The sequence below is a fragment of the uncultured Rossellomorea sp. genome (genome assembly GCF_947488365.1).
Taxonomy (GTDB): domain Bacteria; phylum Bacillota; class Bacilli; order Bacillales; family Bacillaceae_B; genus Rossellomorea.
This window is the reverse complement of record NZ_CANKZT010000001.1, coordinates 345512-460854: the sequence shown is the minus strand read 5'-3', so window position 1 is coordinate 460854 and position 115343 is coordinate 345512. Positions and strand designations below refer to the sequence as shown.

Annotated in this window: 130 protein-coding genes, 1 riboswitch and 3 other annotated features (1 of these 134 cut by a window edge); of the genes, 99 read left to right on the top strand and 31 right to left on the bottom strand. The window is 40.2% G+C overall.

The features are described from left to right. Positions 1-15 precede the first annotated feature (15 nt). The gene (locus Q1B03_RS02510; RefSeq protein WP_299737841.1) at positions 16-282 is read left to right on the top strand and encodes a DUF6123 family protein; all 267 of its coding nucleotides are present in this window, start codon (positions 16-18) and stop codon (positions 280-282) included. Positions 283-381: 99 nt separating this feature from the next. Here the strand turns inward: Q1B03_RS02510 and Q1B03_RS02505 are convergent, their stop codons facing one another. The 3 genes from Q1B03_RS02505 to Q1B03_RS02495 all read right to left on the bottom strand — a co-directional run bounded on the left by Q1B03_RS02505 (position 382) and on the right by Q1B03_RS02495 (position 2508). After that, complete coding sequence (locus Q1B03_RS02505) at positions 382-1293, bottom strand: DMT family transporter (protein WP_299737839.1); 912 nt, start codon at positions 1291-1293, stop codon at positions 382-384. Positions 1294-1305: 12 nt separating this feature from the next. Further along, the gene (locus Q1B03_RS02500; RefSeq protein ID WP_299737837.1) at positions 1306-1692 is read right to left on the bottom strand and encodes a reverse transcriptase-like protein; all 387 of its coding nucleotides are present in this window, start codon (positions 1690-1692) and stop codon (positions 1306-1308) included. Positions 1693-1830: 138 nt separating this feature from the next. Next, positions 1831-2508, bottom strand: a complete 678-nt coding sequence (locus Q1B03_RS02495) for a queuosine precursor transporter (RefSeq protein WP_299737835.1) — start codon at positions 2506-2508, stop codon at positions 1831-1833. A gap of 102 nt (positions 2509-2610) precedes the next feature. On the opposite strand from Q1B03_RS02495, the gene Q1B03_RS02490 reads away from it, so the two are divergent. Both Q1B03_RS02490 and Q1B03_RS02485 read left to right on the top strand, forming a co-directional pair. Beyond that, positions 2611-3267 carry a reverse transcriptase-like protein gene (locus tag Q1B03_RS02490; protein ID WP_299737833.1) on the top strand — a complete coding sequence of 219 codons (657 nt, stop codon included), beginning with the start codon at positions 2611-2613 and terminating at the stop codon, positions 3265-3267. A 72-nt stretch (positions 3268-3339) separates the two neighbouring features. After that, positions 3340-3516 (top strand): zinc-finger domain-containing protein, encoded by a 177-nt coding sequence (locus Q1B03_RS02485; protein WP_299737831.1) that lies wholly within the window; start codon positions 3340-3342, stop codon positions 3514-3516. Between the two features lie 72 nt (positions 3517-3588). On the opposite strand, the gene cspD is transcribed toward Q1B03_RS02485, so the two are convergent. Then, positions 3589-3789, bottom strand: coding sequence for a cold-shock protein CspD (gene cspD, locus Q1B03_RS02480; RefSeq protein ID WP_034758543.1), 201 nt, complete (start codon positions 3787-3789; stop codon positions 3589-3591). Positions 3790-4168: 379 nt separating this feature from the next. Here cspD and Q1B03_RS02475 point away from each other — a divergent pair, with 379 nt between their 5' ends. From Q1B03_RS02475 to mntR, 5 genes are all read left to right on the top strand, one after another. Then, on the top strand, positions 4169-5104 hold the full coding sequence (locus Q1B03_RS02475; RefSeq protein WP_299737825.1) for a metal ABC transporter solute-binding protein, Zn/Mn family: 936 nt from the start codon (positions 4169-4171) through the stop codon (positions 5102-5104). Between the two features lie 18 nt (positions 5105-5122). After that, a complete protein-coding gene (locus Q1B03_RS02470; protein WP_299737824.1) occupies positions 5123-5869 on the top strand; it encodes a metal ABC transporter ATP-binding protein in 747 nt (248 codons plus the stop codon). A gap of 15 nt (positions 5870-5884) precedes the next feature. Then, positions 5885-7183: a metal ABC transporter permease gene (locus tag Q1B03_RS02465; RefSeq protein ID WP_299737822.1), complete on the top strand. Its 1299-nt coding sequence runs from the start codon at positions 5885-5887 to the stop codon at positions 7181-7183. Continuing rightward, positions 7173-8048, top strand: coding sequence for a metal ABC transporter permease (locus Q1B03_RS02460; RefSeq protein WP_299737820.1), 876 nt, complete (start codon positions 7173-7175; stop codon positions 8046-8048). The genes Q1B03_RS02465 and Q1B03_RS02460 overlap by 11 nt, the downstream gene beginning before the upstream one ends. A 79-nt stretch (positions 8049-8127) precedes the next feature. Then, positions 8128-8544 (top strand): transcriptional regulator MntR, encoded by a 417-nt coding sequence (gene mntR / locus Q1B03_RS02455; protein WP_113970769.1) that lies wholly within the window; start codon positions 8128-8130, stop codon positions 8542-8544. Between the two features lie 97 nt (positions 8545-8641). Here mntR and Q1B03_RS02450 read toward each other — a convergent pair whose 3' ends face one another. Beyond that, entirely contained in the window at positions 8642-8860 is a 219-nt protein-coding gene (locus Q1B03_RS02450) for a DUF3892 domain-containing protein (RefSeq protein ID WP_299737814.1), read from the bottom strand. A 197-nt stretch (positions 8861-9057) separates the two neighbouring features. On the opposite strand from Q1B03_RS02450, the gene Q1B03_RS02445 reads away from it, so the two are divergent. Next, on the top strand, positions 9058-9732 hold the full coding sequence (locus tag Q1B03_RS02445) for a bifunctional 2-polyprenyl-6-hydroxyphenol methylase/3-demethylubiquinol 3-O-methyltransferase UbiG (protein WP_299737812.1): 675 nt from the start codon (positions 9058-9060) through the stop codon (positions 9730-9732). Positions 9733-9774: 42 nt separating this feature from the next. Here Q1B03_RS02445 and Q1B03_RS02440 read toward each other — a convergent pair whose 3' ends face one another. Further along, positions 9775-10755 (bottom strand): metal-dependent hydrolase, encoded by a 981-nt coding sequence (locus tag Q1B03_RS02440; RefSeq protein WP_299737810.1) that lies wholly within the window; start codon positions 10753-10755, stop codon positions 9775-9777. A 1-nt stretch (position 10756) separates the two neighbouring features. Beyond that, positions 10757-11890, bottom strand: coding sequence for an MGDG synthase family glycosyltransferase (locus Q1B03_RS02435; protein WP_299737808.1), 1134 nt, complete (start codon positions 11888-11890; stop codon positions 10757-10759). 179 nt (positions 11891-12069) lie between these two features. Between Q1B03_RS02435 and Q1B03_RS02430 the strand changes: the two genes are divergently transcribed. The 12 genes from Q1B03_RS02430 (at position 12070) to Q1B03_RS02375 (ending at position 24171) form a co-directional block, all read left to right on the top strand. Then, the gene (locus Q1B03_RS02430; RefSeq protein ID WP_299737806.1) at positions 12070-13761 is read left to right on the top strand and encodes a formate--tetrahydrofolate ligase; all 1692 of its coding nucleotides are present in this window, start codon (positions 12070-12072) and stop codon (positions 13759-13761) included. A gap of 28 nt (positions 13762-13789) precedes the next feature. Beyond that, positions 13790-14287 carry a hypothetical protein gene (locus Q1B03_RS02425; protein WP_299737805.1) on the top strand — a complete coding sequence of 166 codons (498 nt, stop codon included), beginning with the start codon at positions 13790-13792 and terminating at the stop codon, positions 14285-14287. A gap of 45 nt (positions 14288-14332) precedes the next feature. Further along, a complete protein-coding gene (locus Q1B03_RS02420) occupies positions 14333-15196 on the top strand; it encodes a DegV family protein (protein WP_299737803.1) in 864 nt (287 codons plus the stop codon). Between the two features lie 93 nt (positions 15197-15289). Continuing rightward, positions 15290-15934: an HD domain-containing protein gene (locus Q1B03_RS02415; protein WP_299737801.1), complete on the top strand. Its 645-nt coding sequence runs from the start codon at positions 15290-15292 to the stop codon at positions 15932-15934. After that, positions 15931-17817, top strand: a complete 1887-nt coding sequence (locus Q1B03_RS02410; RefSeq protein WP_299737799.1) for an ABC-F family ATP-binding cassette domain-containing protein — start codon at positions 15931-15933, stop codon at positions 17815-17817. The genes Q1B03_RS02415 and Q1B03_RS02410 overlap by 4 nt, the downstream gene beginning before the upstream one ends. A 78-nt stretch (positions 17818-17895) precedes the next feature. Then, positions 17896-19023 carry a conserved virulence factor C family protein gene (locus Q1B03_RS02405; protein ID WP_299737797.1) on the top strand — a complete coding sequence of 376 codons (1128 nt, stop codon included), beginning with the start codon at positions 17896-17898 and terminating at the stop codon, positions 19021-19023. 23 nt (positions 19024-19046) lie between these two features. Then, positions 19047-19481 carry a BrxA/BrxB family bacilliredoxin gene (locus tag Q1B03_RS02400; RefSeq protein WP_299737795.1) on the top strand — a complete coding sequence of 145 codons (435 nt, stop codon included), beginning with the start codon at positions 19047-19049 and terminating at the stop codon, positions 19479-19481. 97 nt (positions 19482-19578) lie between these two features. Continuing rightward, positions 19579-20364 carry a class I SAM-dependent methyltransferase gene (locus tag Q1B03_RS02395; protein ID WP_341356512.1) on the top strand — a complete coding sequence of 262 codons (786 nt, stop codon included), beginning with the start codon at positions 19579-19581 and terminating at the stop codon, positions 20362-20364. 756 nt (positions 20365-21120) lie between these two features. Further along, complete coding sequence (locus tag Q1B03_RS02390; protein WP_299737791.1) at positions 21121-21711, top strand: YpjP family protein; 591 nt, start codon at positions 21121-21123, stop codon at positions 21709-21711. A gap of 471 nt (positions 21712-22182) precedes the next feature. Beyond that, on the top strand, positions 22183-22872 hold the full coding sequence (locus Q1B03_RS02385; protein WP_299737789.1) for an anthrax toxin lethal factor-related metalloendopeptidase: 690 nt from the start codon (positions 22183-22185) through the stop codon (positions 22870-22872). A 22-nt stretch (positions 22873-22894) separates the two neighbouring features. Beyond that, a complete protein-coding gene (locus Q1B03_RS02380; protein WP_299737788.1) occupies positions 22895-23689 on the top strand; it encodes a thymidylate synthase in 795 nt (264 codons plus the stop codon). Next, positions 23686-24171, top strand: coding sequence for a dihydrofolate reductase (locus Q1B03_RS02375; protein ID WP_299737786.1), 486 nt, complete (start codon positions 23686-23688; stop codon positions 24169-24171). Before Q1B03_RS02380 ends, Q1B03_RS02375 begins: the two co-directional genes overlap by 4 nt. A gap of 71 nt (positions 24172-24242) precedes the next feature. Here the strand turns inward: Q1B03_RS02375 and Q1B03_RS02370 are convergent, their stop codons facing one another. Beyond that, on the bottom strand, positions 24243-24881 hold the full coding sequence (locus Q1B03_RS02370) for a hemolysin III family protein (RefSeq protein WP_299737784.1): 639 nt from the start codon (positions 24879-24881) through the stop codon (positions 24243-24245). 192 nt (positions 24882-25073) lie between these two features. On the opposite strand from Q1B03_RS02370, the gene Q1B03_RS02365 reads away from it, so the two are divergent. From Q1B03_RS02365 to Q1B03_RS02355, 3 genes are all read left to right on the top strand, one after another. Further along, complete coding sequence (locus tag Q1B03_RS02365) at positions 25074-25727, top strand: SOS response-associated peptidase (protein ID WP_299737782.1); 654 nt, start codon at positions 25074-25076, stop codon at positions 25725-25727. An 85-nt stretch (positions 25728-25812) separates the two neighbouring features. Then, positions 25813-26085, top strand: coding sequence for a DUF2535 family protein (locus Q1B03_RS02360; RefSeq protein ID WP_299737780.1), 273 nt, complete (start codon positions 25813-25815; stop codon positions 26083-26085). 171 nt (positions 26086-26256) lie between these two features. Then, complete coding sequence (locus tag Q1B03_RS02355) at positions 26257-27099, top strand: DegV family protein (RefSeq protein WP_299737778.1); 843 nt, start codon at positions 26257-26259, stop codon at positions 27097-27099. 89 nt (positions 27100-27188) lie between these two features. Here the strand turns inward: Q1B03_RS02355 and Q1B03_RS02350 are convergent, their stop codons facing one another. Beyond that, entirely contained in the window at positions 27189-27674 is a 486-nt protein-coding gene (locus Q1B03_RS02350; protein WP_299737776.1) for a PCYCGC motif-containing (lipo)protein, read from the bottom strand. Positions 27675-27899: 225 nt separating this feature from the next. Between Q1B03_RS02350 and Q1B03_RS02345 the strand changes: the two genes are divergently transcribed. The 3 genes from Q1B03_RS02345 (at position 27900) to Q1B03_RS02335 (ending at position 30412) form a co-directional block, all read left to right on the top strand. After that, a complete protein-coding gene (locus Q1B03_RS02345) occupies positions 27900-28898 on the top strand; it encodes a nucleoside hydrolase (RefSeq protein WP_299737774.1) in 999 nt (332 codons plus the stop codon). A gap of 99 nt (positions 28899-28997) precedes the next feature. After that, on the top strand, positions 28998-29828 hold the full coding sequence (locus Q1B03_RS02340) for an SGNH/GDSL hydrolase family protein (protein WP_299737772.1): 831 nt from the start codon (positions 28998-29000) through the stop codon (positions 29826-29828). After that, entirely contained in the window at positions 29825-30412 is a 588-nt protein-coding gene (locus Q1B03_RS02335) for a YpmS family protein (protein ID WP_299737770.1), read from the top strand. Before Q1B03_RS02340 ends, Q1B03_RS02335 begins: the two co-directional genes overlap by 4 nt. Before the next feature lie 76 nt (positions 30413-30488). Here Q1B03_RS02335 and Q1B03_RS02330 read toward each other — a convergent pair whose 3' ends face one another. Beyond that, complete coding sequence (locus Q1B03_RS02330) at positions 30489-31229, bottom strand: DUF4397 domain-containing protein (protein ID WP_299737768.1); 741 nt, start codon at positions 31227-31229, stop codon at positions 30489-30491. Positions 31230-31562: 333 nt separating this feature from the next. On the opposite strand from Q1B03_RS02330, the gene rsgA reads away from it, so the two are divergent. From rsgA to Q1B03_RS02310, 4 genes are all read left to right on the top strand, one after another. After that, a complete protein-coding gene (gene rsgA / locus Q1B03_RS02325; protein WP_299737766.1) occupies positions 31563-32588 on the top strand; it encodes a ribosome small subunit-dependent GTPase A in 1026 nt (341 codons plus the stop codon). Positions 32589-32847: 259 nt separating this feature from the next. Continuing rightward, positions 32848-33393, top strand: a complete 546-nt coding sequence (msrA, locus tag Q1B03_RS02320) for a peptide-methionine (S)-S-oxide reductase MsrA (protein ID WP_299737764.1) — start codon at positions 32848-32850, stop codon at positions 33391-33393. Further along, positions 33386-33808 carry a peptide-methionine (R)-S-oxide reductase MsrB gene (msrB, locus tag Q1B03_RS02315; RefSeq protein WP_299737762.1) on the top strand — a complete coding sequence of 141 codons (423 nt, stop codon included), beginning with the start codon at positions 33386-33388 and terminating at the stop codon, positions 33806-33808. The genes msrA and msrB overlap by 8 nt, the downstream gene beginning before the upstream one ends. 108 nt (positions 33809-33916) lie before the next feature. After that, on the top strand, positions 33917-34417 hold the full coding sequence (locus Q1B03_RS02310; protein ID WP_299737760.1) for a PTS glucose transporter subunit IIA: 501 nt from the start codon (positions 33917-33919) through the stop codon (positions 34415-34417). Between the two features lie 92 nt (positions 34418-34509). Here Q1B03_RS02310 and Q1B03_RS02305 read toward each other — a convergent pair whose 3' ends face one another. Continuing rightward, positions 34510-35091: a DUF502 domain-containing protein gene (locus Q1B03_RS02305; RefSeq protein ID WP_299737759.1), complete on the bottom strand. Its 582-nt coding sequence runs from the start codon at positions 35089-35091 to the stop codon at positions 34510-34512. Between the two features lie 164 nt (positions 35092-35255). On the opposite strand from Q1B03_RS02305, the gene Q1B03_RS02300 reads away from it, so the two are divergent. Then, entirely contained in the window at positions 35256-35396 is a 141-nt protein-coding gene (locus tag Q1B03_RS02300) for a YjcZ family sporulation protein (protein WP_082051089.1), read from the top strand. Between the two features lie 66 nt (positions 35397-35462). Here the strand turns inward: Q1B03_RS02300 and Q1B03_RS02295 are convergent, their stop codons facing one another. Further along, entirely contained in the window at positions 35463-37247 is a 1785-nt protein-coding gene (locus Q1B03_RS02295; protein ID WP_299737754.1) for a methyl-accepting chemotaxis protein, read from the bottom strand. A gap of 341 nt (positions 37248-37588) precedes the next feature. On the opposite strand from Q1B03_RS02295, the gene Q1B03_RS02290 reads away from it, so the two are divergent. The 9 genes from Q1B03_RS02290 to Q1B03_RS02250 all read left to right on the top strand — a co-directional run bounded on the left by Q1B03_RS02290 (position 37589) and on the right by Q1B03_RS02250 (position 45590). Continuing rightward, positions 37589-38896: an aspartate aminotransferase family protein gene (locus tag Q1B03_RS02290; protein ID WP_299737752.1), complete on the top strand. Its 1308-nt coding sequence runs from the start codon at positions 37589-37591 to the stop codon at positions 38894-38896. Between the two features lie 2 nt (positions 38897-38898). Beyond that, positions 38899-39597, top strand: coding sequence for a 3-oxoacid CoA-transferase subunit A (locus Q1B03_RS02285; RefSeq protein WP_299737750.1), 699 nt, complete (start codon positions 38899-38901; stop codon positions 39595-39597). Beyond that, positions 39576-40238: a 3-oxoacid CoA-transferase subunit B gene (locus Q1B03_RS02280; protein WP_299737747.1), complete on the top strand. Its 663-nt coding sequence runs from the start codon at positions 39576-39578 to the stop codon at positions 40236-40238. Before Q1B03_RS02285 ends, Q1B03_RS02280 begins: the two co-directional genes overlap by 22 nt. A gap of 14 nt (positions 40239-40252) precedes the next feature. Further along, entirely contained in the window at positions 40253-41518 is a 1266-nt protein-coding gene (locus Q1B03_RS02275) for a peptidase (RefSeq protein ID WP_299737745.1), read from the top strand. A 193-nt stretch (positions 41519-41711) separates the two neighbouring features. Further along, a complete protein-coding gene (gene ablB, locus Q1B03_RS02270) occupies positions 41712-42545 on the top strand; it encodes a putative beta-lysine N-acetyltransferase (RefSeq protein ID WP_299737744.1) in 834 nt (277 codons plus the stop codon). A gap of 91 nt (positions 42546-42636) precedes the next feature. Then, a complete protein-coding gene (ablA, locus tag Q1B03_RS02265; protein WP_299737741.1) occupies positions 42637-44064 on the top strand; it encodes a lysine 2,3-aminomutase in 1428 nt (475 codons plus the stop codon). Further along, the gene (locus Q1B03_RS02260) at positions 44057-44347 is read left to right on the top strand and encodes a YokU family protein (RefSeq protein ID WP_299737739.1); all 291 of its coding nucleotides are present in this window, start codon (positions 44057-44059) and stop codon (positions 44345-44347) included. Before ablA ends, Q1B03_RS02260 begins: the two co-directional genes overlap by 8 nt. Before the next feature lie 109 nt (positions 44348-44456). Beyond that, positions 44457-44681, top strand: a complete 225-nt coding sequence (locus Q1B03_RS02255; protein ID WP_299737737.1) for a YozE family protein — start codon at positions 44457-44459, stop codon at positions 44679-44681. 255 nt (positions 44682-44936) lie between these two features. Then, positions 44937-45590, top strand: a complete 654-nt coding sequence (locus Q1B03_RS02250) for a hypothetical protein (protein ID WP_299737735.1) — start codon at positions 44937-44939, stop codon at positions 45588-45590. Here the strand turns inward: Q1B03_RS02250 and Q1B03_RS02245 are convergent. After that, positions 45574-45744 (bottom strand): hypothetical protein, encoded by a 171-nt coding sequence (locus tag Q1B03_RS02245; protein ID WP_299737733.1) that lies wholly within the window; start codon positions 45742-45744, stop codon positions 45574-45576. The genes Q1B03_RS02250 and Q1B03_RS02245 overlap by 17 nt on opposite strands. A 124-nt stretch (positions 45745-45868) precedes the next feature. Here Q1B03_RS02245 and Q1B03_RS02240 point away from each other — a divergent pair, with 124 nt between their 5' ends. Continuing rightward, positions 45869-46045: a YozD family protein gene (locus tag Q1B03_RS02240; RefSeq protein ID WP_148969368.1), complete on the top strand. Its 177-nt coding sequence runs from the start codon at positions 45869-45871 to the stop codon at positions 46043-46045. A gap of 117 nt (positions 46046-46162) precedes the next feature. Here the strand turns inward: Q1B03_RS02240 and Q1B03_RS02235 are convergent, their stop codons facing one another. Continuing rightward, entirely contained in the window at positions 46163-47251 is a 1089-nt protein-coding gene (locus Q1B03_RS02235) for a DUF2515 family protein (RefSeq protein WP_299737728.1), read from the bottom strand. A 289-nt stretch (positions 47252-47540) separates the two neighbouring features. Between Q1B03_RS02235 and Q1B03_RS02230 the strand changes: the two genes are divergently transcribed. The 3 genes from Q1B03_RS02230 (at position 47541) to Q1B03_RS02220 (ending at position 49550) form a co-directional block, all read left to right on the top strand. Then, a complete protein-coding gene (locus tag Q1B03_RS02230; protein WP_299737726.1) occupies positions 47541-48344 on the top strand; it encodes a protein kinase domain-containing protein in 804 nt (267 codons plus the stop codon). A gap of 17 nt (positions 48345-48361) precedes the next feature. Further along, positions 48362-49132, top strand: a complete 771-nt coding sequence (locus Q1B03_RS02225) for a sporulation protein (protein ID WP_299737724.1) — start codon at positions 48362-48364, stop codon at positions 49130-49132. Between the two features lie 97 nt (positions 49133-49229). Next, on the top strand, positions 49230-49550 hold the full coding sequence (locus tag Q1B03_RS02220; protein ID WP_299737722.1) for a YodL domain-containing protein: 321 nt from the start codon (positions 49230-49232) through the stop codon (positions 49548-49550). 75 nt (positions 49551-49625) lie between these two features. Here the strand turns inward: Q1B03_RS02220 and Q1B03_RS02215 are convergent, their stop codons facing one another. Beyond that, the gene (locus Q1B03_RS02215) at positions 49626-49769 is read right to left on the bottom strand and encodes a hypothetical protein (RefSeq protein ID WP_299737719.1); all 144 of its coding nucleotides are present in this window, start codon (positions 49767-49769) and stop codon (positions 49626-49628) included. A gap of 17 nt (positions 49770-49786) precedes the next feature. Next, complete coding sequence (locus Q1B03_RS02210) at positions 49787-49909, bottom strand: hypothetical protein (protein WP_268876310.1); 123 nt, start codon at positions 49907-49909, stop codon at positions 49787-49789. 130 nt (positions 49910-50039) lie between these two features. Here Q1B03_RS02210 and deoD point away from each other — a divergent pair, with 130 nt between their 5' ends. The 5 genes from deoD to Q1B03_RS02185 all read left to right on the top strand — a co-directional run bounded on the left by deoD (position 50040) and on the right by Q1B03_RS02185 (position 55139). Beyond that, the gene (gene deoD, locus Q1B03_RS02205; RefSeq protein WP_299737716.1) at positions 50040-50744 is read left to right on the top strand and encodes a purine-nucleoside phosphorylase; all 705 of its coding nucleotides are present in this window, start codon (positions 50040-50042) and stop codon (positions 50742-50744) included. A gap of 148 nt (positions 50745-50892) precedes the next feature. Beyond that, a complete protein-coding gene (locus Q1B03_RS02200) occupies positions 50893-51744 on the top strand; it encodes a D-alanyl-D-alanine carboxypeptidase family protein (RefSeq protein WP_299737714.1) in 852 nt (283 codons plus the stop codon). 178 nt (positions 51745-51922) lie between these two features. Next, complete coding sequence (locus Q1B03_RS02195; RefSeq protein ID WP_299737712.1) at positions 51923-52510, top strand: YitT family protein; 588 nt, start codon at positions 51923-51925, stop codon at positions 52508-52510. 119 nt (positions 52511-52629) lie between these two features. After that, positions 52630-54090, top strand: coding sequence for a S41 family peptidase (locus Q1B03_RS02190; protein ID WP_299737710.1), 1461 nt, complete (start codon positions 52630-52632; stop codon positions 54088-54090). 113 nt (positions 54091-54203) lie between these two features. Continuing rightward, positions 54204-55139, top strand: coding sequence for an LCP family protein (locus Q1B03_RS02185; protein ID WP_299737708.1), 936 nt, complete (start codon positions 54204-54206; stop codon positions 55137-55139). 1 nt (position 55140) lies between these two features. Here the strand turns inward: Q1B03_RS02185 and Q1B03_RS02180 are convergent, their stop codons facing one another. Further along, positions 55141-55866 (bottom strand): helix-turn-helix domain-containing protein, encoded by a 726-nt coding sequence (locus tag Q1B03_RS02180; RefSeq protein WP_299737706.1) that lies wholly within the window; start codon positions 55864-55866, stop codon positions 55141-55143. A gap of 287 nt (positions 55867-56153) precedes the next feature. Between Q1B03_RS02180 and Q1B03_RS02175 the strand changes: the two genes are divergently transcribed. From Q1B03_RS02175 to Q1B03_RS02155, 5 genes are all read left to right on the top strand, one after another. After that, positions 56154-57074 (top strand): GTP-binding protein, encoded by a 921-nt coding sequence (locus Q1B03_RS02175; protein ID WP_299737704.1) that lies wholly within the window; start codon positions 56154-56156, stop codon positions 57072-57074. A 23-nt stretch (positions 57075-57097) separates the two neighbouring features. Next, entirely contained in the window at positions 57098-57394 is a 297-nt protein-coding gene (locus Q1B03_RS02170; RefSeq protein WP_299737702.1) for a hypothetical protein, read from the top strand. 12 nt (positions 57395-57406) lie between these two features. Beyond that, positions 57407-57769: a DUF2085 domain-containing protein gene (locus tag Q1B03_RS02165; RefSeq protein WP_299737700.1), complete on the top strand. Its 363-nt coding sequence runs from the start codon at positions 57407-57409 to the stop codon at positions 57767-57769. A 103-nt stretch (positions 57770-57872) separates the two neighbouring features. Continuing rightward, on the top strand, positions 57873-58283 hold the full coding sequence (locus Q1B03_RS02160) for a MarR family winged helix-turn-helix transcriptional regulator (RefSeq protein ID WP_299737698.1): 411 nt from the start codon (positions 57873-57875) through the stop codon (positions 58281-58283). A gap of 114 nt (positions 58284-58397) precedes the next feature. Continuing rightward, positions 58398-60017, top strand: coding sequence for an MDR family MFS transporter (locus tag Q1B03_RS02155; protein WP_299737696.1), 1620 nt, complete (start codon positions 58398-58400; stop codon positions 60015-60017). A gap of 84 nt (positions 60018-60101) precedes the next feature. On the opposite strand, the gene Q1B03_RS02150 is transcribed toward Q1B03_RS02155, so the two are convergent. Then, a complete protein-coding gene (locus Q1B03_RS02150) occupies positions 60102-60347 on the bottom strand; it encodes a DNA alkylation repair protein (RefSeq protein WP_044336558.1) in 246 nt (81 codons plus the stop codon). Between the two features lie 71 nt (positions 60348-60418). Here Q1B03_RS02150 and Q1B03_RS02145 point away from each other — a divergent pair, with 71 nt between their 5' ends. From Q1B03_RS02145 to Q1B03_RS02135, 3 genes are all read left to right on the top strand, one after another. Further along, positions 60419-60703: a hypothetical protein gene (locus Q1B03_RS02145; protein ID WP_299737693.1), complete on the top strand. Its 285-nt coding sequence runs from the start codon at positions 60419-60421 to the stop codon at positions 60701-60703. Between the two features lie 766 nt (positions 60704-61469). Beyond that, positions 61470-62327, top strand: coding sequence for a CAP domain-containing protein (locus Q1B03_RS02140; RefSeq protein WP_299737691.1), 858 nt, complete (start codon positions 61470-61472; stop codon positions 62325-62327). A 220-nt stretch (positions 62328-62547) separates the two neighbouring features. Further along, positions 62548-63321 carry an SDR family oxidoreductase gene (locus Q1B03_RS02135; RefSeq protein WP_299737689.1) on the top strand — a complete coding sequence of 258 codons (774 nt, stop codon included), beginning with the start codon at positions 62548-62550 and terminating at the stop codon, positions 63319-63321. Positions 63322-63381: 60 nt separating this feature from the next. Here the strand turns inward: Q1B03_RS02135 and Q1B03_RS02130 are convergent, their stop codons facing one another. Further along, positions 63382-64749: an MATE family efflux transporter gene (locus Q1B03_RS02130; RefSeq protein WP_299737687.1), complete on the bottom strand. Its 1368-nt coding sequence runs from the start codon at positions 64747-64749 to the stop codon at positions 63382-63384. A 156-nt stretch (positions 64750-64905) separates the two neighbouring features. On the opposite strand from Q1B03_RS02130, the gene Q1B03_RS02125 reads away from it, so the two are divergent. The 6 genes from Q1B03_RS02125 to Q1B03_RS02100 all read left to right on the top strand — a co-directional run bounded on the left by Q1B03_RS02125 (position 64906) and on the right by Q1B03_RS02100 (position 70418). Further along, positions 64906-65673, top strand: coding sequence for a carotenoid biosynthesis protein (locus tag Q1B03_RS02125; RefSeq protein WP_299737684.1), 768 nt, complete (start codon positions 64906-64908; stop codon positions 65671-65673). Then, on the top strand, positions 65670-66386 hold the full coding sequence (locus Q1B03_RS02120; protein WP_299737682.1) for a lysophospholipid acyltransferase family protein: 717 nt from the start codon (positions 65670-65672) through the stop codon (positions 66384-66386). The genes Q1B03_RS02125 and Q1B03_RS02120 overlap by 4 nt, the downstream gene beginning before the upstream one ends. 13 nt (positions 66387-66399) lie before the next feature. Then, a complete protein-coding gene (locus Q1B03_RS02115; RefSeq protein ID WP_299737680.1) occupies positions 66400-67494 on the top strand; it encodes a glycosyltransferase family 2 protein in 1095 nt (364 codons plus the stop codon). Next, on the top strand, positions 67491-68966 hold the full coding sequence (crtI, locus tag Q1B03_RS02110; RefSeq protein WP_299737678.1) for an NAD(P)/FAD-dependent oxidoreductase: 1476 nt from the start codon (positions 67491-67493) through the stop codon (positions 68964-68966). Before Q1B03_RS02115 ends, crtI begins: the two co-directional genes overlap by 4 nt. Positions 68967-69137: 171 nt before the next feature. Beyond that, entirely contained in the window at positions 69138-70208 is a 1071-nt protein-coding gene (locus Q1B03_RS02105) for an undecaprenyldiphospho-muramoylpentapeptide beta-N-acetylglucosaminyltransferase (RefSeq protein ID WP_299737676.1), read from the top strand. Between the two features lie 60 nt (positions 70209-70268). Then, positions 70269-70418, top strand: coding sequence for a DUF2639 domain-containing protein (locus tag Q1B03_RS02100; protein WP_299737674.1), 150 nt, complete (start codon positions 70269-70271; stop codon positions 70416-70418). Between the two features lie 84 nt (positions 70419-70502). Here the strand turns inward: Q1B03_RS02100 and Q1B03_RS02095 are convergent, their stop codons facing one another. From Q1B03_RS02095 to Q1B03_RS02075, 5 genes are all read right to left on the bottom strand, one after another. After that, positions 70503-71018: a hypothetical protein gene (locus tag Q1B03_RS02095; protein WP_299737672.1), complete on the bottom strand. Its 516-nt coding sequence runs from the start codon at positions 71016-71018 to the stop codon at positions 70503-70505. A gap of 148 nt (positions 71019-71166) precedes the next feature. Further along, entirely contained in the window at positions 71167-71724 is a 558-nt protein-coding gene (locus Q1B03_RS02090; RefSeq protein WP_299737670.1) for a GNAT family N-acetyltransferase, read from the bottom strand. Positions 71725-72001: 277 nt separating this feature from the next. Next, the gene (locus Q1B03_RS02085; RefSeq protein ID WP_299737668.1) at positions 72002-73132 is read right to left on the bottom strand and encodes an amidohydrolase; all 1131 of its coding nucleotides are present in this window, start codon (positions 73130-73132) and stop codon (positions 72002-72004) included. 63 nt (positions 73133-73195) lie between these two features. Then, positions 73196-73795 carry a DedA family protein gene (locus Q1B03_RS02080; RefSeq protein ID WP_299737666.1) on the bottom strand — a complete coding sequence of 200 codons (600 nt, stop codon included), beginning with the start codon at positions 73793-73795 and terminating at the stop codon, positions 73196-73198. 10 nt (positions 73796-73805) lie between these two features. Next, entirely contained in the window at positions 73806-74585 is a 780-nt protein-coding gene (locus Q1B03_RS02075; protein WP_299737664.1) for an undecaprenyl-diphosphate phosphatase, read from the bottom strand. 245 nt (positions 74586-74830) lie between these two features. Here Q1B03_RS02075 and Q1B03_RS02070 point away from each other — a divergent pair, with 245 nt between their 5' ends. The 13 genes from Q1B03_RS02070 (at position 74831) to ribE (Q1B03_RS02010) (ending at position 86036) form a co-directional block, all read left to right on the top strand. Further along, positions 74831-75154, top strand: coding sequence for a DUF4870 domain-containing protein (locus Q1B03_RS02070; protein ID WP_148969340.1), 324 nt, complete (start codon positions 74831-74833; stop codon positions 75152-75154). Between the two features lie 679 nt (positions 75155-75833). Beyond that, a complete protein-coding gene (locus Q1B03_RS02065) occupies positions 75834-76829 on the top strand; it encodes a YafY family protein (protein WP_299737653.1) in 996 nt (331 codons plus the stop codon). A gap of 136 nt (positions 76830-76965) precedes the next feature. Next, positions 76966-77181, top strand: a complete 216-nt coding sequence (locus tag Q1B03_RS02060; protein WP_299737651.1) for a PLD nuclease N-terminal domain-containing protein — start codon at positions 76966-76968, stop codon at positions 77179-77181. Then, positions 77178-78080: an ABC transporter ATP-binding protein gene (locus Q1B03_RS02055; protein ID WP_299737649.1), complete on the top strand. Its 903-nt coding sequence runs from the start codon at positions 77178-77180 to the stop codon at positions 78078-78080. Before Q1B03_RS02060 ends, Q1B03_RS02055 begins: the two co-directional genes overlap by 4 nt. Then, positions 78077-78853 (top strand): ABC transporter permease, encoded by a 777-nt coding sequence (locus tag Q1B03_RS02050; RefSeq protein WP_299737647.1) that lies wholly within the window; start codon positions 78077-78079, stop codon positions 78851-78853. Before Q1B03_RS02055 ends, Q1B03_RS02050 begins: the two co-directional genes overlap by 4 nt. Before the next feature lie 93 nt (positions 78854-78946). Next, positions 78947-79825, top strand: coding sequence for a GNAT family N-acetyltransferase (locus Q1B03_RS02045; RefSeq protein ID WP_299737645.1), 879 nt, complete (start codon positions 78947-78949; stop codon positions 79823-79825). A gap of 156 nt (positions 79826-79981) precedes the next feature. Then, positions 79982-80854 carry a patatin family protein gene (locus tag Q1B03_RS02040; RefSeq protein ID WP_299739567.1) on the top strand — a complete coding sequence of 291 codons (873 nt, stop codon included), beginning with the start codon at positions 79982-79984 and terminating at the stop codon, positions 80852-80854. A 141-nt stretch (positions 80855-80995) separates the two neighbouring features. Next, positions 80996-81691 carry a hypothetical protein gene (locus Q1B03_RS02035; RefSeq protein ID WP_299737643.1) on the top strand — a complete coding sequence of 232 codons (696 nt, stop codon included), beginning with the start codon at positions 80996-80998 and terminating at the stop codon, positions 81689-81691. Positions 81692-81744: 53 nt separating this feature from the next. Further along, positions 81745-82068: a four-helix bundle copper-binding protein gene (locus Q1B03_RS02030; RefSeq protein WP_299737641.1), complete on the top strand. Its 324-nt coding sequence runs from the start codon at positions 81745-81747 to the stop codon at positions 82066-82068. A gap of 189 nt (positions 82069-82257) precedes the next feature. After that, a riboswitch (FMN riboswitch) is annotated at positions 82258-82401 on the top strand. Positions 82402-82575: 174 nt separating this feature from the next. Further along, on the top strand, positions 82576-83661 hold the full coding sequence (gene ribD, locus Q1B03_RS02025) for a bifunctional diaminohydroxyphosphoribosylaminopyrimidine deaminase/5-amino-6-(5-phosphoribosylamino)uracil reductase RibD (RefSeq protein WP_299737639.1): 1086 nt from the start codon (positions 82576-82578) through the stop codon (positions 83659-83661). Positions 83662-83686: 25 nt separating this feature from the next. After that, a complete protein-coding gene (ribE, locus tag Q1B03_RS02020; RefSeq protein WP_299737636.1) occupies positions 83687-84343 on the top strand; it encodes a riboflavin synthase in 657 nt (218 codons plus the stop codon). Positions 84344-84359: 16 nt separating this feature from the next. Then, positions 84360-85553, top strand: a complete 1194-nt coding sequence (locus tag Q1B03_RS02015; protein ID WP_299737634.1) for a bifunctional 3,4-dihydroxy-2-butanone-4-phosphate synthase/GTP cyclohydrolase II — start codon at positions 84360-84362, stop codon at positions 85551-85553. 12 nt (positions 85554-85565) lie between these two features. Beyond that, positions 85566-86036 (top strand): 6,7-dimethyl-8-ribityllumazine synthase, encoded by a 471-nt coding sequence (gene ribE / locus Q1B03_RS02010; protein ID WP_044336602.1) that lies wholly within the window; start codon positions 85566-85568, stop codon positions 86034-86036. A gap of 218 nt (positions 86037-86254) precedes the next feature. Here the strand turns inward: ribE (Q1B03_RS02010) and Q1B03_RS02005 are convergent, their stop codons facing one another. Further along, positions 86255-86449 carry a hypothetical protein gene (locus Q1B03_RS02005; RefSeq protein ID WP_299737630.1) on the bottom strand — a complete coding sequence of 65 codons (195 nt, stop codon included), beginning with the start codon at positions 86447-86449 and terminating at the stop codon, positions 86255-86257. 93 nt (positions 86450-86542) lie between these two features. Here Q1B03_RS02005 and Q1B03_RS02000 point away from each other — a divergent pair, with 93 nt between their 5' ends. After that, on the top strand, positions 86543-87832 hold the full coding sequence (locus Q1B03_RS02000) for an NCS2 family permease (protein WP_299737628.1): 1290 nt from the start codon (positions 86543-86545) through the stop codon (positions 87830-87832). 141 nt (positions 87833-87973) lie between these two features. Here the strand turns inward: Q1B03_RS02000 and Q1B03_RS01995 are convergent, their stop codons facing one another. Then, positions 87974-88270, bottom strand: coding sequence for a hypothetical protein (locus Q1B03_RS01995; protein ID WP_299737626.1), 297 nt, complete (start codon positions 88268-88270; stop codon positions 87974-87976). Positions 88271-88454: 184 nt separating this feature from the next. On the opposite strand from Q1B03_RS01995, the gene dapF reads away from it, so the two are divergent. After that, positions 88455-89450: a diaminopimelate epimerase gene (dapF, locus tag Q1B03_RS01990; protein ID WP_299737624.1), complete on the top strand. Its 996-nt coding sequence runs from the start codon at positions 88455-88457 to the stop codon at positions 89448-89450. A gap of 50 nt (positions 89451-89500) precedes the next feature. Here dapF and Q1B03_RS01985 read toward each other — a convergent pair whose 3' ends face one another. Continuing rightward, complete coding sequence (locus Q1B03_RS01985) at positions 89501-91363, bottom strand: DNA ligase D (protein WP_299737622.1); 1863 nt, start codon at positions 91361-91363, stop codon at positions 89501-89503. 139 nt (positions 91364-91502) lie between these two features. Between Q1B03_RS01985 and Q1B03_RS01980 the strand changes: the two genes are divergently transcribed. Further along, positions 91503-92333, top strand: a complete 831-nt coding sequence (locus Q1B03_RS01980; protein WP_299737620.1) for a Ku protein — start codon at positions 91503-91505, stop codon at positions 92331-92333. A gap of 33 nt (positions 92334-92366) precedes the next feature. Continuing rightward, the gene (locus tag Q1B03_RS01975; protein ID WP_299737618.1) at positions 92367-93035 is read left to right on the top strand and encodes a phosphatase PAP2 family protein; all 669 of its coding nucleotides are present in this window, start codon (positions 92367-92369) and stop codon (positions 93033-93035) included. A gap of 136 nt (positions 93036-93171) precedes the next feature. Here Q1B03_RS01975 and Q1B03_RS01970 read toward each other — a convergent pair whose 3' ends face one another. Beyond that, positions 93172-94722 (bottom strand): hypothetical protein, encoded by a 1551-nt coding sequence (locus tag Q1B03_RS01970; protein ID WP_299737616.1) that lies wholly within the window; start codon positions 94720-94722, stop codon positions 93172-93174. Positions 94723-95058: 336 nt separating this feature from the next. Here Q1B03_RS01970 and Q1B03_RS01965 point away from each other — a divergent pair, with 336 nt between their 5' ends. From Q1B03_RS01965 to Q1B03_RS01900, 14 genes are all read left to right on the top strand, one after another. After that, positions 95059-95334: a YhdT family protein gene (locus Q1B03_RS01965; RefSeq protein WP_299737613.1), complete on the top strand. Its 276-nt coding sequence runs from the start codon at positions 95059-95061 to the stop codon at positions 95332-95334. Beyond that, a complete protein-coding gene (panF, locus tag Q1B03_RS01960; RefSeq protein WP_299737610.1) occupies positions 95327-96769 on the top strand; it encodes a sodium/pantothenate symporter in 1443 nt (480 codons plus the stop codon). Before Q1B03_RS01965 ends, panF begins: the two co-directional genes overlap by 8 nt. Positions 96770-96841: 72 nt before the next feature. After that, positions 96842-98338, top strand: coding sequence for an FAD-dependent oxidoreductase (locus Q1B03_RS01955; protein ID WP_299737608.1), 1497 nt, complete (start codon positions 96842-96844; stop codon positions 98336-98338). A 48-nt stretch (positions 98339-98386) separates the two neighbouring features. After that, positions 98387-99244 (top strand): GNAT family N-acetyltransferase, encoded by an 858-nt coding sequence (locus Q1B03_RS01950; protein ID WP_299737606.1) that lies wholly within the window; start codon positions 98387-98389, stop codon positions 99242-99244. 91 nt (positions 99245-99335) lie between these two features. Continuing rightward, positions 99336-99581: a binding site (T-box leader), on the top strand. 45 nt (positions 99582-99626) lie between these two features. Further along, positions 99627-99876, top strand: a binding site (T-box leader). A 66-nt stretch (positions 99877-99942) separates the two neighbouring features. Further along, positions 99943-101340, top strand: coding sequence for an anthranilate synthase component I (trpE, locus tag Q1B03_RS01945; RefSeq protein WP_299737604.1), 1398 nt, complete (start codon positions 99943-99945; stop codon positions 101338-101340). Beyond that, positions 101337-101948 (top strand): aminodeoxychorismate/anthranilate synthase component II, encoded by a 612-nt coding sequence (locus Q1B03_RS01940; protein WP_299737602.1) that lies wholly within the window; start codon positions 101337-101339, stop codon positions 101946-101948. The genes trpE and Q1B03_RS01940 overlap by 4 nt, the downstream gene beginning before the upstream one ends. Next, complete coding sequence (trpD, locus tag Q1B03_RS01935; protein WP_299737599.1) at positions 101920-102945, top strand: anthranilate phosphoribosyltransferase; 1026 nt, start codon at positions 101920-101922, stop codon at positions 102943-102945. The genes Q1B03_RS01940 and trpD overlap by 29 nt, the downstream gene beginning before the upstream one ends. Then, a complete protein-coding gene (gene trpC / locus Q1B03_RS01930; protein WP_299737597.1) occupies positions 102946-103734 on the top strand; it encodes an indole-3-glycerol phosphate synthase TrpC in 789 nt (262 codons plus the stop codon). It abuts the gene before it with no gap. Continuing rightward, entirely contained in the window at positions 103731-104336 is a 606-nt protein-coding gene (locus tag Q1B03_RS01925) for a phosphoribosylanthranilate isomerase (RefSeq protein ID WP_299737595.1), read from the top strand. Before trpC ends, Q1B03_RS01925 begins: the two co-directional genes overlap by 4 nt. A 33-nt stretch (positions 104337-104369) precedes the next feature. After that, positions 104370-105572, top strand: coding sequence for a tryptophan synthase subunit beta (gene trpB / locus Q1B03_RS01920; RefSeq protein WP_299737593.1), 1203 nt, complete (start codon positions 104370-104372; stop codon positions 105570-105572). Further along, a complete protein-coding gene (gene trpA / locus Q1B03_RS01915) occupies positions 105565-106356 on the top strand; it encodes a tryptophan synthase subunit alpha (protein WP_299737590.1) in 792 nt (263 codons plus the stop codon). Before trpB ends, trpA begins: the two co-directional genes overlap by 8 nt. Positions 106357-106506: 150 nt before the next feature. Continuing rightward, complete coding sequence (locus Q1B03_RS01910; RefSeq protein ID WP_299737587.1) at positions 106507-106668, top strand: hypothetical protein; 162 nt, start codon at positions 106507-106509, stop codon at positions 106666-106668. A gap of 133 nt (positions 106669-106801) precedes the next feature. Then, complete coding sequence (locus tag Q1B03_RS01905; RefSeq protein WP_299737585.1) at positions 106802-107806, top strand: S66 peptidase family protein; 1005 nt, start codon at positions 106802-106804, stop codon at positions 107804-107806. Between the two features lie 12 nt (positions 107807-107818). After that, entirely contained in the window at positions 107819-108184 is a 366-nt protein-coding gene (locus tag Q1B03_RS01900) for a VOC family protein (RefSeq protein ID WP_299737583.1), read from the top strand. A gap of 84 nt (positions 108185-108268) precedes the next feature. Here the strand turns inward: Q1B03_RS01900 and Q1B03_RS01895 are convergent, their stop codons facing one another. Then, entirely contained in the window at positions 108269-108865 is a 597-nt protein-coding gene (locus Q1B03_RS01895; protein ID WP_299737581.1) for a class I SAM-dependent methyltransferase, read from the bottom strand. A 136-nt stretch (positions 108866-109001) separates the two neighbouring features. Then, positions 109002-109266, top strand: a binding site (T-box leader). A 35-nt stretch (positions 109267-109301) separates the two neighbouring features. Here Q1B03_RS01895 and metG point away from each other — a divergent pair. After that, on the top strand, positions 109302-110960 hold the full coding sequence (metG, locus tag Q1B03_RS01890) for a methionine--tRNA ligase (protein ID WP_299739566.1): 1659 nt from the start codon (positions 109302-109304) through the stop codon (positions 110958-110960). A gap of 18 nt (positions 110961-110978) precedes the next feature. Further along, positions 110979-111467 (top strand): metallophosphoesterase, encoded by a 489-nt coding sequence (locus Q1B03_RS01885; protein WP_299737579.1) that lies wholly within the window; start codon positions 110979-110981, stop codon positions 111465-111467. Positions 111468-111520: 53 nt separating this feature from the next. Here the strand turns inward: Q1B03_RS01885 and Q1B03_RS01880 are convergent, their stop codons facing one another. Continuing rightward, positions 111521-112345: a GNAT family N-acetyltransferase gene (locus Q1B03_RS01880; RefSeq protein ID WP_299737578.1), complete on the bottom strand. Its 825-nt coding sequence runs from the start codon at positions 112343-112345 to the stop codon at positions 111521-111523. 119 nt (positions 112346-112464) lie between these two features. Continuing rightward, entirely contained in the window at positions 112465-113526 is a 1062-nt protein-coding gene (locus Q1B03_RS01875; RefSeq protein WP_299737576.1) for a DUF3900 domain-containing protein, read from the bottom strand. A gap of 157 nt (positions 113527-113683) precedes the next feature. Between Q1B03_RS01875 and Q1B03_RS01870 the strand changes: the two genes are divergently transcribed. Beyond that, positions 113684-114667, top strand: coding sequence for a cation diffusion facilitator family transporter (locus Q1B03_RS01870; protein ID WP_299737574.1), 984 nt, complete (start codon positions 113684-113686; stop codon positions 114665-114667). Between the two features lie 225 nt (positions 114668-114892). Then, positions 114893-115343, top strand: partial view of a CoA pyrophosphatase gene (locus Q1B03_RS01865; RefSeq protein ID WP_299737572.1) — the 5' portion only. It continues 167 nt past the right edge of the window; the window shows 451 of its 618 coding nt (coding positions 1-451); it begins with the start codon at positions 114893-114895; its stop codon lies off the right edge, out of view.

The following is a 115343-nucleotide window of genomic DNA, read 5'->3' as shown; positions in this document are numbered from 1 at the left end:
AAGGTGAGGAGAAACGTGAAAAAGACAACAGAAGAATTTCTCATAGATCTTGAAAACAAAGGCTTCAAATTTCAGGAAGACGCAATTGGCTTCATCTATTTCGGAAAAAAATATACAGATGCCCCGGATGAATTGGTCAATAGCGCCATTGAAATCACATTAAAAGCCCAAAAGCAATTCGATAGCAGTTTTTACATGTCCATATTAGAGAGACTCCATTCCCAACAAATCGCATCCCGAAAAGAAGCACTGAGGTGGATGGAGAAACAGGGCTTGGCATAGAAAAGAGACACGGGACCACCAAAAAGGATTGTTTCCTTTTTGGTGGTCTTTCCTAATACTCACCCCATAAAAAAAATAGGAGAGCCGGCAATCGGCCTCCTATTTCACTTCAACTGAATGATTTTTGTTCATTTTTTTTAACATCCATGCGAAGATTGGCAGCTCAGAAAAGAGCATCCCAATAACGATCAATCCGCTTCCTGCAATAGCCAGGGACCCCAATCGTTCTCCGATCCACAAATAGGAACAGATGGCGGCAAAAACAGGCTCCAAGGTGAATATGATCGCCACTCTTGAAGGCGTCGTATATCTTTGAGCATAGGTTTGAGTGATAAATGCCAATAAGGTAGCTAATAAAGAAGTAATCAGTAAAGCGGTGATCACTTCCTTATTGCCCAAAACGCCATTCAGCAGTAAAACCTTTGGGTCTTCAAACATAAATGCACACCCCATGGAGAGGATTCCCACCGTGCATAATTGCACCGTAGTTAAAAGCAGAAGGGAGGCTTTTTGGGTAAAAAAGTCTGTGTAAATAATATGCAGGGCAAATCCAAAAGCACAAATGAATACGTAGGCATCACCAATGTTAAATGCCTGGGAGTGACCAGCCATAAGCAGGTACAGCCCTATGGCGGCCAAGATAGATCCTGTAATAGCTCCTTTAGAAGGAGATCTTTTAAAGAAGATAAATAAAAAGAGTGGAACAATCACCACACTTAACCCTGTAACAAACCCGGCTTTAGAGGGGGTTGTGAAAACCAGGCCCATTGTTTGAAAGGCATATCCGATAAACAAAAAAGCTCCTAAAATGATACCGTACAAAATGGATCGCTTAACAAGCGGAGTTTTTTTGATAAACAGGACCATAGTCAAAGGGATAGCGGCCATTAGAAAACGAATCCCATTAAACATGAATGGGGGAAGGAATTCAATGGCCGATTGAACAACCACGAAGGTAGACCCCCATATAAAAGCAACACCGATCAAGGCGATATCAGCAATCCGAGCCAAACGAATCCTCCTCTAGTTCAGATGAATGGCTTTTCGGGCCAGCTCATCTGCAGCTTTATTTTCTTTACTGGGTATCCACTTTACGAAGAATAGCTCTATTTGCTTCGTCATGCCCAATATATCATGTAGCAACTGTTTATATTGAGTATTCCGAACAAACTCTTTCTCAATCGCATGAACGACTGCTTGAGAATCACTCTTCAGCCACACCGTATCAGCCTGTTTTTCTAAACAGATCTCTAGAGCTTTCTTGCATGCAATGAATTCTGCTTCATGATTATCCATGACTCCTAAAGGGATGGAGTGTTTTTCCACTTTCCCGTTGTTTTTAATAACTATTCCGGCTCCGCTTGGCCCAGGGTTACCAGCGCTTGCTCCATCAATATTCACTTCGATCATATGCGTTCACCTCAAAGTACATCTTTAGATTAATATTATAGTAGCATATAAAAGAGACCGTAGGGAGAACGAATTCTTAATTCATACCTCCAATAAAATAGCCGGGGGAAAACCAGTACACCCGGATTCAAATTACTATTACACATCTTTAGGAAATCGTTTTGCCAAATAACCAAATGGGGTATCAATAATGGATATGATCCATTTGAGGAGATAGGTAGTAATGAATATTTCAAACCAGACATCCACCGGATATTCTCCCAGAAAAGCGATACTTGTGAATACAAGAGTATCCAGAAGCTGACTCACCATTGTACTTCCGTTATTACGAATCCAAAACTGTGAATCTGAAGGGAACTTCCGCTTTAAATACGTAAAGATATACACGTCTGTTAATTGACTCACGAGGTAAGCGACTAAGCTTCCAAGAGCAATTCTTGGAATGATTCCAAAGATCGTAGCGAGAGATTCCTGTGCGAAATCTTCAGGATGTGGTTGAAATACTAATACGAGTTGCATAATAATAGTCATAACAATTAAAGTGAAGAACCCTAGCCACACCGCTTTCTGGGCTTCTTTTTTTCCGTATTTTTCGTTAAGGATGTCCGTTACTAAAAATGCCGTTCCGTACATGGCATTCCCTAAAGTAGCAGTCAAACCGAAAATTTCAATCGTTTTAACGACCTGTAAGTTAGCGAGTATCGTGGATATCCCTATCCATACAAACAGTCCGGTTCGTCCAAACATTCTATACATAATCAATAGTAAAGAGAATGTAATGAAAACGAAGATTAATCCAAACCATATATTAAACATATAAAGTCCTCCTAATGAACATGTGTAAATGAAACAATAGTCCTCATTATACAAATAAACGCAGAAATGAACAATCATATGAAAAAAAAGGAGCGTATGATTATGGAAATGAAACTTAAATTTAAATATGTAAGTAAAACAGCGTCAAATATATGGTTTGAATCAAACTACTTTCCAAGAAAAGAAACATTGATTCATATCGATGATTTGATGAAAACCGGTAGAGTCCATGAACTTGAAATCATAGATGAAATGGGGAATTCGTGGTCAAGAAAGGAATTTATCAAACTGAATCAGGAATTGGAAAAGGAACCAGAAAACATCGTTGTGTATTTCGACGGTGGGTTTGATAAGGAATCCCTCATTGCAGGTGCAGGGATAGTCATCTATTACGATAAAGGTGGGGAATCATTTAGAATTAGAAAAAATGAACTTCTCGAGGAAATGGAAAATAATAATGAAGCTGAATACGCAGCCTTACATATCGCCCTCGGATTACTAGATGAAATCGGCGTGAAAAGCGCACCTTGTACGATTTATGGAGATTCCCAGGTAGTTATAAAACAGTTGGAAGGGGAGTGGCCTTGTTATGAAGAGGGCTTGAGTCGGTGGCTCGATCGTATTGAAGCCCTGATCAAAAAGCTTCGATTGAAAATCACTTGGGTCGTGCTGAACAGAAAAGATAATAAAGAAGCGGATAAGTTGGCCAATCAAGCCTTACAAGGGACAAAGGTACACAGCAACAAACGAATAGAATAATATCGTTCCCTATTATATACTCTATAAATAATAATACACTGTAAGTCCTTGAACAAGCTTAGGAGTGATCACATGAATCGAAAAGAAGTGGTGGATAAAGTGGATGAGCTCATAGACACCTACTGTAGCGACTGCTTACTTAAAGCGCACTTTCGTAAAGAGTATGGTAAAACCTATGCTCATCGTTTTTGTATAGAAAAATGCACCATAGGAGAACAAATTCGAAATTACGGACAAAAATTAAATTGAAAAATAAAGGGCAGCAATTCTTAGGTTCACCTAAGAATTGCTGCCCTTTGGTATGCTATATTGTTCGAACGATTATAATTTAACTACGTTTGCTGCTTGAGGTCCACGATTTCCTTCAACAACGTCAAAAGAAACTTCTTGACCTTCTTCTAATGATTTGAATCCTTCACCTTGAATCGCTGAGAAGTGAACGAATACATCGTCTCCACCTTCAACTTCGATGAATCCAAATCCTTTTTCATTATTGAACCATTTCACTTTACCATTTTGCATTTTCGAATCCTCCTAAATCGTTCAAGCACGTGTGTGCCTCTGAAAAATATTTTTCACGAAATGATTGACTCTCATACGTTGGAAATAAGCATAAAAATCGTACACTTCAATGATGACTTTACTATACAATATGACGATTTTCGAGTCAACATTCCCTCCTATTTTTAGGGTGATTAAAGAATTTGGTTAATATGTATTGACAATTATTGAGTAAGGAAATAAAATTTGCACTAAGGAAACTTTTATTGCACTAAGGAAACTTTTATAGTCTTATAAAAAAGAAATTACTTGTGTAAAAAAAAGTGAACATATATAAGTTTCTTGAATAAGGTAGATGTAGTAGATATCAAAAAACATATGGGTAGAGAGGAGATCAAACATGAAAATAAGATTAATGGCTCTTGTCGGGATGATCATTATTTTAGCGGCAGGACTTATCCTATCAGGCTGTGGAGCAACTACCACTGGGACTAAAAACGATAAAATAGTCGTTACGACAACAATAGGGCAAATAGGGGATGCGGTTAAAAATATTGGAGGAGAGCATGTAGAGGTTCAAAGTTTAATGGGACCTGGTGTAGATCCTCACCTTTACAAAGCTAAACAGTCGGATATTGGTAAGCTTCAGGAAGCAGATATTATTTTCTATAGCGGTCTCCATTTAGAAGGGAAAATGCTTGAGATCTTCGAAAAAATGAACAATGAAAAACCGACTTATGCAATCGCTGATAGTATACCTAAAGATAAACTGCGTAAAGATCAGGCAGATAATACGGCGACAGACCCACATGTGTGGTTCGATATTGATTTATGGAAAATTGCATTGGAGCAAGTGCGGGACGGATTGATTGAGAAAGATCCTGAAAACAAAGAAGACTACATTCGAAATACTGAAAAATACTTTGCGGAATTAGATGAACTGAAAGCATATGCTTCGGAAGAAATGTCTAAGATTCCAGAAGAACAAAGAGTCCTTGTAACAGCTCACGATGCATTTAATTACTTCGGAGCAAAATACGATCTTCAAGTTATGGGATTACAAGGTCTGAGTACAGATGCTGAATATGGTTTAGCAGACGTGCAGTCTCTTGTCAATACATTGGTAGACAGAAACATAAAAGCTGTGTTTGTAGAATCAAGTATCTCTGAAAAATCGATCAACGCTGTTATAGCAGGGGCACAAGATAAAGGCCATGAAGTCGAAAAAGGCGGGGAATTATTCTCAGATGCTATGGGGAAAGAAGGAACAGAAGAAGGGACGTACATCGGTATGTATAAGCATAACGTTGATACAATTGTAGAGGGACTAAAGTAAGTCTAAGGAGGCGATACCATGAATTCAGTTGATATTAAGGGGTTAACCGTTGCGTATCATAGAAAACCGGTTTTAATGGACGTAGAGTTTTCTGTTCCGAAGGGGAGGTTAATCGGAATAGTCGGCCCTAATGGTGCAGGAAAATCCACATTAATTAAAGCCATTCTGGGTTTGATTCCCCGCTCGTCAGGTGATATCAAAATCTTTGAAAAAGCTTATTCCCCTAAGAGCAAATTAGTTGGATATGTCCCTCAGCGTGGATCTGTCGATTGGGATTTCCCTACAAATGCTCTGGATGTCGTATTAATGGGGAGATATGGTCATTTAGGATGGTTTAAGAGACCATCAAAAAAAGATGTTCAATTTGCAATGGAGTGTCTCGATAAAGTAGGTATGACTCAATTTGCATCAAGACAAATAAGTCAGCTATCAGGGGGACAGCAGCAAAGGGTTTTTCTTGCCAGGGCATTGGCTCAGGAAGCGGAAGTCTATTTCATGGATGAACCTTTCGTTGGTGTGGACGCTGCAACGGAAAAAGCGATCATATCTTTATTGAACGAATTAAAGGAACAAGGCAAGACCGTGTTGGTTGTCCATCATGATTTACAAACTGTTACAGAGTACTTTGATTGGACGTTGTTACTGAATAGAAAAACGATCGCATACGGTCCAACGAAAGATGTATTCAGCGTAGAGAATTTACAACTAACCTATGGAGGGAAATTATCTTTCCTGGAAAAGGATCAAATGTTAATTCATCCATAGAAAGAGGTGAATAAGATGAATCATTTATGGCAATCGATTTTAACGGACGGAAATACACAATGGGTATTATTGAGTACCTTATTACTGGGAATTGCAAGCGGAGTTTTAGGCAGCTTTGCTCTACTTAGGAAACAAAGCTTAATTGGGGATGCGGTCGCACATGCAGCATTGCCGGGAATCTGTTTTGCATTTATGTTCATTGGTGAGAAAAATTTCTTTGTACTATTGATTGGTGCTGCTACAACGGGGCTCCTTGCTGCTTACACGATACAACTCATTACGAATACGACGAGAATCAAGGAAGACACGGCTATTTGCTTAGTATTGTCTGTATTCTTTGGATTAGGCATCGTCCTTTTAACAAAAGTTGCTCAAATGCCCACTGGTAACCAAAGCGGCTTGGATGATTTCATCTTTGGGCAGGCAGCCTCCCTGGTGGGGAGAGATGTTCAGCTTATGGGCTTAACGGCAGCGGCTTTAATTATTATTACGTCACTTTTATTCAAAGAATTTAAGGTGAGTACCTTTGATCCTCAATTCGCGAGGGGAATCGGGCTTCCTGTAGGATTTTTGAATTTTCTTTTTGTTTCCTTATTAGTTATTACGGTTGTCATCGGTATTCAAGCAGTAGGTGTCATCCTGATGGCTGCTATGCTGATCACTCCTGCCATATCAGCAAGATACTGGACGGATTCATTGAGGACAATGGTCTTTATTTCTGGTATTGTGGGAGGCTTATCAGGGGCAGTCGGAACGCTGATCAGTACCCTTGGTAAAGGGTTATCGACCGGCCCTTTTATTGTATTGACGGCTACAGTTATTTTTATCGTATCCATGCTGTTCTCTCCGAAGCGCGGATTAATCTCGGTTATTTTGAAAAGGTTGAAAAATGATGATCGACTGGCTATGCGATTCATACTGAAGAAGATGTATGAATCAGGTAAACAAACGATACGTATAAGTCAAATATTTCAACAAAGCAATATTTCTAAATTAAGATTTAACCGGGTAGTGAAGCATTTAATGAAAAAAGGTTACCTGGAACAAGAGGATGGAATAGTGACGATTACAAAATCAGGGCTAATGAAAGCAGAGCAATTCAGCTTTGTTGATGAAATCATGGAACTGAAAGAAATGTACCCCAGTGAGTTGGGTTCACTTGATATTCAGTGGATTGAAAAGGAAGAAAAAGAGACGTTATCAAAAGAGCAACTCACAAAGCTGCAAATGAAAATGTCTGATATTTATATGCAATATCCTTTCTTAAACGTAAAAATGTCAAGCAGAAGAGGGGGGCAAGGATATGAGTTATGAATTATGGATTCTTCTGACTGGTAGTTTAGTAGGTTTATCCTGTGGCATCGTCGGGTGTTTCTTAATCCTGAGAAAGATGTCGATGTTAGCAGATGCAATCAGTCATACCGTGCTCCTCGGATTGGTAATGGCATTCATTGTCAGCCAAAGTATGAATGGGTTTTATATGTTGATCGGTGCAGCAGTGGCTGGATTGTTGACTACCTTTATGGTTCAGTTATTGAATTCCAACGGGATCCAGGAAGATGCTGCAATAGGTGTAGTGTTTACTTCCTTGTTTGCTTTAGGGGTCATCCTCATTTCATTGTTTGCTAAGAATGTTCATTTGGATGTGGAGCATGCCTTAATGGGTGAAATTGCATTCGTTCCTTGGAATACCTTGTCATTGCCGATACTTGGGGACTTACCTAAATCAGTTGTGATGCTGGGATCGGTACTGCTATTGGATATCCTCATCATTTTCCTGCTGTTCAAAGAGTTTAAATTAACCTCTTTTGATCCAAGTATGGCAGCGGCAATCGGCATCCCGGTACTTGGGGTTCATTATATATTAATGGGTCTGGTATCCGTTACGACTGTTTCCGCATTTGATAGCGTAGGTGCGATTCTCGTGGTAGCAATGCTCATTGCCCCTGGTGCGACAGCATATTTACTTACTGATCGATATAAAGTTATGCTGCTATTAAGCGGGGGGATTGGAGTATTCGATAGTATCATCGGATATTACGGGGCTAAGATGTTCGATGTGTCCATTTCCGGTGCAATGGCAGTGGCCGCAGGACTTGTTTTCTTCATCGTATGGATGTTATCACCGAAATACGGGTTGGTATCCAGGATCCTGAATCAACGGTTGACAGAGGAGTAATTTAAAGTGCTTGGGTTGTATTCATTCTGTAGTTATAGTAAACTTTTAATGATATTTATGGAAATTTGGAGGGTACAGAATGCCTACACCAAGTATGGAAGATTATATAGAACAGATTTATATGTTAATTGAGAACAAAGGTTATGCAAGAGTATCAGATATAGCAGAAGCTTTATCTGTTCACCCCTCCTCAGTTACCAAAATGGTGCAGAAGTTAGATAAGGACGATTATCTCATTTACGAGAAATATCGCGGGCTTGTTCTGACTCCAAAAGGAAACAAAGTAGGAAAGCGTTTAGTATATAGGCATGAACTGTTAGAACAATTCCTTCGTGTAATTGGAGTGAAAGAAGAGCATATTTATGAAGATGTTGAAGGAATCGAACACCACCTGAGCTGGGATTCCATTGATCGCATTGGAGATCTCGTTCAATTCTTCGATGAAGAGAAGGACCGGGTAGAAGAACTTCGAACAATTCAAAATCGCTCTGAATGATAATGGGCAAAGCATGACAATTCAAGCCAAAAAGGACTTCATTGCAATAGAATGAAGTCCTTTTTGGCTTGTGGGTCTGAAAAGTTAACCCTCACTCTTAGAAAATGGAAGGATAGTCATTGAAGCTTCCGTCATCGACCGACATACTTGTTAGTTCTACTTCTCCCCATTCATTTTCATTCAGGACTACTCCTTGAAGTAATCCCTCTGAGGCTTCCAGTACAGCTTTACGATAGGAAATAATACGGCCGGAAGAAGTTTGAAAACTGATAATGTTACCATGGTAATTCCGTTGAACCTTAGAAATCTCTTCCATACAACATCACCTTTCTTGTTCAGATATAGAACTAGTATGGACAAAAAAGCCGTAAAAGATAATCCAGATCATCAAATGGTTTACATAATAATATTATGTTAATCAGTTTTTTGACAGAGAACATATATGAAAAGAAGGATTATGGTTAACTGAATGAGAATAAAGAATAATATAGAAAAATATATTGAGGTGTACTTATGAAGAATTCAGAATGGCATACTAGTGCCAGAACGCGCTGGGAAGACAACGCAGATCATTGGCATTCCAAAAGTGTAGAGATGTGGACAACTGGAAGCAGGAAGGCCATTATTCCCTTTTTCACTAAGCATATCGAACGTGGGAGTGCTGTAGCAGACTTAGGATGCGGAGATGGATACGGTTCATTTTTGCTTTTCGACAAAGGCTATGCTGTCACGGGGATGGATTTCTCTGAAAAAATGGTCAAAATTGCAAAGAAACACGAAAGGGACTCATTATCTTTTGTTCAAGGAGACTTGCGTGCTATCCCTTTTCAAGATGAAAAGTTTCAAGCCGTGATGGCGATTAATTCAGTTGAATGGACGGAGGACCCCCTGCATACTCTGAACGAAATTGAACGAATTGTCTCTCCTGACGGGTATATATGCATCGGTCTTTTAGGTCCGACCGCTCACCCCAGGGAAAATGCCTATCCGCGTCTACATGGAGAAGACGTCATCTGCAATACAATGATGCCTTGGGAATTGGAAAAGCTTGCTGCTGAAAAAGGCTGGAAGAAAATTGATGAGGACTGGGTCTACAAAAAAGGAGTAAAGTCTTCATTATCAGAGACGCTTACAAGTGAATTAAAGCAAGCTTTAACGTTTATGACATTGTTTATGTTCCAAAAATAATGAACATGCTCGATTCCATTTCGGGGATCGAGCATGATTTTCTTATTTACTGACTTCATTGACAAGTTCTTTTTTGATGCGCTTATACTCAATCGGATGATGGAACCAGCCTACATAGCTTTTCTCGAGTGATTTGTGATGTGAGAAAACCCAGATCGCTTTAAACGGGAATCTCCTTCCTTTTCGAAAACGTAAATCAATCCATCTTACTTCAAGAGCTTCTTTTCTTTCAATCACTCTTGGATAGACAAAAATTGTACTGGTAATGAAGTTGGAGATATCCTTGTTTTGCTTTGAAATTTCAACCCATGGCTGAGGCGTTTCTTTCTCGAGAACAGAGTCCACCATAAGTTTCCCCCACGTATATCTTCCAAGGATATAATTCTCCTCTCCTTCTATGATCACCTGCCAGGAATAAAGGTCCATATTTGGAATGATCTTTACTCCCTTGGACTTTAGAAAGTGAGTAGTCAACTGATGATAAATATAAGAGCGGGTGGCAAACCTTAATAATATATAAATGAAGAGTAAGAGATAGATGGATAGAAATGTTTTCCCAGGATGAAAGCCTGTGAGAGAAAGAATCATACCGGATATATGTAATGAGAAAATGAAATAGTCAAATAAAGGAATACAATCAATGCTGAACCATTTTTCGGTAAAAGGACGTAATACCTGCGTGCCGTGAAAATTGAGCACATCCGTGATGACGTGTACGATGACAGCTCCCAAGTTCCAAACGAAAAGGTGCTGAAGAAATACTAAGTCCGGATAGTAAAGGGCAAATACTGTTGTGATCAGAAAAGCCCAAAGAGGCAGCATGAATAGAGAATGGGAAAAACCTCTATGAAGCTTATAATATTCACTTTTCCCCTTTAACTTAAAAGCATAATCAAAGTCAGGTGCATTTGAAGACAGTACACAAGAGACATAGACAGGCAATGAATATTCCTTTAGAGAAGGATCCAAGGAAGCTAAAGAAGCGATACCGATACCAAATAGGATGTGTGTGGATGTTTCCAAATCACAATCTCCCTTCAACAAGTGTGTTTTTCCTGTGGTCGTGTCGAAGAATATCCTCTACAATCGTGGTACAGGCATTCTTGTTAAATAATGAGGATACATTTTTCGATAATGAATCTATCGTATTTTTATCATAGAGACATCGATAAATGCTTTCCATAAAGTCTGTTTGATTCGAATAGGTGAGTGCTGCAGTCCTTTTTAATAAATAATTGGCATTCTCATTTTCCTGGCCGGGTGAGGGCTTAAAAATGATGATGGGCAATTTAAAACAAGCGGCTTCCGTCAATGATAAAGCACCGGACTTAGTGATCAGACAATCGGTAAGGGAAAAAAGGTTTTCCACTTTGGAAATATATCCGAAAATGTGGATGTTATCGTTGAATTTAAATTTTTCCAGCTGATTGTATAGCTGATCGTTCCTCCCGCACACAACGGCTACTTGAAGATTGTGATCTTTGGATAGGGACAATAAAAGCGGTTCAATATTCGGAATCAAACCTAGACCTCCCCCCATAATGGTGATGGTCTTCCGTTTTGGGGAAAGTCCAAATTCTTTATAGTTTTTTTTGAGTGTATGATGAAAGCTGGAACGGATAGGTAAACCGCTAATGAAGATTTTCTCTGTCTCTACTCCGTAAGAGATGAGCGTCCTCTTTACGTGATCTGTTGCCACATAGTATTTCTCGATCATGGGATGAATCCACAACGGATGAGCACAGTAGTCTGTAATGACGGTATATGTAGGTATGTTCAAGCTTGAGCGAAGCCTCAGGTATGGTGCAGCATGAAGTGGGAATGTCGTGATAATGCATGACGGTGAGTGGGTTTCAACCAGTTTCATTAGTCGATTTTTTCCTAAATGCTGATAAAAGTAGCTCAATCCTCTAGAGGAAAGTTTATCTGTTCCATAGTAGAATGCTTTATAGAAAGGGGTACCGAATTTGGAAAATCCTTTTTTTAATAAATTCTGGGCCAGGGAGTGCATGGCAGGGTAGGCTTCTCCATATAGATCACAGATATTCACCCGTTTATATCCCTGGCTCCTAAATGTATGAGCCAGAGTTTCAGCAGTTTGAATATGTCCTTCTCCAAAACGTGCGGTCAAGATTAGAATCGACTTTTCTTGCAGCAATCTTATTCCCCCTATAAAAGGCAATAATGGTGGAGATATAAAACATAGTGTAGAATTAAGTAACACTACAATTTAAGATTACTAATGGATTGTAAATGAAGTTTATGAGTAAATAAGATTTTTTGTAAAATTTATAACAAGGGCCAAATTCCCATCACATAATTAGAAGGTGATTTCAAGTGACAACAACCAAGAAAATAGTGAAATCAGATATTGAGATTGCTCAACAATCTACTATGAAACCGATACTAAATATTGCGAAGAAAATCGGTCTCACAGAAGATGATATTGAGCTTTATGGTAAATACAAAGGGAAAATATCCTATGAAGCGATACATAAACTCCAAGACCGTTCCAACGGGAAATTAATCCTTGTAACCTCGATTAACCCAACTCCAGCAGGCGAGGGCAAATCAACGGTTACGGTCGGCCTCGGAGATGCGTTAAATCAGTTAAATAGAAACACCATCATTGCCATGAGGGAACCATCACTAGGTCCAACGATGGGAATCAAAGGAGGAGCAACAGGAGGAGGTTATTCCCAAGTTCTTCCCATGGAGGATATTAACCTTCATTTCACAGGTGATATCCACGCTATAACGACGGCGAATAACGCTTTAGCCGCATTGGTAGATAATCATATCCATCAGGGAAATGAACTGAATATCGATCAAAGAAGGGTCGTATGGAAACGGGCTCTGGACATGAATGACCGTGCCCTTAGACAAATCATCGTTGGTTTAGGTGGACCGGTACAAGGTGTTCCCCGTGAAGACGGATTTGATATTACAGTGGCGTCTGAGATTATGGCTGTTCTCTGTTTATCTCAAAATCTTGAAGAATTAAGAAGAAGGCTTGGACAGATGGTTGTCGCATACAACTTTTCAAAACAACCGGTAACCGTCGAAGATTTAGGAGTTGAAGGTGCGCTGACATTACTGTTAAAGGATGCCCTAAAACCTAATCTCGTTCAAACGATTGAACATTCTCCTGCTCTTATTCATGGCGGACCATTCGCAAACATTGCCCATGGGTGTAATAGTGTCATGGCGACCAAAACGGCTCTTAAGCTGGCTGATTATGTTGTAACGGAATCTGGATTTGGTGCTGATTTAGGAGCCGAGAAGTTTCTGAATATCAAATCTCGAGCTGCAGACATAGCCCCTGATGCCATCGTGCTTGTTGCCACCATTCGTGCTCTGAAGATGCATGGAGGTCAAGGGAAAAGTGATCTTCAAACTGAAAACCTTCAGGCTCTGCAAAAAGGATTATCTAATCTGAAGAAGCATATGGAAACGTTAGATCATTTCAACGTACCTTATGTGATTGCGGTTAATCGATTTGTGACTGATAGTGATGACGAAATCCAGACCCTTATAGAGTGGTGCGAAAACCTGGGAGTACAAGTTTCACTAACCGATGTATGGGCAAAAGGTGGAAAGGGTGGAAGAGACTTAGCCGAAAAGGTATTGGATGAGATAGAAGGGAACACGAAGGAATTTTCTGGTCTATATGAACTTTCTGATTCACTCCAATCTAAAATTGAAACGATTGCGAAAAAGGTTTACGGAGCGAAAGAAGTAGATTACACGGTGAATGCACGAAAGCAGCTCCAGCAGTTTGAAGATCAAGGGTGGGGGGGCCTGCCGGTTTGTATGGCCAAGACCCAATATTCTTTATCAGATGATCCATCTAAACTCGGGCGTCCTGAAGATTTTACAATCACAATCCGAGAGCTTAAGCCGAAGATCGGAGCCGGATTTATAGTTGCATTAACAGGAGAAGTAATGACTATGCCTGGCCTGCCAAAAAATCCGGCAGCATTCGGAATGAATGTGGATGATGACGGCAGGGCTGTAGGGTTATTTTAGTCATTGAGGTTTGAAGGGAGAGGAAAACATGTTTGATCCAACAGCCTTTGATAACTTAAAGGTAGTCTTTGAGGGAGCTGTCTATGATCTTGATTTGACAGGGGAAATCCAAATCCTTGACCGGAAGGATTTATTTGACTTTGCTCACTATGAACGTTGTTATCAAATTCACTATTCTTTACCTTACAAGAAATCCATTTCGATCGAATTTCATTTAAAAGCTGATATGGGTCACTTTCTGGCTGAGAGAAAGATGATGACAGAAAAGAATACAGCAGGTGCAGATATCCTCATCGTCTATAAAGGCGATGAAAAGTTGAAGGAAAGCCGTAAGTTACTTGAGGAAACATGGGGTAAGGATAAAAAGTGGGAATGGAAAGAAGTGATATCCTCTCTTAACCCTCCTGCCTACGAGGGGAATCTGACTTTTAAAAGAGTCATTACAGAAGAAATGGTTGATGATGTTCTTCAAATGATTTCATTTTCAGTAGAAACGTTACAACAACTTGATCGAATAGACTTCTAGTATGAAAGAGAGTTCATAAATATATAGAAAAAGGGGATTTTTACAATGAGAATAGCCTGGATAACAGATAGCACAGCATTTGTTCCGACTCATTCAAGCAGTAAAGAAAATCACATCTATATCGTTCCAATGAATATCCTCTTTGGGGAGAGGGAGTATCAAGACGGAGTAGACTTAACTCCTGAAGAATTGTTCTTCAAATTAAAAGAAGAAAAAGTAGAGGTGAAAACTTCACAACCTTCAATCGGAACGTTTAAAGAGTTGTTTGAAGAATTATCCAAGGACTATGATTATATCTTTTCGATACATGTCTCTTCACATTTTAGCGGTACATATTCATCTGCCCATCAAGCTGCAGAGCTGTTAAAGGAAACACTCCCAAACATTATCTGTATAGATTCGAAGGTCATTTCCAATCCATTGACGGAATTAATCCTATACGGTCAAAGTTTACAACATGAAGGGAAAGCTCCGTTACAAATAAAACAAGCCATTGAAAAACGAATAACTTCTTGTGAAACCTATGTAATGGTAGGCAGCTTAGAGCAACTCCATAAAAGTGGACGGATGAGTGGGCTTTCTTTCTTCCTCGGAAGTGTACTTAATGTAAAGCCTATGCTTGCGATAGAGAATGGTAAACTTGAAGTAAAGGACAAGGTAAGAAGTATTAAAAAAGGATTGACCAGCATGAGCGAGCGGTTAGATCAAGCCCTATCTGCTAAGAGAATAACAAAAGTGTCTGTATTACACGGATTAAATCGGAAAGACGCAATAGAATGGATTGACCAATTGAAAAAAACGTACCCGGAGATAGAATTTGGGGCGTACCCTTTAGGGGCTGTAATTGGGGTTCATGCAGGCGCAAATACAATCGGAATAAGCTGGTTTGAAGAAAACGAAGAGAATTAGGAGAGAAAGGAGTGATGTGAAGAATCATGCATCCACTCCTTTTTATTCTGATGAGAGGGCATTATTTGGTACAATAGAAGAGAAGGTGAGTGCATGGAACGAAAAGAACTGGACAAGTGTGTGGATTTTTTAAAACATGAGTACCTGGGTGAATCTACAGGCCATGATTGGTATCATTTAGATCGTGTACGAAAATCAGCACTCATGATTGCAAGGGAAGAAAATGTATCGAATACATATATAATCGAGCTGGCCGCTTTGCTTCATGATGTGCCGGATGAGAAGTTTGTAGACAAGCAAGAGGGAAAGAAAAGGCTGGATCACATCATATCCCTTCTTGCTCTTTCTGAAAAAGAAAAGGAATTACTGAAAACGATCATCTATTCTATTTCTTATAAAGGTGGTCATGAAGCAGAGTTAACCTCGTTAGATGCAAGAATTGTGCGGGACGCAGACCGTCTGGACGCCATTGGTGCAATCGGGATTGCCAGAACGTTTGCTTATGGTGGAAAGAAGGGTCAACCAATTTACACTCCCGATTCTATTGTAAGGTCGGATATGACCCTGGAGGAGTACAGGAATGGGGATAGTTCCAGTATCCATCATTTTCATGAAAAGTTATTGAAGTTGAAAGACTTAATGTGTACGGAAACGGGAAGGAAACTGGCAGAGGAACGTCATGCTTTCATGCTGCGGTTTTTAGAGCAATTTAATAAAGAATGGACTGGTCAAGAATGAGAATGTTAACAGCTGAGAATCTTTCTAAAACGTATGGAGAGAAAACTCTATTTAAAGATATATCGTTTTCGATTACCGAGAAAGAAAGAGTCGGACTGATCGGGGTGAATGGAACGGGTAAATCAAGCCTGTTGAAACTCATTGCAGGGATGGAAGAATATGATACCGGAGAGCTTTCGAAGCCGGGCGATTATCATATTGCCTACCTTCAGCAAGAGCCTGCTTTTGATGGGGATTTAACCGTGATACAACAAGTGTTTCGTGGTGAAGCAAAAATCATTCAGGCTATGCGGAATTATGAAATGGCCCTTATGGAAATGGAGAACAACTCAGAAAATCCTCGAATACAAGAAGATTTATTTGAAGCTCAGAAGCAAATGGATATCCTTCACGCATGGGATGCAAGTGCAAATGCGAAATCCATTTTAACAAAACTGGGAATTCACGACTTTTCAAAGAAAATGAGCGAGCTGTCAGGTGGGCAAAAAAAGAGAGTGGCGCTGGCGGGCGTCCTGATCGAAACACCGGACTTATTAATCCTGGACGAACCGACCAACCATTTAGACTACCAGTCCATCAAATGGCTGGAAGATTATTTAGGAAAGTATAACGGCTCTGTGTTGCTCGTGACCCATGATCGTTATTTCCTCGATAAGGTAACGAACAGAATCTTCGAATTGGATGGAGGAAACCTTTACTCCTACAAAGGAAATTATGCTTCTTTTATTGAGGCAAAGGCTTCCAGGGAAGAGGTGGAACGCCAATTATCCGAAAAGCAGCAAAATCTTTATCGAAGAGAGCTTGCCTGGATGAGAAGGGGAGCAAAAGCCAGAACCACTAAACAAAAGGCTCGAATTCAACGATTCGAAAACTTAGAGGATACGATGTCTTCAGGTCCCTCAGGCGGCCAGGTTGACATGGCAATCGGAGGAAACCGTCTAGGTAAACAAGTGTTTGAGTTCAAGGATGCTTCAAAAATGTTTGAAGACAAGCGAATTTTAGATGAGTTTTCTTTCCTTATTAAACCTAAAGACCGAATCGGAATCGTAGGTAAAAACGGGAGCGGGAAATCAACATTTCTTAACCTTCTTGCCGGAACCGATGAGCTTACAAGTGGTGATTTACTAAAAGGCCAAACCGTAAAGGTCGCATACTATACTCAAGGTCATGAAGAACTTGATGAGAATATGCGAATGATCGAATATATAAGGGCAGCAGGAGAATATATAACGACGGATAAAGGGGAGCAAATCTCAGTTACTTCCATGTTGGAAAGATTCCTATTTCCAATGAGTACGCATGGTACATTGATCCGCAAGCTTTCCGGAGGAGAAAAACGAAGACTCTTCTTGCTTAAGCTATTAATGTCAAAACCGAATGTCCTTTTGCTTGATGAACCGACGAATGATTTAGATACAGAAACCCTCACCGTTCTCGAGGATTATATAAATGAATTTTCAGGTGTTGTCATAACCGTTTCCCATGACCGCTACTTTCTAGATAAAACAGCTGAGCAATTACTGGTCTTTAATGGAGATGGACAAATCGACTTTTACTTTGGGGAATATACTGAGTACCTGGAAAAGAGCGAAGCGAAAAGTAAGAAGCAGGATCCGGTCAAGAAGCAAGAATCTGCTCCCGTGAAGGAAGAGAAGGAAAAAGAGAAAAAGAGGCTTTCTTACATGGAGAAGAGGGAATGGGACGAAATCGAAGTTAAGATGGCCGACATTGAAAAAAGGATAGAAGAAGCAGATGCTGAGCTGCAAAAGGTCGGCAGTGATTTTGAAAAAGCACAGCAGTTAATGAACGAAAGTCAAAATCTTAACGAGCAATTGGAAAAGCTCATTGAAAGATGGACATACCTTTCCGAATTTGCTGAATAAGTCTCTTCGTTTAAGGCATCATGGATACTATGTTAGAATGGATGGTATAAGAACTGTTTATAGAAAGGGGCATCAAGCTTGAGGATAGTATCGATTGAACCTACTCCAAGTCCTAATACGATGAAAGTTCTTCTTGACCAGGAAATGAAAGCCGGGAAGAGCAATAATTATAAAAAAGATGAAGCGGACGGGGCTCCTCCCGTCATTAAAGATATCCTTGCCATAGACGGTATTAAAGGGGTCTATCATGTTGCCGACTTCTTAGCCGTTGAGCGAAATGCGAAATTCGATTGGCAGGAGCTTCTGCCACAGGTTAGAAAAGCTTTCGGTGAAGATACTCTGGACCAGGAAAATGAATCTCCCATGGAAGAACATTTTGGTGAAGTGAATGTTAGCGTGCAGATGTTCAAGGGAATTCCGATGCAAGTAAAGGTGACAGACGGGGAACAAGAGAAGCGATTTTCACTTCCCGCCCCATTCCTGGAAGCAATCGGTCAGTCTCAAAAAGATGGAGATAATGTCGTCCTTCTCAGAAAGTGGAAAGATTACGGTATTCGGTACGGAGACTTAGATGAGATTGGTAACAATGTGACGGAAGAACTAGTTGCAGCCTATCCTTCTGAAAGGCTGGCAGCACTTGTAGAAGAAGCACAGGAAACAACCGATTCCAAAGGACCTCTCATTTACAAGAAGAAGCAAAAGGTAAGTGTCGCGGACTTTGAAGCGCCGGACTGGCAAACAAGGTATCAGAAGCTGGATGCGATGGAGGATCCGACTTTAGATGACCTGCCTCTGCTCGAGAAAGCCCTGGAGGACGAGAAAGTATCCATTCGCCGATTGGCTATTGTCTATTTGGGAATGATTGAAGATGAAAAAGTTCTTCCTTTGCTGTATAAAGGGTTACATGATAAATCAGTCACAGTAAGGAGAACGGCTGGAGATTGCCTTTCGGACTTAGGTTTTGCAAAAGCCACTCCGGAAATGATTCTAGCCTTAAAGGATAAGAGTAAACTTGTGAGATGGCGTGCTGCCATGTTCATTTATGAAGTAGGGGATGAATCTGCATTGCCTGGCTTACGGGAAGCGGAAAATGACCCAGAATTCGAAGTGAAGCTTCAAGTGAAAATGGCCATCGAACGAATAGAGGGCGGCGAAGAAGCAAAAGGATCTGTTTGGAAACAGATGACCGAAGCACGTCAACAATAATAGTGGGAAAGGGTTGATTATAAATGTCAATGGCTTACGAAGAGTATATGAGGCAGTTAGTTAAACCGATGAGACAAGAACTTACACAAGCAGGCTTCAAAGAATTGGGTACAAAAGAAGAAGTAGAGAATTATATGGAAAATGCAGATGGAACAACCCTGGTCGTTATTAACTCTGTATGCGGGTGTGCAGCGGGACTTGCAAGACCCGCTGCAACGCAATCCGTCATGAATAATGAAAAGACACCTGATCACCTCATTACTGTCTTTGCTGGGCAAGACAAAGAGGCAACAGCCAAAATGAGAGAGTACTTCGAAGGGTACGAACCTTCCTCTCCATCAATGGCTTTACTTAAAGGAAAAAAAGTCGTTCATTTCATCCCGAGGGAAGAAATTGAAGATCATGACATTTCATCGATTATTTCCAATTTATCCACAGCTTTTAACGAAAATTGCTAAAGACCAAAAAGAAACGGGTGACTCTGTCATCCGTTTCTTTTTATGGTAGGATAATTAAAACGAAAGAAAAACCGTAAAACGGTACCATTAAAGGAGAATGTATATAGTGTTTGTCACAACATGCGGGAGAGCGAACCAGGAAGTCATAGAAAAAGCACATAAAACAGCAGAGATACTCGATATTCCCTATATCCCCAGAAAGAAGAGATCGATTTTACACCATATGAATCTGCAAGAGCAAGACTGTTTAGTGATTGGAAAGGAGAGATTAGAACTTCATACAAGAGAAGAAAATAGCGAACCTTTCTTTTTCCATCCCAACTCCGCTTCCTTTAGAATCAAAAGAGTCATGCGCGGGGAGACCGATCCACTCATAGAAGCTTGTGACCTTAAAGAGGGTATGAGTCTATTGGACTGTACGCTGGGTCTTGCTTCAGATAGTATTATCGCCAGCCATATTGTAGGCGAAAAGGGAAGAGTAGTCGGAGTAGAAGCGAATAAGTATATTTCTCATGTCCTACATCACGGCCTTCAGGACTGGGTATCTCCACTCAATGAACTAAATAGTGCAATGAATCGAATCACCGTCATCAACGGACAATTTCAGGAAGTATTAAAGGGTATTCCAAATAATGCATTCGACGTCGTTTACCTTGATCCGATGTTTGAAGAAGCCTTAACAGATTCTCATGGAATTAACCCCATCCGCCAATGGGCCAGCTATACACGCTTAACAAAAGAAGGAATAGAAGAAGCAAAAAGGGTGGCCAAAAAGCGGGTAGTATTAAAAGAACACTTTCAGTCACCGTTATTCAAAGAACTGGGGTTTGACGTGATCAAAAGACCATCAGCCAAATTTCACTTTGGAATCATTCGAGTATAATCTTTTAATTTAGTCTCTCTTCGCGAAGATTGCTAGCTCTGCAGGACTCTGTCAATTGGTGTGTGCTAGATGGTTCGGGGAACTGCTCCGCTTTCCCCGAACGTTCGCCCAGCCTCCTCAGCTTAGCCTAACGGGGTCTCGGCACGCCAGCATTGCGCAGGAGTCTACGCAGTTCCCCTCACCATCGTTACAGAATTTTTGTGACAGATCTTAAAGGTGTGCAAAAAACAATGTAACTAGAAAAAATATTTTTCTTCCTTAAAAAAATCAATACCTCCTCACCTTAATGAGGATGATTGACAAATTTCTTGTTTTTTATGGATTTCTATTAAGGATACATGCTCAGAAAGTTGATTGGAGCGGAAGGAGGCTCACCGCCAGCCCCGCGGAAAGCGAGCATCCTGGAGCGGAAATCAACTATTACTTTCTCCTCTACAATAGCAACAAACTTTACGAAGAGAGCCTTGTGAAAATAACCTTTTTTAAACAATAAAATAGACAGGCATCTTAAGCCTGTCTAATCATCTAAGTATTAATCAGTAAATCCTAGTACAACGAAATAACCTAATAGAAGTAAGTATCCAATATTGATCATAAGTCCTGTATCCATCTAGTTATCCTCCTTACAAAGTATCCTCTTTAATATACTACCACATAAAGATTTTTATATCCTACAAAAAAATGAAACCTTTTTCACTTTTTATCCGTAAGAAATAGTATAATAATAGACGTAATACATAGGAAAGGACGTTATCTATGTCAATCTGGCTCAAAAAGTCGTTTTTTATACTGCTATCCATTCTAACCTTTGGACTTGTTTCTCCTTCACAAGCCTTTCTTAATGAACAAAATCATACTATGGCAAAAGGCAATGGAAAGCCTCCGTCGGTTGAATCTGTTCCAGAGGAAGTACTGGAAGAGGAGTCTTCCATTTCCCGGGAGGATTTCATAGGGATAATGATGGTACAAGCAGAGAAAAATGCTTATGAAAAGTTCGGGTCTAAGATCAGGCCAGTTATTGAAGACGAATTCAAGTCTTTAATCCTTCCTAAAATCGAAAAGGCGATAGCTGATACAGCTATTCAATTTCCAGAAGAAGACTTAACGTCACTTACTATTTCAGAAGTGCCCCAATATGCAAAAACAGAAAAGATTTTTCATATTTATGACCAACGCTCTGGTGAAGATGTCATACGGTTTCATGTAAGAAAAGACCATCCGCCTAAAGATGGCTATTACTTCAATTTTCACTATCATACAGTGCATGATCAATTTCAGGCACATCATGATTTAGGAAGTATATATTGGGATAAAAACACTCCGCCACAATGGATGAGTGTCTCCTGATTTCAACGTCCATATTAGAATAAAGGCAAGTGCGTGAATTATGCGTGCTTGCTTTTTTGTGTCAAATTGAATGGCAGGTATGCCTTATGCTTGTCGGGGCAGAACGAGCCGCCTCTGCTTTAGTTATCATCCAGCTCCGGCGGCTTGCCCCTCGAGGTCATAAGTCAATCTTGCCCTAAAGGCAAAAACCGCCTTTTGTGCAAGCTCGCCTTATGCTTGTCGGGGCAGAACGAGCCGCCTCCGCTTTAGTTATCATCCAGCTCCGGCGGCTAGAGGCTCGAGGTCATAAGTCAAACCTGCCAAAAAGGCAAAGAGCGCCTTTCCGCCAGGTTCGCCTTATGCTTGTCGCCTCTGTCCGAGCCGCCTCCGCTTTAGTTATTGGAAACAATCTCTCCTAAAAACAACTCTATCATTATGTTAAAATAGTAATAACATCATGATACTTTCCTTAGAAGAAAGGAGGGACAATAAGTGAAGCGTATATTCATCATCCTCGCTATTTCGGTTACTCTGGTCATTCTGTGGACCAACTCAAAAGCCGACTACAGTGGAACCCTCTTAAAGCATTCTCCTCTTAAAACACAATTACAACTTCAATCCAGTAAAGAGTTAGAAAATATGGTCCTGTTGCCCCAATCAACCTATGATAAAGCAACTGCAATGGAAATGATTGAGAGATTAGATCGGATTCCAACCCCACTTTTAGAGTCTACGAATTCACAGGATATTAAAATAAGGCTGTTTGTAAAAAAATTAACCGATTTTTCTACCACAAGTCACTTGAAAGGAGTTACCCCAAGAGGGTACACTAATAAAAGTATCACGTGGGATGACGTTCCTGGAATTGGTGGATCGAAGCTAGTTTTAGTCAAAATTGGTCACAGTGAGAAAGGGAAGGGGCATAATTCGTTTAATTTAGAATTGCATGAACTCGCCCACAGTATTGATCGTTATGTCTTAACGGACCTTTATTATGAGCTCGAATTCTTGCCTCTTTGGAAGAGAGAAGCTCCACGGGTATTCCCGAACGAACCCTATTTTCTTCAATACAAAGAAGAATATTTTGCAGAAACATTTGCCATGTATTATTTAAACTCAGAAACTAGAAATCTTCTAAAGAAGAAGGCACCAGCAACATATCAATTTTTTAAAGAACTATAAACTTTTAAAAGGTGTGGTCAGTGTGAAGCAATATTTAGATTTGTGCAAACATGTTCTTGAAAATGGCACGAAGAAAGAAGATCGAACAGGTACAGGCACGATGAGCACGTTCGGTTATCAAATGCGTTTTGATCTAAAGGAAGGTTTCCCTCTTCTTACGACTAAAAAACTGCATGTGAAATCCATTATCCATGAACTCCTTTGGTTTTTAAAAGGGGATACGAACGTTGAATATCTTCAAGAACACGGAGTCCGAATTTGGAATGAATGGGCCGATGAAAACGGAGAGTTAGGTCCTGTATATGGTCATCAATGGAGATCGTGGTCAGGAGCGAATGGTGAAACGATTGACCAAATTACGAATCTGATTGATACGATTAAAAACAATCCAGATTCCAGAAGAATGATCGTAAGTGCGTGGAATGTTGCGGATGTAGATCATATGGCTTTGCCTCCTTGCCACTGCTTATTCCAGTTCTATGTAGCCGATGGCAAATTATCCTGTCAGCTATACCAACGTTCCGCTGATGTTTTCCTCGGCGTTCCTTTTAATATAGCTTCATACGCTCTATTAACAATGATGGTAGCCCAGGTATGTGATCTGGAAGCTGGAGAGTTCGTTCATACTTTCGGTGATGTACATATCTATCAGAATCACCTTGATCAAGTGAACTTACAGCTTTCCAGAGAACCTAGATCATTACCATCATTATCTATTAATCCAGAAGTGAAGGATATTTTTGGATTTAAGTTTGAAGATTTCACCCTTGAAGAATATGATCCACATCCACATATTAAAGGAGCCGTGAGTGTATGATCTCTTTTATTTGGGCAATGGATCAGAATCAACTAATTGGGAAAGACAATGGATTGCCATGGAGGCTTCCTGAAGATCTGAAATACTTCAAGAAAACGACAAATGGACATGGAATCGTCATGGGAAGAAAAACGTTTGATTCCATCGGTATGCCGTTACCAAAAAGGGAGAATGTCATTCTTACAAGAAATACAAGCTTTCAACCGGAAGGCTGTCTCGTCCTGCATTCTGTAGAGGATATCCTGGAATGGGCAGAAGGAAGGGACTCTGAAACCTTTATTATGGGCGGAAGAGAAGTGTACAAGCAGTTCATCCCTCATGTAGATAAGTTGTATGTAACAGAGATTCATCATGAATTTGAAGGCGACACGACCATGCCTTCCATCCCATGGGAGAATTTCACTTGTGTCTCATCTGTTAAAGGATTGAAGGATGAGAAAAATCCTTACGACTATGAATTTAAGGTATATGTACGTAAATAGATGAGAAGATAATAAAAGGGTACTGCCGGGATATCCCGGCAGTACCCTTTTATTGAAAAACATAACCATACTTAAACGTAAAACAAGATACAGAAATACATAAAGCTGCTTCCTGCCAATACGAAAAGATGCCAGATCGCGTGATTGTAAGGCAGTTTGTTCCACACGTAGAAAATGGCTCCGATGGAATACATGATTCCGCCTGCCAGCAACAGTCCGAATCCGGCACCGGTAAGACTGGCATATAATGGTTTTATGGCAATGATGACAAGCCAGCCCATCACAAGGTAAAAGAAGGTGGAAACGACCTGGAAACGTTGAACAAAGTAGCATTTAAATACAATTCCTACAATGGCGAGTCCCCAGACAATCCCAAACAATGTCCATCCCAATGCACCTCTCACACTGATTAGCATAAATGGAGTATAGGTTCCGGCGATCAGGATATAAATAGCCGAATGATCTAAAATGGCAAATAGATTCTTTACTTTTGAAGGCTTAAAGCTGTGTAACAAGGTTGAAAATAAGTATAGAAGAATCATTGAGGAACCGAAGATAGAGAAGCTCACAATATGCCAGGCGGATCCTTCATGTACGGCGAATATGATTAACATCACTAAAGCGGGTATGCTCAAAATTAATCCGATTCCGTGGGTAATGGCGTTTGCAACTTCTTCTTTCCAATTGGAAAAATCGAAATCATATGTCAAAGAAGTCTCATCCTTTCTATAATGCCCTCATTGAACGCTCAATGAGTCAACAATGTATATATTTATGATAATCCTCTTATCGTCATTGTGCAATCATTAACATAGTAAAGGATTAAAGTGCGCCTTTTGGATTAGAAATTCTTCTCATTATGATGTATATTCCTAAGTAAAGAAACGAATGAGGTGACAGTGGTGTGCGGTAGGTTTTCCTTAACGACTCCTTTAGAAGAATTAGTAAGACAATACTTAATTGATGAATTCCTTGAAGAATGGCAGCCTCGATACAATATTGCCCCATCACAAAAAGTTCTTTCCCTTATATCACATAAGGGCAAGCGCAGAGCGGGAGAGATAACGTGGGGGCTCGTTCCTCATTGGGCAGAACGGAAGAAGTGGAAACCGTTGATCAATGCCCGCAGTGAAACCTTATTGGAGAAACCCAGCTTCAAATCCCTTGTCCATTCGAAAAGAATGGTGATATTTGCAGATGGTTTCTATGAATGGAAGAAGGAGAACACACAAAAGGTTCCTGTGAGATTTCAATTAAAAGAGGATGAGCCATTTGTATTTGCCGGGTTATGGGATCGTAATGGGGAGGGGGCAACCTCTACGATTCTTACAACAGAAGCTAACTCACTTGTAAAACCGGTTCATGAACGAATGCCTGTTATACTCACGAATCGTGAGGCCATTGAAAAATGGCTGAATACGGACGATTATTCATTTGAGGAAGCGTCCTCGGTTTTAAAACCGCTTCAGAAAGACGGAATGAAAGGGTACCAGGTATCCAATTTCGTTAATTCACCCAAACACGATTCGGTTGAATGCATACTGCCTGTTTCTTAAGAGATCTTTAGAAAAAATATTAGTATTTTTGCATGATTAGACATTTTATGCGCCGTGAAATGGGGTATAATAAGAGTATAAACGGGTGAAAAAGAGGATTGATACTTTGCTGACAAAAACCATTGAGTTCAAATCAACGGATGGACGGAAGGTCAAAATCTTGGAAGTTCCTGTCATGAAGGAAGATAGCCCACTTTATCTAAGGGTAAATCTTAGGCTGAATCAATTTATTTCAAAGATTGTCAATCAGAATCGGCATAAGACCATCTTCAGCTTTAGAGAATATTTAAAGAGAACGACGAAATGGTCAGAGTATGAAGAAATTTATCAATCAGAAGAGTTAAAGAATAATGCATAATTCTAAAAGGGGCAGGTCCTTTAGCGTGAAGGTTACGTTGGGCCTCTCCTTTTTATTTGGGAATTATAACATCTAGATAGATTGCAACGTGAAGAAATCCCTGCTATCTATTTAAATCCGTAGCATTTAACGATATAATACTATTGATATGGGAGATAGGATGTGGCAAAAATGACCAAAATAAATATTGTAACAGACTCGACGGTGGATTTATCCGATGAGGTCGTAAAAGAACTTGATATTCATGTAGTTCCTCTATCCATTTCAATCGATGGAGAAACGTACTTAGATAGAGTTGATCTTTCGCCTTTAAGCTTTCTTGAGAAAATGAAAGCTTCAAAGGAATTACCCAAAAGTTCGCAGCCACCAGCAGGAACATTCGTTGAACTTTATGATGAACTAGGAAAAGATGGTTCGAAAGTTTTGTCCATACATATGACAGGTGGAATGAGTGGAACTGTCCGCTCAGCGGAATCGGCTGCTGAAATGTCTTCATCAGATGTTACAGTTGTGGATTCACGTTTCATTTCCAAAGGACTGGCTTTCCAGGTAATTGAAGCTGCAAAGCTTGCAAAAGAAGGTAAATCCCTTGAAGAAATCCTTGGAGCCATAGAAGAAATTCGTCAAAATACAAATTTATTTGTTGTTGTTGATACACTTGAAAACCTGGCAAAAGGCGGAAGAATCGGAAAGGGACGGGCAATGATTGGTTCCTTGCTTAACATTAAACCTATCGCTTCTTTAGAAGGTGGCGAGTATACTCCCGTAGCCAAGGTCCGTAGCCATACACAAGTGGTCAAATACTTAACAACACATTTCTTGGAAGACGTTAAAGGCAAAACGATACGGGGTGTAGGACTTGTTCATGCAGATGGACTGGAGCTGGCTCAAAATCTTAAGGCTAAGATCATTGAAAAAACAGGTTACGACCAAATCGATATCGTTCCGACAACACCAATCATCAGTACGCACACTGGAATTGGTGCAATAGGATTTATGTATTACACGGATTGATTTATTACGATAAGACGAAAGGGGATTTTTCCTTTCGTCTTTTTTTATATAAAAAAAAAGACAGCAGAAGATTCTCCTGTCTGTATTCATCATGAGGGCATCGGCGTCGGAGTAGGCTTAGCGTACCCTTCTTTATATTGTTCATCAATAAAGTTCCTAATTTGTTTGATGGACTCACCATTCTTGTATTTCACAATGGACTCTGCCGCAATTTCCAAACATACCTGACATCTTGTACCGTGATCATCCCAAACCACTTTTTCACCTTTTATTTCGTAAACAAAGCAATTCAGGTTGCTCTCATGTCCAGCTGAATCACCGCAACCGCAATAACAAGGGATATATTGTAACAGCTCAGGATTTTTAGCAGCCGAAGAATAAATAAGCTTCATATTGTCATCTTTATCGTTAAGGAAAGAGGGAAGTGTATCAACAGAAGCGGTTTCTTCACGGATATCTCCATTAGCGGCTGTATGATCATGGTGAGCTTCCTCTTCCTGATTACTTGAACAACCGGTGATAATGCCTAATAAACCTATAACAAGTGTGAAATATAATAAGAGATTTTTCTTCATACGTTCACCTTTCCTATTAGTTTGTACATGTATTGTACCATTTTTAAAAAGCAGGTACGTACCATTTCTTGAAGATTTTATGTATCTTCTTGCGTCCTCATAACCAAATCAATCATATCATAGAAATATAATAGGTAAGAAAGCTCAGTCTACTCTTCAAGGTATTGGTCAAATGGCATGACGATTCTTCCTATGCAGTAAATAAATGAAAGGAAGTGTCCGAATTTGTATGATAAGAAGAAGGTATTGGTGATTTCAGACTTTGGAATCGATGATATTGTCGCTGTATTGTATGCTTACTATAGTGATACGATTGAAATAGTAGGAATTGTTTCTGACTATGGAAATGTCTCTAAAGAGAGTGCGTTGAATAACGTCAAATACCTTCAAGGCCTCACCGGGATAACCGATATCCCTGTCATCAGGGGAGCGGTCTCTGCTTTAACCGGTGCACAACCTCAATTCTATCCCGAGGTTCATGGGATATCCGGGTTAGGACCCATCATCCCTGAACAAATAGAACTTGATAGCTATGAAATCAGTGAGAATTTCTATGAAATCAATGCACTAATTGATAAGTATGCAGGAGAATTATTTATATTCTCTGCCGGACGTTTAACTTCCTTAGCAACAGCCTTTGTCCTATATCCAGAAACAATGAAAAAAGTGAAAGAATTCTATGTAATGGGAGGGGCATTTCACGTACCAGGAAATGTAACCCCGACTGCAGAAGCGAATTTTTTTGGAGATCCTTATGCAGCGAATATCCTGATTCAACTCGCACCCAAAAAAATCCACCTCATTCCTTTAGATGTAACGATGTATGCACTCATAACACCTTCCATGATTGATTCCCTTCATGAATATTATTTAAAATCAAATGACAAAGTCGGGCAGATCATTAAGCCGATGGTGGATTATTATTATGACTTCTACAAGAAGACTTACCCTGATATATCCGGGAGTCCCCTGCACGATCTATTGGTTATATGGGCTCTTGCCGATGGGGAAAAAATGATATTTGAAGAGGTACCCATCCGGGTTGCCGTCAATACGGGATGTACTTTTGGTCAGAGCATAGGAGATTTTAGACAATCAAAGGAAAAAGCACCATGGCGGGTTCATAAAATCGCGAAGCAGTTCAACTATGGACAGTTTATAACAGAAGTATTCGCTACATTCAAATCAGGTTCCAGCCGTCAGTTCATTAAAGAAGACAAATGAGTCACATGAATTTACATGTTGATAATGTTTTGTTTACAAAGGTTTCATGACTAAACAAGCGTGATATAATAATATTAAAGTGCAAGCGAGGTGACGTATATGAAAAAATTAACGATTCTCATGCTTGCTTTTGTTTTTTTCCTGTCAGGCTGTTCGTTAGAAGATGCTGCTAAGCATATTACAAGAGAAGTATCCATGTGGGATAAAGATAATCCGAACGAAACCTTCATACCGCAAAATTTAAAAGTTGTTTCCGTGGGAGATTCACTAACTCAAGGTGTAGGAGACAGTACGAAAAAAGGTGGATATGTACCTTACTTAGAGGAACATCTGGAATCATTAGATGGAGTAAAAGACGCCCAATTTCATAACTACGGGGTAAGAGGGAACCGTACCGACCAATTATTAAAAAGATTGAAAAAGGAAGATGTGAAAGAATCGATTGAACAATCCGATTTAGTCATGATCACGATTGGCGGAAACGATGTTATGAAAATTTTCCGTGAAAATTTATCACACTTGAAGTTAGATGTGTTTCAAGAAGAGAAACGACAATACCAATTGCGGTTACAAGAGATTATCGAGACGATCAGGAGCTATAACCCAAATGCAGGAATCGTTCTTACAGGGTTATATAATCCATTTAATACATGGTTTTCTGATATAGAAGAAGTCAACCAGGTGATTCATGATTGGAATGATGCCAGCCAGGAGGTTCTTTCAGATTATGATAAAACCTTATTCGTTAAGATAGAGGACTTATTTATTGATGCAGGTGATACTTTGTTATATGAAGACTACTTTCATCCAAATGATGAAGGATATAAAATGATAGCAGATCGTATGTTTATAAACCTGACAAACGGGAAAACATTAGCAACATTGACAGATAGAACAGATTCTGTAGAGGAAGAGGAGCAGCCGTCATGAAGAACAAATGGAAGGTTGGTTTTTTTGTTCTTTTAGGTGTGGTATTAATAGGATTAGCCATCATTGTTTCAATGATCTTTATGCCGATAAAAGACGATACATTGCCTAAGAACAACGAAAATCCCAACCAGGAAGTAGGATTTAACGTTAATACTAATAAGAAAGATCTTAATCTCATTATTGAGCATTATATTGAAAAAGAAGGAATGAAGGGACCTGTTGATTATAATGTTCAATTAAAAGATGATGTGGAATTAAAAGGGTCTGTACCCGTTTTCACTTCAAACATTGATTTTAAATTGGATTTCGAACCAAAAGCATTAGAAAATGGAGATATTTTATTGAAACAGAAATCAATCTCTGTAGGATCACTGAATCTGCCGGTTTCCTATGTAATGAAAGTGATGAGAGATTCATATAACTTTCCAGACTGGGTGAAAATTCAACCCAATGATGAATTAATATACGTTTCATTACAGGAAATGGAACTGAAAAGTGATATAAAAGTAAGAGCAAATGAATTTAATCTGAAGGATGATACTATTTCTTTCCGATTATTAGTCCCTGTGGACCGTGCTCAATAAAGGAAGGTGGCCTCCTATTGGAAGCCACCTTTTTCTTACGAGACAATCAGTGATTGAACCCGAAAGATGGATATTATTACCCTTTTAATAGTATGGCCTCAAGCTGCGGTGTTCCGTTGGCTAATCCAACAGCTACTATAGTGTATGCTTGATTAGGGTTTAATTTTACATTTGGGATACTCAGGACGCTGTTTTTGCTTCCTGCCACCCTTGCCTCAAGATTGACCGTCATTGGAGTTAATCCAAGGTATTCAGTAGCTTGTTTGAAGGAGACATTTGGAAAAACAACATCTCCGCCTTTTACTGCAATATCAACTGCAGGTGCGTCTGGCGAAAGATGAATGAATTTGACCTTTGTTTCCCCATTTGGAACCGTTGGATCATCAATAAATGGCAACAGTTGCAGTTTATTAAGGGTACCTACAGCTGCAAGTGTATAAATCTTACCTGGATCAATTTTCACTTTTTTACTTATTACAGTCGTCACACTTGTACCGGCTGGATAAACATCAATATGATATTTACCAGCCGGTAATGTTAAATAGTCACTTACATCTTTAAAGGCCACATCTCGTAAAACGCGTTTTGCATTTACATACACATCTACATTAGGTGCATCAGGTACTGCATGTAATACGCGAACATACGAAGGCTGGGTGGATGTAGTCATATCAGCGCGCTGTGCTTGCAAAGCCAGCCTCATGTATTTTAAATGTTTTTGATAGTAATGAATATGCATGGATGGATCTGAGTATTTATAATAATCGGATAATAAGTCATACATCGCTGCTTTATTCAAATAATCGTGTTGGCTCATCCGTTATCTCTCCTTTTTCTTTATTAACACAATAGATTATGCGAAAGAGAAAAAAATGGTGAAAGAACCTATTTTTTGAATAAATCAGAAATATTTCTTGCGTTATAGAAGAAAATAATGGATAATTAAATTAATAATTGAGAAAGTGGGTGATGACATATGAACTTATTATTGATTTGTTATACAAGTAAACTAAATACGCTTCAAAATGGTTCTGCGCGTCAACTCACTTTTAACGGGATAATCTGATTTTTTTCATTCTTTCAATCTTGAAAAAATCCGTTGGCGTGCAGAACTGCGCATCGGATTTTTTTAATTTTGGGAGGAACTGAATTGAATAATAGAGAAGAAGTATTTGAAATGATGAAACACTTTGAGGAAGAAGGATATATGTTAGGAAGAGTTGTGACCGAGCAGAAGGGTGCCTTCATGGTTATGACCAAAACAGGAGATCTATTAAGTAAAATATCCGGGAAGCTCAGGTTCCAAACGGTTAAACGTGAAGATCTTCCAGCAGTAGGTGATTGGGTTCTCCTGAGCGAAGAAGGAGCAATCATTGAAAAGGTCCTGACGAGAACAAGTAAATTTTCAAGAAAAAAAGCAGGAGAAGAAGCGGAAGAGCAAATCATTGCCACGAATATAGATACCGTTTTCATTCTTTCTTCGTTAAATGATGATTTAAACAGTAAACGGGTGGAGAGATATTTACTTCTATGTTGGGAAAGCGGGGCAAATCCCGTTGTCGTTCTTACCAAATCTGATACATGTGAGGATATTGAAGAGAAAAAGAGAGAAGTTGAAAGCAAATTGCTGGGGGTTAAAGTATTAGCCATAAGTTCTGTAAATCATGAGGGAATTGAGGAACTGCAGCCCTATCTGGAAAAGGGGAAAACGGTCGCCCTTGTCGGTTCTTCAGGAGTGGGTAAGTCCACCCTAACCAACCTCTTAGTAGGAGACGACGTCCAGAAGACGAAACAAATTAGGGAATCCGATGATAAGGGGCGCCATACGACAACGCATAGAGAGTTATTCTTATTGGGCAATGGTTCTTCCATCATTGATACGCCAGGCATGAGAGAAATCCAACTTTGGCAGGGGCAAGAAGGATTATCCACGCAATATAACGAGATCGAGGAGTTGGCACTGCAATGCCGATTCACCGATTGCCGTCATGTGGATGAACCTGGTTGCAAGATTAGAGAAGCGATTGCCGAGGATTCCCTTTCCGAGGAACGATTTGAACATTATCAGAAATTGCAAAGGGAAATCGCCTACATGGAGAGAAAAGGGAATAAGCGATTGGAATCTTTGGAACGTAAGAAGTGGAAGAATATCGGTAAACAAAGAAAACTTAAATAATGGATTAAGGATTGACCCCGGGGTCAATCCTTTTTTTTATTTCTAAAGTTCTTTTTAATAAGATGTTGTTTTTTAGGTAGATGTTGTGAAATCAACCACCTCCCTCCTGATTAAATTCCAACAACGTCTAAGGAAACAGCTATGTTTGTATTTCTTAAGCAATTGAACAAGCTTTAAATTTTACCTTTATAACTTAAATGCGTTAAAATCTCATACAAAGGGAATAGTGAAAGAGAATGAAGTGGAAAGGATGATGAGCATGTCAGAAGCTTCGAAATATCAGAAAGCTACATTTGCTGGTGGTTGTTTTTGGTGTATGGTAAAACCGTTCGATGAACAGCCCGGAATCGGTAGTGTCATATCAGGTTATACGGGAGGAACCGTTCCGAATCCAACCTATAAAGAAGTATGCTCTGAAACGACAGGTCACTATGAGGCCGTTCAAATTGAATACGATGCTTCCCTGTTTCCTTACGAGAAACTATTAGAAGTGTATTGGCAACAAATCGACCCAACCGATCCCGGTGGGCAATTCTTTGACCGTGGACATTCGTATAAAACGGTGATTTTCTACCATAACGAAGAGCAAAAGAGGATGGCAGAGAAATCTAAAAAGGAGCTTGCAGAATCAGGTAAGTTTCAAAAGCCGATTGCAACACAGATTTTACCTGCGGATAAATTTTATCCTGCAGAGGAGTATCATCAGGATTATTACAAAAAGAACCCTGCCCATTATAATCGATACAGCAGAGGATCTGGAAGAGTAGCGTTTATTGAAAATCATTGGGGGGAAAAGAATGAGTAAAGAAGATTTAACGAAAAAGTTAACTCCTGAACAATATGATGTCACGCAAAACAACGGGACAGAGCCACCATTTAGAAATGAGTATTGGAATACGTTCGAAGATGGAATCTATGTAGATATCGTATCAGGTAAACCGCTCTTTAGCTCTAAAGACAAGTATGATGCCGGTTGTGGCTGGCCAAGTTTCACGAAGCCAATTGATGAAGAGGAAATTTCAGAAAAAGAAGATCGAAGTCATTTTATGGTGAGAACGGAAGTGAGAAGTACGGAAGCAGACTCTCACCTGGGTCATGTATTTAATGATGGACCTGGACCAACGAAGCTCCGGTACTGCATCAATTCAGCAGCTTTACGATTCGTCCCGGTAGAAAAGCTCGAAGAAGAAGGATATGGGAAGTACAAAAAAATATTTTAAAATAATGAATTGTTGTGAAACCCTTCACATATGTGCTAAAATAGACTTCTCATGTTTACAATGAGCTACATATGTGTATATAAAATATAATTAGGAAGGTGAATGATTATGTTAAAGAAGCTTTTTGGAAAAAAAGAAGAAGCGCCTAAAACCGTTAATGCAGTTGCACCTTTAACGGGTACATTAAAATCACTTGAAGATGTTCCAGACCCGGTTTTTTCTCAGAAGATGATGGGAGATGGAATTGCAATCGACCCGACAGAAGGTAAAGTCGTTTCACCTGTAGACGGCGAAATCATGCAGCTTTTCCCAACAAAGCACGCAGTGGGTATCAAAGCGAAAAACGGTGCTGAAATTCTTATCCACATCGGTCTTGAAACAGTATCAATGAACGGTGAAGGCTTTGAAGCACATGTTTCAGAAGGGTCAAAAGTGAGTATGGGAGATCCATTAATTACGTTTGACTTAAATCTAGTGAAAGAAAAAGCAAAAAGTACCATCACGCCAATCATCTTAACAAACGGCGATGACATGGATGAGCTCGTAAAAAAAGAGTTAACTTCTGTGATAGCAGGACAAGATGAGGTATTAGAGATTTCATCTAAATAATGAAGCATGAAGAGACCGGCATGTTTGCCGGTCTCTTTTTTGAGGAATGGACATCCGGACCTGATAACGTTCTTATCTAATCAGCTTAACAGCTATTTCTCCTTCTTCGTCGTCATTCCACCCGACAAGATAAACTTCATCGCTTCTTCAGATTTAATATCAAGTATTTCAATATCAGTTTTAGGAATCAAAAAAGTGACTCCGGCTACTTGGAAGGTTTGGGGTACGTATACTGCAACGTGATCTTGCAGGTCATTATGCAGGTCTGCAAGGTTCTCTGTTGTGATAAAGCCCATGCATTTCATCGTTGTGCCAGGCATTTTGATGAGTGCCACTTTGGAAAAGGATTTCTTTTCTCCTAAGAAGGAGTGGATGGTATCCTTTATTACCGAGTAAATCGTTTTGACAAAGGGGATCTTGTGTAATAGAACGTCTACTATTCGAATGATCGTACCTGTGAAAAACTTGGTTGATAGCCAGCCAAGAACGGTCAAGAGAATGATGGTGGCGAAAAGTCCGATACCAGGAATATAATTTTCATCGAGGTATGGTTTTAATACATTGCCTAATAAACCGTCTAGAAATAGAAACATTTTATATACAACATAGGCGACCAGGCCAATTGGGACTATTGTAAGAACACCATTAATAAACGACTTTAAAAACCATTTCATGCTGTCACTTCTCCAATCTTCGGTTAAAACCTACCCCTATTATATAGAAAGGTTATAGTGCAGAAAAGGTGTGTCCCTAAATAAAATAGGCGAATACACAAACCTTTTCTAGGTAGATGACATACAGTGTATTGTAAATAAATATTTCATGAGGAGTGATAGGTATGAACTATGGTTATGGTTGTGATCCATGTTATCAAGGTGGATATGCTTATCCAGTTGCCGGTTACAATAATTTTGCGTTGATAGTTGTGTTATTCATCCTGTTAATTATTATTGGAGCCGTTTGTTTCTGCGGGAAGTGATTCATGGTTTAGAAGTGAATCACGAAAATAAAAGGGAGCTGTCACTTCGACAGCTCCCTTTTAGTCTTAAATTTTAAAACTTGAAATGAGTTCTTTTAATTTTTCCGCTTGTTGGGAAAGCTCTGAGGCGCTAGCTGTTACTTGTTCCATCGCAGCTGATCCTTCCTCAGATGCAGCAGCAGTGGTTTCTGTGTTAGAAGCAGTCGCTTCAGCAATTTCATTGACCAGGGCAAATGAAGTAGCGACTTCTTGACTGAGATTAAGGGTTTCCTGGATATGACCAACCATTTCTTCCACGACAACCGTTGTTTTAGTAGTTTGGCTTAGAATATCTTCAAGGGAGGCGTTTGTTTCATTTGTCATTTCAACCCCTGCGATTACCTCTTTCACTCCATCAGAGTTCTGTTTCATGATGACATTCACTTCTTCTTGAATACTGTGTACGATTTCGGTTACACCTTTCGCCGCTTGTCGGGATTGTTCCGCGAGTTTTCTGACTTCATCCGCCACCACGGCAAAGCCTCTTCCATGTTCCCCGGCGCGTGCTGCTTCAATAGCTGCATTCAATGCAAGTAGATTGGTTTGTTCTGCAATGTCAGTAATGGTTCCGATAATGGTCGTAATTTGTGAAGAACGCTGTCCTAACGCTTCTACGGTTTCACTTGTATTGGACATGGTTTCTTCAATACTCAGCATTTTTGATGAAGAAGCTTGAACGGTTTTTCCGCCCCTTTCAGCAACTGCTCTCATATCACGAGCGGTTTCTTTTACCATCTCTGCTTGATTGAATAAGAAACGGGCGGCTTCTTCCAAGCTATTCATTTTGTCTAATGAAGTAGACATTCGACTTGTTGTCTGATCGCTTCCAGCCGCAATTTCGGTAGATGTTTCTGCAATGGAAGTTATCGTGCGTGACGTTTCTTCGGCTGAAGCAAGAAGCTCCTGACTGCTGGCTGAGACGTTTTCCGCCATTTCAGAAACCTGTTTCACAAGGATCGCGATTCCTGCAATGAGTTGATTCGTATCAGATGCGAGGTCTGCCAGCTCATCTTTGGATTTTACATGAATTCGTTTTGTTAAATCTCCACCTGCGTTCGCAATTTCTAAAATAGAACGACTGATCTTCTTTGTGTTCATTTTAATTGTATGAGATAAGATGACTCCGAAGAAAATAGCTAATATAACCGCGAATGCTGATAAGCCAATGGTCACGATCTTGGATAGGTAAACTTGTTGATTTAGAGATTCAATACGATTGTTCAGATCTTTTTGTTGGTCGACTACGATCATATCTACATATGAACGGATTCCATCCAGGTATTTCTTACCAGTACCCGATTCAACAAGGGTAGCTGCTTCCTCGAGCCCTTTATCCTTTCTTGTCTCGATTACCCGATCAACAAATTGCATCCAAAATCCATATTGAGCTTCGATCTTATCCAATTTATCAAGCTGTTTCTGATCATCCTGTAATAGAGTAGTCAACTCTTCAAAATGACTCTCTACCTCACCTTTACCATTTTGATAGGGTGCTAGAAATCCTGTTGCACCTGTAATGACAAAACCTTGTTCCCCAATTTCAATTTCATTTAATACCTTTGATAGATCTTTTACTTTTGTATCAACCTGCATATCGTATGTAATTAACGTGTTGATTTCTTTTTCCAGCTTCAGCATATTGAAGTAAGAGGTAGAGGCAAGGACTAAAAGGACAATTGTCAATAACCCGAATGACAGAACCACTTTTCCCCTGATTGTCCGAAAATAAGAGAAGACCCCTTTGCTTCTACTAGAACCTTCTTTCTTAATTCTCTTTCTTTTTGTATGTTTTTCTTTTGTCTTCTTCACCATTTCCCCTCCTGAAGATAAGTAAAAAGTAGCATCTAAGGATGAACTTACCATTATTTTATACATATAGACCTAATTTATCTAGTCACTCCATAAACTTTTTGTCGAATTTTTGAGAATTTTAGTATATTTCAACCAATAAAATATGGCTAAAAGAAAAAAAGCTATCACTTTTTACCAAGCCTTTGACGTTTAACAAAAATTCATCTGTATTATTCTTTTTTCTTAAAGGAAAGAAAGATTCCGCTTTTCATACATATGAATAATGGTAGGGAAATCTTTATGTGCAACCAGATGAGCGAATCGAAAGAGAGTACGAATCTGATTCTTTCAGGAGGGGGATTATGCCTCATTCGCATTTAATAAAACCACTGATTGGTGAACACTATCCGACAATTGATTATGGAAAAGGTGTCTATTTGTATGATACCGATGGACGGGAGTATATGGATGCTTGTTCTGGAGCGGTTACTGCAAATGTAGGACATGGCATGGAAGAAATTCTTCAATCTATTGTGAATCAAGGAAATAAAGTAGCATTTGTGTATCGTTCTCAATTCAGTAATCAGCCAGCTGAGGATTTAGCGACATTCCTTCATGAGAAGACAGGTTATCCATGGAGTTTCTTCGTGAATAGTGGTTCTGAGGCTGTGGAGACGGCCATCAAGATTGCTATTCAGCATTGGCAGGAACAGGGGAAACCGATGAAAAGAAAAATTTTATCCAGATGGCTGAGTTACCATGGTATCACTTTCGGTGCTTTATCTGCTTCAGGTCACCCAACCAGAAGAGAACGATTTGACTCCTACTTAGGAGACTGGCCAACAATTGAGCCTCCTTATTGTGCTCACTGTCCTTTTGGAAAAACACATCCATCATGTGATCTTGCGTGTGCTTCTCAATTAGAAACGATGATTAGCAGAATAGGAGCCGACAATATTGCTGCATTTATGGCGGAACCGATCATCGGTGCCGCAGGTGGGGCGATCACTCCCCCAAAAGGTTATTATGAACGGATCAAAGCAATCTGTGAGAGACATGATATTTTGTTTATTTCAGATGAAGTGATGACCGGATGTGGTCGGACTGGGACTTTTTTAGCTTTAGAGCAGTGGAAAGTGAAAGCCGATATTGTAGCGATAGGTAAAGGGTTAAGCGCCGGATATGCCCCTATCGCTGCGACCCTCATTTCCGACAACATAATGGAGCCGATATTGAATGGGTCGAAAGTTATTATGAGCGGTCATACATTCAGTGGGAATCCAATGTCTGCAACAGCAGCACTTGCTGTTCTGAAACTGATTGATTCAGAAAAGATGATTGAAGGTGTCGATCATAAAGGAACATACTTGAAAAATCTAATAGCAAAATTAAAAACTGAATTTTCCTTTGTGCAAGATGTGCGAGGAAAAGGACTCATGTTGGGAATAGAGCTGAGTTCCCTTGGAGCACCTTTTACTTCTTATATTGTTCAAGCGGGGGTTGAATGTGGGATTTTGTTATATCCCGCAGCGGCGGGGATAGATGGAAGGAAGGGCTCCGCCATTATGGTTGCTCCCCCATTAAACAGTTCAAAAAGGGAACTTGAGGAAATGGTTAAAAGACTCAGAAGAACCTTTCAACTAGTAGAAGAGAATTGGAAGGAGATCTAAATATGCCCGGTCTTCACAATAAAAGAAGCAGTTATGAAAATATAAAACAATTTTTTTATGATGGAATGACTTTGATGTTCGGAGGATTCGGAGGGGTGGGATCCCCTCCTACTATAAGTAAGCATTTATTGGATTGGGGAACTCAGGAAATCACGATTATAGGAAATGATACAGGTTTTCCCCATATCGGTATTGGACAATTAGTAGCCCAAAACAGAGTAAAGAAAGTGATTGCTTCCCATATCGGATCTAACCCGATTGCTGGTCGTTTAATGAGTGAAGGGAAGCTTGAGGTGGAATTCTCTCCTCAGGGAATATTGGCAGAGAGAATTCGGGCAGGGGGAGTCGGGTTGAAAGGAATCGTAACCGAAATCGGCGTGGATGATCCATATTTAAATAAAGGAAAACCCATACTGGAGATAGATGGAAACCGCTTCTTATATGAAACCGCCCTCGTTGCTGAAGTTGGGGTTGTGTATGCCAAAAAAGCCGACACATTTGGCAATCTTATTTATGATAAAAGTGCCAGAAATACGAATCCACTTGTGGCTATGGCCGCGGATATTACGATTGTGGAGGCAGAAGAAATTGTGAATGTGGGTGAATTAGATCCTGAGGAAATTGTCACGTCGGGTGTTTTTGTAGATCATATTGTTTTGTCTAAAGGAGTCGACTGGAAATGGGCATGGGAAACGAATTGAAGGATAGGTTAGCCAAACGTGCGGCTTTAGAAGTGAAAGAGCATATGATTGTTAATTTGGGAATCGGAATACCCTCCCTTGTTCCGAATCATCTTACCCCGGGGTTTCCTGTTGTATTTCAATCGGAAAACGGAATTATTGGAATGGGGCCTGCACCGGGGGAAGGGAAAGAGGATGAAAACTTGTGTAATGCAGGAGGATTCCCAGTCTCATTAATGAAGGGAGGCTGTTATACAGATAGCTCCATCGCATTTGCCATGATTCGCCGGGGCAAGATTGACCTTACGATCCTAGGCTCGCTGCAAGTCAGTGAGAAGGGAGATCTTGCAAACTGGATTATCCCCGGCAAAAAGGTACCGGGAATGGGGGGCGCAACCGAACTTGCGTCAAAAGCAAATAAAGTCATTGTACTCATGACCCATTTAGATAAAAATGGTGAGAGCAAACTCGTGCGGGAATGTACGCTCCCATTGACGGCCAGGTCTTGTGTCTCCATGATTATTACGGACCGGTCTGTCTTCACAATTGAGAATGATCAATTGATATTGTGTGAAATATTCAGTCCCTACACACTTCAAGATATTAAGGAGACAACAGATGCCCGTTTCACATTAAGCTCTTGCTTAAAATATTTACGTTAAAAGGAGGGCCCCATTTGGAAACTCATCGTCTCATCAGGGAAATAATAGAAGAAAAAAAGAAAAGGACCACCAGGCTTCTGCAAAGATTAGTCCAAGAGGATAGTGTAAGAGGAAATGAATCAAAAGCGCAGGCAATCGTAATAGAGAAGTGCCGTAAACTTGGTTTAGAGTTGGATATTTGGGAGGTGAACGAAAACGATGTAAAGGATCATCCCTTTTACCGGTGCGATCGAAAGGAATTCAAAGGAAACCCGAACGTGGTCGGGGTACTGAAAGGCCAGGGTGGTGGAAAGAGTCTTCTGCTAAATGGACACATTGATGTTGTACCAGAAGGTGACAGGAAGGATTGGACATATGATCCATATGGTGGTTTGATCAAAGACGGAAAGCTTTATGGACGCGGGGCAACGGATATGAAGGGAGGAACTGTCGCTTTACTACTCGCTATTGAGGTTGTGAAGGAGTTAAAAATTCCCCTCAAAGGTGATATTATCTTTCAGAGTGTGATTGAAGAGGAAAGTGGTGGAACTGGTACCCTCGCTGCATTGGTAAGAGGGTACAAAGCAGATGGTGCAATTATTCCCGAACCTACCAATATGAAGATTTTTCCTAAGCAGCAAGGTTCCATGTGGTTTCGTCTTAGAGTAAAAGGGAAATCTGCCCATGGAGGAACCAGATACGAAGGGGTAAGCGCCATAGATAAAGCATACACAGTGATTAACTCTCTTCAGCAACTGGAAGAATCTCGAAATCAGAAGGTGGATGATCCTTTATATAGCAATATTCCTATTCCGTTACCGATTAACATCGGTAAAATAGAAAGTGGGAAATGGCCATCTTCCGTACCTGATTTGGCTGTAATTGAAGGAAGGGTGGGGGTTGGTCCGTGGGAAACCCTGCAAGAAGTAGAAAAGGAGGTTGAAGCTGTAATCTCAAGCCTGAAAGAGGTTGATTCATGGTTTGATCATCATCCAGTGGAGATTGAATGGTTTGGTGGCAGGTGGCAGCCGGGCGATCTTTCTCGTGATCATGAAATCGTGGAGAAACTTTGTTGTCATGCCAAAGAAGTATTGGGAATCACTCCAATCATTGAAGCTTCTCCTTGGGGAACGGATGGAGGAATCCTTTCTCAGGGAGGGAATATTCCGGTTGTCGTATTTGGTCCTGGTACAACCGAGGTGGCTCATGACGCAGACGAATACATTGAATTGGATAGAATCTACCAAACTGCTGAAATTCTTACCTTATTTATTATAGATTGGTGCAATAAACAGTCATAATTTTCTTTTTTAAGGGGTATAGGATAACAAATAGAAACCTTTCGGGGGCCTCAATGTAATCCCTTAAACTTCATAACCTCCACAGAAGGAACAACTCACTTGATTAAAGACAGAGGTTGTTCCTTTTTTGTGTTGGTTTGTTTCATAACTTATCCTTTCATTTCATATGTTGGTTAAAAAGGGGCTTATAAGAATGCAAACATACGAATTTATAAAACAACCGAAGCTGGAAGCTGCCATTTACAAGGATGGCTACAACAGGCGACTGCGGGTGGATGAGTTTAGAGGGAATCCAGGATTGTTATGGGAGTATGTTAAGAGAGAAACTGAGTCCAACCTTTATGAAAAGGTGATTGTGAAAGCAAGATGGAATCAATCTCTCTTTTTTTTGGAAAAAGGCTTCATCTTGGAGGGGGGGGTAAACGCTTACTTCAATGGTGATAAGGCTTTATTTATGAGTAAGTTTTTAACGAATGAAAGAAGAAACAGTTCGTACTGGAGCAAAGAAGACGACATTCTCCAATCGGTTCAACAGCTTGATAGGCAAGCGCTTGTAAGTTCTGAAACGATTTCTGTCGCCACTGAGGAGAATGCAGTGCAATTAGCCGATCTGTATCAGGAAGTATTTAAGCTTTATCCTGTACCATTGCACAATCCCGACTATGTGAAAGAGTCAATGAAAAGTGGGACAATCTTTGTTTATATCGAGGAGGAAGGAAGAATCATCAGTGCTGCTTCTGCTGATGTGTCTTTATCCTGCAAGAATGCCGAATTGACGGATTGTGCTACACGCACTTCCTATCGAAAGGGAGGATATATGAAACATCTGATACGAAAGTTAGAAGGTGAATTACTGGATAGGGACATTTTCTGCGCCTATACGATTGCAAGAGCACTTTCATTTGGTATGAATGCAGTATTCCATCAGCTTGGGTATCGATATGGGGGAAGACTGGCGAATAATTGCATCATCTTCGACAAAATGGAAGATATGAACCTATGGGAAAAAGATCTAAGTGAAATGTAAATGGATAAAAACCAATTGTGGTTTTAATTCATAGGCTAATGTATAGCTCTGTTCCTGGTGGAAAGATACTTTTGGAAAGTTGGTGGAGTAGATGAAAATGAATCTCTATAAACCAAAGAGCGATTGGAAGGATATTGAGCTTTGGAAAGACGTGACAGATGAACAATGGAATAATTGGTTATGGCAGCTGACCAACACTATCAGAACCCTTGATGACTTGAAGAAAGTGGTGAACCTGACGCCTGAGGAAGAGGAAGGTGTAAAGATTTCGACTAAAACAATCCCTCTTAATATTACACCTTATTATGCATGGTTAATGAATGAAGATGACCCTCGCTGCCCTATTCGGATGCAATCCGTTCCGATTGGTCAGGAAATCCACAAAACGAAGTATGACCTGGAGGATCCTTTACATGAGGATGAAGATTCCCCTGTTCCCGGATTGACGCACAGGTACCCGGACAGGGTGTTATTTCTCGTGACTAATCAGTGCTCGATGTACTGCCGTTACTGCACGAGAAGAAGGTTTTCAGGACAAATTGGAATGGGTGTACCAAAGAAGCAGCTTGATGCAGCCATTGAATATATTCGAGAGACTCCGAGTGTAAGAGACGTACTGTTATCGGGAGGCGATGGTCTACTGATTAATGATCAGATTCTTGAATACGTCTTAAAGAATTTAAGGGAGATTCCACATGTCGAGATCATCCGGATTGGAACGAGGGCGCCCGTAGTGTTTCCACAGCGGATTACTGAAAACCTTTGTAATATCTTAAAGAAATATCATCCAGTGTGGTTAAATACCCACTTTAATACATCAATCGAAATTACGGAAGAGTCCAAGAAAGCGTGTGAGATGCTCGTAAATGCAGGGGTTCCTGTAGGGAATCAAGCGGTTATTCTCGCTGGTATAAACGACAGTGTTCCAATCATGAAGAAGCTCATGCACGATCTTGTTAAGATTCGCGTACGTCCGTACTATATTTATCAATGTGATTTATCAGAAGGAATCGGCCACTTCCGCGCACCGGTTTCCAAGGGATTGGAGATTATTGAAGGTTTACGGGGACATACTTCCGGCTATGCCGTACCGACCTTCGTGCTGGATGCTCCTGGTGGTGGAGGGAAGATTTCCCTGCAACCTAATTACCTTATTTCTCAAAGTGCTTCGAAAGTGGTTGTACGTAATTTCGAAGGAGTCATCTCCACCTATCCGGAACCGGAAGAATACGTAGCAGGCAGAGCAGATGACTACTTTAAAGAAGTGTATCACGATGAAGAGATTAAAGAACCTTCGATTGGAATTGCCGGCTTGATGAATCAAACCCATTCTTCTCTCACCCCGAGTGGGCTTAAGCGTTTGGAACGTAGAAAGGAATACCAGGAAAACCCCGATCACAATTCCCTTAAGGACTTTAGAGGAAAGAGAGACCAGCTTAAGGAAAAGAAGCACAAAGCTATGCTAACGAAAATGAATCAGGATAAAAATGATGATAAGGAAGAAACCATCAATGGATAAAAAGAATACAAAAGTATGTGAATGGTGTGAAGAGAAGACGGCTCATGAGGATCAATCCAGCGTGTATTGGGAGCTTCCAGATGGCACAAGAGCGATTCAAATCGCAAATGTTCCGAGCGTGAGCTGCAGCCATTGTGGAATGGAGTACCAGGATGAAGGGGTCATCAATGAAATAGAAGACCAGCTTATGCTGGTCGACACGAAATTAATCGATAAAGTGATCGCTTATACTGATTTAATGCAACTTCCCCGATTACTAAAGAAAAATTACTTTCGATTTTAATGGGGATAAAGCTATAGAGCCTTAATATGTCACAACAAAGCAAACACTTTACGAATCCATCTACTTCGGCTATCCTTTTAGAAAAGAAGAACAAAGGTAGGTGGAGCAGATGAGAAAATCCTTTTATCATTATTTAATGAAGTATAGGCAACCTACTGCCAAGGATGAAATAACTCAATTCGCAAATTCAGCTTATGATGATCACAGCTTTCCTAAACAATCACAACAATACCATGAAATCAGCTCCTACCTCGAAATGAATGGGCACTATCTTGAAAGTATGTCCATTTTCGATATGGCATGGGACTATTATCAGTTAGAAGAAAAAGATTAACGTGAATACCTTAAAGCTTCCGGACCGACGTTTGTTTTACACTTATGTCGGTCCTTTTTTTCCTCAAGTAGCATGGTCACTCAATCCTCTTTTTGTTGATAGCTACAAAGCCTAAATATAAATTTAATAGTTACAGTGCCTGACAAGCATAGACGATTCCTATTCCAAAGAAAAAAGAGAGTAAGGGATTTCGTGTATACCGATATGGTTGTTACTGCATATCATATAAAAAAGGCGATTAAGGGTGAGGGGAGAATGAAGAAACGAAAAGAGCCTAGATTCAGAGTTGGGGAAACAGTAGTCGTAACAATCTATGGTACAGTCGGGAAAATAACCGACATTAAAAAGCTCGATGGTGAGTTTTTATATGAGGTAAATGAAAGTGAAGGCCTATTCAAGGAGAAAGCATTAGAATTGCTTGATTCTTATGATGGATACATTTTTGAACAGGAACAGATTGATATTGAATATAAATTTCTATTTGGAGATCTTGTAATTGTCAAGGGTTATGAAGAGGATCTCTTTAAAGTGGTAGGATTTCGGACGGAAATATGGCGTTATAAGGACGATGCCTGGGAAGACGTTATTTATGAGTTAATGAGAATTACAGATGGTGAGTGGTTAGAAGCAGACGAAGATGAAATCACCCTGGTTGCAGATGAAGAGCAAGCAGAGGCATTTATAAAGAAATATGGATTCGTATTTCCACAAAAAAAAGAAGGCAAAACAAAATCGCTTCATTCACCTGCTTACCCGAAGCCAAGTTGGATTGATCAGCTCTTAGATCATTATAATGATTACAAAACCCTGTATCTTCTCTTTCAAGATACTAAATATAAGAATAAGATGGACTATGTGTTAGAACAATTAAAAACTCACACGAGCTCTATCGTTAAAGAGAAGGAATAAGCCACATGATGTAAAGAAACACTGGAACACTAACGATTAAGAATGTTAACAATACGCCTCGAAGAATCCATTGCATTCCAGAAACGATCATTCCTTCACCATTTTCTAAATCTTTTAACATCGTTTTTGTTTTTTTAGTGAATGTGCTTAACATCGAATCGCTCCTCTATCTTTGATGATAAAGTCTATGCTTGTCTTTAAAGTCTTATGAAAACTTTTTTCTCCTAGCATAACTCGGAGAGTGTTGTCATAAATTGAGAATCAAAGGGGGCGATCACATGCGGGAGATAGAAGTCTTTATCGACACTGAGGAAATTGCAGAGTTCTTTATGAAAGAACTCGTTCAAAGAGGGTATGTACCATCAGAAGATGAGCTGGAAGAAATAGCGGATATCACATTCGAGTATCTGATTGCCAAATGTATCATTGATGAAGAATGGGAAGAAGATGTTTAGGATCTTTTCAACCATCGAAATGAAAATCACGTCGTAAGGAATGTCCTTTAATATATTGGGGATTAACTCTTAAGTGTCTGTCATGTTTTTCGAAACATGCAGGCACTTTATTTTGAGTTAATCCCGCTTTAGATTAACCAGGAATGAGGTCAACGTTTTCCACTTTTTTGTCATGGAAAAATGACCGGGTACCATCATCGTCAACAACGGCTCCATCACTTCAATTGACTGGTCCGTAAACCAGTCAGTCGAAGAGAGTGTCAAAGGAGGGATGTTATCCCAGGCAGAACACAGTGTTGGACTATACAGCCGAGTTTTTTTGTTTTTTTTCGAATAAACATGAGGCCAGTAATCTGCTCTTGATCCGCTATGTGAATGGTTAATCGCAAAGGAATAAGATGTAGGAAAGACAGTGTCATGAAATAATATACTGTATAATTTCTTGCCTAACACAATCCTTCGCTTTACCTGCTCAAAGTGAGATACCGAAAGCCCTGCAAGAGAGCAGGGGGAATGTTTTCCATATGGAAAGAGAATGGAAGCAAATTCTAAACGGTCCTGCAAGAGAAAAAGCCACTCTTCTACTCCAATAGGTTTTTTCATTTCTGTTAATATTCTCTTTTGAATCATATGCTGCTCATTCATGATGAGTCCAATGGTTAAAACTTGTTCATTACCGGTAGTAAGAAAGTCATTCCAGATATTCATCATGAAAATGGAAACGTTGAATTTTTTTAGGAGGTGAAAGGAAGAATGTCCCGTTCTTTTCCATTGTTCATATAGTAATAATTGAGGGTAGGCATCATGAAAGATGGCTGCATTACATAGCTCGAGAAATGAGAATAACGCTTTTTGATCATTATTGTCCAATACATATGAGAGCAGATTGTTTCGAATGTCTGTCATATGATAACCAGCATTTCTTGATACCATATGAGCAAGAAAAGACCAGTGGATTTCAGGGTGTTTCTTGAAAAAGTCAAGATAACATGCGGTTCTTGTTACGTTATTAAGGTTAGCATTCTTTACTTTGTTCACAATCAGTTCATACAGTTCTTGATCCTGAGGGAAGTAGACCAGGGGAGTAGGGCTTTCGGTTGCATTGTAGAGCTTACATATATACCCCTCGTTCAGAAGAGGTCTCGTGTGGTCATTGCTCCCGGTCTTGATCAGGTTTAAAATCTTTTGAATCGGTGAAGAGGTCAAGTGATCACGCTCCACTAATATATTTTATGGAATTGAAACTAATTTCAAAATGAAACGTATATAGTAATACAAGTGAAAATGAATCATTTTAGGGAGGTTTGTTTATGTTAAGAAAAATAATCAAAGGTTTGTTAAGTTCGAAACATCATCGATATAGCTCCAGTGATGCGTGGAGAAAGTATAAATCACCTAAACATAAACACTTTGGACATCAACATTATAAGAAGCATAAAAGTAAAAGCTTTTTTTCCAGCTTTTTTAGCAGCTGATGGAATGAGAGGAATGTGATATGATACACACTCTTTTTCGCAGACTGATCGATGGTTTTGAACAGACGTGGAAACCGGGAGAAAACATCAATGGCTTCCATATCATCCGATTAGTTGGAAAAGGAAGCTATGGTACCACTTACTTGGTTATCAACCATTCGAATGGAAAAGAAGCCATTTTAAAAAGAATACGCCCTTACAAAAAGTTATTTTCTAATCACGTCCAATATGTTCAAAATGAAATGAATGCACTACAAACTTTATCTCATCCTCAGTTTCCATCCGTATATGCAGCAGGTGAGTATGGAAAGACTCCTTATTTCATTATGGAAAAAATGAACGGTCAAACATTTGAGGAGTTAATTTTTATAGAAGGAAAAACCTACTCCGAAGAAGAATCACTAAAGTTAGGTGTACAATTAGTTACCTTGGTTCAATGGATTCATGAAAAGGGATACGTTCATAGAGATTTAAGGATCCCTAATATTCTATTGGATCATGGGACTCTTCAAATAATAGACTTTGGCCTTGCTTGTGAAATGAATACAACATCAGAGACTATTCCAGAGAAACATAAGGATTATATGAGGGATAAGTCTGTGAAGAGTGATTTCTACGCAATCGGACATTTTCTGTTGTTTTTACTGTATTCTTCTTACGAACCGACGATGAGAAAGGAAAGAAGTTGGGAAGCAGAACTGGCCATTCATCATAATACCAGGATGTTGATTCGAAGACTTCTACAAATTGATTTAGGGTTCAGGGACGCTGCGGAGCTCATTGTGGAATTATCCAGAGTGATTCACACATTACAAGAAAGATAATAGAGGAGGAATTTAACATGTCTTTTTTTAACAAAGTATTTGCGTCAATTGGAATTGGAGCAGCGACAGTAGATACAAAATTAGAAAAATCAAGCTATCAAGCAGGGGAAACAGCAAAGGGTATAGTAGAAATAACCGGAGGGAGCGCAGATCAAAACATCGATGCTATTTATTTAACTCTCTTTACTACATATATTCGAGAATCAGACGACAAGAAGTACACTGATTATGCTCCTATTCAAAAAGTACAGATATCCGAGCCTTTTACCATTGGCGAAAATGAAAAGAAAGAGTTTCCTTTTACCTTTACCTTACCATTTGAAACCCCAATCACATATGGGAATACAAGGGTGTGGGTAGCCACGGGTTTAGACATTAAAAATGCAGTAGATCCCAAAGACAAAGATTATATTGAAATCGTGCCGAATGAATTGACGAATGCTGTGCTTACATCTGTTCAGGAACTTGGCTTCAGAATTCGTAAGGTTGAATGTGAGCAAGCACCACGTCGCTACAGAGGTCGCTACCCATTCATACAGGAATTTGAATTCGTACCGGTAAATGGTCCGTACCAACGAAAATTAGATGAACTTGAAGTGATGTTCATGAATCAATCGGAAGAACAATTGGATCTTCTTTTAGAAGTGGATCGACGTGCAAGAGGGTTAGGCGGATTTTTAGCGGAAGCTCTTGAAATGGACGAATCCATGGTGAAAATGACGATAAGAAAGTCGGACATTCCTGTTCTTTCATCAAAACTGCGAGAAGTGATTAATAAATTCGCTTAATCCGATCGATTCGACAAAGATTCTTATGTTTCCATGAAGGATTCGACAAGGTCTATGTGTAATAGTATGAGTACAACTTAATGACGGAGGGGTGCTCATGCCTTTACTTGAAAAAATCATTCGTCCTAAGCTTTTGAGATCGACCTATGACATGACCATTTTCCAAACTCCTAAGTATGGAGAGAACAAAGGCTATGAAAAGGTATATCGAATCTCTGTTGAAGCTAATAATCATGAAGAAGCCCTATATGAAACGTTCAGAACATTTAACGTACCAGACCTAGTTCCTAAAGATTATCAAGGCAGGTACATTGCTACACGTGATATCATTTTTATTGACGAAGGACGGAGAGGTCATTATTATTATCGCCTTCAGTCAAATGGGTGGAAAAGAGTGAACCGGATCGTGATCCATTAAATAAGCAGGCGTAACACAAAAAGGAAAGAATCATCCATGTCGGTAAGATTCTTTCCTTTATTTTATGGAGAATTTTTATATGTGATTGCCCGGGCCGTTTTTTCGATTCTGGGCTGAATTTTCTTTGCCATGTGCATTGTGTTCAGCATCTAGTGCTTCTTTGGAAATATGGTTATTTTTCTTAGGAGCATTGATTCTGTTTCGGTGTTTTTTACCCATTCAAATTTTCCTCCCCGTTATGATTTAAGTCTTTCAGTTCTTGAAGAGTTAGGTTGTGTCCCGGAACGGGTAGAAGGGTTTGTTTCATTTGCATGCTGTACTGCTTGCTTTAGTTTCTTACTCATTTTTTCTTTAGTCATGTGGATCCCTCCTTCTGACGTTAGTTTGACCCCATGCTCCGCTTTCTATCCTTCCATTTTCATTCGTTGCATAAGAAATAAAAAAGGATTACAATGGTGTTTCAACAGTCTAGTTAGGAGGAAAAGTAAATTGAGTATACATATTAATGCAAAAGAAAATGAAATAGCAGAAACGGTTTTATTACCAGGAGATCCCCTTAGAGCAAAGTACATTGCAGAAACATTTCTGGAAAATCCAACCTGCTATAACGAAGTCCGTAATATGTTTGGATACACAGGAACATATAAAGGGAAAAGGATTTCCGTTCAAGGAACAGGAATGGGTGTTCCGTCCATTTCCATTTATATTAACGAATTAATGCAAAGCTATAACGTCCAAAACCTAATCCGTGTCGGTACTTGTGGGGCTATCCAAAAGGATGTTAAAGTTCGTGATGTCATACTGGCTATGACCTCATCAACTGATTCTCAAATGAACAAATTAACATTTAACGGTATTGACTATGCACCGACAGCTAACTTCGATTTACTTAAAAGGGCATATGATGCCGGAGTGGAAAAAGGCCTTAACTTAAAGGTAGGAAATGTGTTTACTGCCGACATGTTCTACAATGACAATGCCGAGCATGAAAAATGGGCTCAATATGGAATTCTGGCAATTGAAATGGAAACATCGGCTCTATACACATTAGCAGCTAAATATGGACGTAATGCACTATCCGTTCTGACAGTTAGTGATCATATTTTAACAGGTGAAGAAACGACTGCAGAAGAGCGTCAAACAACATTTAATGAAATGATTGAAGTTGCTTTGGAAGCTGCTATTGGGGAGTAGATCCATCTATTATCAAAAGAAACTGCTTACATTCCCATCTCCGGGTTTATAAGCAGTTTTTCATTTTATGAAGTTTATCCTGCTTACAGAAAACCTGATACATGGTAAGATTAAGGATGGAACTATTATAGAGAAACTAGGTGAAAGTATGAAAAAGATCATCTTCGTAACTGCTGCTTCCTTGATTATCTTATCGGGATGTTCGCAAGTACAAGATTGGTCAGAGGATTTATTTGGCCAAAAACAGCAAGAAACGAAAAAAGAGGAACCGAAGCAACAAATTCCACAAGATCAGCCGGATGGACAAACGGAAGAAGAACAACCTGCTCCTTCAGAGGAAGAAGCAGTTCCTCCAGAACTACAATTAGAGTCCCAATACTTCAATGAAGTGAAAGTAGTGGACGGAAAACAAATAATACAAAATCCCTCCAACCTTTTAGCTCTTGTGAATAAGGAATACGCATTAAATGAATACAAACCAACTGATTTGGTCCGCCCAAATGTTCCGTTCGTATTTGGTAATCAAGAACTAGAAAAGGCATATCTTCGTAAAGAAGCGGCAGAGCAGCTGGAGAAAATGTTCGCTGAGGCTAAAGCACATGGTGTTATGCTGACAGCTATTTCAGGCTATCGTTCGTATGAATATCAAAAAATGCTGCTGGAAAGAGAAATTGCTCAGTTCGGAGAAGAAAAAGCCGTAATGGCCGTAGCACCGCCGGGACAAAGTGAGCATCAATCAGGTTTAGCAATGGATATCTCGAGTCAAAGCAATAACTTCCAGGTAAACATTGAATTTGCCGATACGAAGGAAGGCAAGTGGCTTGCTGAGAACGCCTATAAATATGGGTTCATCCTCCGTTATCCGGAAGATAAGGTTTCGATTACACAGTATCAATATGAGCCTTGGCATTTTAGATATGTAGGTAAGGATGCAGCTAAAGTCATTCATGAAAACGATTGGTCTTTAGAAGAGTATTTTAACAATGTGAAAAAGATTTAATGATTTTGAAGGGTCAGGAGCTTTGGGTTTCTGACCCTTTTGGTGTTTGTCATATGTAATATTGCCTTTAAGGAAACTCGCCGCTGCCCACCCCCTCTCCGCTTTTGTTCTGTTTTCTCACTTTCTTACATACAACAATAATAGGGGCTGTCCAATTTGAGGTGAGCGGGTGAAACGGATGTTGAGAACTTTTAGCATTATTATTATAGGAAGTGTGTTTGTAGGGATCGGAATTGATCTTTTTTTCGTGCCTCACCATTTCCTGGATGGGGGAATGATTGGGGTTGGACTAATTGCCCATTATTGGTTTGGTTTTAAGCCGGGACTTACGATCATCCTTTTGAGTGTTCCATTATATATGCTGGCTTTTTTCGTGGACAGAAAGCTTTTCTATAATAGTATCCATGGCCTCTGGTTATCCTCATTAATGATAGACTTTTTTTATCAATGGAAAAATATTTTCACTTTGCCTCCCCTTATGAGCGCCTTTTTAGGTGGGACCTTCGTTGGAATCGGAATCGGACTAATGCTAAAAGGAAACTCTGCAACAGGCGGTTCCGACTTACTAGCTCAATTGATCGGAAAAAACTTCCACTTTAATGTGGGGAAATTAATCTTTGTCTTTGATAGCATAGTGCTGGTAGTTGGCTGGCCGATCATCGGTATGGAGTCTTTCTTATATTCTTTATTTGCTGTCAGTACAGTAGGTTTTTTTACAACGATTTTGACACATCATAATCATGACAATGGATTTTCCTTTCGTTAATATTAAAAAGCTGATAGAATAAAGAAGTTATGAGCTTATGATTGCTAAAGATAGATGTTTCATGATATTGTAGACGATAAATTCACACAAGATACATAGCAACGAAAGTGGTGGAAGCTTTGGAACAAGATAAGACGGATCAGTCACAACAAGAAACCCATTCAAATTTTATAAAAATTAAGAAGTTTAAATTTGTTATGCTCCTGTTCTTCCTTGTATTTGCAACGGCAGGAATTACAACATTTGCACTGGCATTCGGAGATGAAAAAGCGGTCAATGTAGGGGTTACAGAACGTTCAGAATTTCAAAAACTTTATGAAGCCTATGATAAGTTAAATGAGAATTATTATAAAGATCTTGATCAGGACACTTTAGTAAATGGTGCTATTAATGGAATGCTTGATAGCGTCGGTGATCCTTATTCTGATTATATGAATGTCGAAGAAGCAGAAAAGTTCCAGGAAAGCATCTCCTCTTCATTTGAGGGGATTGGTGCAGAAATACAGGAGAAAGAAGGATATATATCCATCGTTTCTCCAATAAAAGGTTCACCGGCAGAGAAAGCTGGTTTGCAACCGAATGATACAATCACTAAAGTGGATGACAAAAGTATTCAAGGAATGTCTGTAACCGATGCGGTTCTCCTCATTCGTGGAGAAAAAGGGACAAAGGTTACACTTACCATTCAGCGACCAGGGCAGGATAAGCCAATGCAAGTTACCATCACCAGAGATGAGATTCCAATTGAAACCGTTTATGCAGAAATGAAAGAAAATGGTGTAGCTGAAATCCAAATTACGAGCTTTTCAGAGAATACGTATAAAGAATTAACTGAAGCATTAAATGAGATGAACGATAAAGGCATGAAAAAACTTGTTCTTGATTTAAGACAGAATCCAGGTGGATTACTGGATCAAGCTGTGAAAATCTCTAACTTGTTTGTACCGGAAGGCGAAGTTCTATTCCAAGTAGAAGACAGCAACGGGAAAGTGGAAAAGTATGTTTCCGAATCCGGGCAGAAAATAGGCGTGCCAACAGCCGTTCTCGTTGATGGAGGAAGCGCAAGTGCTGCAGAAATCTTAGCAGCCGCTGTAAGTGAGTCAAACGATATTCCTCTTGTTGGAACAAAAACCTTTGGTAAGGGAACGGTTCAAACAGCCGAAACCTTTAAAGATGGTTCTAACATGAAATTCACAACGGCTAAGTGGTTAACACCTGATGGCAATTGGATACATGAAAAAGGAATCACACCTGATATTGAAGCGAAAATGCCAGATTATGCACAGCTTCCATATATCAATCCGGATAAAGAACTTAAAGAATCAGACTTATCGGATCAGGTAAAAACAGCAGAGCAAATGCTCAATGCTCTCGACCTGAATCCAGGAAACGTTGATGGATATTACGATGAGGACACAACAAAAGCGGTTAAGCAGTTCCAGGAAAAGAATGAACTAGAGGTAACTGGAACGTTAAATGCTGAGACGACGGTTAAGCTTATGTCCAATCTCCGAGATAAACTAAAAGAAAACGATCCGCAAGTGAAAAGAGCGATTGAAGAATTAAACAAAAATAATTAAGTAGAAGATCTCAGGTGAAAGCACCTGAGATCTTTTTTTGGCTATTGGTTTCTTCTTACTCGTATAGAATATATGAGATGTACCAACAATGAGAGTATATATGAGGTGATCTTATGAAAAAAACAGCATTACTATTGGCTCTATTATTTTCTGTATTCATTGTTGTAAGTTGTTCGCCTTTCTGGGGTGGGAGCGAACAACCGGTACCAAAAGAAGAAGTTCAATCGCAAAAGCGTTTCTTAGATGAAAATAATGAATCGATTTTTCCTTTAGTCCTTCAGGAAAAAAAATCTCCTGTTAATGTCCTTCTAATCGGTTCAGATCAACGAAAAAACGAACCTGCCCGTGCAGATGTTTTAATGGTTGCTCAATATACGCCACAATCGACATCCATTAAGATTGTTTCCATCATGAGGGATACATTCGTAAACATCCCTGGATTTGAAAAGAGCAAAATTAATCATGCGTATACGTGGGGGGGAGAAGAGCTCCTGGCCGAAACGATAAAAAATAATTTCAACATAGATATTCACCATTCCGTGAAAGTGAATTTTAATGATTTCATAAACATGATGGATCTCGTTTTTCCAGAAGGGGTCGGGGTTACAGTGTCAGAACCGATGATCAAGTATTGGAAATGGGCGAAGGATCCCGGGAAGCAAGTATTAAAAGGAGAAGAAATCTTACAATATGTGAGGTTTAGGGGAGACATAAAAAGCGATTTTGGACGAGTGGAGCGGCAGCAGGAAATCATGGCTTTGGCAGAAAAAAGTCTTATGGAGCAAATGCAGTCCGGAGAAGGAATTACAACCGTTGTTTCCCTAATGAGAGAAGGTTTAAAAAACGTAGAAACCTCTACGCCTATTAGTGAAGTGATAAAGTATGGTATGTCATTAATGCTGAAACCCGTGAATCGTGTGGACACACTTCGTGTACCGGTAGAAGGAAGTTTTACTGACCTTTCGACTGTAAATGCAGGACTGGTTTTAGATATGGACGAACAAAAGAATCAAGAAGCTATCAGGGATTTTCTAAATACAGTTGAGTGATTTACCAAGAATGAAACTCAGAAGAATCCAGGTCAAGAAAGGTTTCTATCTTTTTCATTTTTCTTACAATTAAATCGTGTAGATATTTTTTGAACTTCAAATCCTCAGTTTGATTATGTTCCAGATGCAGGATTTTAAGATGTTCCAGATGCTCTTTTAATGTACGCTCATCACTATCAGATCCACCGGACTGGACTTTGCGAAGAATCACGTCCACCAACTTTTCGTGTGTAGCTTCAATTGTCTTCGTCCCTTGTCTCGCATATATGGCCCCATACCTTAATTCACCTCTGGTCACAATAGAAGTATAGGGAACATAACGCGGATCATAATCAATGATAAGAACCTGAAATCGTTTTAAGTCCAACAATGGATGGATACCTTTAGAGAAAATGAAATCCTCCGTCCTGTATCGTAAATATTTAGGAAGCAGATGCTGCAGTTTATTATCAACATCTGCTTTATCTAAAAATTCCTCATCCGTCAATCCCTTTAATTCTAACGATCCATCATCATATTGCATCACTCCTACAATTATGCATCCGCCTCCCGTATTGGAGATAGCGAGGATATGCTTCGCCATTTTTGTGAATTCAATCCAATCTGATTTGAAATCAACGTAATCTGTTTCGCCCGTATTATGAAGTAACAGATCCTTCAACGTTTCATGAGAAGGATTCTTCAAAAAGTCCCTAAGTTTAAGCGGAACAATCTTCTCGTAGTACAATGACAACCCCACCTTTAAAGTTTTAACTGTTTATAATTTCGGCTGCAATGAAGCAGCTATTATTGAAAGCTACAAGATACAAGGGACATCCAGAGATAATCCTTTAGTGTCGCGGTTCCTGTCTATTCATTCTATGCGTGTAAAAATAAGAAATCGCTTTTTTACTAAAGAATCTTCATCCTCTATTCTCCCTTTTACATAAATAGTTGGTGTGGATGCTTTGGTTCGTTGTGTTCATAAGCACTTTCTAATAGAATATGTATAGGATCTATAGAGAGGAAGATTAAATGAAGAAAGATGTTTATATACTATCCGGATTTCTTGGAAGTGGAAAAACGACGTTACTAAAAGGATTGCTGGAGTCCTTAAAGGATCAAAATAAAAAACCGGCTGTCTTAATGAATGAACTGGGAAGTGTCTCCATTGATAGTGATGAAGTTGAAAAAGATACGGCTTTAAGAGAGTTGCTTGATGGATGTATTTGCTGCACCATTTCAGAAAAGCTGGAGTCTCAGCTTCAGGAATTGTTAATGAACGAGGATTTCGATGTATTAGTGATAGAAACGACAGGAGCAGCACATCCTGTTGAGGTGGTCGATTCCATCCTTTCTCCTCTGTTTGCCGATCAATTCGAATTTAGAGGGATTGTTACTGTGGTGGATGGTTTACAGTGGAGAAACAGGGATGATTTTAGTCCAGCTGTTTTACATCTGATGAGAGAACAGATTCGTCATGCTCAATATATTGTCGCGAATAAAACGGATTTGCTTTCAGAAATGGAGCAAGGGACATTCTCATATGACCTTCAGCAAATTAACCCCAATGCTAAGGTATATTTAACGAACTATTCAAAGGTGTCGATGAAAGATTTATTCACTTTGAAAGCTGATCACAGGAGCGGTTCCTATGAGAAAGCATCCATCGGTGAACATTTATCCTTACAAGCGATCGTATATTCCTTTGATGGAACAGTGAGAGGAGAAGCATTTGAGGAATGGGTGAAAAACCAACCTGATGGCATTTACAGAATGAAGGGTTATGTTCCATTACAGGGACGCAAAAATCCAACCTTGTTTCAATATTCATATGGCATGCCGCTGTTCATGCCTGGAGATATGAAGTACCCAACCAATTTTGTCATAATTGGAGAAAACTTACATAAATCAGAAATAATACGTTCTTTGCAGGAGATAGACATAACGGAATAACCTAAGGTGAGGAGAAACGTTATATGGTGTTTCTATTGTTTAGTATAGAACTAATCTTATTTATCAGTGGAATGTATGGTTTAAGCATGTATGAAACGAAACTGCAATTCGTTATCTTTATTGGATTAATTGGGTTCAGTGTGATTATGTTTATAACAACGATCGTGTACTATCAGCGGAAAAAACATAAAAGGGATAGAGCTTATGACTGTTGGGACTGTGCAATTTATTCCCCTGACTGCATTCCTTCTCCACGCTTAGGAAAGAAATTTGATTGTGATTCACCGGACTGTGATTGCACACCGGACTGCAGTCCATAGGAGGGGAAGGAAGTGAAAGCCATCCTTACATTATCCTTTATGCCCTGTCACAGAATACGAGAACGCTCACTCGTCGTCAGGGGGAAGCAATTTCCCTTATGCTTTCGCTGTATGGGAATTCTCTTGGGAATCCTAATCGGGATCCCGTTCGTTTGGTTGTATTTCCCTTTGGTAACATTCGTTCATTTGCTTTATGTGGGGATGCTCATCTTCCCCCTACTGGCAGATGGATACACCCAGAAGTGGAACTGGAGAACCAGTACGAATCCGTTACGGTTGCTGACCGGTCTCCTATGTGGGATCGGACTATCGATCAGTATCATTTTATTCTCCAAGATGGGAGTCAGAACCGTCATGATCTTGACTGGTTCATAACCATTGACAGATTAGAAGAAAATGTTTAAACTATAATAGTTAACTTAGTGAACTATTTATTTAGTGCAAGAAGTGAGAAAGGTCGATTTTAGTGGGAAAAGAAATGTACGAGTTAGAGGGATTATTCCGATCCGTTTTTAGAATGATGAAATCAGATATTCGAACCATCTTTGGTGAGTTCATTTCCAATGGAGAATTTCGGGTACTTCAGCTCATTAGCGAGAATGGGGCATTGAAATCCTCGGAAATATCCAAACGTATGGAAGTATCGGCAAGTCACATCACTTCCATTACGGATACATTAGTAGAAAAAGGCTATATCACAAGAATGCGGTCTAACGAAGATCGTAGAGTAGTAGAGTTAGCTCTGACACCTCAGGGCGTTGATATGCTGGCTAAATGTGAAGAAAAAAAGACTCAATACTTTCAGGAACTATTTGTGAAATTTGATAAAGAAGAGATTAACCACCTGATTGAACTGTTTGAAAAGCTATTAGCATCGAATCGCAAGTAATAAGTGTAAGCATGAGGGAGCAAGGGTTGACCGGAATGGGTCATCCCTTCTATTATGCTTAATTACTTAAGTAAGTGAATTATTCTTATCATAAATATTAAGGGAGACTTAAAAATGGAGCACTTAGAACATCGAAAAAAAGTAATGATCATGATAGCCATCATGTCAGCCATGTTATTTGCGGCATTGAATCAAACGATAGTGGGGACCGCATTACCAAGAATCATTTCTGAGATTGGTGGGCTTGACTACTATAGCTGGGTTTTTACAATCTTTATGTTAACCAGTTCGGTAACGGCCATCTTAGTAGGGAAATTATCAGATATGTATGGAAGAAAGCCATTCATCCTACTAGGTATTGGTGTGTTTATGATTGGTTCATTCTTGAATGGACTTTCATCATCAATCCTTCAATTAATCATTTTCAGAGGAATTCAAGGTTTTGGAGCGGGTATGATCATGTCTACTGCGTTTACGGCCGTCGGGGACTTATTCTCTCCAAGGGAACGAGGGAAATGGCAGGGATTAATGAGCAGTGTATTTGGTCTGGCAAGTGTGTTCGGTCCAACATTAGGTGGCTGGATTGTTGATAATGCAGACTGGCACTGGGTATTCTGGGTGTTCCTTCCTGTTGGTTTCATTGCCTTTGGAATGATTTATAAAATGTTCCCTTCACAGAAACCAAATAGAGGATTGAAAGTGGACTACTTAGGTTCCATTATGCTTACTCTGACGATTATTCCATTATTATTGGCCTTTACGTGGGGTGGAAATGATTATGAGTGGGTTTCCCTTCCGATTATAGGTTTACTGTCAGCAACGGTGGTATCTTTTGTCTTATTTATCATTACGGAAAAGAGAGCAAGCAATCCTGTACTTCCACTTCAATTGTTCAAAAATAAAATTTTCACATTATCAAATATCATTGGATTTATCCTGGGAGCAGGAATGTTTGGAGCCATCATGTATATGCCGTTCTTTATTCAAGGGGTCATGGGGACATCTGCCACTAAGTCGGGCTTGGTGATGATGCCGATGACATTAAGTATGGTGATCGCGAGTACAGTTGGTGGACAGATCATCACGAAGACAGGCAGATATAAATTTCTAGCCCTAATCGGTTTGTTCGTAATGAGTGCTGGAATGATACTTTTATCCTTTATGGATACGAACACAACCAATACAACGGCTCTAATCAATATTATTATAGTAGGAACAGGTCTTGGGCTGAGCTTCCCGGTGTTCACTTTAACCGTTCAAAACGCTGTTCAGCATAAGTTCCTTGGTGTGGCTACCGCTGCCACTCAATTATTCAGACAAATCGGCGGTACGATTGGTGTAGCCATCATGGGTACCGTGATGAATACTTCCATGTCTTCAAAGATGACTGAGAAAATGTCAGATGTGAAAGACTCACCTCTACTTACGAATCCTGAAACATCAGGAGTGCTGAAGCAGCTTCAGGATCCTCAAAACATTATGAATGGTGAGAAATTAAAAGAATTACAATCAACATTACCGAAAGAATTCCAAGGGATATACGCAACCATTCTCGAAGGTGTGAGAGAGGCGTTAAGTTTCGCTTTAACGAATGTCTTCTTTATCGGTGCTATCATTCTTCTCTTTGGTTTTGTATTAACGTTCTTTATGGAAGAAATCCCTTTACGTATGTCGAATAAAGATGTAACAGAAGAAGAAAAAGAAACTAAGCTTAAAGAAGCATCCAATCATTAATTGGCATGAGCACTAAATACAAAAAGGGTGACCGGATAGATCTGTCGGAGAGACAGAGTCATCCAGTTACCCTTTTTGTATGCCTTACATTGTACTTTCTCCAAACTTCTTAAACGTCATTTCATCCTCTACTAAACCGCAAGCGGCACATTGAACTTTTAAATCAGGTCCATTGTATGCAAGATGAAAGGGCTCGAGCTGCCCTTCTTCATAACTCTGAACAACTTCTCCAGAGGCAGGATCAAGTTTCACACTCTGAGATACTTGTTGTATAATATTAAATCGAGTGCGATTTGTTTTACAGCTGGGACAGCGATAGGGTGTAGTCATGTACATCACCTTTCTTCGTTTTTTTCTAGTATGCTTTATGATTTAACTTTTTATGTAAAGGTTGTTTGGATATGACATTAGAATCTTTCGATGTATTATTAGAAGCCTACAGGCAGATCTGGAAAAACCGATTGTTAATAAGTGAAGGTGTTTCTTCAGAAAATATCCTGAAGGAAGCGATTAAACGTGAACTAATGGACGGCAATAGTCATCCAAGAGTGCGTAAATCAAAAGAAGAAAAATACCTCTCAGCTACGAAGAGAATTATTGAATCGGACCTGACGAGTGAAGAGAAAGTTGCTTTAATAAAGCTACATCTTGAAATGGTCTTACGATTGTTTGAAGATACATATTAACATTTAAATGCTGTGTTATAGCAAATTAGGACAAGTGATAGACATTAGTCATCCCATTCTGAGCATTTTTCTTCCTTGTATACCTGCGTAGGTATATAATGATGATTAGATTATTAAAAAGGATGATGCCAGTATGCTAGTAATTAGCTTAATTCTCTTTAGTGTACTTTCTTATATGATGTATTATCGATATTTCCCTGTGAGAACAAAACAATGGTCTTCTCTTGAGGTAACTTCCCGACATGTAGTCGTTGATGTCCGGGATTATCAGGATTCCTCTAAAGAAGATTGCGCTAACATTATAGCGATCCCGTGTGGATATATAGGAAGGCACTCACACGATATCCCTAATGGTCCTATCGTGGTAATGGGGAGTAATCTTATAGAATGCAATGTGGGCGTTAGACAACTAAAACGTCTTGGGTTTCAGGTCAAAGGATATATTATTGTTGAATCTGACAAAAAATGCAAAGAATACCTATCTTTAGGGTGAAATCGCGCTTTCTGTGAAATGTAACTGTAACATCCGTTACAAAATTGGGTCTGCTCAAAAGCTGTCAATACTGATATACAGGTAATAATTAGTTTCCTGAGCTAAATAATACAACCATTGGAAATGTAAGTAAATCATTTCAAATATACTTTCTCCCTACTAGAATCAATGATTACTATAGTACTATAGGAAAATTGTCTTTCATAATAGAACAATTGATATCTAGTTACCAAGATCTCCCGTAAATGTAACAAAAACGGGGTGGTATGATGAATGTGCAGCAAGAAAAACACATTCACTAAGGAGGAATTCATTTTTATGAACAAGAAAATGATGGTTTCAACAGCAACAGCATTTACACTATTAGCAGCACCATTCGCAGCAGGAAAAGCTGGGGCTGAAGCACCATGTCCAACTCCAGATAAGGTTTCACAACAGGTGAACACTTTTAAATATAATGGTAATCAAGAAGATTTAAATAAATTTGTACAAGATACTCTATCAAAATTTCAAATTGATGGTAAGAATATTAATGTACAAGAGCTGTTAAAAGGACAAGCTCCTCAAGCCCAGGCTGCACCAGCGCCAGCTAAGGAAGCACCGAAAGCTGAAGCACCAAAAGCAGAGGCACCAGCACCAGCACCAGCTCCTGAAAAACAAGAAGCACCAAAAGCAGAAGCTCCTGCTCCTGCACCTGCAGCAAACGAACAGAAACAACAACCAGAACAAAAGGTAAGTGAAGAAACAGGTCAATTAAGTCAATACGAGCAGAAAGTAGTGGAGTTAACGAACCAAGAGCGTGCAAAGCAAGGTCTTCCAGCGCTTAAAGTAGATACTGAGTTAAGCAAAGTTGCACGTGAAAAGTCTCGTGATATGCAAGCGAATAACTACTTCTCTCATGATAGCCCGACTTATGGTTCACCATTCGACATGATGAAGCAGTTCGGCATTCAATACAGCTCTGCCGGTGAAAACATCGCTATGGGTCAACCTACTCCAGAAGAAGTAGTACAAGCATGGATGGACAGTGATGGTCACCGTAAAAATATCTTAAGCTCTAACTACACTCACATCGGTGTAGGACATGTAGAAAACGGTAACTACTGGACTCAACAGTTCATTGGTAAATAATATAACACAATCATGAAAGCAGCCTCTCTTATGGAGAGGTTGTTTTTTTTGTGTACGAAAAAGGATGAAGCCCGTTTAGGTTATTTTAATCTTATCAAAATAAAATATACAAAAAATGGGGCTATTGTCGAATATGAATGCATTATTAAAGAGCTTACATTTGCAATTCAACATAATCATTCTTACTATTGAAGTATAACGAGTACGTGGAGTGAACTTGATGAAAGAAAAAGTTGTGTTTATAACGGGAGGATCGAAGGGGATCGGTCGGCGAACGGTAGAGGAATTCTCGAAACAAGGATATACCGTTATCATTAACTACAGACAAAATGATCAAATTGTTGAGAATCTGGTTTCCCATTTGATGGGGAAATATAACAATAAATTAATAGCCATCAAGGGTGATATTTCTGTACCTGAAGAATGTGAGCGAATGGTAACAGAAATTCTGAATGAAGTGGAAAGTGTCGATATCTTAATTCATAATGCAGGTCCCTACGTGAAAGAGCGGAAGTCATTTACTGACTATTCCCCAGAAGAATGGAACTACATAGTAAACGGAAATTTAAATAGTGTTTTCTACTTATCAAGGTTGATTATTCCTAAAATGAGGGAAAAGAAATGGGGAAGAATTATCACGTTTGGATATGATCGAGTTGAAACATCACCAGGCTGGATCTATCGTTCCGCGTTTGCGGCATCAAAAGCAGGACTTGCTTCCTTTACGAAAACCATATCTATCGAAGAAGCGCGTAATGGAATAACGGCGAACATGGTCTGCCCCGGGGACATCGTTGGGGAATGGAAAGAAGAAGAGATTCATAAAGCGAAAGAACATCATGATTCTAACACACCGGTGGGGCGTCCTGGAACGGGTGAAGACCTTTCGAGAATCATTTCTTTTCTATGTCAGGAAGAATCCGATTTTATTACCGGTTCCATTATTCCTGTTACAGGGGGCAAGGATGTGCTTGGAAAGGTATTTCGTCAGTGAAGGAGTAAATAGACACAGCAGAAAAAAATCTGCCATGTCTAATGGATTTAAATGATGTGTTTATTGTTTTATAAGACTATATTGCTTTCTATACTTATTCTGAATGAATAGGAGCCTGGCTGATAACGTGATGGCTCCTGCAGTTAAGCCGGATGTCAGGCCGAGCCAATACCCGTACGGACCAAAGGCAGTGTAGTTGGCTAGAACATAACCAAGCGGTAATCCAATCACCCAGTAGGATATGAGTGCCATCATAAAGGTGATATTGACATCCTTGTATCCTCTGAGCGCCCCTTGTACTGGAGCCTGAATGGCATCTGATAGCTGGAAGAACACAGCATACAATAAAAAATGAGCCGTTAATTCCAATACATATGCATCATCTGAATAGAGGTACGAGATTTCTGATCGGAACACGAGCAAAATCACACCATATATGACTGCCAATAGTAATGCAAAGCTTACCCCCATCCAGCTATAAATCTTTGCATCCCGCAGCCTTTTCGCTCCCACCTCAAACCCTACAACGATGGTTAATGCCATGGAAATACTGAGCGGGATCATATAGAGAAAGGATGCAAAATTGATCGCTGCTTGATGAGCTGCTATCACGACTGTATCATAATTGCTCATCAATAAAGTAACAGCAGAAAAGATGCTTACTTCAAAGAAAATAGATAGACCGATCGGCACCCCAATTTGAAAGAGCTCTTTCCATTTAGAGAGGTCAGGTTTATGGATGGTTTTGAAGATAAAGTATTGATTAAATGGTCTTTTTGTATGCACAACCCAAAAAGCAATGAGTGTAATGACCCAATAGGTGATAGCTGAAGCATAACCAGCGCCGACTCCTCCTAATGCAGGGAAACCGAGTTTTCCAAATATCAATAAATAATTAAATACGACATTTATCGGAAGGGAAAGCAATGTAATAAACATGGTGACCCTTGTCATTCCCAGGGCATCAATAAATGATCTCAGTACATTGTAGATGAATAATGGAATCATCCCGAATGAAAGGGCAATGAGATAATCTTTAGCAACAGTACGGACCTGTGTTTCAATATTCATTCCATTCAGAATTGGATTAAGAACGAATGCACCGACAATCATCACGAAAAGTGATAGAGCAATGGCTGCATATACACCTTGAAGCACAGTGTGGGGAACATCTTTCTTATTTCCTCCTCCTATTAATTGAGCGACGATTGGGGTAACCGCTAGAAGGATGCCGCTTAACCCTGTAAATACCGGTACCCAAAGGGAGGAACCTATGGCAACACCGGCCAGGTCTATCGGAGAATACTTTCCTGACATGATGGTGTCGAAAAAATTCATTGCAAACATTCCCAACTGGGTGACCAGAATGGGAATGAGTATAATGGATAATTGTTTGATTTTATCCTTGACTAAATGGGTTTCTCTCATAAAATGAACTCCTTTGAATAACTCCCTTGAGCTTTTGATAAATTCACTATCATACTGTATCACATTTTAGAGAGACAGAGAGTTAAATATGCATTTAAACATTGCACTCTTATATAATTGATGTTGAAAAGAAAGAGCATGTGGGAGAGGAAGATAATGACTAAAGAATGGCAGGACTGGATTTGGATCGTATTTCTTATATGGTACGGAGTGGGGATTATCCTTGTTTCTCTTGATTGGCTTCCTCCATCCCTTCAATGGGCGAATGCCGTTTTCTTATATTTGGCCGGTTTTTTGGCTATTCTTTATGCAATGAAGAAATTCGGAGGACAAATCGGGGCCATCATCGCGTTGTGTATTATGCTGCTTACGATTTTTGCAGAGTCATTAGGCGTTCATTATGGTCTGATATTTGGCTCTTATCATTATGAAAAAGACTTTGGTTTTCAGCTGGTTGGCGTACCCATCACCATAGGCTTTGCCTGGGTCATGGTGATCTTCACGAGTATGGCACACTATGAATTCCTGCTATCCCGAAGAAAGACTGTAATGGCAGCGTTTATCTATAGCACAGTTACGTCCATTTTAGCGGTGACGATGGACCTGATTATTGATCCGGTGGCTTTTAAAGGCCGGGAATACTGGATATGGGATGAGGAAGGGATGTATTATGATATTCCAACTCAAAATTTCTTAGGCTGGTTTTTTGTTTCGTTCTTCATTCAATTTTTCCTGTACTATTTGATAAAACACGAGGGTGTTTCTTCACATTGGAGCTCGCGGATGAGACGGTTGTATTACCTCGTGATCTTTATGTTTATCGTGACGGCAATCGTGGAAGGGCTTTGGCTGGCTGTTTGGGTTACGCTTGCATTTTACGGTGTGTCTCTCTTACTTAGAAAACGATTGGAGAAGGTAGTATGATCGAACCGAAAAAAAGCAGGAGATTTCAACGCCTCTTGGCCCACTACCTTACCTATCAGCTGAAGAAACATTTTTATCGTGTTTGGATCGATGATCACAGGGAGTCTGGAAAATCTCCTTCCGGTCACTTGATACTCGCAAACCATTCAAGCTGGTGGGACGGATTGATGGTCTTTTACTTGAATCATTATGTTGTAAAAGAAGACAGCTACGCCATGATGAGTCAGAAAGGGATGGAAGATTTCTCTTTTTTCCGTAAAATCGGGGCATTCTCAGTAAACCCCGACTCACCCAAAGATTTGGTCTCTTCCTTAAAGTTTGCTGAGAAGTGCCTGCAAGAGAAGAAAACTGTCTGGATCTTTCCGCAGGGCAAGGAAGAGCATCTTGAGAAGAGGCCTATTTCATTTATGAGTGGTCCAAGCTTCTTAAGTGAACGTAATCCCGAAATAAAGGTATCGTTGGTCACGTTCTACTACACATTTCGTCATGATCAAAGGCCTGAATTATTTATCAGAATCTGTGATGAGGGAGTAGATCACAATAAGCATTATTCAAGAAAAGAGCTTACAGACAGTCTAAGGACTGTTATGGAAAAAAGGATCGAGTCCCTAAAGTCCGATATCATAAATGAAGATATTTCAAGCTTTGAATTATTACTAAAAGGTTTTCCTACGAATAGTGAATGGTTGAGCTTTTGGAAAAGAAGGAAGTAGAGGTGTAAAGACATTGAATTATTTTATCTTCATCACGTTCATGTTTGTTCTGGTCACGTTCATCAATCTACTCTTTTTACCGAAGCTTTCTCGTAAATTGTCTTCGAATGAACTTGTTTCTGTACTTGTTCCTATGAGGAATGAAGAAAGAAATGTGGAAGGTTTAATTGAAAGTATTAAGAAGATTGCCCATTCGCCTGTTGAATTTATCATATTAGATGATGGCTCAACGGATCGTACCCCTGAACTCCTATTCCAATTAACCAAAGGGGATTCCCGCTTTAAAATCATCAACGGAAAGCCACTCCCAAAAGGATGGGTGGGGAAGGTCCATGCATGCAAGGAGCTGGGTCAGCATGCCCGAGGAACATATTATTTATTCCTTGATGCAGATGTCAGGGTGTCCCCGTCCATCATTGAGAAAGTATTGTTCCAGATGAACCAATACAATGCAGGGCTTGTAACGGGATTTCCGCAATTTCCCATACCTACTTTACTCAGTAAGATGCTGGTTCCCTTTCAACACTTCCTGGTATACTTTCATTTACCCATTGCAGTTGCCAATCATACGACGAATAAAGCATTTACCGCTGCTCACGGGGCCTTTATGTTTTTTAAGAAGGAAGCGTATGAAGAGTGCGGTGGTCATGAAGCAGTGAAATCGTCTTTATTAGAAGATGTGCATATTGCGAGGGAAGTGAAAGAAAAGGGTTGGAAGGTAACAATCGTCAACAATACATATGACGTGACATGCCATATGTATGATACCAATAAGGAAGTATGGGAGGGTTTCTTAAAAAATATTTATATAGGATTAGGGAGAACTCCAATTTCCGTTTTTCTGCTTTCCCTTTTTTACTTCGTATTTTACATATTGCCCCTTCCCCTGTTCCTATATGGATTAATGGCAGGGGAATGGAGCTATTGTGTTCCGCTGGTTGCGATATGGGTACAAACCCTCATGATTGATATTGCATCCAATCAATCCAGGTGGCATTTTCTTATCATGCCGATTGCTTCTATAAGCTTTATCATCATTATGTGGGCTTCGATGCTGCGAGGAATGAAGAAACAGGGATACGCTTGGAAGGGGAGGACCTATTCATGAAGGATATCGTCATTATTGGAGGTGGATTAGGGGGATTGTCCGCAGGTATTTCTCTCCAAAGTAAAGGCTATAATGTAACGATCATAGAAGAGAACCTTCATCCTGGAGGGAAAATGATGCCTGTTGAAATCGAGGAGTATACCTTTGATTTTGGACCTAATACCATTACCATGCCTGAAGTATTTCAATCGGTGATCAATGATGCAGGAGGAGACTCTTCTCATTATTTTCAGTTTGAAAGGCTTGTAAAACATACAAAAAATGTCTTTCACAATGGGAGAATTCTATATCAATCAGCGGACCCGGAGGAAATGATTACGGAACTTGAAAAACTCGATCCGTACGGGGCATCTCATTACAAAGAGTATTTAAGGGAAGTGGAAAAGCTATACACATTAGCCGAGCGGGGATTTTTCTATCGGGTTTTTGGTTCATGGCGGGATTACCTCGCACCGCAGCTATCCTACAGCTTTATGAAGGTCCGTCCCTTTGAAAAGATGGATCATTTTCACCGAAGGTTCTTTCAGGATGAAGATGTGTTGAAAGTGTTTAATCGTTATGCGACATATATTGGATCTTCACCATATGAGTGCCCGGCGACCTTCTCGTTGATCGGCCATCTCGAGATGAAAGAAGGGGTGTATTATACGATAGGTGGAAACCCAGAGATTGCAAAAGGCTTCTACCGATTCTTTGAAGAACTGGGAGGCAAGGTTCATCTGGGCATAAGAATAAAAGAGATTATAGTGGAGGAAAAAAGAGCAGTGGGGGTTGTAACAGAAAATGGTGAAACGGTACCTGCCCATGATGTAATTGTGAATGGGGATTTTATCACGGCTACGAAGAATCTTATTGAAGAGAAAGAGCGACCAAGCCATCCTGATAGGAAGCTGGACTCCTATGAACCTTCCATTTCCGCTTTTGTCATTTTGGCAGGGTTACGAGCCTACCAGGATTCCGTTCATCATCACCAAGTGTATTTCACAGAAGATTATCAAAAGGAGTTCTCGCAAATTTTCATGAAGAAAGAGCTGCCCAGTGACCCGACCATCTATATTAGCCATTCAGCTGCCACAGATCCTAACATCACCAAGGGAAGTAATTTATTTATTCTTGTGAATGCTCCAGCCGTCGAGGTGACTGATGAACAAGCCGAGGCGTATAAAGAGAAGATTTATCAGAAATTAGAAGAAAAGGGGCTGCCAATTCGGAACTCATTAGAAGTAGAGAGGGTATTCACGCCGAATACGATCAAACACAAATTCTCTGCCTATAAAGGCTCCCTTTATGGCCTGGCTTCCCACCGGATGACAGAAGCGTTTCTTCGCCCTTCCAACGTTAGCAAGGACATTGAACACCTCTTCTATGTTGGAGGAACGACTCATCCGGGTGGAGGATCTCCAATGGTTACAATCAGCGGAAGAAATGTAGCCAATTATATATTGAAAAGAGATAAGGTCTTATCTAATTAAATTAAATCATTACAACGTTCAACACGTTTGTTGCAGAGATTGAAAGGGTTCCGGTTGACGGAGCCTATTCTTTTGTCAAATTTTCGTAGTTCTATCCTCCAGACATTTTTGGTAAAGTGTATAATGATGAAAGATAAGGTTAGTAGAAAATCAAGTTAGGAGTTTATACATATGAGTAAACGCATTTTATTTACAGGCGGCGGATCAGCAGGCCACGTTACGGTTAATACAGCATTGATTCCACACTTTGAAAAAGAAGGATGGAAGATAACGTATATAGGATCAGAAGACGGAATCGAAAAGGAAATCATAACAGAACAATTTCCCCATATTCCTTATGAAAGCATCTCAAGCGGAAAGCTCCGAAGGTATTTTTCATGGAAAAACTTTTCAGATCCATTTCGAGTGATGAAAGGTGTGTTTGATGCTTTAAACGTCATTCGTAAGACGAAACCAGACATCATCTTTTCAAAAGGGGGATTTGTTTCCGTTCCCGTCGTCATGGCTGCTAAGATTGCAAAGGTTCCTGTAGCGATTCATGAATCGGATGTAACACCGGGACTTGCGAACAAATTAGCGGTTCCTTTTGCCACCAAAATCTTCACCACTTTTCCTGAAACGGTTCAATCACTTCCAAGTGATAAATCATTATGTGCAGGAGCGATCATTCGTGAAGAGCTGTTTACAGGAGATGCAAGTGAAGGAAAACGTTTAACCGGGTATTATGAAGATAAGCCTGTATTGATGATTATGGGTGGAAGTCTTGGTGCAAGAAAAATTAACGAAGCGGTAAGAGGGAACCTGAATGAACTCCTTTCCCATTTCCAAATCATCCACATTTGTGGGAAGGGGAATATCGAAGAAACCTATACCCAAAAAGGGTACCGGCAATATGAATTCATAAAAGGTGATCTTCCTCACTATTTAGCGATGACGGATTATGTGATCTCACGTGCAGGATCTAATTCGATCTTTGAATTTCTTGCGTTGAAAAAACCAATGTTACTGATCCCCCTATCAAGAGAAGCGAGCCGTGGAGATCAAATCCTAAACGCTAACAGCTTCGTAAAGCATGGTTATGCATTAAAACTTGAAGAAGAAGAGCTGACCGAAGAGAGCTTCCTCAAGAAAGTTAATGAGTTAAAGGAAAACAGAGATACCTATATCCACAACATGGAAAAAAGTCAAAAAGCCTATACCATACAAGACATGTATGAGGAACTTTCATCAATGTCCCGATAATAAGTCATGGTACCCTCCTTTAAGCATATAGTATATAAATGGTTGAAGGGGAGAAGGACAATGGCTTATCAATTTTCAAAAGGGTGGTACCTTCAGGAGCTTAAAAAGATGGGAATCAGTCATCATCCGTTAGAAAAAAGAAAATTGGAAAACTATAAAACCTATGTTGTAAGAAATCTGTATTTCGAGAAAGTAGCGAAAAAGAAATAAAAAATGGGAGCTGCCTGTTAGTGTGTGCTTATCTTTTGGAATGAAGATAAGCTGTCAACTATCAGCAGCTCCTTTTTTTGTGAGCTATAATAATTTTTCTGCGATGATATCGTTCGTTTTCTCGCTGAATCTCTGAGAGGATAAGTCTTCATTCTTGTTCATGAATTTATTTTCGATAAGGGATTGATACCAATAAATAATGATAGAATAGCTGATCGTAAGCATGTACATATAATGGTTCTTCATCCGTTTTAATTTATATATGCCTTTATTCTCGAAAAATGAGGTAAGGGGATAGGCAAATATATAATTAATGGAGAGGTTTAAGAGCATATAGAGTGGAAAGGATCTATAGGTTAATCTGAAAACCCAAAGTGTAGCAGAAAGGAACGGACCCAGAATAAACGATAAATCACCAAGCAATTTTTCTTGTTTGCTTCCTCGAATCTCCCAAAACTTTAGAACCGAGTTACATAATGTGATGGTTGTTAGAATGAAGCTCACTAAAATCGCAGAGGGAGAAAAGCGTATGATGGTTTCCTTCTTGAGAAACAGCAGGCTTCCCCAAGATAGTACGACTAAAATAATTCGAATAGGCATTGTGAAAGCCCTCCTATAAACCTTTTTCTTCACTATATCTTTCCCGGATGTAACTTGAATTTATGTATGAAGAAAGAGAGGGGGAACTTATATGGATTGTTTTTTAAAACAAAAAACCGATTTCCTCATAGGGAAATCGGTTTTTATCCTAAGCTTCCAAAGCTTGATCTTCTTCTTGGGAAGGTTGAAGCTGATATAAATAAAGTGTGTATAAGTCTTTGGGGATTTCATATAAATCATATACCTCTTCTTGAGCATTTAATTGTTCGTAAAGAGATTTTCTTGTTTCGTTCGCTTTTAGTACATATGGAAGTTTTTCTGCTGCTTTTTGGGAGCGGGTATTCACTTTGCGGATTCTCATGAATATGGTTTCCATTCCTAATTCGAAGAAAAGTTCAGCGAAGAATGCATCTTTGGCTGGTTGATTGTATCCTTTTCCATGATAGGGTTTGCCAATCCAGGTTCCCAGGAACCCAGCATTTTCTTGAATATCAAATAAGTTTATCGTTCCGATCGGGTTGCCCCATTCGTCCAAAATCGTACGGGAAATGAGTTCTCCACGCTCCTCAGCTTCAATCGTTTGTTTCGTTAAGAAGAGAAGCTCCTCATAGGAATGAGCTTTTTGACGCACGAAAGGGAAGACATCCGGGTGCACCATCAGGTCATAGAGCTCATGACACTCATGTAATTCACGTTTCTTGATCATAGTAGACCCTCCTTGAGGGCAGTCTACTTGCGTACGATCCCACCCTCGAAATTTTTAAATGGTAACTAAAAAATTTCGGGGTGGGAATCGAACCCACTAAGACCAGTCAAGAAACTGGTGGCGCACCTTTTGCCTTCCCTTCATTACAGTCGCTCAATATAAGAATTGATCACGTCTTTGTAACCGGAAATATATTATCCATTTGTATCATATACGAAATATCTCAAAAAGGAAATAGGTAAAATGCTAAATTTTGATGAAAATTTTTAACAAATTTCTACACACTTTGATAAGCGACTTCTCCATTCACCAAGGTTACAATCGGCTTGGCCATAAAATGAAATGGATGGTGGCTCCATAGTACTAAATCGGCATCCTTGTTTACCTCTATACTACCGATGCGGTCAGATACACCAAGGTTTCTGGCAGGGAGGATGGTGATTCCCTCAAGGGCTTTATGTTCGTCCAGCCCTTCCCGAACAGCGATAGCCGCGCACATATTTAAGTACTGAATCGGAGTGTACGGGTGGTCGGTCGTAATGGACACTTCGACACCAGCTTCCGTCAATTTTTGATACGTGATCCAGCTTTTGTTTTTTAGCTCTACTTTGGATCTTCTTGTAAAGGTTGGCCCTACTGAAACCTTTAAATTTTTACCATAAAATTCTTCAGAAATGAGATGACCTTCTGTACAATGCTCGATGCGTAAATCCAAATTGAACTCGTCGGCAAACCGGACCGCAGACAGGATATCATCTGCACGGTGAGCGTGTATCCGAACAGGGATTTCACGTTTTAATGCAGATACTAAAGGTGCAACTCTGAGATCTTCGGGTTGATCACAATATTTGGCTGAGAAAAATGCTTCTCTAAGCATTCCCATAATGCCCATTCTCGTAATGGAATCGTTGTTTCCATTACTATGAATCCGTTTCGGGTTCTCCCCAAGGGCGATTTTCAATCCGGACGTTTCCTTAATCAGCATCGATCGAATCGTTGATCCATAGGTTTTGATCACAGAAGTCGTTCCACCGATTACATTTGCGCTCCCAGGCATGACATTAACTGTTGTGACACCGTACTTCAGAGCATCTTTAAAACCGGGATCTAATGGATATACGCCGTCAAAAGCCCTGATATGAGGCGTCATTGGCTCAATGGTTTCATTGGCATCATTTCCTGCCCAACCGGTGCCTTCGTCATACAACCCTAAGTGGGTATGGGAGTCGATGAAGCCCGGGAAGAGAAATTTCCCCTGGCAATCATACACTGAAGCATCGGTGAAGGCCTCTATGCTTTGTGAGTGAATCTGTTTGATTTTTCCGTCTTCTATGAGTACAGAACCTTTTTGAATGGGCTTGGATGTGATGGGGTATATGGTTGCGTTCTTTAATAGTATCGAATTCATAGGTAATCCTTTCGTGGGTCTTTATTCCTTCTTATTTTAAACAATTTCATGGAAAAAAAGAAGTTAATCCTTCCTTTTGTTTCTCCAATAGGAAAAAAATAGATAGAGAACTGTTCCAACTACTGCAATGAAACTCAAAGGCTTAATATAGCGTACTCCGATTACTTCAATGTGCTCCCAGTGAGTACCCAGCTCCATCCCGATGACCATAAACAATAATGTCCAGGGAAGCATGGCTGCAAAGGTATAAAGACTAAAAGTAGAAAGAGGCATTCGGGTGATGCCAGCCGGAATACTAATGGCGTGACGGACAATCGGAATAAATCGAGCGGTGAAAATGACGATGGTACCATGCTTATCAAACCACGTTTCAGCAGCCGTCAAATGCTTTTGCTGAATAAGTAGATACCTTCCATATTTTTCAAAGAAGGGGCGGCCACCATAGTAGCCAAGCCAATAGAGAAATAGTTGTGCAAGTGTGCCCCCGATGACCCCGCTAAGGAACGCTCCAATGAAGGAGAGTTTACCGGCATTCACCATAAAGCCTGCATAGCTTAATACAAGCTCGCTTGGAATCACTTCTATCATGAGTGCAAGTGCGATTCCCGCGTAACCCAAATCAGTTAATTGTGTCAAGATTTGTACGATCGATTCATGGTTCATCGTGTTCCTCCTACATAATCCCAGAGTATTGAAGAAAGAGAATCAAGAGCCCCAGAGCCCACACATAGTAGGAGAAAATTTTAAGGGAGTGCTTTTTCAAAAAATTAACCATCGTAAGGATAGCAAAGTATCCGAATACTGCGGCACTTACTGTTCCGATGGCTAAACTTGAAAAAGAGATCGCTTCAACAGTTCCTCCCATCATTTCTTTCCCTTGTAGCACGATTCCACCAAGTATGGCTGGGGTAGATAGAAGGAAGGAAAAATAAGCCGCCGTTTCCCTGTCAAGCTTCCTGAATAAGCCTGCCGCAATGGTTAATCCTGACCTTGATAACGCCGGGAAGATGGCTGCTGCTTGAAAGCTCCCGATCACCACTGCATCTGTGTAAGAAAGGTCATCGAGTTTTTTATAGCCATTTCTCACTCCATCTGCAAAATACATAATACATCCCGTTGCAAGAAACTCCCATCCGATCGTGGAACCCGTCTTTGAGATTGAGTCAAAGAAATCTTCGAACAAAAAGCCCACGATCACAGCCGGGATGGTCCCAATGATGAGTATCCATGATAATTTACTAAAGGGGTGCCTCAACATGTAGAGAAGTTCCTTTTGATACACAACAAGAACTGCGATCAACGTTCCGATATGAAGCATCGTATCCAAGAAAAGTCCAGCTTCCTGGAGTCCAAAGGTAAGCCTTCCGAGATAAAGGTGACCTGTGCTTGAGATTGGAAGGAACTCTGTTAAACCTTGTATGATTCCCAGAATAAAGGCTTCAAATTTATTCAAATCCATCACTACCTTTCTGCAAGTCCACTAAGGACAAACTCCTCTACTTAACGTATATTCCATCCTTTCACGTTTCATGAGGACTGTCCGGAAGTTTGCAGAATTTCTCTTTAAGGGTTCTCAAAAAAAAAATACATGATTAGATGAAACTTTCTGACAGAGTGCACGTAAGTATAGAGGAGGATAGAATCTAACAGTCTGTTTACTCTTGTTTAGGGTGAGCGGTGAAAAGGAGGAATTTCAATATGCCGACGAAAGATGAAAGAATGATGGCAGCTCTTATTTATATATTAAGCTTCTTCACAGCATTCATTGGTCCATTGATCATCTGGCTTATTAAAAAGGATGAATCAGAGTTTGTGGACTTTCATGGAAAGGAATACTTCAACTTTCTTATTTCATATGCCGTTTATGGTTTGGTAAGTACCATTTTGATGGTGGTGCTGATTGGATTTGTTCTGGCTCCTGTCGTGGGTGTCCTGGCCTTGATCTTTACGATATTGGGAGCGATCAGAGCCTATGAGGGAGAGCATTATAGAATTCCGACGGTCTTTCGATTACTTAAATAAGCAGCTGGGAACTCATGAGCATTCATGGGTTCTTTTTTTCTGTTCCATTAAGGCTCTTCTCATAAACTTTGTTGCTCTTAAAAAAGCGAGTAGTGGTTGATTTCCGCTCCAGGTGCTCGCTTTCCGCGGGGCGTGAGTTGAGACTCCTCGGGCATTGCCCTGCGGGGTCTCAACTTTCCCGCAATTCCCGCAGGAGTCGAGCACCTTCCGCTCCAATCAACTTTCTCAGTATGTTTTTTTAATAAAATCTAATTTAAATCAACAAACTTTTAGCAAGTTACCTCTTTAATGGTCGCGTACTAGAAATTCTGTTTTCTATTAGTTTGTTTTTGTCACCTTTTAGCTCTGTCATGAAATCCTCTTATAGATGGGGAGGGGAACTGCGTAGACTCCTGCGGAAGAACGGGCGTGCCGAGACCCCGTTCGGCTAAGCTGAGGAGGCTCGGCCGAACGTCCGCGGAAAGCGAAGCGGTTCCCCTCACCTTCCAGCACACACTAATGGACAGAGCCTAAGCATACCCTCTGATAATAAATAACAGTATTTGCGAAAAGAAATGAGCCTTCATTAAAGTGAATTTTAGAAATAAAGTGTTGACAAAAATATCGGAATATTGATAGTTTTATAAAAATGTCTTTCCGTTTAGAAGGATAGGTTTGTCCCCGAAAGGAGCGTATCAAAATGACGAGGGTGGATAATAAAGAGAGAGTGCTTAGGCTGATGGGTATATTGAGTGAAGAAACCGATGAGGATCATGAGTTGAGTTTGGATGATATCATTAACCGTTTTAAGCAGATGTTTGGCCCTGAGGTGAAATTGAACAAAAATTCATTAAAAGATGATCTTGAGCATCTTATCAGAAATAATTTCGATGTCACCATAAACCAGGAAAAAGAAGGGCTGCCTAAATATTATAGTCATCAGTATCGCCTGTTCGAGCTATATGAACTTCGCATGCTCATCGATGCAGTCGTTTCCGCCAAATTTATATCAAAGAAGGAAACGAGACAGCTGACTGGAAAAATAAAGAGGCTCACAAGTCTTCATCAAGGGAAAAAGCTGCATAATGAAATTCAAATCGATTCCTCCATTAAAAGTGAAAGTCCCTATATTCGTCTCGCTATCCATGATATTCATGAAGCAATAGCAGAACGTAGAATGATTACGTTCCAATATGGTCGATACGATGTGAAGAAACAGTTTAATTTGAGTCATGAAGGAAAGCTTTATAAGGTGAAGCCCTATGCCCTTGCATGGGCAAATGATTTCTACTATCTGATTGCCTATTATTTTGAAGCAGACGAAATCCGCCACTACCGTGTGGATCGATTAAGGAATGTAGAACCCCTTTCTGAAACCTTTCCATATCAACCCTTTGATGTATCTAAGTATGTACAATCCACCTTTCATATGTTTGCAGGTGATGAAGAATGGATTAAAGTTTCATTTCAAAACCACCTCATCAATGTGATCATCGATAAGTTCGGAAAGGATGTAGATATTCAAAGAGATGGTGAAGACCATTTTATTCTAACTACAAAAGCCCGTGTCAGTAGTGGACTAGTGAACTGGATCTTAAATTTTGGCAGTCAGGCGAGAGTCATATCTCCGCCTTCACTAGTCGAAACCGTCAAAACGGAAGTTTCTAAGCTGCATTCTTTATATCATTCGGGATAAAGGAGCACTGATTCTCTTTGCTTTTAGAGGGTCAGTGCTTTTTGCGGTTTTTAGCCTCTAAAATTTCTTGAAAAAATATTAAACGAATTTCTTCTTTCTCCGTCTTATCATTGAAAAACAAAAGGAGGAATTGAAGATGAACGAATTACAAGAAGTATTTCAGTCAATAAATTGGGGACTTATTGCTCCTGTCATCCTTATTCAACTCATACTCATGGTGGTTGCGGTGATTGATGTGATCCGGATTCAAGCAACGAATGGTCCTAAATGGCTATGGGTTCTCATTATCTTGTTTATCAACATTATCGGGCCGGTCGTATATTTCATTTTTGGAAGGAGGCATGATGGATGAATGTAATAGAAGTATGTTCTTTAGAAAAGAAGTATAGGGAAAAGCTGGCCGTAAAGAACCTTACCTTTCAATTAAAACAAGGTCGTTGTACAGCTCTTCTTGGTCCCAATGGAGCAGGGAAAACCACTACAATAAATATGCTAGCAGGGCTAATTACACCTACTGATGGATCAATTTCAACAAGCGTAACCTCTAAAGATATACGGCAAATGATCGGCTACCTGCCCCAATATCCTTCCTTTTTTGAATGGATGACAGGAAAAGAATTTCTCACCTTTTCCGGTGAAATAGCCGGTTTAACGAGGGAAACATCTCAAAATCGAGGTGAAGAACTTTTAGAGCTAGTCGGTTTGCTGGAAGGAAAGAATCGAAGAATTGGCCAGTATTCAGGTGGGATGAAGCAGCGATTGGGGATAGCTCAAGCCCTTATTCATCAGCCAAAGCTCCTAATCCTTGATGAACCGGTATCTGCCTTAGATCCTTTCGGGAGAAGAGAAGTGCTGGAGCTGTTGAAAATGTTAAAAAAGGAAACGACGATCCTTTTTTCTACACATATTTTAAATGATGCAGAACAAGTATGCGAGGATGTGTTGTTTTTGCACGAGGGAGTCCTGATCGAACAAGGACCCCTGGAAGAGATAAAGGCAAGGCATCAAACAACAAGACTAAATCTGTATTTTAAAGAAGGAAGCGAAAAATATAAACCGTATCTGCTGCAAAAAGATTGGGTTCATCATCTTATCTCAGATGGAGATCGACTATCCTTTGAAGTAAGTGAACTGGAAAGGGATAGAGCGAGAATCTTTTCTATGATCTCAGAACACCAATGGGGGGTAACTAAATTTGAAACAAGTGAACAGAGCCTGGAGGAATTGTTCATGGAGGTGATCAAAAAATGAAAATATTCTGGGTTTTATTAAGAAAAGAAATGCGGGAACTAACACGGAATTATAAAATGATCTGGATGCCAATCGTATTCATTTTATTTGGGTTAACAGAACCTTTAACGGCATTTTATTTACCAGACATTATTAATTCAGTAGGAGATCTGCCGGAAGGAACGGTCATCAGTATTCCAACGCCATCATCTGGAGAAGTGTTATTATCGACTATCAGCAAGTTTAGTACCTTTGGCGTCCTCATCATCGTATTAGGATTTATGGGAATGATCGCAGGAGAGAGAAAGAGCGGAAATGCTATTATGGTATTGGTGAAGCCCGTCTCCTACACAGCTTATATTTATTCCAAATGGTTGGCTGCATTTGTTCTGGTGTGGGTCTCTTATGGTCTTGGGATGATATCCAGCTGGTATTATATTCAGGTATTATTTAACGGGATTGGTTTTACAGCATTCGTACATGGCTTCCTCGTCTACGGCTTGTGGCTTACCTTTATCTTAACACTGGTCGTCTTCTTTAGTAGTTTAGTAAAAACGCCTGGCCCGGCAGGATTCTTTACGATCGGGATCGCCATATTCTTAACCTTTGTGTCAGGGTACATGACAAGAACCTTAAAGTGGTCCCCAGGTCAGCTACCCAGCTATGTAAATGAAATCATCCTTCATAGCACGTGGCCGGATCACCTGACAGGGACCATTATTCTCACTACAATCTTTTGCCTGGCCATCCTGCTCATATCACCACCTATCTATAAGAAAAAAGATTTGATCTGACCAAACAGAGCTCCATTTTTAGAGGGACGGACCTCAAGTAAAAGGATTACCTTATTTTATGTCGAATGATGGTAATAGAAGGGAGTGGGCTGCATGATAGAACTTCAATACACCCATAAAGTTAACAAATTGATTCAAAACGCTCATATGATTGCCGAAAGGAATCATCATACAAGCATTCAAAGCATGGATTTCTTTTTAGGAGCGGCTCACGTAAAAGAAGGTACTCTCAGGGAGATGTATCACCTTATGGAACCCTTTATGGAACAGATAGAAAACATATCTACTATCATTCCTTCAGAGCCACCTGATACAGAGCGAATTGATTGCTTTTCCATTCCTTTATCAACACACGCAAGAAAGGTATGGAACACATCGATTGGAGTCATGAAACGATACAATCAAACGTTTTTAAATGAAGGTCATATTATTAAAGCGTTTTACGCCCATCTTCCAGAACACCCTCAATTGCAAAAAGAACTCAATGCAATCCCTCATGAAAGGATTATCCGATCTGTTACTACAGCCCGGGATTTGACGGTTTATTTATTGAACAAAGATTGGAAATATGAAGTAAACCCTGCTGTCCAAGTTAGCCCTGTACAGGGTGAAGATGAAAAAGAGTTATTGGTATGGGTAGAGGAGCATTTCGGAGGATCGTGGTCAAAAACGTTGTTAAAAGCCTTTCAATCATCAGGGGAATGCATCCCGATTTTCAAAGCGGAAGAAGAAGGTGAATTAATTGGATTCGCAGCCTTTGATGCCTATAAAAATAAAAAAGGAATTTACGGACCGATGGGGGTTCTCCCACACACCCGTCATAAAGGAGTGGGAAAAGCACTCCTTTATAATGCATTACAGTGCATGCAAGAGAAAGGGTATATGTATGCCGTTTTAAAAGAAGCTGGACCCATTGAATTTTATGAAAAAATGTGTAACGCTAAACTTATTCCTGTGGAGAATGATGAATGAGAGACCGAGTCGGAATCATCAAGAATGAAATCATTAAGTGGCTTAATCAGTGAGCAAGTTAGTACACATTCTTACTAATTTGTGGGAAAATATAGTCATTTATTCGATACCGGTGACGAAAACTCTTGCATCTTTAGGGAGGTAGACAAGAAGATGATGATTGAAAAGACAGGCCTCGTTCTCGAAGGTGGAGGAATGAGAGGGATATACACGGCAGGAGCACTGGAATACTTCCTGGAAAAAGGCATTGAATTTCCTTATGTGATCGGAGTATCTGCGGGTGCATGTAATGCAGCATCCTATTTATCTAAGCAAAATGGACGCAATAAAAAGGTGAATGTAGACTTTATACGTGACCCGAAATATTTATCTTGGCGAAACTATTGGAAAACAGGAGAGTTATTTGGAATGGATTATGTGTTTGATGAAATTCCGAATAAGCTGGTCCCTTTCGATTATGAAGCTTTTCACTCTAATTCAACGGAATTTATTGTCGGTACCACAGATTGTCATACCGGAAAACCGGCGTATTTCTCAAGAAGAGACTATGGGGAAGAGCTTCTTACGATTATCCGTGCGTCAAGTTCCCTGCCATTCGTCGCTCCGATCGTGGAGTTTGAATCCCGTCATCTTCTCGATGGAGGAATAAGTGACCCAGTTCCCATCGAAAAAGCTGAGCAGGACGGATTTAAGAAAAATATAGTCATTCTAACTAGAAACAGTGGCTATTATAAAAAGCCTTCACGCTTTTCTTTTCTTGTGAAAAGAAAGTATCCTCAATACCCTGAATTACATAAAACGATGTTGAACCGTTACTTGCTTTACAATCACACAATCAAAGAACTAGAAAGGAGAGAAAAGAATGGGGATGTGCTGATTATCCAACCCCAACATCCATTAAAAGTAAGCCGTATTGAAAAAAATCCACAAAAGCTGGACGAATTGTACTGGCAAGGCTATCACGATGCAGAGTCAAAAGATAAAAAAATAATGGAATGGAATCGCTCAGCCACTCCAGTGCACTCATAACATATAAGCCAACGAAAGACAGAAAGTCTTCTCATCTCTTATTTGAAGGTTCTGCAAGCGTTGGCTTTTTCTATTTGAATGGTCTATTTAAGGTATTTTCACATACATATGATAGAGATTCCTTGAAAGGACGAGCATTTCATGAACCTCTATCAAATCTACAAAAATGAACAATATACGTTGCTTTATCGCAGTATCATGTATTTTCTTATAGGTGTAGGAATGCTGATGGTGACTCAACAATTATATTATTTCCCCCTGTTAATCTTTATACCTGCGTTTTCAAATCTATATCTCAGCTTTAGTATGAAGAAGGAACTAAAGAAAGCGAACCGACTATTTTATGAGAAAATCCCTGTTTCCCAGCATGCATTAATCGGGGTTCAAACGAAAGAGGGTTCATATTACTTAAAAACGAATGGATGGTCAGAATACTTTATTCAAAGAATGTCCTTGATCAACAATCCAAAACATTACATGTTTCACCGGCAAAATAAACACCCGATGGCAATTTTTCAATGGAGCAGAACCTTGAAAATTGATCAGCGAGGAGCCCGAAAGATTTTTCACTTGAAATATCAGAGCTCTACTGCTATCGAATGGCGAAGTGACGAGGGTGACACAATTATCATTTATAAAGGAAACAAAAGATGGATATTGAATTATAATAAAAAAAATTATTTGTCCTTACAAAAAGGATATCTTCCTCAAAGTGTCCAACAGCTATTCGACTATCACCATAGCTATGTTTCATTTTATGAAGCATATAGCGAAGAACTTGATTGGCTTCTTATTTTCCTATGGTATGTAGACAGCGATTATTTTCTTACCACATAGTAATCCTTTTTCCCCAGATGGGAATGCTAAATAGGAATGTTCGTGGAGGTGAGATGATGAATGCCGATTACAAACCATGTTTAACGGCTTTGCAACGATGTCTGGAAGCATGTAATGTATGCTATCATGCATCCCTTAAGGAAGAAAAAGCGATGATGATGTGCATAGAGCTGGACCGGGAATGCGCAGATATATGTTCGTATACTATTAATGCCATGCAGCGAAGCAGTAAGTTTGTTCAACAAATTCTGGTCGTCTGTGCAGAAATCTGTGATGCGTGCGGAACAGAATGCAATTCTTATGATCAGCAACATTGTAAGGACTGCGCTAAAGCCTGTTTTGAATGTGCGGAAGAATGCAGGAAGCTATTAGCATAATAAATGTAGAGATGCTTCTATTTAATAGAGGCATTCTTTTTTATTTTTGTAGCATTTCCTTAGTGCTCGCAGGCAGAAATAGAGAGATGTTTCTAATATATATTCAAAAAATAAATACAAAAATAAGTTTTTAGAGCTCCTTACATGATTTCATTTAGGAAACTATGATAGAATAATGATAATCGAATAGGTTTCCTTCGGGGCAGGGTGAAATTCCCTACCGGCGGTGATGAGCGCATGCTCTTAGTCCGTGACCCGGCTAATGAAAATTAGACGGTGGATTTGGTGAAATTCCAAAGCCGACAGTGATAGTCTGGATGGGAGAAGGAACGGCAGTATTTACTTGATGCAGGCGCGAGAAGTCTACCTTTTTTATGGGGATTATGTTTCCGAAAAAAAGAAATCATGTGAATACTTTATTCAGTCATGCCAACTTCCCCCAAGTAAAAAATTACTTGGGGTTTATTTATTTTTGAATAATATTAAACGAGAAGGGAGGTAAAACGTTTGAACGATTCACAATATATGAAGCTTGCCCTCTCTATGGCAAAGACCACCCAAGGTCAAACATCACCAAATCCTGCCGTTGGAGCGGTTGTGGTAAATAATGGAGAAGTCGTTGGGGTGGGTGCGCACCTCAAAGCAGGAGAAGCTCACGCAGAGGTTCATGCCATAAAGATGGCAGGAGACAAGGCGAAGGGAAGCGACGTATATGTTACGCTGGAACCATGTTCTCATTACGGGAAAACACCTCCCTGTTCAGAGCTTCTGATTTCAAGCGGAGTGAGGCGGGTCCATATTGCAAGTACAGATCCAAATCCCCTTGTCGCGGGAAGAGGAATTCAACAGTTGAGGGATGCTGGCATAGAAGTAATGGTAGGAGAGCTTGAAGAAGAAGCCATCGAACTAAATAAGCACTTTTTCCATTTCATTCAATACGGCACGCCTTATATAACCCTTAAGACAGCTGTTACATTAGACGGGAAAACAGCTTCAGCTTCAGGAGATAGCAAATGGATTACCTCAGAAGCTTCACGCACAGATGTCCACTATGATCGTCACCGGCATGACGCGATATTAGTAGGAGTCAATACCGTTATTCAGGACAACCCACACCTTACCACCCGTTTGCCCCAAGGTGGAAAAAACCCCATTCGAATTATATTAGATACCTTTTTACGAACACCTCTCCACTCCCATGTAGTGGAGGACTCAGAAAGCAGGACGCTCATCTTCACGGGCAGTACTGTCAACGAAGAACAGAAGAAGCCCTATATGGAATCAGGCTGTGAAATCATCACCCTTTCAGAGGAAAGGATAGACATTCACACAGTGTTAAAAGAACTGGGTGCCCGGAATATCGGATCCCTCTATGTAGAAGGTGGATCTACTATTCACTCCTCCTTTTTAAAGGAAAAAGTCTTTCAGGAATTGGTTATGTATATGTCTCCCAAGCTTGTAGGCGGAAGCTCTGCCTTCACCAGTTTTGGAGGGGAAGGTTTCCCGACCATTGCAGAAGGTCTTGAAATGGAGATTAAGAGTCTTGAACGAGTAGGAAAGGACATTAAAATTGTTGCTATGCCTAAGAGTTAACCTTTATTGAAAGGAGGAGAAAGGGATGTTTACTGGAATCATTGAAGAAATCGGGTCAATTGAACGCATGAAAAAATCCTCCTCATCCATGGAACTGACGATAACAGCGGGCCGCGTTCTGGAAGACGTTCATATTGGAGATAGCATCAGTGTGAATGGTGTCTGTTTAACCGTTACTTCATTCACCTCCAGGCAATTTCAAGTGGACGTGATGCCTGAAACCTTTGAAGGTACAACGCTGCGAAACCTTTCCCATGGTTCTAAAGTCAACCTGGAAAGAGCGATGGCTGCAAACGGTCGTTTCGGAGGGCATTTCGTTAATGGGCATGTCGATGGAGTAGGGACGATTGTTAGAGTAGAGAAAGTTGAAAATGCCTGGTATATGGACATTTCCATTCCGGAAAATCAGAGTCATTTATTTATCATGAAGGGCTCTGTCGCAATAGACGGCACTTCCCTTACGGTGTTTGATGTGAAAAATAATACCATTACGATTTCGTTGATCCCACAAACGAGAGGTGACACGGTTCTTGGTGAAAAGAAAGTAGGGGACCGTGTCAACATTGAATGTGACGTAATGGCGAAATATTTTCATCGTTTCTATGAAGCAAAGGAACAAACTAAGAGTACTTCAAGCGGCATCAGCTATGATTTTTTAACTCAAAATGGTTTCGCTGACTAATAGGAGGGGTTGCCCCATGTTTAATAAGATTGAAGAAGCTCTGGAAGATTTACAAGCTGGTAAAGTCGTCATCGTTGTTGATGACGAAAACCGTGAGAATGAGGGAGACTTTATTGCCCTGGCGGATAAAGCGACTCCTGAAGTCATTAATTTTATGGCTAAAGAAGGAAGAGGCTTAATTTGTGCCCCTATAACAGAAGAGATTGCACAAAAACTAAAGCTTGCACCGATGACGATGTCTAATACGGATCCTCATGGAACGGCCTTTACCATTTCTGTCGATCATAAATCAGCTACTACTGGAATTAGTGCATTTGAGAGATCGACCACCATACAGGAATTATTGAACCCGGTCTCAATGCCAGAGGACTTTAAAAGACCCGGTCACGTATTTCCCCTTGTCGCCAAAAAAGGCGGAGTACTAAAACGGGCAGGACACACAGAAGCCGCCATCGATTTGGCTGTTCTGTCAGGTGCACAACCATCAGGCGTCATTTGTGAAATCATGAATGAAGACGGCACGATGGCAAGAGTACCTGAATTAATGAAACTGGCTGATAGATGGGATCTTAAAATCATCTCTATTGAAGATCTGATCAGGTACAGACGTAAAAAAGAAAAGCTTGTGACGAGAGAAGTGGAAATTGAACTTCCAACCGAATTCGGAAACTTCAAGGCAGTTGCTTACACAGAAAACCTTACAGGAAAAGAACATATCGCACTTGTGAAAGGAGAGTTGACCGAGGGTGAAGATGTACTCGTTCGCGTTCACTCAGAATGCCTGACAGGTGATGTATTCGGTTCCAATCGCTGTGATTGTGGACCGCAGCTTGCCACAGCACTTACCCAGATTGAAGAGCATGGAAAAGGTGTACTGCTTTATATGAGACAAGAAGGCCGTGGGATTGGTTTAATCAACAAATTGAAGGCCTATAAGCTACAGGAAGAAGGCTATGACACCGTTGAAGCTAATCAAAAACTGGGCTTTGGTGATGACTTGAGGGAATATGGAATCGGAGCACAGATACTGAGAGATTTAGGCATAACAAAGATGCGTCTACTGACCAATAATCCTAGAAAAATTGCCGGAATCAACGGGTACGGATTAGAAATCACAGATCGAGTGCCGATTCAAATGCCGGCGAAATTCGAAAATGAAAAGTATTTAAAAACAAAGCATGCTAAGCTGGGACATTTACTTAAATTTTAGGAGGAATATACAATGAAAACAATTTATGAAGGTAATTTAGTCGGATCAGGGTTAAGGGTTGCCATTGTCGTTTCACGTTTCAATGAGTTCATCACATCAAAGCTTCTGGGTGGGGCGGAAGATGCATTAAAGCGCCACGGAGTTGAAGAAGGAAATGTTTCTGTCACTTGGGTTCCAGGTGCATTTGAAATTCCTATGATAGCCAAAAAACTTGCTCGTTCAGGGAAATATGATGCCGTTGTTACACTTGGAACGGTCATCCGCGGAGCAACCGCTCATTTTGAATACGTAAGCGGAGAAGTTGCAAAAGGAGTGGCCAATCTAAGCCTGCAGGAGGATGTACCTGTCATCTTCGGAGTCTTAACAACTGACACAATCGAGCAGGCCATCGAAAGAGCCGGCACAAAAGCAGGAAACAAGGGATGGGAAGCAGCGGTATCAGCCATTGAAATGGCCAATTTGATTCGTGAGATAGATAAGTAAAAATTTTCAACCAGGCCAAGCCTCCATTTTGGGGGCTTGGCTTTCTACGAGGGCCGGACCTGAGGAATATGTGGATAAATTTGTAAAACGGCTGGATTAATCTCCAAAACGGCCGGATTTTTTGTGATTTCGGCCGGATTATTTCAAAAAACGGCCGGATTATTCACAAAAGCGGCTGGATTCTGTTCCAATTCGGCCGGATTCCAGAAACTACGGAGTCAGTTATGCGGACTGGCCGAATTGGATGAACTTGTAAAACGGCTGAATTCCTGGTGACTTTGGCTGGATAAGTCCCGATAACGGCCGGATTTTTCACAAAAGCCGCCGGATTCCTTCACATTTCGGCCGAATCCCTGATCGTGATACCAACCAAAAACCCCGCCGTCTGTATCCATCAAAATACATATTGGCAAACGTCAGACCTTTTGCTAGAATAGTATTTTGTGGCTCCCCCTATTATGGGAGGAGCGGGTAGGGAGAGGGCAGTTTTATAGGAAGATTATAATATGAAAGCACGTGGAGGTATTTTTCAATTAAAGAATCACGGTACCACGATGAAGCAGGAGATGATGGCTGGAGCAATCGGTTATTTCACGATTGTGTACATCATCGCTGTGAATGCTTTAATTCTTTCTGAAGCTGGAATTCCATTTGAAGGAGCGGTCATGGCAACCATTCTTGCCTCCTTCGTTGGGTGTTTGGTGATGGCCTTTTGGGCGAATGCACCGATCCTTCTGGTTCCAGGCATGGGAATTAATGCGATGTTTACGTTTACACTCGTAAAATCATCCGGCTTAACGTGGCAGGAAGCTCTTGCTGTAGTAGTGATTTCAGGAATACTCTTTATGATCATTGCATTTACAAAGCTTTCAAAAGTATTATCAGAAGCCATACCCAAAACATTAAAGGAAGCAATCACAGTAGGATTAGGAATGTTTCTAATGTTTATCGGTCTTGAAAAAGGCGGTCTTATCCAAAGAGGAGACAGTGCCATTATCATGATTGGTGATTTTGGGGAACTAAAAGTGCTGGCGACGGTGCTGACTTTCCTGGTGACAATATTTTTGTTTGTTCGAAATGTGAAAGGTCAATTTTTATGGAGTATTGCCTTCGGGACAATGCTGGGATTCATCTTTGGAATCGAGCCATCCATTCAATCAAGCTCTTTCCAATTGAGTGAATACAGTCAGGTTTTCGGTCAAATTTCCTTTAGTGCCATTATGGAAATACCGTTTTGGATTGCGGTTTTTTCCGTTACAATGGTGCTGGTATTTGAGAACATCGGTCTTGTTCATGGACATACGGATATGATCGATCAACCTCATAAATACTCTAAGGCGTTTCAAGCGAATGCTTTTTCTGCCTTTACATCAGGGTTCTTCGGAACGAGTCCTACAGTTTCGACGGTGGAAAGTGCTGCCGCCATGACAGCGGGTGGCCGAACAGGATTAACATCTTTGACTACTGGAGTATTATTTTTAGGATCCGTATTATTTATTCCGTATTTGAAGTGGATTCCAGACCATGCCATCGCTCCAATTCTGATCATCATTGGCGGTTTAATGATTCAAAATATACGACATATGGATCTTCGTGATTTAACAGAGGCATTTCCTGCAATCTTCATTATTGCAATGATTCCGTTTACGTACAGTATTGCTGACGGAATTGCCATCGGTTTTATTCTTTATCCCATTTTGAAGTTGGCTACGGGTAAAGCGAGAGAAGTATCCATTCCTCTATATATTATTGCTGCATTGTTCCTTATGAACTTCTTTGTTCATTCGATTCATTAAAGCGGTAAAGAACTCAAGTAGAATTGCACATCATAGCGATCTTAATCACATGTGATGGTCAGTCTGCTTGAGTTTTTTTATTGGAAAATTGTAAGTGGCCACCACAAAGCCTTAAATCATGAAGTAGCAGGAATAAGCTAATTACCATACAGGTTTATATTCCCCTGGGGACAGGTATCTTCTTTGAGGCTTAATATACCTCTTCAATTCAACAATGATTAAACGCTGGATATGCTTAGAAGTTATCTGTCTAGCTACATCTGCAGGAAATGGATAGATTCCGATCTGATTGAAACGCACACGAAAGAGACCTTCATGTACAAGGTCTTTTTTGTCATTCAGAATGTGGGCCAATACCGTCACAACCCGTGATTGGTATTCGTCACACACCTCTTCAACCTTTTGAACTTGAAACCGAAAAGTATACTCATCCTTCATGAACATCACCCATCTCATTGTCTCTAAATGGACGAAACAATTCAACTTTTAAGTTGTCTAAACGTCACATAATGGGTAGTACTTTCAATAAAATAGGGTGAGATGATTGCTAAAAGAGCTTGTTTGTGGCAAGCTAAGACTATTAAGAATAGTTTACTAGTAAATTACCGTGGAGGGATTCACGATGAACTTGAATCTAATTAAATGTCATGGCTCAGGAAATGATTTTTTATTGATTGATGAAATGACGAATGGATACGAATTTACAGAAGAAGCGAGACAAAATCTTGCCCTTTCGCTATGTGATCGAAAGTCGGGTCTTGGAGCAGATGGGATCCTTTTCGTGCTTTCGAGTGAACATTGCGATGCGCAAATGAGGGTATTCAATGCAGATGGTTCTGAAGCATCCATGTGCGGGAATGGCCTTAGGTGTGTGGGACGATATGTATGTGAGCTTCTCGACAAAACAACGATTGTGATTCAAACGATGAAAGCGGATCTCCGTGTTTCAGCTCAAGAGGCTATTTATGAAAATATCCCAACATATAATGTTGAAATCTCGCCTGTATTATTTGAATTGGATAAATTACCGATGAATATGGATCGTGAGACATTAGTGGATGAGAGTATTCCTGAAATTTCAGATCGATTAACGTTTACTGCCTTAGCGGTGCCCAATCCTCATTTGATCAGTGTGGTTAACACAGAACATATACTTTCAAATGAGCAGAAGACGATTGCTGAAACGGTGAATGGCCCTAATAATTTCTTTCCTGATGGTGTGAACGTGAGCTTTGTTCATCCATTAGAGGAAGGTGCCATCTATGTTAGAACCTTCGAAAGAGGAGTGGGCTTTACAAATGCATGTGGAACGGCTATGTCTGCTTCCAGTCTTGTAACGTGCTTACTCAACCAGAATGAGTTTGGTAAGGAAATTGATGTTTATAACAATGGTGGAAAAGTACGTGTGGTGGTGAACCGATTAAGTGAAGGGCAATACAATATGGAGTTGATCGGAAATGCAACGTATCTGTATCAATCTCAAATTGAATTGTCTATCTCACATCCGGAAAGCTTCCGTGAATTATCCAGACAGGATTTTACTGAAGAAGGAACATATGAACTTCTCCAAAATCATGCGAAAACAATTGTTGATAGTAAAGTGTTTATGAGTGCCTAAATGAACAAAAGTCTGAGCTTGTATGAGCGCAGGAGGGGGTGATCCAAAAGCTAAGCTTTTGGGTCACCTTTTTCTTTGTCGTTGGATTGCTGTCTCAAAAAATGAATCACGTTATCAAAGGGCTGGAGGTCTTTTACCCATTCGAATTTAGCAAAGGGACAACCCATCTGCATGAATCTCCGCAAAACAACATCTATTGTAAAGTGTTCTGGATGAAGGTCCTCATTTACTTCATGCCACCAAAGGGGAGTCGCGACTAAAGCATCTTCATTCCCCCTTAAGGAATATGGCGCAATGATGGTTTTACCTTCTCCGTGCTGAATGTAGTCCACGTATAATCTGCCTTTTCGATTCTTTTTTAAACGCTCTATCGTAAAATCATCTGGATAATTGGTAACAAGGTAGTGAGCGATGAATTCTGTAAACAAACCGGTGTCTTTCCAGGTGTATCCAGGCGGTAGGGGAATATACACTTGCAGTCCCTTATTTCCTGACGTTTTCACAAAACTATAAAGGTTGAGTCGGTCGAATATTTCTTTCATTATGGTAGCCGCTTTAACCGCCATGGAGAATTGATCCCTGCTTGGAGGATCTAAGTCAAAGACCACTTCATTGACAGATGTATCCTTTGTTCTTTGGAAAGGAATGTGAAATTCTAATGCAAGCTGATTTCCAAGCCAGATCAATGTTTCCAGGTTATTGCATACCGTATAGTCGATGTTGTCCTCCTTGTAAGTTTCAATAAATGAAGGGGCATAATCAGGCGTGTTCTTTTGATAAAATGATTCACCAAAGATCCCGTGTGGAAAACGAATACATGTCAATGGCCTATCTTTCAAGAAAGGCAAAATAGCGACGGACATTTTCCGAAGGTACCGAACGTAATCAAGCTTAGTCATTGAGACTTTCTGAAACAATTCTTTATTTGGATGAGTGATTTCAACCCGACGCGGAAGGGATGCTTCGTCCAGCTTGAATTGCTCCATTGTGCAGGATTCAGGGGCAATGGAGAATAGAAATTTATGAAAATGTGGTTCTCTCAGTTGCCCCTCATACCAATTTAAATATGAAATTTCCACAGTTATAGCCGGGTCTATGTAATGAAGGGAATGCTTTTTCTTCGTACTATTCTTTTTAATCATTGCTTTTAGTGTTTTTTTCTCCTCTTGAGAGAGACCAAAATGAAATAAGCCAACAGGCATTATCTGTTCGTTATCGAATACCCCAATGTGAAAATAATCGTTCGTTTCATCCATCGCAGTGATGAAACACTGACAGTTCTTCCAATTCTTGATTTTTATCCAGCTAGTACTTCGTTTTCCCGCTTCCCATTTACTATGTTTCCTCTTGGCGATGACCCCCTCAGCTTCCTCCTTCTCTACTAGTTCCCATATTTCTCGCCGATCCTTAAAATAGGGGACCATTTGAAGGGTAGATGGGTGAGAAGGAGTAGGTTCTAACGGTAATTGAAAAAGAGTAAATGCTTCTTTCAATTTTTCTTTCCTTGAAAGGTAAGGTTGTTGGGCAAATGATTTTTTCTCATATTGAAGTAAGTCAAATGCCACAAATTTAACAGGCCTCTGTGTCGCCGCAAGTTGGATCTTTTGCTTGTTTCGCATTCTGCCTCTTACTTGCAGCTCAAAGAATTCACTGCTGCAGGAGGAGCGTAATAGCACAACCTCCCCATCCAATATGAGAGGGGTGGGAAAGTTATTTTCATTGAGTAATGCGTTAATCTGTTCTTCAATTTCCGGGAAGTGTGGAAGCAATTCTTTCCCGTTTCGACTTAGTAAGCTTATCTTATTCTGAGAATGGATGGAGAGAATGGCGCGAAATCCATCATATTTCACTTCATAAACCCAATCCCCCTCTCTAGGGAGCTCATCATATAAGGTAGGAAGCATCGGTTTCATATCTATTCCCCTAAGATTTTTAGTATTAGTGTGACCAATGGATGCTGTTTTATTTCCAAATGTTTAAAGGAATTAAGAAAGTATGACAACTAAATGATAAAGATAAGGGATTAGTTTAAGTAAAGGAGGGTATTGATATATGCATACGATTTGGAAAGGCTCTATCAGTTTTGGACTTGTGAACATCCCCATTAAACTTCATTCTGCTACAGAAGATCGAGATATAAAGCTGCGATCCCTTCATAAAGAGTGTCACACACCAATTAAATATGAAAAGGTATGTCCAGCTTGTGAAAAAGAAATCGACCATGATGACATTGTAAAAGGGTATGAAGTGACGAAGGGGAAATTTGTCGTTCTTGAAGAAGAGGAATTGAAGGAATTGAAGGAAGCGAACGGGGATAAAGCTGTGGAAATAGTAGATTTTATCAAAATGGAGGAAATCGACCCGATATTCTTTGATCGAAGTTATTTCGTTTCACCTAATGATGGAGGGAAAAAAGCTTATTCATTATTACGAAAAGCCCTTCAGGAATCAGGGAAAGTAGGTATCGCCAAAATCACGATGAGATCGAAAGAACAACTCTCGATTGTTCGGGTGTATGAAAATACTCTCGTAATGGAAACCATTCATTATCCGGATGAAGTAAGAGGCACCGGTGATGTACCGAATGTTCCGGAAGAAGATGAAATAACGAGCAAAGAATTAGAAACAGCGACGATGCTGATTGATCAATTAACCACTGAATTTCAACCGGAGAACTATAAAGATCAATACCGTGAACGCTTAAGTCAATTGATTGAATCGAAGCAAACCGGAGAAAAGGTCGTAACAGCGAAAGAAAAAGAGCCTAGGGAAAATGTGACAGATTTAATGGCCGCACTTCAGGCCTCTATTGATTCATCCAAGCCGAAAAAGGCGAAGAAGCAAACTAAAAAGAAAGCAACGTCCAAGAAAAAAGCTCAATAGAACATAAGTCGTTAGTAAAGAGAGGGACAAGTTTTGGAGGAGAAACATATAAAACAAGGAGTATTCATTGCGATATCACTCATTTGTTTGATTGCATTTACATGGGGATTCGTCACCATAGTCGAGGAATGGAAAGAAAATGAAATCGCACAATTTGACAATGGTGTTTTTGAAATTGTAAGAGGGTTCATCTCCCCGAAGTTAACAACCTTTATGACGTCGATTACCTTTTTGGGCGGGGTGAAAGGAATCACGATTTTTGCAATCAGTGTGGTGGTCATACTTTTGTATCTCAAGAAGTATCCACTCGCTCTGTTTGTAGCGACAACCATCACTACAGGGGCAGGATTTAATTGGCTGCTAAAATGGATTTTCAAACGTGAACGACCTGATATTGAAGCACTGATCGAGCAAGGCGGTTATAGCTTTCCAAGTGGTCATTCCATGAGTTCCTTTATTTTCTACGGGACCCTTGCATTCATATTGTTTCGGGCATTAGATTATAAACGGTATAAGTGGGCAAGTGTCATTGCTGTCAGCTTCCTTGTACTACTGATTGGGCTTAGCCGAGTATATTTAGGAGTCCATTATCCAAGTGACATCCTTGGAGGGTTCACTGCTGGAGGTGCATGGTTGACTCTATGTATCGTCATTTATGCTTATTTCTATAATCGAAAACATTGGAAAGAACGTGAGAATTAAAGTGGAATCCTGCTCGGTTGAGGGGGTATTTGCTTTTTTTAGGGGTTGGTATTGTAGTCTGACGAATATCAAACAAAGGGCTCAGAAATTCTTCTGAGCCCTTGTTTCCTATGATATTATTCAAATTCCCGACAAATCAAAACAAATTAAAAATATATGGTCCAATAGAAGTGGCATATAGAAGAATGTAAATACCCATGAAATAGAATACTCCACCAAAAGTACCCCAGTCAGGGTCTCTCCCAAATTTCCATAGGAGTGCAGTAATGGAGCTGATTACGAGTAATAGTACATACTGACTTCCTGAAAACATCAGGTATTCGGGTGCAGCAAAGTAGAAGTAATCGCCCATCGCTTTAGTGATGAAGGTTAGCGGCATTACTAAAAATATAATGATGGAGGCATATTCAACCCAGTTGATCTCTTCCTTCTCAAATATATTCGGTTTAAAAATATAAAGCAGAATTAAAAGAAATAAGGAAGGTAGTACCCAATAGAATGAAACCATGATCGTGATTAAACTGCTGAATATCATAAGTACGGAATTGTTAACGGCTTCTTTGACACTTCGTTTCGACCATTCAGTGCTTTTGGAGATAACCTGTGCATCCTGCGAAGCACCAAATAACTCATACGTATCCCCATCATAATCCAACCAGACAATGCTATACTTCGTAAGTTGATGTGGAGAATACGTAAAATGTTTTGTTGTACTGACTGGAGCCGCTATTAATTGATTAGAGTCACTGAAAGGTGCTACATATAGACTAATCGCATTATTATCCCCAACCCGATGACCTTCAGATGTGAAGAGAATGGATTTTTCCCCATTAATGGAAAGAAGTTGTGCGGTTCTTGGACTTTGAAGTTTGGCCCCTGATATTTTGTTCGTAAAATCAATTTTTGTGGGCTTCAAAATTGAAGATCCTATTTCATCTATCGGTGTTTGCAGCTTGAAAATCTTATATGACAATGTTCCCTGGGCTCGCATCTCTTCATTATAAAGAAGAGTTAATTGATTGCTTTCGGTGGCAAAGGTTAATCCATTAATATGATGATTCGTTGCTGTGTTAACAATTGCAAATGGATCCTTCACTACTTGTAACGTATCATCCATATAGTACAGGTGAGAGTGACCGTCATCTTGTCTAACCTGTACTACGGCACTGCCATTATTTCCAATATAGACGTCCAGTATTTCATTAGAAAAGCTGAAAACTTCTGTCACTAATGAATCAGCGGGGTTAAGAGAAAAAAGGTTCTCTTTATTCCAGAAGTACACAGATTTCAATGCAGTGCTGATACCTGTTGCTTCTTCAGCAATCGTCGTTACTTCATTACGCTCTGTAGAGATTAACTTGTCATCCTTGATCTGAATGACTTTTGTTCCGTCTGTCCAAAAAGGATGGCCCCGTGTAACGCTGGTGTTTAGCGTTGTTTCTTTGGTAGAATCCAATGATCCTTCGAAAGTTAGCCCTGTAATTTTTCCTTTGCTGGCCAAGAAGAGTCCTTCACTTCCATTAAAGATGACAGGGCGTTCTTCAGAATTGTAGTTTAATGGAATGGATCTGCTCCAGTCAGGCTGTGGTTGTTGTTTTACTTGTAAAAGCTGGTGGAGAAATAATGCTCCTATAAACATAACGATTAAAACTAAAGGTATTCCAAATGATTTGAATTTTTCTTTCAAACGTATCCCCCTCGATTCTCTATCACTATCACATGAGCTCAATTTAGAATTTTACCACAATTCACATTTTGAGGCACCAAATATTTCCTTCATTAAATAAAAGTTTTATGTTGACAATTATTATTAGAGGGATTACAATGATATTGAAAATCATTCTCATTTGAACAAAAGAGTTTCCCCCTCTTTCTATAGAGAATGGTTCATGAAAAACCCCCTTTATTAGATATAAAAAGACAGACCCGAAGCAGATGCTTCGGGTCTGTCTTTTCTATTGCATTTCATTTCTTCCTGTCGTAAATTGTTTAAGATGTGTATTTTAAGGAGGGATAAAAGTAAGTGGATCATAAAGAGGATAAACGGTTCAGGGTTGCTGGTCACGAGGCACTGATAGGAATAGCACTTGTTCTTATAAATTTCTTATGGTGGTATGGTTTTGCATTCGGGTTAGGTGGTCAACCGGTTTCAGATTACGATTGGATCCTCGGGATGCCTGAGTGGTTTTTTTACAGCTGCATCGTTGGCTTCTTTCTTATGGTATTGTTAGTGATTATCGTCGTAAAATACATGCTTACTGACATTCCGTTTGACGATGAGGAGGATAAGCATGAATAGTATGGCATTGATTCCCTTATTTGCTTTTTTAATCTTGATTTTTGTTGTGGGAATTTATTCTGCCAGAAAAGTGAGTAGAGCAGATTCCTTCGTCCAGGAATACTTCTTGGGAAGCCGTCAGCTTGGCGGATTTATTTTGGCAATGACCATGATCGCTACTTATGGAAGTGCCAGTAGTTTCATCGGAGGACCAGGCGCAGCTTATACATATGGTTTATCGTGGGTTCTTTTAGCCATGTCACAGGTTGTAACAGGATACTTTGTTCTCCTTATACTTGGGAAAAAGTTCGCGATTATGGCAAGGAAATACAAGGCCGTTACATTGATCGATTATCTACAAGGCAGATATGGCAGTAATAAGATTACCATTCTATCGGCCATTAGTATCATCCTCTTTTTATTCTCAGCGATGATTGCTCAATGGGTAGGGGGGGCACGTCTCATTGAATCATTAACCGGTTTATCCTACGAGAGTGCTCTTTTCCTGTTTGCGGTATCGGTTCTGGTTTATGTTATTATCGGTGGCTTTCGTGCGGTTGCCATCACGGATGCGATTCAGGGGGTGGTCATGCTTGGTGGGACGATTATTCTATTGATTGCCACTATCATCGCGGGAGGTGGCATGGAGAACATCATGATGGGATTGAAAGCGGAAAATCCTAATCTATTAAGTCCTCATGGCCATGATGGAGAACTAAGTGCCCGCTATATTTCTTCTTTCTGGATTTTAGTGGGTGTGGGTGTTGTCGGATTGCCTCAGGTGGCAGTCAGAGCCATGAGCTATAAGAATTCCAGGTCCTTGCACAGAGCACTTATCATCGGAACCATTGTGGTCGGTTCCATTATGCTTGGTATGCACTTAATTGGTGTGCTTGCAAGGGTCGTGGTCCCGGGAATAGAAATAGCTGATAAAGTCATGCCCCTTCTCGCTTTAGAAGTTCTTCCACCATGGCTTGCCGGAATTGTCCTGGCGGCTCCGATGGCGGCGATCATGTCGACAGTGGATTCGTTATTATTGATTGTATCCTCGGCTATTGTGAAAGATGTGTACATGAATTTCATCAATAAAGATGCAAAGGAAAAACAAGTCAAAAGGATTAGCTTTTGGGTGACGAGTATAACGGGTATTCTTGTTTTTCTTATGGCGCTCAGTCCTCCTGAATTAATTATCTGGCTTAATTTATTTTCATTTGGAGGCCTTGAAGCTGTTTTTATTTGGCCGATTGTTTTAGGTTTATATTGGAAAAAGGGAAATGCACAAGGTGCCGTTGCTTCAATGCTATCAGGACTGGTAGCGTACATCTTATTTCACAGTTTCGCACCTAATTATCTGGATATGCACACGGTGATTTTCCCAATTATCATTTCATTTTTCATGTATGTGCTCGTTTCCCTGTTTACTCAAGCACATTATCGTCAAGATGGATGGGTTTAACCCATCCATTTTTGTATTTATCGAGGGAAAAGAGTACGTTATAGAAAGAATCAATGAATTGGGTGAAGAATCTTGAAAAATTCTGTTGTCATAATAGGCGGAGGAATCGGTGGTCTGACCGCAGCTTCACTCCTTGGAAGTGCTGATTACAATGTACAGATTCTTGAGGCTTCCAGGGAATGGGGAGGATGCGCCGGTAAATTCCAGAGAGGAAAAGCCTTATTTCCTGTAGGGGCAACTCTTGGAATGGGGTTTGAAAAAGGAGGTATCCATCAGCGTATTTTTCACTATTTAGGGATAGAACCCCCTGTGTCTCTAATGCTTGATCAGGTTATGAATATTCATCTTCCAGACAAAACCTTTATATTCTACCGAGATAGGGAAACACATGTGAATGAGTTGAAGAAAGCGTATCCAGAAATATCAGAGGAGCTGAGCTCTTTTTATGAAGAAGTGTACAGGATTGCTACAGAAATACGAAAACTGATGGTCGCGTTGCCGATACTTCCACCTAAAACGATGAAGGACTGGATGGAGCTTACGTTTAGTTTGAAACCCGGATCTCTGATGCTACTTCCTGCCTTTCAAAAAACAATGATCGACTTATTAGAAAAACACGGAATCCACGAACACTCTTCATTTAAGCATTTTATCGATGGACAACTGATAGATAGCATGCAGGTGACCAGCGATCAGTGTACTTTATTGCTGGGGTGCTTGGCTATGGATATGTACCACGAAGGAGCATTCTATCTGGAAGGTGGATTATTCCAAATAGCCCATTGCCTTGTCCGGTTTTCAGAATCTGTAGGAGTTAAAACGACTTTAGGGAGAAAGGTGGTTAGCATCGATCGTGATCATCACGAAAAAGAATGGATAATCCTTGATCATAGGGGTAATGAATATCGTGCAAACCATATTGTATGCAACGTCCCGGTGCAATCTTTAAAAAATCTATTTGCCCCACAATATACACCAAAACTTGAAAACTATTTAAAAGGAAAAGAGAATGAAGATATTTGGGGCACCATGTCCCTTTACATGTTACTGAAAGAAGAATTACTCCCAGAGTCCTATCCTTTGTTTTCTCAAATTTGTGCAAGCCCAAATGGGAATATGTCAGAAGGGGATCATCTCTTCTTATCGCTATCCCATCCAAATGATCGTCAGCGTGCCCCGGAAGGATTCCGTACCTTAACGGTATCAACCCATACTAAATTAGAAAAATGGGAAACCAAAGAAAAATACGATTCTTACAAGGAGAATCTTAAAGAGAAAATGATCAATTCCATTGAGTTAGTCATTCCTACTATAAGAGATAGTCTTGTAAATCTTTACCCTGGGGCACCTAAAGCCTGGGAACGATTTACTGGACGGCCTGGGGGAATTGTCGGTGGATTTCCTCAATCTAATGGTCATGCTCTCTTCAATAGTCTTTCCCACAGGGCTCCCTTGAAAAATGTATGGGTATGCGGTGACTCAGTCTTTCCAGGTGCAGGGACCATCGGTGTATCTGTAAGTGCTTACCATGTATATCACTCCATTACAGGCAGAAAACTTCAGAAGTAAGGAGGAACCTCGACTACTTATGTCGAATTCTGGGAATGGGGTGATAATATGTATAAGGTGATCCAGTATAAAGACCCGAAAGTTTTCCAAGATAAGGTCTATTCCCTTTTAATGGAAGATGAAGCAGCGAATAACCTGCCTTTGGGTTTGTTGAACACGATGAAAACGAGTGACAAATATAAAGATCCGCTTCTTCTTTTAGTGGAAAGTGAGGTCGGGGCGGTGGTTGGATCCTTCATCATGACCCCTCCTCATTACCTTGTCAGTACACTTAAGGTGGAGAAAGTAGGAATTCAGGGAATAGCCGAACAGCTCATAGCGTTCTGCGAGAATACCAATATCACCATTCCCGGTTTTGTTGCTGAGAAAGAAACCGCACTTCAATTGACTCATGCATGGTGTCACGTTATGGGAGAGAGTTTCAATGTCCGTATGAGGCAACGTGTTTACCAATTGAATAAGGTGAATGATATTCCTTTAAGTGATGGGAAAATGGTTCCCGTACGGAAGGGCCAGGAGGAACTTTTAGCCCGATGGCTCCTTGGATTTATCGAGGATACAGAAGTGCTACCCATGTCGGGTGAAGAGGCTCTTGAAAGGGCGAAAGATATGATTGAAAATGAACCATATGTGTACTTTTGGGAAGTGGACGGAAGGCCTGTTTCCATGGCACGGGGGGCAAGGAGAACGGAAAACGGCATTACCGTTAATTTTGTATACACCCCTTCAGAATACAGGAAAAAAGGATACGCGTCTTCTGTTGTAGCAGAACTGAGCCGTCTATTGTTGAAGGACCACTCCTTTTGTTCGCTCTATACGGACCTGGATAATCCCACCTCCAACAAGATTTATATGGAAATCGGCTATAAGCCCGTGTGCGATTCGATGATGATTTCCGTTGTGTGAACCTTTTGATGCATATCGGAATATTATTTCATATAAATAGTTGACATTGTGAAGGAATGCTATTAGTATAATAAACAATTAATTAAATGAGCGAATGGCTTTGACGAAGAGGAGTACCTCTGATCGACACTTAAGAGAGCTGGTGGTTGGTGAGAACCAGTGTGAACGATCTTTGGGAATGGACTTCTGAGCCTCCAAACCGAAACTTCAGGGAGTAGGCTTTGGCGAATGTCTTATCGTTATAAAAGACGCGTATTAAAGCAAACCGCTTCGATACGATAAAGTGGACTGTTCAGGCAGTCAACAAAGGTGGCACCACGGGTATCTCGTCCTTTACATGATGTAAATGGATCGAGATGCCCTTTTTTTATAACTGAATAATGATAAATCGTTGAGTAAGAGGAGTACATTCAAGTGATGCATGACAGAGAGCTGAGGATGGTGAGACCTTGGCATGATAGCTTGTCTGGAATGGACTTATGAGTGATGATCTGAATGGAAGTAGGATCGTACGGAATTCCACCGTTAAATGGATAGAGTATCGGGTTATTCATTCCCTGTACTTGAAGCAAGAGGGGATACATCAAAGTATCCCAACTAGAGGTGGCACCGCGGTCAGCATCGTCCTCTATGAACAGATCTTTCTGTTCATAGGGGACTTTTTTATTTTAAGCGGAACATTGAATTGGAGGCATGAAATGATGAAACAGCAAGCATTGGATTATGTGGTGAAAGAATTAAACGGAGACATCTTTACACCCATCTCACTTTTTCAATCGTTAAAAGGTAAGAAGAAATTTTTATTGGAGAGCTCATTGAAGCATGAACAATCCGGTCGGTATTCATTTGTTGGGAGTGATCCATTTCTAGAGTGTAAAGCATACGGAAATACCGTACAGTTAAAAAAATCATCTACAAATGAAGTTGATGAAAGAGTGGGGGATCCCATTCAAATCATACAAAACCTTATTCCTTCCCACAAACTAAAAAGTGCGCCTTTTCCTTTTACAGGTGGGGGGATTGGATATCTGGGATATGACGTTATTCGACTCTACGAAGACATCGGTGTAACTCCTCAAGATGAATTGGAAATGCCGGATATTCATCTCATGTTTTATGAAAAAGTCATTGTGTTTGATCATCTGGAACACAAAGTATTTATTGTCGTCATGAATGAGTGGACAGAGGATCAGACAGGAGATCTGGATAAAAAGGTGAAGGAAGTCGAGGCTGAGCTGAGCAATGTGTATTTGAAAACTCATAAAAAGAATCTGGATCGCCTTTCTTTCCATGCCCAAACCTCAAAAGATGAATTCATGGTAAAAGTGGAGGAGGCAAAGCGATCCATAGGAGAAGGTGAGATATTTCAAGTCGTCCTCTCTCAAAGACTTAAGGCGTCCTTTTCCGGTGATCCATTTTCATTCTATAGAAGCTTGAGGAAATCTAACCCGTCCCCTTACATGTTCTTCATTGATTTCGAGGATTATGTCGTAATGGGTGCATCACCAGAAAGCTTGCTGAAAGTTCAAGGGAGGGAAATCACCACGAATCCAATTGCAGGAACGCGAAGAAGGGGAGAAACACTTGACCTGGACAGGGAGCTCGAGAAGGAATTACTTACAGATGAAAAAGAAATCGCTGAACATCGAATGCTGGTTGACTTAGGAAGAAATGATTTAGGGAGAGTTTGTGAGATCGGCTCGATTTACCTTTCAAAGTATTTAACGATTGAGAGATATAAATATGTCATGCACATCGTTTCGGAAGTAAAGGGTGAATTAAAAGAAGAAGTGAAACCACTGGAAGCATTAACAAATTGCTTGCCGGCAGGTACCGTCAGCGGAGCGCCGAAAATCAGGGCGATGCAAATCATCAATGAACTTGAAACCACAAAGCGCGGCGTGTACTCAGGTGCCGTCGGGTATATCGGGGTGAACGGGAATTTGGATTTTGCCCTCGCCATCCGGACGATGGTTCTTAAGGATAAAACGGCATACGTTCAAGCCGGTGCCGGGATTGTTTATGATTCAGACCCAGCCAGTGAATATGAAGAAACCATGAATAAAGCAAAATCATTATTGGAGGTGACAGGATGATCCTTCTTATTGATAACTATGATTCCTTTACGTATAACCTGTATCAATATATAGAAGAGCTCGGTGAAGAAGTAATCGTGAAACGGAATGATGCTATTTCATTAGAAGAAATCAAGGAATTGAATCCTGCGGGAATCATTCTATCACCAGGTCCAGGGAAACCAGAAAATGCAGGCATTTGCATCTCGATTATACAGAATCTTCACGCTAGTGTGCCGATTTTCGGGGTTTGTTTAGGGCATCAGGCTATCGGGGCCGCATTCGGGGCAACCATCGAAGTCGCTGAGAAAGTCATGCACGGAAAAACATCCCTTATTAAACACGACGGCAGCGGAGTATTCGAGTATCTGCCGCAACCATTAGAAGTGATGAGATATCATTCCCTGGTGATTAAGAATGGGACCCTGCCGACACAATTAGAGGCTGTCGCATTGTCCATGGATGATAGAGAAATCATGGCGATAAAGCATATGAAGTATCCAATGTACGGGGTTCAATTTCATCCGGAATCCATTGGTACGAAAACAGGAAAGAAAATCATTCAAAACTTTTTAGTTCATATGAGAAAGGAGAATAACCGTGAAACCTTATCTACAGAAGCTATCTAGCGGTCATTCATTAGAGAAAGAAGATATGAGAAGAGCAGTAGAAGAATTGTTCATTGAAGAAACAACGGATAGTCAAATCGCCTGTTTCCTGACCTTATTAAAAACGAAGGGGGAAACAGTAGATGAAATTACCGCTCTTGTTGAAGTTTTAAGGGAGAAAGCGATGCCGATTAAAAGCACATTAACTGGAATATTAGATAACTGCGGAACAGGTGGAGACGGATCACAGAGCTTTAATATCAGTACAACGAGTGCATTTGTTCTTGCCGGTGCCGGGGTGAAGGTTGCGAAACATGGTAACAGAAGTATTTCCAGTAAAACCGGTAGTGCAGATGTGTTAGAACATTTAGGAGTAGCACTCGATTTTCAACCACATGAGGTTGAAAGTTTACTGAATGAAACCAATATTGCTTTTCTATTTGCACCCCATATTCACTCAGGTTTAAAAAAGGTAATGAAGGTACGGAAAGAATTAAAGATTCCTACCATCTTTAATCTCATTGGACCGTTAACCAATCCGGTTCATCTGGAAACACAGCTCCTAGGGGTATATAGAAGAGATAAATTAGAAACAATGGCGCATGTTTTACATGAATTAGGCAGAAAACGGGCGATTGTCCTTAATGGGGCTGATTACATGGATGAAGCCTCATTAGCAGGAGAAAATCATCTCGTACTGCTGGATCAAGGGGAAATTACTTCACTTACATTAACAGGAGAAGATGTCGGCCTTCCTTGTTATTCCCTGGAAGAGATACGTGGAGGGGACGCTGGAGACAATGCCATTATTTTAGAAGATGTGTTAAATGGGAAGAAAGGGGCTTACACTGATACGGTCTTATTCAATACAGGAATCGGCCTGTTCGCTCATGGCAAAGCGGCAACATTTGCAGAAGGTGTAAAGCTTGCCAGAGAAAGTATAGAAAGCGGTCGTGCAAAAGAAAAGCTCCACTCATTGGTTCGTTATAGTCAACAACGTCGAAAGCAGGTGATTTAATTGTCTACCATTCTACACACCATTCTTGAAAAAAAGAAAGAGGAAGTTAAAGAGTTAAAGAATGCAGGTTATGAACCCTATTATTATAAGGGTGCTCCCGATCATTCCTTATATGAAGCATTAAAAACAGCATCCAGATTACAAGTGATTGCTGAAATTAAGCGGGCATCTCCATCAAAAGGAGATATCCGAACAGAAGTGAATCCTGTGATTCAAGCAAAGAAGTATGAAGAAGCGGGAGCATGTGCCATATCGGTATTAACCGATGCTCCTTTCTTTAAAGGAAGTATGGAGGATCTCGCGAATGTTCGTAAAGCAGTCTCCCTCCCCATTCTTTGTAAAGACTTTATTATCGATGAAATACAGATAGATCGTGCAAAAGACGCCGGGGCAAATGTCATTCTTCTAATAGTGGCTGCCCTGGATAATAATAGATTACAGGAATTATATTCTTATGCAACGAAGCTTGAACTGGAAGTTCTGGTGGAAGTTCATAATGAAGAAGAAATGAATGTTGCAATCGAATTAGGGGCAACCATAATTGGTGTGAATAATCGCAACCTGAAAACCTTTGAAGTAAATCTGCTTATCACAGAAACTCTTGGCTCCATGGTAAATGGAACAGATATCGTGTTCATAAGTGAAAGTGGAATAAGAAATGAAGCAGACTGTCATCAAGTCGTAATCGCAGGTGCGGATGGAGTCCTCGTCGGAGAGTCGTTAATGAGAAGTGATGACCCTGCAACTAAGCTTGCCTCCTTACAAGTAAGAAAAGGTGTGGTGAAATGACCAAAGTAAAGGTGTGTGGAATTAGAAGACAAGAAGAGGCTCTGTGGGCACTTGAAGCTGGAGCTGATGCGATAGGATTCGTGTTCGCAGATAGTAAAAGAAAAATTGACGCGGAATCAGCAGCACTAATAAGTGCTTCACTGCCTTCGAATGTATTAAAAATTGGCGTGTTTGTAAATGAGGCTAAAGAGAAGATGGAGGAAATATCCAGAACAGTAAATCTAGATTACGTACAGCTTCATGGAGATGAATCAGTCCAGTTTTGTAATAGTCTCAATATTCCTTTTATCAAGGCGATTTCGATAAAGGAAAAAGAAGACTTAGATGGGATCGAATTCTTTGGCGGAGAGATGATTTTGGTGGATAGCGGAAAGGGGCCTCATCGTGGAGGGAATGGGACGACGTTTAATTGGGATTATGTCCATGAACTAAACATCCCTCAACACTTGCTCCTTGCCGGTGGATTGAATCTGGATAATGTTCGGGAGGCGATCACAAAGGTCCGTCCCTATATGGTGGATGTTTCAAGTGGTGTGGAGACGGATGGGAAGAAGGATAGAAGAAAGATAGAATCATTTATTCAAGAGGCGAAGTCGGTATAACGATTGATTAAATCAATGAATGGAGGAATTGAGATGATATACGCACAACCAGATCAAAAAGGGTTATTCGGGCAATTCGGGGGAAGGTTCGTTCCGGAATCATTGATGAAGGCTGTTCAAGAATTGGAAGAGGCTTATGATGAAGCCTCTAAGGATGAAGAATTCCAAGTGAAACTTCAAAACTACTTAAAGGATTATGTAGGAAGAGAAAACCCACTCTACTTTGCTGAAAATCTAAGCAAACAGGTAGGGGGAGCGAAAATCTATTTAAAACGTGAGGATCTCAATCATACGGGTGCTCACAAAATCAATAATACAATCGGTCAGGCCCTGCTTGCAGAACGGATGGGCAAAAGAAAAATCGTGGCGGAAACAGGGGCAGGGCAGCACGGTGTGGCGACGGCAACGGTATGCGCTCTATTAAACCTGGATTGCGTCATTTTTATGGGGGAGCAAGACATTCGCAGACAGAAGCTCAACGTATTCAGAATGGAGTTAATGGGAGCGAAAGTGGTGAGTGTCACCCAGGGAAGTGCCACATTAAAAGATGCAGTCAATGAAGCTCTGCGCTACTGGGTAGCGAATGTAGAGGACACACACTACATTATTGGCTCCGTTTTGGGACCACACCCATTTCCTAAAATGGTACGGGATTTTCAAAGTGTGATCGGGAAAGAAACAAAGCGACAATTCTTCGAAAAAGAAAAATGCCTGCCAAAGGCCATCGTCGCTTGTGTTGGAGGCGGCAGCAATGCCATCGGAATGTTTCACCCGTTCATTGATGATAGAGAAGTTGACTTATACGGTGTGGAAGCGGCTGGAAGCGGGATTGAAACCGACAAACATGCAGCCACATTAACAAAGGGGTCCGTCGGGATTCTTCATGGCAGTATGATGTATCTGCTGCAAAATGATGAAGGGCAGATTCAAGAAGCCCACTCGGTTTCAGCAGGCCTTGATTACCCTGGTGTCGGTCCGGAACATAGCTACTTGAAAGATATTGATAGAGTGGAATATTCGTCGATCTCAGACGTGGAAGCATTAGCGGCATTTAAGCAATTATCCCAGACAGAGGGGATTATACCAGCACTGGAAAGCTCACATGCAGTCGCCTATGCGGTGAAGTTAGCTGAAAATATGTCAACAGAAGAATCGGTTGTCATCTGTTTGTCAGGTAGAGGAGATAAAGATGTGGAACAAGTGAAAGAGTTGCTGGGAGGTAGTCAACATGGGTAAAACATTTCTTGAAAACACGTTTAAAGCTGAACTGGATAAAGGAAATAAACTGTTCATTCCTTACGTGATGGCAGGGGATGGGGGGATAGAGTCCTTGATATCGACTTTGAAAATGCTCGAAGAAAGAGGAGCGACGGCCATTGAAGTCGGGATCCCGTTCTCGGATCCCGTTGCCGACGGACCGACCATCCAAGAGGCGGGGAAGCGGGCCCTGGAAAATGGGACGACACTACAAAAGGTTTTTGAAGTGTTAAAGGAAAGCAGAAAGGAAATTGGCATTCCGTTAGTCTTTATGACATATATTAACCCCATCTACAAATATGGAGTGGAGCGTTTCTTTCGGGATTGTAAGGATGCAGGGGTGGACGGTGTGATCATTCCTGATCTGCCACTTGAACATCATGAATTGGTTAGGGGACCATCTCAAGAAAATGGTATCGCCCTTATTCAATTAGCAACGCTTACGAGTCCGTTAGAGAGAATTCAGAAATTAGCTTCCGTTACTGAAGGTTTCCTTTATGCTGTTACGATTAATGGTATTACAGGAACGAGAGAAGGGTTTGGCAACGATATTTCAGATCACCTAAATAAATTGAAAGAAAACAGTCCGGTCCCAGTACTTGCGGGGTTTGGAATATCCACTCCTGAACATGTGCGTACCATGAGTAAGTACTGTGATGGAGTAGTCGTTGGAAGCAAAATAATCGATTTGATCCAGCATGAATCGTTTGAGGAAATAAAAGAATTAATCAGTGCTTCAAAGGCTAAAGCATTACATTTGTAAAGATTACTGAATTATTCGTAAATAAATGAACGCCTAGATTAACAGATTCTAAATGTGTGTTAAATAAAGGTAAATAGCCTTCTTTTTCCTCGTGAAATCAGTATGATAGAGATGTAGTTGAACAAAGCATCATAACAGGAGGCTATTAAAATGAAAAGTATGAAAAAGTGGTTATTAATGTTAATGACAGCTCTATCAGTAGTAACATTTGCAGCCGGATGCAGCAGTGACACAGAGGAAGACACAGGAACTGAAACGGAAGAAAACATGGAAGAAGAAAGCAACACTGAAGAAAGCAACACGGAAGAGTAAAATGGGTACAGTCAGTCCTAAGTGGGCTGGCTGTTTTATTTTCAGATCAGAAATACGAAGATTAAGGTTGTATTGTACTACTATTTCAATTAATCTGACAATATAAGACATAATTGATAGAGAGGTCAGACGGATGACGATTCCAAATCGATTAAAAATAGGAGATACGATTGGGATTTGTTCCCCATCTTCTCCAGTCGCTGCTCATTGCCCTAAAAGATTGAAAAGGGGGATTGAAGAGCTTAAGAGGTTGGGCTTTAACGTGAAAGTAGCGCCAAACACGTTGAAAATACAAGAGTATATGGCTGGTACCGTTGAGGAAAGAGTGGAGGACCTGCATAATCTCTTCGGGGATAAGAATGTAAAAGCCATCATCACCACAATAGGAGGAACCTGTTCTCATCAACTTCTGGATCATCTTGATTTCTCATTAATCCAAAATAATCCAAAAGTTTTTCTCGGCTTCAGTGACATAACCGCTCTCCACATGGCAATTTATCAAATTACCGGCCTCACAACATATCTTGGACCTGCCGTTCTGCCTCAGTTTGGGGAATATGGAGGAGTACTAACATACACAAAGGAACACTTTTTCCAATCACTCGTTCAAGGAGAAAGAGTAGATTACTCTGCCTCTCCATCCTATGTAATGGAACATTTATGGTGGGACGAAGAAGACAATCGTTTAAGAGAACAAGTTGAAAATAAGGGACCTCGTGTAGTCAAAGAAGGAAGAGCAGAAGGGAAAATCATTGCAGCCAATATGGGAACCATGCTCCTTCTCGCAGGAACAGAATACTTTCCGGATCTCGATGGTGCCATCTTATGTATTGAAGATGATCCAGAGGAAACCCCGTCGTCAATTGATCGATATTTAACTCAACTCAGACACATGGGGGTATATTCTAAAATTAAAGGTCTTGTCATTGGACGCTTTCATGATCACGTTAGCTTCAAAGAAAATCAACTGGCCGGCATTTTATCCCGTGTAACAGAGGGGTATGAAATCCCAGTCGTTACGGACCTGGATTTCGGTCATACTGATCCTATGTTTATCCTTCCAAACGGAATCCGAGCCCGGCTTGAAGTTCACGGAAATCAAATTGACTTTCACCTGGTGGAAAAGCCGGCTACATAAGGAGGAGTTCATATGATTCAAAGAAAGCTGAATACAGTGTTTATTCCCGTGTTTAATCTAAAGGAGTCTGTGGATTGGTACGGAAAAGTGCTAGGTTTTGAAATCGATCCCGTGCAGTATAAGGAGATTGGGGAGCTTCCCGTATATACTTTTCAGATGGGGGAAACATCCCTAACTTTAGAAGAGGAAAAAGGATTCACTCCACCTGTTTCTAATGTTCCCATCTGCAATTTCCATACGACTCAAATTGAAAAAGTAAGAGAAGACTTTCACGAAAAGAAAGTCACATTTGAATCAGGGATCATCACGTTTCCAGACTTTTCATATTTTAACTTTAGGGATATTAACGGGAATTTATTAATGATTTGCACGGGTTAAAGAGGATTGAATATATGTAAACGGTATAGGAAAAAACCTCCTATAGGAATTGATTTTCTTCAGGAGGTTCTTGTTTATGCAAATCTACTTCACACCCTTCACACATACCGTTAAAGCGGGTTTAACATTTTTATAAGAAAGAGTGATATCTTTAAAGCCAGCTTCATGCAAAGCTTCAGAAATACTTTCACCATAGTGTTTCGCCCGGCTATCCCTTTCTTCATCCCCGCGTGGTTGAACGGTGATGAGAAGGGTGCCGCCCTTTTTAAGCATATTATATAAATGTGAAAGGGATTTTTCCTGGTCCTTCCATAGTGGATAGTTATTGACGGAAAAAATCCGATCGTACTCAACATTGTTCAATTCAAATTGACTGATATCATGAAGAAATAACCGAACTCTTCCATTCTCAATGGCTTTTTCATTCTTATTCTGTGCAGCATTCTTCATTGTGTCAGAAATATCAACCCCATCCACAAGCGATTTAGGGAAATGACTTGAAATGCGATGAATACAATATCCGGGCCCATAGCCTACTTCCAAAATATGATCGCCATCTTTAATCGACAATTGCTTAATGGACCAATTATTTATTTTTCTATTATCGAATTCCATTACTTTTCCGGCAAACCAGCCGAGTAATCCATTAGGACGCTTGAATTGCTTTTGTAATGAAAACAACAGGGCATCACCTCTTTTGATGAAATCTGGCCTAATAAAATAGTATCGTCTATTCACCTTTCCACTAATACACACAAATAAAACCTTTAAAGAAATGTTGCAATTTTTTAAAAAAGTGGCATAATATAAACAAATCTAACTTGCGTTGATGAGAAGAGTCCATAGATGAGTCCTTTATCAGAGAGCTTCGGTAGCTGAAAAGAAGCAGGGTAACTCGTTATGGAAAATGGTCTCGGAGCATTCTACTCGAACCGTTTTGGTGTAGGGTAGGACGGGAGTGGGCATCCGTTATCCATGTCACGGTATAAGAGCTTTTTTATGCTCCGTACTTGCTGAGATAGACTTGTGTGAGCAAGCTATAAACTAAGGTGGTACCACGAGTTCAGCCCCTCGTCCTTAGATGTCGATCGATATCTAAGGACGAGGGGTTTTTTATATTGTTCAGGAGGAGGAAAAGGTCATGACTATATTTATTGGTGGCGCTTGGCCATACGCGAATGGGTCGTTACATTTAGGTCACATCGCAGCCCTATTGCCAGGGGACATAATTGCACGGTATTACCGACTAAAAGGAGAGGATGTTCTCTACGTGTCAGGAAGTGACTGTAATGGGACCCCCATTGGTATTAGGGCCAGACAGGAAGGAACAAGTATTGAAGAGGTCGCGAATCGATATCACAACGAATTCCTGGAGTGTTTCCACGCCTTAGGTTTTAGCTATGATGAGTATACAAGAACTGATCACTCACATCATCATGAAGAAGTTCGAAGCATCTTTACCACCCTTTATCAACGGGGCTGGCTTTATGAAAAAGAAGTGGAGCAAACGTATTGTGAGCATGATCATCAATTTCTGCCTGATCGGTTTGTGGAAGGAGTCTGTCCCGTTTGTGGTTCGAGGGCAAGAGGTGATCAGTGTGATCAATGCTCGACGGTTTTAGACCCTACTGATTTAATGGATAAAACCTGCAAGCTCTGTGGTCATGAACCGGTGCTGAAAACGACAAAGCATTTATATTTCTCCCTTTCTAAATTGCAGGAGCCTCTTCAACAATTACTGATGGATAACGGCACAGGGTGGAGAGATAATGCCCTTCAGCTCACAAAACGCTATTTAAAGGAAGGCTTGCATGACCGGCCGGTGACAAGGGATTTAGAGAATGGTGTGCAAGTCCCGATTCAAGGTTTTCAAGATAAGAAAATATATGTTTGGATAGAAGCAGTGAGTGGCTACTTGAGTGCTTCAAAAAAGTGGGCGAGGGAGCATCAGCGTGAGTGGAGGGACTTTTGGCAGGAGGAAACCACGTCCTATTATGTTCATGGAAAAGATAATATCCCTTTTCATAGTATTATCTGGCCGGCCATTCTTATAGGAATTGGCGAAAGGAATCTACCTGACTATATTGTTTCAAATGAATACTTGACGCTTGAGAAAAAGAAAATTTCAACGAGTGGGAATTGGGCTGTTTGGGTGAAGGATCTCCTAAACGAGTATCATCCAGATTCCATTCGGTATTTTCTCACCATTAATGCACCGGAAAAGAGAGATGCAGATTTCTCCTGGAGAGAATTCATTTATAGTCATAACAGTGAACTGCTGGGAGCTCTGGGGAATCTGGTTCAACGCACGTTAAAATTTTATGGGAAAGAATTTGGTCATAACGTTTCGCTTTCTAGTGTACCTAATGTTGTTAAGGATAAAATAGAAGAAACATTTTATTCTGTTGGCCAATCGATTGAGGACGGTAACACTCGACAGGGAATTGAAATAGCATTCGAATTCATTCGATGGTCGAATAAGCGTTTTGATGAATTGAAACCGTGGAATGTATTAAAAGAGGATAGGGAAAAAGGAAGAAAGATATTAGAGGAATTCCTGTACCTATTATGTAATTTAAGGAATCTCATTCAACCGTTCCTCCCCTTCACTTCTTCAAAATTAACTGGTCAACTGGGGTTGAGCGGGCAATCCGTATGGGCGCCGGTAGGTTTGCCGATAGAAATCGGCATTGAAGCGACAACACCATTGTTTAACCGAATTGACCTTGATCAAATTGAGATAGAACGGAAACAATTGAAAGAAAAAGCACAGTGAAGCCAAAAGGAGTATGAGATGAAGATTATAGTTGTGTCCGATACCCACATGCCTAAAAAAAGGAGAGGGCTTCCGGAAATTCTGAAGGAAGATCTCAGGAAAAATGATTTAATCATCCATGCCGGAGACTTTCAAACATTCGATGTTTATAAAGAGTTTATGGAGTACGGAGAACTGATTGCCGTTGTCGGAAATGTCGACAATGCAGATCTTCGGGCTCTTCTTCCCCAAAAAAGAATCATCCAGAAACAAGGACTGAAAATCGGCGTGGTGCACGGAGACGGGAAGGGGAAAACTACGGAGAAAAGAGCTCTTGAAGCGTTCGAATCTGATGAGGTAGACTTGATCGTCTTTGGTCATTCACATATCCCATACTCCCGCTATATGAAAGGGAGACTGTTGTTTAATCCTGGTTCTCCCACGGATAAACGAAAACTTCCTTACTTCTCCCATGGTGTTTTGACCATTGAAGATACGTGGAAAATAGAACATAAATTTTACCGCTAAAAAAGCACAGGGGTCTGAACCTCTGTGCTTTACTCGTTAATATGGCTTATATCTTATAAAGAAAACTGGTAGTAATCCTGATTATAGAAGGTTTGAAAACCACTTGATTCATAAAGCTTAAGTGCATTCCTGTTTGTAGCAGCTACATCCAGGTAAATATCGCTGGTCCACTGGGATTCCTTCATCACGACTTGAGACAGGGCATTTCTACCGATGCCTTTTCCCTGATGGGAGGGATGGATAGCAAATCCATAAATAAAGCTTCGATTGTCCACTCGTTGGATTCTAATCTTCCCTACGGTTGCTCCATTATAGACAATCATTAAATTGCCTTCCCCTGATTCTTCAAGCAATCTCTTGGTATAGGATTCAGCATCAGACCTTACAACATGAAAGCATTTTTCATCAAGGTCAATGATTGTTTCTAAATCCTTTTCAGAAGCATTCCGTAATTGAAGATCAGTGTTGTTTAGGGACAAGGTTTTATTATTCCACTTCATTTCATATTCTGTAAAATCATAAGAGGCTTTTATTTTTTCAATAAATTCCTTCCCAGATGCCGAAGAACCGGGAGAATTCAGTAAGAGTTTTTGAACAGACCGTGACCTTAGTGATTGGATGGCTTCCTGGAATAGTTCTCTAAATAGTTGTTGTTTACGGTAATCCGGGTGAATCATCCCACATAATTCATAAGTTTCTCCAAAGCCGTACAACCCTAAAAACCCAATCAGTTGCTCCTCTTTGTAAAGAAGAAAATCATCCAGGCTGTTTGTTCGGTTTTTAAGCATATCCCAGTTCAGTTTTAATTTTATCTCTTCGTGCTTTTCGCAGACGATCTGCAGGCTTTTAATGTCTTGAAGCTGTTTTGAAGTAAGCATGTTTCATCCCCAATTATTCATAATGTAAAGAATTCACTTACTAAATTTTATGAAAATTCCTTCATTTAGACAAGAGGGTTTTTAAAAAAGAGCCATGTATTTTAAAATATGGCCCCTTCTTATTCTTTTTCTTGTATTCGCTGAATCACTTCATGCAACTCATCCGGCTTTAAAAATTCAAGAGGTGAGAAGCCTTTTTCAAACATGACGGACTCGCTTTCGATCATCAGTACATATCGACCGTTCACTTTCGCCAGATGAATGCTATCACCAAAGTCGGAAAGAAGAGCTTTAACAGAGACATGATCAAGTTTCACCTTCAGTTCGACTTCTGGTGACTGCTCGACGATTTGGGAGGTGGCTTCTACCACTTGTTCAGTTGTGAACCTTTCCTGAAGCTCACGCTTTGGACTGATTGCCCATTCTTCCACCGCTTCTTCAAATTCAACCCGTTCGTCGCTTTCTTCAGCATACGTTTCGGAAATATGTTCCTTCACCATCCCGTACACTTGGGATTTCACGATTTCCGGCATTGACTTTTCATATTCCACCCATTTTAAGAAATCTTCAAAGTATCTGGCGTGTGATGCTTGATGGATTTTGATTTCGGCAGAGTCCATCATGCCTTCCTCAGGCATATAGGGGTATTGGATGGATTTCATGTTTTTCGTCGTAATCGCCATTTCGACATTGTGAATCAGAGTCGCTTCATCGGTTATGGTGGCAACCTTTGGTTCAAAATCACATTTCATGATGAACACAAAAGGATCGTCGAAGAATTTCGTCAGCTTGGCTGTGGCAACGAGGAAAGCACCACCGCGGATAGCACTTGCTTCTATGTACATTTGAACGATTTGATCACAGGCTTCTCGAAAGTCCTCTTTGTTTTCTGCAAACCGGGTGCGGTGAAATAAATTATAATTTGGATTGGAAGTCAGTTCATGACCCGGTTCCACTACAAAGCGTCCAATTTTGGTTGGAGCAGATTCAGACTTTGAATGTCGATCTACCTTCCGTTTTACAATCTTGGTTAGTTCCCCATCTAAAAAATTTTTTAACGGGCTCTCCTCATATTCGGCTCCGGTTAATGTTTGAAAATGCTTATGTCGTTTATCGGCTTCTTCCCCTTTGCCCTCTACCTGTATTAAGTAAAAGGAAAGGTTTTGAATAGTAAAATCCATGTTTTGTTCTCCTGACCTAAATAGATTCGTTTTACATGTAATCATCTATACATTCATTGTTACAGTATAGAAAAGCTGAAAAGGTTCGTCAATTGGCTTATGAAAGTTCTTTCTGGTGAGATACTACTTGTTAAGTATTAAGTATAGGTGGTGTGAAATGTTGGGGGATCAATCATTTTTTTCATTAGTGAAGAAAGGAAACAAGTCATCGTTTTTCGCTATGGTGGGGAACGGAATTCTGGCGATTGCAAAGGGGATAGCCTACTTCATCAGTGGAAGTGGAGCAATGTTTGCCTCGGCGATGCATTCCTTAGCTGATGCAGTGAACCAAGGCTTTGTATTTATAGGAAGTGTTCTTTCAGAAAAACAACCAACGGAGAAATTCCCGACAGGATTTGGAAGAGTCATCAATCTTTTCTGCATGGTTGCGGTTATCGTTGTTTCCATCATGGCCTATGAAACCATAAGAGAAGGGATTCATTTACTAAAACATCCCGCTCTGGTAAAGGGCATTTGGCTGAATGTGTCGGTATTACTATTGAATATCCTTATCGATGGTGCCATTCTCTATAAAGTAATGAGGGAAATCGGACAGGAAGCAAGAGCTGAAAGCACGGGGTTGGGAATTTTCTCAGGAGCGTTTAAAAACGTAAAGCGTGCTTCACCACCGACAAGGCTCGTTTTTTATGAGGATTTGGTCGCTGTTTCAGGGGCTATCTTAGCTCTGATTGCCGTATTGGTGTCCTATTTCTCTGCCTATCAGCTACTGGATGGGATCGTCACCATTGTGATTGGTTTCCTCATGGTTGGAGTCGCCTTCAGAGTCGGTTATGACAACATGGTCGGTCTGATAGGAGTGGCTGCTCCAAAGGAAGTCGAGGACCGAATCGCAAGTGCGATCTTTGAGCACGAAGCAGTAATCGATATCTACAAACTAAGGATCACTCAGGAAGGTCGATACTATCATGTTGAATCGTATCTTGAACTGAAAAGAGGATTACCCCTTTCGGAAGCAGATGATATTAAATTCTCTGTTCAAGAAAAATTGATGAGTGATCCGGATATTGCGGACGTAACGTTGGGGATCATCGAAGACGATGGAATTCAGGGATGGAAAGGAAATAATTCGGAGAAACAATAAGAAACAAAGCATCCTGCCGATAAGTTCAGCAGGATGTTTATTTTTTTGGATTTGAGGCAATGAATTAAGATCGGGACAGATGATCTCCAATTGGAAAAACAGCTTCTAAGAGTTAGTGTTATGGATAGATAGCCAAGTGGGGAAACGTATAGTTTGGTCTTGCTACTTGTTCATACTATAATAAAGAAAATCATAGAATAGATTATCTAAACAAGGGGGGATAGTATGGATGTGAATGAGATACTGCAGCTATTCAAAGAAAGAACACCGAAAGTACTTGGAAGTGAAACATTTTCTGAATATGCTATTCTACTTCCTTTGATTGAGGTTAACGGCCAAACGCATGTTTTATTTGAAGTTCGTTCCTTAAATATGAGAAGACAACCAGGGGAAATTTGTTTTCCCGGGGGGCGGATCGATCGAAGTGATTCAGATGAGAAATCGGCAGCTATTCGTGAGACATCAGAAGAACTGGGGATTCATACGGATACCATTACGGATGTGTATCCACTCGATTATATCGTGTCTCCTTTTGGGACGATCATTTATCCATTTGTAGGTAAGATAAATGTATCCTTGAAAGAATTAAAACCGAATCAAGCTGAGGTGGAAGAAATCTTTACTACACCATTAACCTATCTTCAGGAAAAGGAACCGGACTTGTATAATATCAAGT

Excerpts from the sequence above, each read along its gene's own strand:
- Q1B03_RS02500 (WP_299737837.1), bottom strand. The coding sequence starts at position 1,692 with ATGATCGAAGTGAATATTGATGGAGCAAGCGCTGGTAACCCTGGGCCA.
- Q1B03_RS02495 (WP_299737835.1), bottom strand. The coding sequence starts at position 2,508 with ATGTTTAATATATGGTTTGGATTAATCTTCGTTTTCATTACATTCTCT.
- Q1B03_RS02490 (WP_299737833.1), top strand. The coding sequence starts at position 2,611 with ATGGAAATGAAACTTAAATTTAAATATGTAAGTAAAACAGCGTCAAAT.
- Q1B03_RS02485 (WP_299737831.1), top strand. The coding sequence starts at position 3,340 with ATGAATCGAAAAGAAGTGGTGGATAAAGTGGATGAGCTCATAGACACC.
- cspD (WP_034758543.1), bottom strand. The coding sequence starts at position 3,789 with ATGCAAAATGGTAAAGTGAAATGGTTCAATAATGAAAAAGGATTTGGA.
- Q1B03_RS02475 (WP_299737825.1), top strand. The coding sequence starts at position 4,169 with ATGAAAATAAGATTAATGGCTCTTGTCGGGATGATCATTATTTTAGCG.
- Q1B03_RS02470 (WP_299737824.1), top strand. The coding sequence starts at position 5,123 with ATGAATTCAGTTGATATTAAGGGGTTAACCGTTGCGTATCATAGAAAA.
- Q1B03_RS02465 (WP_299737822.1), top strand. The coding sequence starts at position 5,885 with ATGAATCATTTATGGCAATCGATTTTAACGGACGGAAATACACAATGG.
- Q1B03_RS02460 (WP_299737820.1), top strand. The coding sequence starts at position 7,173 with ATGAGTTATGAATTATGGATTCTTCTGACTGGTAGTTTAGTAGGTTTA.
- mntR (WP_113970769.1), top strand. The coding sequence starts at position 8,128 with ATGCCTACACCAAGTATGGAAGATTATATAGAACAGATTTATATGTTA.
- Q1B03_RS02450 (WP_299737814.1), bottom strand. The coding sequence starts at position 8,860 with ATGGAAGAGATTTCTAAGGTTCAACGGAATTACCATGGTAACATTATC.
- Q1B03_RS02445 (WP_299737812.1), top strand. The coding sequence starts at position 9,058 with ATGAAGAATTCAGAATGGCATACTAGTGCCAGAACGCGCTGGGAAGAC.
- Q1B03_RS02425 (WP_299737805.1), top strand. The coding sequence starts at position 13,790 with ATGTTTGATCCAACAGCCTTTGATAACTTAAAGGTAGTCTTTGAGGGA.
- Q1B03_RS02420 (WP_299737803.1), top strand. The coding sequence starts at position 14,333 with ATGAGAATAGCCTGGATAACAGATAGCACAGCATTTGTTCCGACTCAT.
- Q1B03_RS02415 (WP_299737801.1), top strand. The coding sequence starts at position 15,290 with ATGGAACGAAAAGAACTGGACAAGTGTGTGGATTTTTTAAAACATGAG.
- Q1B03_RS02410 (WP_299737799.1), top strand. The coding sequence starts at position 15,931 with ATGAGAATGTTAACAGCTGAGAATCTTTCTAAAACGTATGGAGAGAAA.
- Q1B03_RS02400 (WP_299737795.1), top strand. The coding sequence starts at position 19,047 with ATGTCAATGGCTTACGAAGAGTATATGAGGCAGTTAGTTAAACCGATG.
- Q1B03_RS02395 (WP_341356512.1), top strand. The coding sequence starts at position 19,579 with ATGTATATAGTGTTTGTCACAACATGCGGGAGAGCGAACCAGGAAGTC.
- Q1B03_RS02390 (WP_299737791.1), top strand. The coding sequence starts at position 21,121 with ATGTCAATCTGGCTCAAAAAGTCGTTTTTTATACTGCTATCCATTCTA.
- Q1B03_RS02375 (WP_299737786.1), top strand. The coding sequence starts at position 23,686 with ATGATCTCTTTTATTTGGGCAATGGATCAGAATCAACTAATTGGGAAA.
- Q1B03_RS02355 (WP_299737778.1), top strand. The coding sequence starts at position 26,257 with ATGACCAAAATAAATATTGTAACAGACTCGACGGTGGATTTATCCGAT.
- Q1B03_RS02350 (WP_299737776.1), bottom strand. The coding sequence starts at position 27,674 with ATGAAGAAAAATCTCTTATTATATTTCACACTTGTTATAGGTTTATTA.
- Q1B03_RS02340 (WP_299737772.1), top strand. The coding sequence starts at position 28,998 with ATGAAAAAATTAACGATTCTCATGCTTGCTTTTGTTTTTTTCCTGTCA.
- Q1B03_RS02335 (WP_299737770.1), top strand. The coding sequence starts at position 29,825 with ATGAAGAACAAATGGAAGGTTGGTTTTTTTGTTCTTTTAGGTGTGGTA.
- Q1B03_RS02330 (WP_299737768.1), bottom strand. The coding sequence starts at position 31,229 with ATGAGCCAACACGATTATTTGAATAAAGCAGCGATGTATGACTTATTA.
- msrA (WP_299737764.1), top strand. The coding sequence starts at position 32,848 with ATGTCAGAAGCTTCGAAATATCAGAAAGCTACATTTGCTGGTGGTTGT.
- msrB (WP_299737762.1), top strand. The coding sequence starts at position 33,386 with ATGAGTAAAGAAGATTTAACGAAAAAGTTAACTCCTGAACAATATGAT.
- Q1B03_RS02310 (WP_299737760.1), top strand. The coding sequence starts at position 33,917 with ATGTTAAAGAAGCTTTTTGGAAAAAAAGAAGAAGCGCCTAAAACCGTT.
- Q1B03_RS02305 (WP_299737759.1), bottom strand. The coding sequence starts at position 35,091 with ATGAAATGGTTTTTAAAGTCGTTTATTAATGGTGTTCTTACAATAGTC.
- Q1B03_RS02300 (WP_082051089.1), top strand. The coding sequence starts at position 35,256 with ATGAACTATGGTTATGGTTGTGATCCATGTTATCAAGGTGGATATGCT.
- Q1B03_RS02295 (WP_299737754.1), bottom strand. The coding sequence starts at position 37,247 with ATGGTGAAGAAGACAAAAGAAAAACATACAAAAAGAAAGAGAATTAAG.
- Q1B03_RS02290 (WP_299737752.1), top strand. The coding sequence starts at position 37,589 with ATGCCTCATTCGCATTTAATAAAACCACTGATTGGTGAACACTATCCG.
- Q1B03_RS02285 (WP_299737750.1), top strand. The coding sequence starts at position 38,899 with ATGCCCGGTCTTCACAATAAAAGAAGCAGTTATGAAAATATAAAACAA.
- Q1B03_RS02280 (WP_299737747.1), top strand. The coding sequence starts at position 39,576 with ATGGGCATGGGAAACGAATTGAAGGATAGGTTAGCCAAACGTGCGGCT.
- ablB (WP_299737744.1), top strand. The coding sequence starts at position 41,712 with ATGCAAACATACGAATTTATAAAACAACCGAAGCTGGAAGCTGCCATT.
- ablA (WP_299737741.1), top strand. The coding sequence starts at position 42,637 with ATGAAAATGAATCTCTATAAACCAAAGAGCGATTGGAAGGATATTGAG.
- Q1B03_RS02260 (WP_299737739.1), top strand. The coding sequence starts at position 44,057 with ATGGATAAAAAGAATACAAAAGTATGTGAATGGTGTGAAGAGAAGACG.
- Q1B03_RS02255 (WP_299737737.1), top strand. The coding sequence starts at position 44,457 with ATGAGAAAATCCTTTTATCATTATTTAATGAAGTATAGGCAACCTACT.
- Q1B03_RS02250 (WP_299737735.1), top strand. The coding sequence starts at position 44,937 with ATGAAGAAACGAAAAGAGCCTAGATTCAGAGTTGGGGAAACAGTAGTC.
- Q1B03_RS02245 (WP_299737733.1), bottom strand. The coding sequence starts at position 45,744 with ATGTTAAGCACATTCACTAAAAAAACAAAAACGATGTTAAAAGATTTA.
- Q1B03_RS02240 (WP_148969368.1), top strand. The coding sequence starts at position 45,869 with ATGCGGGAGATAGAAGTCTTTATCGACACTGAGGAAATTGCAGAGTTC.
- Q1B03_RS02230 (WP_299737726.1), top strand. The coding sequence starts at position 47,541 with ATGATACACACTCTTTTTCGCAGACTGATCGATGGTTTTGAACAGACG.
- Q1B03_RS02225 (WP_299737724.1), top strand. The coding sequence starts at position 48,362 with ATGTCTTTTTTTAACAAAGTATTTGCGTCAATTGGAATTGGAGCAGCG.
- Q1B03_RS02220 (WP_299737722.1), top strand. The coding sequence starts at position 49,230 with ATGCCTTTACTTGAAAAAATCATTCGTCCTAAGCTTTTGAGATCGACC.
- Q1B03_RS02215 (WP_299737719.1), bottom strand. The coding sequence starts at position 49,769 with ATGGGTAAAAAACACCGAAACAGAATCAATGCTCCTAAGAAAAATAAC.
- Q1B03_RS02210 (WP_268876310.1), bottom strand. The coding sequence starts at position 49,909 with ATGACTAAAGAAAAAATGAGTAAGAAACTAAAGCAAGCAGTACAGCAT.
- Q1B03_RS02200 (WP_299737714.1), top strand. The coding sequence starts at position 50,893 with ATGAAAAAGATCATCTTCGTAACTGCTGCTTCCTTGATTATCTTATCG.
- Q1B03_RS02195 (WP_299737712.1), top strand. The coding sequence starts at position 51,923 with ATGTTGAGAACTTTTAGCATTATTATTATAGGAAGTGTGTTTGTAGGG.
- Q1B03_RS02185 (WP_299737708.1), top strand. The coding sequence starts at position 54,204 with ATGAAAAAAACAGCATTACTATTGGCTCTATTATTTTCTGTATTCATT.
- Q1B03_RS02175 (WP_299737704.1), top strand. The coding sequence starts at position 56,154 with ATGAAGAAAGATGTTTATATACTATCCGGATTTCTTGGAAGTGGAAAA.
- Q1B03_RS02170 (WP_299737702.1), top strand. The coding sequence starts at position 57,098 with ATGGTGTTTCTATTGTTTAGTATAGAACTAATCTTATTTATCAGTGGA.
- Q1B03_RS02160 (WP_299737698.1), top strand. The coding sequence starts at position 57,873 with ATGTACGAGTTAGAGGGATTATTCCGATCCGTTTTTAGAATGATGAAA.
- Q1B03_RS02155 (WP_299737696.1), top strand. The coding sequence starts at position 58,398 with ATGGAGCACTTAGAACATCGAAAAAAAGTAATGATCATGATAGCCATC.
- Q1B03_RS02150 (WP_044336558.1), bottom strand. The coding sequence starts at position 60,347 with ATGACTACACCCTATCGCTGTCCCAGCTGTAAAACAAATCGCACTCGA.
- Q1B03_RS02145 (WP_299737693.1), top strand. The coding sequence starts at position 60,419 with ATGACATTAGAATCTTTCGATGTATTATTAGAAGCCTACAGGCAGATC.
- Q1B03_RS02140 (WP_299737691.1), top strand. The coding sequence starts at position 61,470 with ATGTGCAGCAAGAAAAACACATTCACTAAGGAGGAATTCATTTTTATG.
- Q1B03_RS02135 (WP_299737689.1), top strand. The coding sequence starts at position 62,548 with ATGAAAGAAAAAGTTGTGTTTATAACGGGAGGATCGAAGGGGATCGGT.
- Q1B03_RS02130 (WP_299737687.1), bottom strand. The coding sequence starts at position 64,749 with ATGAGAGAAACCCATTTAGTCAAGGATAAAATCAAACAATTATCCATT.
- Q1B03_RS02125 (WP_299737684.1), top strand. The coding sequence starts at position 64,906 with ATGACTAAAGAATGGCAGGACTGGATTTGGATCGTATTTCTTATATGG.
- Q1B03_RS02120 (WP_299737682.1), top strand. The coding sequence starts at position 65,670 with ATGATCGAACCGAAAAAAAGCAGGAGATTTCAACGCCTCTTGGCCCAC.
- crtI (WP_299737678.1), top strand. The coding sequence starts at position 67,491 with ATGAAGGATATCGTCATTATTGGAGGTGGATTAGGGGGATTGTCCGCA.
- Q1B03_RS02105 (WP_299737676.1), top strand. The coding sequence starts at position 69,138 with ATGAGTAAACGCATTTTATTTACAGGCGGCGGATCAGCAGGCCACGTT.
- Q1B03_RS02100 (WP_299737674.1), top strand. The coding sequence starts at position 70,269 with ATGGCTTATCAATTTTCAAAAGGGTGGTACCTTCAGGAGCTTAAAAAG.
- Q1B03_RS02095 (WP_299737672.1), bottom strand. The coding sequence starts at position 71,018 with ATGCCTATTCGAATTATTTTAGTCGTACTATCTTGGGGAAGCCTGCTG.
- Q1B03_RS02090 (WP_299737670.1), bottom strand. The coding sequence starts at position 71,724 with ATGATCAAGAAACGTGAATTACATGAGTGTCATGAGCTCTATGACCTG.
- Q1B03_RS02085 (WP_299737668.1), bottom strand. The coding sequence starts at position 73,132 with ATGAATTCGATACTATTAAAGAACGCAACCATATACCCCATCACATCC.
- Q1B03_RS02080 (WP_299737666.1), bottom strand. The coding sequence starts at position 73,795 with ATGAACCATGAATCGATCGTACAAATCTTGACACAATTAACTGATTTG.
- Q1B03_RS02070 (WP_148969340.1), top strand. The coding sequence starts at position 74,831 with ATGCCGACGAAAGATGAAAGAATGATGGCAGCTCTTATTTATATATTA.
- Q1B03_RS02065 (WP_299737653.1), top strand. The coding sequence starts at position 75,834 with ATGACGAGGGTGGATAATAAAGAGAGAGTGCTTAGGCTGATGGGTATA.
- Q1B03_RS02060 (WP_299737651.1), top strand. The coding sequence starts at position 76,966 with ATGAACGAATTACAAGAAGTATTTCAGTCAATAAATTGGGGACTTATT.
- Q1B03_RS02055 (WP_299737649.1), top strand. The coding sequence starts at position 77,178 with ATGAATGTAATAGAAGTATGTTCTTTAGAAAAGAAGTATAGGGAAAAG.
- Q1B03_RS02050 (WP_299737647.1), top strand. The coding sequence starts at position 78,077 with ATGAAAATATTCTGGGTTTTATTAAGAAAAGAAATGCGGGAACTAACA.
- Q1B03_RS02045 (WP_299737645.1), top strand. The coding sequence starts at position 78,947 with ATGATAGAACTTCAATACACCCATAAAGTTAACAAATTGATTCAAAAC.
- Q1B03_RS02040 (WP_299739567.1), top strand. The coding sequence starts at position 79,982 with ATGATTGAAAAGACAGGCCTCGTTCTCGAAGGTGGAGGAATGAGAGGG.
- Q1B03_RS02035 (WP_299737643.1), top strand. The coding sequence starts at position 80,996 with ATGAACCTCTATCAAATCTACAAAAATGAACAATATACGTTGCTTTAT.
- Q1B03_RS02030 (WP_299737641.1), top strand. The coding sequence starts at position 81,745 with ATGATGAATGCCGATTACAAACCATGTTTAACGGCTTTGCAACGATGT.
- ribE (WP_299737636.1), top strand. The coding sequence starts at position 83,687 with ATGTTTACTGGAATCATTGAAGAAATCGGGTCAATTGAACGCATGAAA.
- Q1B03_RS02015 (WP_299737634.1), top strand. The coding sequence starts at position 84,360 with ATGTTTAATAAGATTGAAGAAGCTCTGGAAGATTTACAAGCTGGTAAA.
- ribE (WP_044336602.1), top strand. The coding sequence starts at position 85,566 with ATGAAAACAATTTATGAAGGTAATTTAGTCGGATCAGGGTTAAGGGTT.
- Q1B03_RS02000 (WP_299737628.1), top strand. The coding sequence starts at position 86,543 with ATGAAAGCACGTGGAGGTATTTTTCAATTAAAGAATCACGGTACCACG.
- Q1B03_RS01995 (WP_299737626.1), bottom strand. The coding sequence starts at position 88,270 with ATGAAGGATGAGTATACTTTTCGGTTTCAAGTTCAAAAGGTTGAAGAG.
- dapF (WP_299737624.1), top strand. The coding sequence starts at position 88,455 with ATGAACTTGAATCTAATTAAATGTCATGGCTCAGGAAATGATTTTTTA.
- Q1B03_RS01985 (WP_299737622.1), bottom strand. The coding sequence starts at position 91,363 with ATGAAACCGATGCTTCCTACCTTATATGATGAGCTCCCTAGAGAGGGG.
- Q1B03_RS01980 (WP_299737620.1), top strand. The coding sequence starts at position 91,503 with ATGCATACGATTTGGAAAGGCTCTATCAGTTTTGGACTTGTGAACATC.
- panF (WP_299737610.1), top strand. The coding sequence starts at position 95,327 with ATGAATAGTATGGCATTGATTCCCTTATTTGCTTTTTTAATCTTGATT.
- Q1B03_RS01950 (WP_299737606.1), top strand. The coding sequence starts at position 98,387 with ATGTATAAGGTGATCCAGTATAAAGACCCGAAAGTTTTCCAAGATAAG.
- trpE (WP_299737604.1), top strand. The coding sequence starts at position 99,943 with ATGATGAAACAGCAAGCATTGGATTATGTGGTGAAAGAATTAAACGGA.
- Q1B03_RS01940 (WP_299737602.1), top strand. The coding sequence starts at position 101,337 with ATGATCCTTCTTATTGATAACTATGATTCCTTTACGTATAACCTGTAT.
- Q1B03_RS01925 (WP_299737595.1), top strand. The coding sequence starts at position 103,731 with ATGACCAAAGTAAAGGTGTGTGGAATTAGAAGACAAGAAGAGGCTCTG.
- trpB (WP_299737593.1), top strand. The coding sequence starts at position 104,370 with ATGATATACGCACAACCAGATCAAAAAGGGTTATTCGGGCAATTCGGG.
- trpA (WP_299737590.1), top strand. The coding sequence starts at position 105,565 with ATGGGTAAAACATTTCTTGAAAACACGTTTAAAGCTGAACTGGATAAA.
- Q1B03_RS01910 (WP_299737587.1), top strand. The coding sequence starts at position 106,507 with ATGAAAAGTATGAAAAAGTGGTTATTAATGTTAATGACAGCTCTATCA.
- Q1B03_RS01905 (WP_299737585.1), top strand. The coding sequence starts at position 106,802 with ATGACGATTCCAAATCGATTAAAAATAGGAGATACGATTGGGATTTGT.
- Q1B03_RS01900 (WP_299737583.1), top strand. The coding sequence starts at position 107,819 with ATGATTCAAAGAAAGCTGAATACAGTGTTTATTCCCGTGTTTAATCTA.
- Q1B03_RS01885 (WP_299737579.1), top strand. The coding sequence starts at position 110,979 with ATGAAGATTATAGTTGTGTCCGATACCCACATGCCTAAAAAAAGGAGA.
- Q1B03_RS01880 (WP_299737578.1), bottom strand. The coding sequence starts at position 112,345 with ATGCTTACTTCAAAACAGCTTCAAGACATTAAAAGCCTGCAGATCGTC.
- Q1B03_RS01875 (WP_299737576.1), bottom strand. The coding sequence starts at position 113,526 with ATGGATTTTACTATTCAAAACCTTTCCTTTTACTTAATACAGGTAGAG.
- Q1B03_RS01870 (WP_299737574.1), top strand. The coding sequence starts at position 113,684 with ATGTTGGGGGATCAATCATTTTTTTCATTAGTGAAGAAAGGAAACAAG.